Below are 115,343 nucleotides of genomic sequence, written 5' to 3'. Positions count from 1 at the left end.
GTAATACCGCAGTTTGGGATGACGATGCATTGCGTTTTGTGGAGTTCAATGTAGATTTCACAGAGAAAATGGGCATGGACAATACGCACTTAAAGGATCTTTATAACAAAATGAGAGCCTTTATTGAGCAGAAAAAACCAAACCAGATTGATACTCCAGAGATCCAAACAGTTAAAGGACTGATCAGAAAAGGTGAAGCTATTGCCGGCGCAAGATATTGCGGTCTTGAAGATGATCATATCCATTTCCAGGCACTTCCTTTCTACGAAAGTGGAAAGGTTCAGAAAAACCCGGTAACTGATGCGGATATCGAACTTACAATAGAATTATTACAAAAAGTTAAACCTCAACAGGTTTATGCAGCAGGCGATTTTGAAGATCCACACGGAACGCATATTGTTTGTTTCAATATTATTTTAGAAGCATTAAAGCGCTTACGTAAAACCGAAGCCTGGGCACAAGATTGCTGGTTGTGGATGTACCGTGGTGCATGGCACGAATTTGAAACGCATGAAATCGAAATGGCCGTTCCAATTTCGCCACAAGAGCTTGAGCGTAAAAAATATGCTATTTTCAAACACCAGAGCCAAAAAGACCGGGCAGTTTTCCCTGGTGATGATTCAAGGGAATTCTGGCAACGTGCCGAAGACCGTAATCGCGATACAGCAAAAGCTTACGATGAGCTTGGCCTTGCAGAATACGAAGCAATGGAAGCTTTTGTACGTTGGAAATTTGAAGATTAATTAAAAAAGAAAATAAATAGTAATCCTGCTTCGTTCATTCGAAGCAGGTTTTTTTTTGCCCTCGAGGTTTAGCCTCGACAAATGGTCATGCCGAGCATAGCGAAGCATCTCAAGAAAGTCTTATCGTCTCGACTGAAGAGTAACGAAATGGAGATATCTATATGCTGAAAAAAGCAACTCTTTTTTGGAAAGCAGTGCCTGTACTACATCGGTCTCGCTAGTCCTGCCCTTTGCTTAATCCCGATAAAAAACGATAAAAACAAATTAATCTTAAATCGGGATAACGCTGTCGGTCAGGTTTATTGAACATAGGACTTTGCTATGATGATCCAAATTTTTCGTAAGAGAATCAGGTTTCAATGAGGTTTTCCGAGTCGTTGTATGGCAAAAAGCAGCATTCTCCTCTGTTGTCATGCTGGGCTTAGCGAAGCATCTGTAACGATAAACCACAAAAGTTAATCAGACAAAACTCATCGACACCATATGGCAACTTTGCAAAAGATCCTTCACTTTGTTCAGGATGAAAAAGCATCTTCCCAAACTTAGTAGTGATCCAATTATTTCTCATTCTAAAAACAATACTCTAAATTAGTTTGCTGAACCCCAAACAAACTAGCCATGACCGAACCTAAACAACGTTTACTATCTCTTGATTTTTTCAGGGGGTTAACCGTAGCCGCAATGATCTTAGTGAACAATCCGGGCAGCTGGGGGCATATTTACGCACCTTTAGAGCATGCGGAATGGAATGGATGTACACCCACCGATTTAATTTTCCCATTCTTTTTATGGATTGTTGGTGTATCCATTGCGTTTGCCATGAGCAGCAGCAAAACAGACCCAACCACCCATCAAAAAACAATCATAAAAGCCATTAAACGTGGCATTATACTTTATTTACTCGGGTTTTTCCTGGCCATTTTCGGGAAAATCATCAGCGCCATAATAGATGGCAGATCTATCTGGGAGGCTTTTCAAACAGTAAGGCTTTTGGGTGTTTTACAAAGAATCGGCATAGTTTTCATCATCAGCAGTATCATTTTCATCAAGGTATCTAACAAAACGATATTCAAAACATTAATTGTAATACTTGCTGTTTATTGGGCCTTAATGACCTTTATTCCGGTTCCTGGGGTGGGTTACCCAAACCTCGAAAAAGAAACCAACCTGGCCGCCTGGATCGACCGCGGAATTTTAACCGAAGCACATACCTGGGCATCATCTAAAACTTGGGATCCGGAGGGCATTCTAAGTACATTACCTGCAATAGGAACCTGCTTATTTGGCATTCTGGTTGGTGTTTGGATGCGCAGAAAGGATGTAGACAATCCAACTAAGGTGGCCTGGTTATTCACGACCGGCATAACCTCGGTAATTTTAGGTTTGCTTTGGGATTTACAATTCCCGATTAACAAAGCCCTGTGGACAAGCTCATATGTACTCTATGCAGGTGGGTTGGCTTCTATAGGCTTGGCACTTTGTTACTGGATCATCGATGTTCAGGGTTATAAAAAATTCACCACTCCATTTGTTGTTTATGGTGTAAATGCCATAACCGTTTTTTTCTTAGCAGGATTAATGCCCCGGGTATTAAATCTCATCCAGATTACCAAACCTGACGGTACAAAAACAGGACTATTAGTCCGATTTTACGAAACCTGCTATACTCCGTTTTTTAGTCCCATAAATGCCTCCTTAGTTTGGGCCATAACCTATGTGCTCGGTTTTTATGTTTTGTTATATTTTATGTATAAAAAGAACATTATTATTAAGGTTTAGTAAATTTACGCTAGAATTGATTGTCCCCCTCTGCAATTGAAAAAGAAAACCACCATATATGATATAGCAAAGGAGCTTGATATTACAGTATCAACTGTTTCAAGGGCGCTTAGCGGGTTTCCGGCGATAAGTGATACGACCAGAAAGGCTGTTGTTGAAATGGCTAAAAAATTAAATTATAGCCCGAATAAACTCGCATCTGCATTAAAATCTGGTAAAACCCATATCATTGGTGTAATTGTGCCCAGTGTACAGGCACATTTTTTTGCATCTATCATCCATTGTATAGAAGATGGCCTGAAAGACAGCGGCTATCGCGTTATTATCTATCAATCCAACGAATCTGTAGAGAACGAAATAAATGGTGTAAAAACCTTGCTGGAGGCGCAGGTAGACGGCATTATGGCCTCCATGTCTTTAGAAACAGAGAATGTTTCGCACTTTGCCGAAATTATTAAACAAAATAAACCCCTTATACTATTCGATCGTGTAAACGTAGCATTAAAAGTCCCTACCATTACGCTTGATGATTTCAAGGCAGGTTATATCGCTACGAAACATTTAATCGATCAGGGCTATAAAAAAATTGCATTTGTAACCACCGTTCATCAGATTAAAATATTTAACGATCGGTTAGAAGGGTACAAAGCCGCTTTAGCAGACCATCATCTTCCACTAATAGAAGAGCATATTATTTTCGGAGGTTTATCCATTAAAGATGGTCGGTTTGGTGCGGGCAAGTTAATGCGCAGCAGAAACAAACCCGATGCTATTATTGCAGGTGATGATTTTACGGCACTGGGCGTAATTAAAAAACTTAAAGAGATTGATGAAACACCGCCTGAAGTTGGCGTAATTGGTTTCGCCAATGAGGCGTTCTCCGCTTACATTACACCTAACCTGTCAACCATTGATCAGCATGCACCACAAATGGGCAAAGAATGCGCTAAAATGTTTCTGAAAATGATTAATCAGGAGAGCCCATACGCCAATATGGAACATATTGTGCTCGATCCAGCTGTTGTGGAAAGAGAATCGACCAATAAAAAGGATGAATAAAGCCTGTTACTCCTTCGCTAACGGGACCTCAATGCCAACAGGCCCGCTAGGTTCACTTTCATTTTTTAACCGGTCTAGCGCCGTTACCAGATAGCTATACCGCTTTCCACTTTCTACACTGGTATCAATAAATGAAAGATAATCTTCAAAGCTTATTTTAACAATATTCTTCGGGTCGAGAATCGAGATTTTCTCTCCTTCACTAAACCGGTAAATTACAAATCCCGAAGCCGTTTCTCCATCTTTTGCCTTTAACGGAAGTTGCCATTTTAAATGTACACCATCTTTTAACGCATCAGCCGTTAAAGCCTGAGGCTCATTTGGCGGCACCTCATCCAGCCATGGCATTTGTGGCGGTAAAGCAGGGTATTTATAAAAATCGTTCTTTAGCGAATCGCCAACGGCCTTAGCAACCGTACTTAACGATTTGGAACTAAAAAACACGCTACCCTGAATCCGGTTGTTATTTCTGATGTATCTAATCTGATTGGGTATTTCATTTAGGTTTTTCCATGCGGCTTCTGCCCTCGAATTAACCAGGTAAGCACCTTGTCCGATATAAACATGCCTGCCAAAAGTGTTATTGCTCCACCAATCAACTAAAATGCCATAAGGTGCTACTCTTCTGGTAAACGTAAAATAAATCTGAGGATTGATGTAATCTACCCAGCCTTCCCTCACCCATTTACGGCTATCGGCAAAAAGTTCTGCGTAATTGGATAAACCACTGGTAGCAGAACCTTCCGGATCTTCATACTTATTTTTCCAGATGCCAAACGGGCTGATGCCAAATTTCACCCATTTTTTATAATGGTGAATACTATCATCTAACTGTTTGATCAGCAAGTCGACATTATTGCGCCTCCAATCTTTAATGTCAGAAATATTATTGGGGTATTTATAAAAAGTATTGCCATCGTTAATGGTCTGCCCTTCTACTTTATAAGGGTAAAAATAATCGTCGAAGTGAATACCATCAATATCATATCCCTTTACCACATCTAAAATTACCTGAACAATATATTCTCTTACATCTGGAATACCCGGATCAAACTGCTTTTTGCCACCATAGGTAAAAAACCAATCGGGATGTTTACGATAAGCATGGTTTTCACTCAAAACAGCCGTACTGCTCATACTGGCCCTGTAAGGATTAAACCAGGCGTGAAGTTCCATTCCCCTGAAATGGGCTTCTTTAATGGCAAAGGCCAAAGGATCGTAACCGGGGGCAGGTGCTAAACCTTGTTTACCCATTAACCATTGGCTCCAGGGCTCTCTTGATTTTGCGTAAAATGCATCAGCTGCCGGTCTAACCTGCAAAATAATTGCATTCATTCCCTGGCTTTTATGTCTTTCTAAAATACCAATCAGCTCCTGCTTTTGCTGATCAATGCTTAAACCTGGCTTCGATGGCCAGTCGATATTGGTAACAGTAGCCACCCAAACACCTCTAAACTCCCTTTTTGGTGCAATTTTTGATAAAGGTTGTGCATTTAATATATAAGGTACTACAGTTAAAGATAAAAGTGCGTATAGGAAGTTTTTAAGCATTATTTCTGTCTTATTTTTTATTCAGGTTGTGTGTTTATGTTGATTTGAATACAAATGAACATTAGCAAGTAAACGATTTTTTTTAAAAACTCTTATAAGTTTATTAAAAATTTTAATTTGCGCCCTGCTAAAATTAATTGTGTACACCCATTTACCTATGGACAACAAAAGTATATTAATTTACAGAAGATACAGCGTTATTAAAAATGGAACCACAAAAGATTAATAAGGGTGATAGAAACAAAATTTACTTCCTGGTCATCGTTATTGCAGCTTTAATTGGCACAAATGCTTACTTGTTTTTTAAAGACCGACAGCAAAGTGAGCGATTTGTTACTGTTAGTGCAGAGAAGGATAAACTAAGGCTTGAGGTAGAAAAGATTGAGGTTGAGCTGGATAAGGTTAATGCTTTAAACCTCGATTTAAATGAGAAACTTGTTGAAGAACAGAAGCTTGCCCGTGTAAAAATTGAAGAACTTAAAACGGCTTTAGAGAAAAGCCAGATTACCCAGGGCGAACTCGACAAAGCCAATGCACAGATTAATGAGCTGAAAACATTTGTAAAAAACTACAATGATCAGATTATTCAGTTGCAGAAAGACAATATTTTTCTGAAAAATAGTCGCGATAGCTTACAGAATACCCTAAGAAACATCAGCAATAAGGCATCGAACTTAGAGAACGAAAATTCCAATCTAAATGCAAAAGTTAAAACCGCAGCAGCCTTAAAACTTCAATCGGCCGAAATTATTGCTTTCAGAACCAAATCAAGCGGTAAAAAAGTCGAAGTAACTAAATCATCTACTGCAGAGAAGTTAAGTGTACGCTTTAATGTGGTGCCTAACCAGTTAGCAGAAAAAGGACATCACAACATTTATCTTCGGGTATTCGATCCGGCAGGGAATTTACTTGCCGACGAGGGAAACCATTTTGAGGCTGATGGGCAGGATATGCAGTTCAGCCATTCTATTTTTATAAACTACAATAACGATGACAGCACCTATGTTATCGACTGGGCAAATCCTAAGCCATTTATAAAGGGCATATATACCGTAATTTTATATGCTGACGGTAATACCATGGGTAAGGCTCAAGTGGAGCTGAGATAAACCCCACCACCTGATTAATTAAATCTCTACCTGTTATTTTAATTTAAGCTAAAGGAAAGTTCAAATAGAACGTTGTTCCTAAACCGCTTATCGAAGTAAATTTAACTGAACCGCCTGCGTTTTCTACAGCCTGCTTAACAAAGGCTAAGCCTAAACCCGTACCTGATGTTTTGGTCGTGAAGTTCGGCACAAATATTTTATCGTGCAGGGTAGGCGGAATACCTTTTCCATTATCTTTTATCTCTATATATGCATTCTTTGCATCCACGTAAACAATAATGGTAATGCAGCATAAAGTTTCTTCATCTATAGCTTCTATTGCATTTTTAAGTAAGTTATTAAACGTCCTTAGAAGCTGATCATGATCGGCCATGATTTCGATGTCCTTATCGCTTTTATTTAACACGTCAATGGTTACATTTTCAGTGCTTTTAAATACTTCTCTTGCCTGGTCAATAATAGGAAGTAAAGAAAGACGCTCCAGGTTGGTATCGGGCATTTTGGCAAAATTAGAAAACTCAGAAGCGATTTTCGAAAGGCTATCAATCTGTTCTATAAAAGATTTGCTAAACTTATTAAACTTCAGTTCGAAGTTAGGGTCTTTCTCTTTCCACGATTTCTCCAACAACTGAACACCTAATTTTAAAGGCGTCAACGGATTTTTGATTTCGTGGGCAACCTGTTTCGCCATTTCGCGCCAGGCACTCTCCCGCTCCGATCTGGCCAGCTTAATTGCACTATCTTCCAGGGCTGCAATCATATGGTTATACTCCTTAATTAAAGAGCCAATCTCATCATGCCTGCGCCATATAATAGGCTCGTTCTTTTGCCCGATTTTAGTTTTACTAATGCTATCCTGAATAAAAGTTAAGGGATTGGTAATCTGATTGGCCAAAAAAACAGCCAATACGCCAATAGCCACAAACACCAGTGCATATAGATTAATCAGGTTACTCACAAAAAGCGCCAGTTTATCGGTATATTCTTCTTCGGTAGAGTAATTCGGCAGGCCGATATAGGCAATTGTTTTATTTTGAGCGTTCCTAATCGGGGCATATGCAGCAGCATAGGTTAAATTGCCAATTTTTTCTTCAGCGTTGATAAATTCTGACCGATGCAGTCCTTCTAAAGAAGCAAAGGCATATGGTCCCATTTTTTTACCGATAATTTTATAATTATAGAGTTTGGGATAGGTAGTCATGATCAGGTTGCCACTGAGGTCGTATAAATTTAAATCGGCATTATTGATATCGGCAAAGTTGTTAAAATCTGCAGCAGCACTCTCATCATTTGCAATAATGCCATTACTGAAAATCTGCTTTTCAAAATTCTGTTGAACCTTTCTTATTTTATCCTTTAATATAGCATCCTGCTGTCCACGGTACTCATTGTTCATGTAATAATAAGTTCCCCAACCTACAATAACCAGCGTGGCCACAACGGCCAATACAATAGAAACCTGGATTCTGGTTTTATACAAAATCTTATTGGCGTTAATCATCAACGACCTGTTGATACTAAACCAGCCTACCTTATCGTCATCAAGATTTTTGATTAACCATATTAAACCATACAGTAACAAGGAGAAGATGATAAATATCAGGAAGAAAAATGATAGCGCTGCCAAACGCTCTACATAATCAACTTTCTCTTTGCTGATCACCACCATTTTACTGTTAGTAGGCTTATAAATTAAATGGCTATAACGAAGTTCATTGTCATTACTCGTGATAAAATCATCCTTTTTACCCTTAAAGATGCTGCCATCTAAAGGATAGGTATAATTTCCAGATTGATTAAGCAATTTATTATTGCTGTACAAGGCAATAGAATAACCCTTAAAATCTTCATCTTTGATCAATTTTTGATCGCCCAAAAGATCGGGTAGCCGATTGTTATAATTATATGGTTTGGACCGGAGTTCGATCACGAGTGTGCCTAATAAACTACCATTATTTACAACGGAAATGATTCCAAAATAATCCTGGTAACCAAATGTATTGTTAACCTGATAAAAAAAGTTAGATCCATCAATCTTGACCGAGCCGGCCTCGACCAGGTTTTTATATTTATCAATTGGTGGGGTATCAGAATTTTCTATCGCAGCACCCAATCTGTCGTATGGATAGATCTGATAATCATACCGGTTTAAATAGCCATCTAAATAATCTTTAATGTGGTTTTTGAGTACGGCATAATTGCCTTTTCTGTTTTGACTAAAATAGTTGGTCAGAAAATTATCTTTAACAATTTCATCACCCAAAGTACCTAAAGCAATAATAGCATTCGGATCTTCTGATGATTGCACTTTTCTGGCCAAAGGCTCGCGTAAACTTCTTTCTTTAATATCTTTATACTTGGTGTATTTAATGGAGGTATTAAAAGCCAGGCAGAAAAATACGATGGCAAACATGCCGATTGAAAAGTTCTTTTCCTTTAAATAAACAGCCCGCGCCACGATAAATAACACCAGGGCAAAAACGATAAAAAATGCATTAAAATCTACCACTACTTTGTAGATAAACACACCTGCAAAACCAATTAAAAAAATAATAACCCGCTCTTTATTGCTAACATTTAACTGACTGCTTACTGTTGCCGAAACGGCAGTGATCAGGTAAATCTGAAACCAGGCCAGACATAAAATCACAATGCCTACCCAGCTGGTTCCGCTGAGCTTAAGGATATTAACGATATCGAAATTAATTTTAGAGTTAAAAATCAATCCGAAGAAAATATCATCGGTATCCCAAACTATCCGACCAATCAGCACCATTAATCCGGCCTGAATAACCACTCCAATTATTTTGCTCCGCTTAATCCATCCCGGAAACTTATACTGTTCTTTATGGTTGTACATAAACAAGAGCAGCCAGGTTAATGCAATTACATTTAACAGAAAATCGCCCAGAGAAGGCATCAGGAAATTATCGGCATATATTCTCGGATCAAACAGATCTAAGGTAAACCTGTGGTTAAACCAACCGTAATATAAATCGGTTAACCTAAAGGTTAAGAAGAAAAACAATAACAAAAACGTACCCCATGCAATATGTCCGCGTCTGGCAATAAACGAACTTAAAGAATTAAAAAACATGCAGATGCATAACATCCCGGCAACAAATAACCATAATTGTGTACCCGAATAATGGGTTTCTGCATAACCTGGTTTAACCTTAAGTCCGAATAAAAACTTATTGTCCAAACTTTTTATCACATATACATCCTTATCCGTAAAAGATGCAAACGTTAATATTTTGGTGGTTGATAAAATTGGATCGATATCATTTTTAAAATATTTTGTTTCTTTAAAAGGATATTGAGATTGAATGGTGATCAGGAAAATAAAGCTAAAATTTCCCTGGGTGCTTTTAATTACCTCGTACCAGCCATTATAAAAAAACAAAACCGAGCTACCTTCTTTTATTGTAGCCGGATCTATTTCAGAAACTTTATTGGTACTCCAGAATTTAAGCTCATTATTTTGGTAGGTTAACAGGTTTATGCCGCTGTTTGTGCGGTAGGTTTTGATAAAATCTATTGCATGATTAGGATTGAGATGAAATTGTTTGGCTCTGGCAACCTGCTGTTTATCGGCCAGAAAACTTTGAACAGCTTTTTCTTTGATTAAAAGGTTGTGCTGAATTTCTTGTGCATCGTGCTCCAGAAGTTCGCTTTTGGTGGTAAAGCGGCTTAACGAAATAGAAGTTGCAATGAGGCAACAGCCTAAAACAAGCAATAGAAATCTTATTTTTACACCAAAGCTCATTTTCATCTACGGATAAAGATATTAAATATTGATAAAAAACAACGCCATAAACAGCTGAGTTTATGGCGTTGGCACTAATATTCTATTTTGAATAAAATTAAGCTATAGCAGCACTACTTGTTTGTACTTCGCGGCTTACCTTTTTAACCAATCCTTGTAACACATTACCTGGGCCAACTTCTACAAATTCAGTTGCACCATCGGCAAGCATGTTCCCTACTGTTTGTGTCCAACGTACAGCACCGGTTAATTGTTTAATTAAATTGCCTTTAATTTCAGTTGGGTCTGTATACGGCTTTGCATCAACGTTTTGATAAACCGGGCAAATTGGAGCAGAAATAGCAGTAGCTTCTATAGCTGCCTGTAATTCAATTTTTGCAGGCTCCATTAAAGGAGAGTGGAATGCACCACCCACATTTAATTTTAAAGCTCTTTTAGCGCCTGCTTCTGTTAATTTAGCGCAAGCCAGGTCAATGCCTTCGATGCTGCCCGAAATGACCAATTGCCCAGGGCAGTTATAATTTGCAGGAACAACAACCGCATCAATTTCGGCACAGATTTTCTCCACTACATCATCAGCTAAACCTAAAATGGCAGCCATGGTTGATGGTTGTGCTTCACAAGCCTTTTGCATGGCATTTGCACGCGCAATAACCAGTTTTAATCCATCTTCAAAGCTTAATGCATTTGCAGCCACTAAAGCCGAAAATTCGCCTAAAGAATGGCCTGCAACCATATCTGGTTTAAAATCATCGCCCAACACTTTAGCTAAAATAACCGAATGCAAAAAAATTGCCGGTTGGGTTACATTGGTTTGTTTAAGCTCTTCATCTGTTCCGCTGAACATAATATCGCTAATACGGAAACCAATAATCTCGTTGGCTTGTTCAAATAATGCTGCAGCTTTTGGGTTCTCGTAAAGATCTTTGCCCATGCCTACAAACTGTGCTCCCTGTCCGGGAAAAATATATGCTTTCATACCCCTTAATCCCCTAAAGGGGAAATTAAATATTTAGTTAAATTATTATTGTTAAATCCATACCCCCTCAAGGGGGATGGGGGTTAATCTAAACTTGCGGTAATTAACCTTAAAAACTCTGCTCTTGTTTTATCGTTACTTAAAAAAGTCCCTGTAAAGGCCGAGGTTGTGGTTACCGAATTCTGTTTTTGCACGCCACGCATTGACATGCATAAATGCCTGCATTCCATCACCACCGCAACGCCCATGGGGTTAAGGGTATTCTGAATACAATCTCTGATTTCGTTCGTTAAGCGCTCCTGTACCTGTAAACGGCGGGCAAAAGCATCAACTACACGTGGAATTTTACTTAAACCCACAATGTGTCCGTTCGGAATATAGGCAATATGTGCTTTACCAAAGAATGGCAACATATGGTGTTCGCACATCGAATATACTTCAATATCCTTAACCACAACCATTTGGCTATAATCTTCTTCAAACATGGCGCCCTTCAGAATTTCATCAGGTTTTAAATCGTAACCATGTGTTAAATATTGCAGCGCCTTAGCTACGCGCTCGGGTGTTTTTAATAAACCTTCGCGTTCTGGATTTTCACCCAACTGGCCAAGAATATCTTTATAATGTGTAGCTACAGCTTCAATTTTATCTTCGTTGTAACGGTCTATTTTTACATAACCGTCTCTCGATTCGCCTTTCAATACGTCTTTATCGCTCATTAATTCGGGTTTTTAACCAAAGTATTCAACAAAATTATTTTCGGTCTCGTATATTTTTACGCAATGTAAAACTGCGCCGCTCTCTGCAATCGGTGCCCATAATTGTTTCCAGATTTCTATGGCCAGATTTTCAGTTGAAGCCAGCTTGCCTTTCATAAAATCTACATCAAGATTTAAATTTTTATGATCAACCTTATCTACCACATAATCATTCATTACGTCTTTCAGCCATTTTAAATCAACAAGAAAACCTGTTTCCGGATTAACTTCGCCTTTAACTGTAACATATAACCAATAGTTATGGCCATGCCAGTTGGGGTTGGCACATTTACCATAAACTTCGTTGTTTTTATCATCATCCCAATCGGTACGGGCTAATTTGTGCGCCGCGTTAAATGATGCTTTTCTCGTTATGTAAATCATTACTATAAAATAAAATGCAAATATACAGATAAAGGTTTAAGGTATGGAAAATGTATGAGGGATAATGGAAGATGTTATTAATCATCATTTCAAAAGCAAAATGCAAGTACTTCAATTTGCATCGAATTTTTATTCCATCATCCATATTACATCGGCCATAGTACCTACACATCAGACTTCGCGCCATTTCATTAACTTTACCTTATGAAAACTTTAGTTGTTGCTGCTACAAAAGCCGAACTTGCCTTCTTTTACCAGCATTTTAACTTGCCGGATGGAGATTTTGTAGAAAGTAAAAATTTCGATTTGCTGATTACAGGCGTTGGAATGGTAGCAACAGCCTTTGCCCTTGGCAAACATCTTTCATCTAAATACGACCTTGTGGTAAATTTCGGCATTGCCGGAAGCTTTGACCGGAACCTGGCCTTAGGTACGGTATTACATATTACGGAGGATACTTTTGCCGAACTGGGCGCCGAAAATGGAGACGAATTTTTAACCATAAGCGATTTAGGTTTTGGGGAGAACCACTATACCTCAAAAACACACCAAAGTGTTAGCCTGCCGATAGCAAAAGGCATCACCGTGAACTGTGTAACGGGAAGCGAAAAAAGCATTAAAAATCTAATTAAGAGGTTAAATCCAACGACCGAAAGCATGGAAGGTGCTGCTGTTTTTTATGCCTGCAAACAGTTAAATGTAGATTGTTTACAGATCAGAAGTATCTCTAATTATGTAGAACCCCGAAATAAAGACAATTGGAAAATTGGTTTGGCCATTAAAAATTTAAACGACTGGGCCATTGCTTTTGTTGGAGAAATGAACTGATTATGACTGATTAGTTTACCACAGTACTTAATTTTGATCTATGAACCCGACACCATTAAAATAATTATTTTAATTGTCAAAGGTCCATCTAACAACTGAAAAAAAATAAATAGATGAAACTTACACTTGGATTTTCTCCCTGCCCTAACGATACATTCATTTTCGACGCATTAATTCACCATAAAATTGATACGGAAGGATTAGAATTTGAGGTTTCTTATGATGATGTAGAAACTTTAAATCAAAAGGCGCTTAGGGGCGAATTAGACATCACCAAGTTAAGTTTCCATGCCTTTGCCTATGTTGCCAACCAGTATGCCTTACTGGATGCCGGGAGTGCCCTCGGATTCGGCGTGGGTCCGCTATTGATTAGCAAAAATCATTTTAACGGAGAAAAAGACACTGAACTGCAAACACCAAATTCCAAACTGAGGGTTGGCATACCAGGGAAATATACTACTGCAAATTTCTTGCTGGGCATTGCTTATCCCCACTTACAAAACAAGCAGGAACTTGTTTTTTCGGAAATTGAATCGGCTTTACTTAATGAGCAGATTGATTTAGGACTGATTATTCACGAAAACAGGTTCACTTACCAGGATAAAGGTTTAACCAAGATTGTTGATTTAGGCGATTATTGGGAAAAACTAACGGGCTGTGCTATTCCATTAGGCGGAATCGTAATCAACCGTAATCTAGACCGCGAGGTACAGTTAAAAGTAAACCGCCTGGTCCGACAGTCGGTAGAGTTTGCCTTTGCACACCCAAAATCGGGCATCGATTTTATCCGTCAGCATGCCCAGGCCATGGAAGAAAGTGTGATGTACAAACACATCGAATTATATGTAAATAAATACAGTATAAACCTTGGCGAAGAAGGCCGTAAAGCGGTTGATACTTTATTTAAACTGGCTCAGGAAAGGAATATCATCCCCGCTATTCAGGAGGATTTATATATCTAATTCATCGATCCGTCATCTCGACCGTAGCGGAGAGATCCATAAAAGATTTCTCCATTCCGTTGCACTCCAGTCGAAATGACGATAAATCGGCTTCATGATGATCCTGAAACAAGTTCAGGATGGCGAACTGATCTAATTAACTCACCAACAACTTATAGCCTTTTCCGTGCACGTTAATAATTTCAACTGCCGGATCAGCCCTAAGGTATTTACGCAACTTACTCAAAAACACATCCATACTCCGTCCGTTAAAGTAATTATCATCATGCCAGATGCTTAACAGTGCTTCTTCACGGGTTAAAACGGTATTCTTTTTCAAGCACAATAAACGCAACAACTCGGCTTCTTTGGTAGAAAGTTTTTGCTGGTGATCGTTATCGGTAATAATCTGAGTAGTATAATCAAAATGATATTGACCGATAGAAAACTGCGTTTCGGCAGCCTCATCATTGTTATCTGTCTTATTGGCCACACGTTTAAACATGGCATTAATGCGCAATAAAAGCTCTTCTATACGAAAAGGTTTGGTAATATAGTCATCACCCCCTAAATCATAGGCAGCAGATTTATCTTCCAGCATGGTTTTAGCCGTTGCAAAAATAATGGGCACCTGCGTGTTTACCTTTCTGATATCCTTCCCCAGGGTAAAACCATCTTTTTTAGGCATCATCACATCTAAAATACACAAATCGAAGTTCTGCTTATTAAACGTTTTTAATCCATCCTCACCATCGGTGCATAATACTACATCAAATTTGCCTTTTAGCTGCAAATAGTCTTGTAACAATAAACCTAAATTGGGGTCGTCTTCTACCAGAAGTATTTTTTTCATTAGTATATAATTTATTTTCAATTGTGATGAAGCGATCGGATTTTTCACCAATGCAGCTGTTTTAACGGTGCTTAAGAAGGCTTGAGCCGGTTATTCATCTGCTTGTGATTTGAAAAATCATGATGGTTTCATTTTCTCGTTTTTATTCAAATATGGCATTACCCACGCTGAAGGTTTGATTCTGAATATGCGTAACGGTTTAATTTATACTGTAGATTAAATTAATACTCCACTTTTATAAAGGTAAAGATATTTCGAACGTGGTTCCTCTATCTTTTTCGCTACTTACCTTAACTGTTCCATTCAATTTTTTAATAATATCCTGAACATAATTTAAACCCAGTCCAAAGCCTTTAACATCATGTAAATTACCCGTTGGCACCCTATAAAACTGATCAAAAATCCGCTTAGCATGCTCTTTGGTCATACCAATGCCTTTATCTGCTATTTCGATAATTAAATTCTTGCCGGTATTGCGGGTAGTAATGGTAATCTCCGGAGTACCGCTGCTGTATTTATTGGCATTATCAATAAGGTTATAAATTACATTCGATAGGTGTAGCTCGTCGCCATAAATAACCGCATGCTCTGCGTCGGTATGTACATTGATAATGGCATTCCTTTTCTGCAGTTGCAATTCCATGCTATCCAGCACAATCACAATCAAATCGTTCACATCTACTTCGGCGTTTTCCATTTTAAGTTCACCTTTTTCTAAACGGGCAATGCTTAAAACACGTTCGATATGACTACCCAGCCGAACATTTTCATCATAAATAATCCCTGCCAAACGTTTTAAACGGGCTTTATCCTCTGTCACTTCCGGATCTTTCAAAGCTTCACTGGCAATCATAATAGTAGCCACCGGGGTTTTAAACTCGTGCGTCATGTTATTGATGAAATCTGTTTTCATTTCCGACAGTTTCTTCTGCTTTAATATAGCATACAGCGTATAAGAGAAAATGAAAACAAGTACAAGTAACAGACCGATTGATGAGGCGAGTGTTGCACTGAGGTTAGAAATAATTGCCGAATTTTTATCCGGGAAACTGACCAAAAGCATTCCGGGATCGCGAAAGATATCGTTTCCAAATAAAGGTGTTTTATAGGTATTCTCGGGTAAAAACTCACCTTTAACGTTAGCAGCCGCCATGAAAATGGTCGAATCTTTTCTGGCTAACGAAATCCGATAAGCAGGTTCCAGTGAAATATTATTGGCCAGGAGTTCTTGTTTTAATAAACGGCCTAAAGAGCTAAAATTAATGCGTTTGTAAATTGGCACATTGGTTTCCTGCAGTTCTTTAGATACATCCTCAACCACACTCGATCGGGTATACGAAAAAGTATCCTTACCCAGTGCTGCAATTTTAAGTTCCAGTTTTTTCCGCTCAATTTCATCTTCACGTTTAAATTTTTTCTCTAAATCGTCAGAAATCTTTGGAACGCTCACTGTAAGTGGCTTAGCATTTCCAGGATCGTAAACTAAATACCTTAACGTATCTGGCAAGCTTTGTAAACTTTTAAATTCGAATGCTTTTGGTGGCGCAGCAAAAGGTTTTGTGCGCATGCTATAACCTTTTAAAATAAGGCTTTTAACATCAATGAAAGCATCCATCTGCAAATCCAGCTTATCGCCGTTTTTCGAAGTCAGCGAAGTATATTCCATTTCAGAAATCACATTCGGCGCCCGATAAGATACACGGATAATACTATCTTGCTGGTTTAAGTAATTCTCAATCTGATTTTCCCTTTCCGCCTGTCTTAGTTCTGTCTCTTGTACATATTGCTGGCGCAAATCTTTAATATCTAACGCACGTTGCCTGGAGTCTTGTAATTGCTTCAGCTTATTTTCAGCATCTTTCCGGTTTAAGTGATCGGCAACATTTCTACGTTGTATTTTATTGACTACCGATGTTAGCGTTTGATTAACCTGTTCATCAAAAAGCTGAGATTTTAGTTTATACGATTCCCTGATGTAATACAACTGCATTACAAAAACACCAAGCAAAGCTACCGTCATTAAAACAGTAATTAACCAAAAACTCTTTTTCTTCATGAACTAGATTGGTTTTAAAATTAAAAAAACCGGGGCATAATCTTCTTAAATCTAAACAGATATCAAAAATACTGATTAGTGAAGTGAAGTGTTTGTTTTTAACATATTTTAACAGCGCAGGCACTGGCGGAGGGGCAAAAAAAAATGCCGAGGCTAAAGCCTCGGCATGGTTCAAAATTGTTTGCTTAAAAAAGATTCTTTATTTAGAAAGGCAAATCATCATCTTCACCTGGTGCATTACTTACATCAACCGGAGCTGCATAAGCTGGCGTAGCTGCCGGAGCACCTGCTGCCACTGCATTTATACGCCAAATAACCAAACTGTTAAAATATGATGTTTTACCTGCTTTATCTGTCCAGGGGCGACCACGTAAATTAAAGAAAACCTCAACCTCATCGCCTGCTTTAAATGTATCTAATAATGCAGTTTTATCTTGTAAAGCCTCAAAACGGATATATTCTGGGTATGTTGGATTTTCTGCGTATTCTACTATTAAATCACGTTTTTTAAACGTTTCACTTACTTGTTGTGTGGCACCTACTTCGTGTACTTTTCCTTTAATTTCCATATCTAATACTACTTAATGTACTATAAACATCAAATCTCTATAATTTTATTGATAACTTCGCATATATTATGATGCAAGTTTTCCACAATAAAAGCAAGGTAATTATTACCTGCAACAAGCGCCTTTCGCCTTATTTACAAGAAGAAGTTACGGCTTTAGGTTATACCATCGAGCGGTCTTTTGCTACAGGCGTTGAGCTCAACATCACCCTTACAGAGTGTATAAAGCTAAATTTGAACTTGCGCTGTGCCAGTCAGATTCTATATGCCATCAAAAGTTTCAAGGCCATAACACCCGATGATTTATATAAAGAAATTGCAGCCATTGAGTGGGAAGAACTGATTGATTTTTCGGGTTATTTCTCGGTAACCTCAAATGTGGATAACCCAAATATTACGACACCACTTTTTGCAAACTTAAAAGTAAAGGATGCCATAGTTGACCGCATGAAAGAGAAAAAAGGCATTCGCCCTAATTCTGGATCTGATGCGAATAAAACGGTAGTACATTTATACTGGAAAGATGCAGATGCAGATGTTTTTATGGATACTTCCGGCGAAACTCTTGCCAAACATGGTTACCGTAAAATTCCCGGAAAGGCACCTATGTTAGAGGCTTTGGCCGCCGGGGTTATTTTAGCTACCAATTGGGATAAAAAATCCCCATTTATTAACCCCATGTGTGGTTCTGGAACCTTAGCCATCGAAGCAGCCCTGATTGCAACCAACCGTGCACCTGGTTTATACCGCATGAATTATGGTTTTATGCATATCTTAGGTTATAATGAAGAAGATTTTTTCGCCGAGCGCAGAATTTTAAAAGATCAGGTAATTAAAAATGTTGATCTTAAGATTGTAGCTTCCGATCTTTCGGAAGATGCGGTTGAAGTAACCCGGAGAAATGCTAAAACTGCAGGGGTTGATACTTTAATCGAATTCGAAGTTTGTGATTTTGAATTAACACCAGTTCCTGAAGATGGCAAAGGTGTGGTTGTTTTTAACCCGGAGTATGGTGAGCGTTTAGGCGTGCATAGCAAGTTAGAATTAACTTATAAACGCATGGGCGATTTTATGAAAACGAAATGCAAGGGCTATTCTGGGTATATTTTCACTGGAAATCCTGATCTTGCAAAGAAAATTGGATTAAAAGCTGCTAAAAAAGTTGAATTTTATAATGGTAAATTAGACTGTCGTTTACTAGAGTATGAATTATATGATGGCTCTCGCAGGGCCCCATTAACTGAGGCCTAGTCTTTTTCATTGAAAATTAATATATTACGCTCTCTTACGTACCATAACGTAAAAAATTTTGAAAAATATGGAATTTGATGACATGGATCATATGCCCGAATGGGAGCATTTCAGCCGGTTTGGCCGGGATGATGAGGATGAAGAAAATCTATCAAGTGTTGATGCGGAAAAGGTTAGGCTGAAAGTAACCAGGGCTAAAAGCCTTTACAACCAGGCAAGAGCCGTATACAAATATGCTGCCCTGTTCTGCGAAACATTAGAGGGAGAAATGGCCGAAATGACCGCTAACTTAATTATGCAGAATGCCCTCATGTTATGCCCTAAAATTGTTGGGGCAGAAGGTGCTGATATGTATATTTTAAGAATGGAAAATGCCTCTATTATCCGAACCAATTGCCGTGAATTAGAAACCCAGGTAAGGGCAGCAGACATGTTCGAAATCTGTACCCCTGAATATAAAGACATTGTTTTAGACGAAATTGAAAAATTTCGTCTACTCTTTATCGAATGGGTTAAATATTTCGAAAAAGATGAGTTTGAAGATGACTGGGGCTTATATTAACCCTTAAAAACGAACGCTGGATTTTCTCTTCCTTTCTTTTTGTTGATTTGCACTGCATGTGTTATAAGTTCTTAAACACATCATATGCTGTTATCCATTCCATTTCCTATTCTAATCGCCTCTATTCAACCCGCCACAAACATCTGATTATCAGTCAAAAACAGTACCCTTAAACATTTAGGTTGTTTTTTTGTTGTAACATTTAGTTCATTACTCCGTTTCGCGTAATTCTTAATAGTGCTAAAATTTATACTTTTAAAATCTGTTGAGGTGAAAGTTTCGTATATAATGAATAAACATTAAAAAATTTATCCCCTTTTTATGGAAGATGTATTGGCTTTAAAGACAAAGAATGTTGCCGGGAATATCAGAAAAATTAGAGAATACAGAGACTATACTCAGGATTATCTGGCGGCGAAATTGAAAATATCTCAAAATGCATACAGCAAAATTGAGCTCGGTTATAGTAAATTAACCATCGACCGTTTGTTTCAAATTGCAGCAATTTTAGAGGTAGAAGTATCTCATTTATTAACCCTTAACCACAATGATTTAATCAAAATTATTGCTGATGATGAGAACAGGGCAAAGGCGGCGAGCTAATACGCAGGCACTGTTGATATCATTTCTTTTACCCTGCAAATAATTCCAATACCTTTGGAATAAATTTAGGATTATGCAGGCTACCATTCAAAAAACGATCGATTTTGTTAAGAAAACATTAGCTGACGCCGAGGCAGGGCACGATTGGTTCCATATTGAACGTGTTTTCAAAACCGCTCAAACCATTAATCAACAAGAAAATGGTGATGAACTGGTGGTAGCCTTTGCCGCATTGTTGCATGATATTGCTGATCCTAAATTTAACAACGGCGATGAAGAATTGGGGCCAAATATGGCTGCATCCTTTTTAGCCTCGATTGCGGTTGATGCTGAAGTGATTGCCCATGTTAAACTGATTATCCAGAACATGTCGTTCAAAAATAGTTTTGATGGCGCAAGTTTTACGTCCAAAGAAATGCAGATTGTTCAGGATGCAGATCGTTTAGATGCAATTGGAGCCATTGGCATTGCAAGGGCATTTACTTATGGTGGATTTAAAAACAGGGTACTCTACGATCCGGCTATCTTACCGGAAGAACACCTCACCAAAGAAAGTTATAAAAATACCACCGCTCCTACCATTAACCATTTTTATGAAAAACTGCTGCTGTTGAAAGACATGATGAATACGGATGCAGGGAAAGCAATTGCCACAGAGAGACACAATTTTATGCTGCTGTACCTGGAGCACTTTTACAAAGAATGGGATGGTAAATAATTAAACAATTAGCGATAAAATACCGAATAGTAAGTATTCCAGAACGGTGCATTAGGACTTAACTTTATAAAAATTAATTCTCATGCATCCCTACAAGCTAAAATACCACAAAAACAGTGTTTTGTTAATCGCGATGGTTGGCATTCCTGTGTTCTTCATTTCCTTAATGTTGTATTGTCTTTTTAGTTTACCCTCATCGCTTTCAGAAACTTCTACTTTGATATTTGTTTCCCTATCGATTATTTTAATGGCACTCCTATTATTATGGATAACCAAAACACAGATTTTTGTCCATAGTAAAATTTTAATCAGCGAAAAAGGTATCAGCTTTAAGTTAAAAAGCACTTCATTTTTATACCGCAGGACCGAGTTTTTTTCTGGCTGGGAAAACGTAAGCAGCGTAACCGAAATGTTCGATAACCACAATGGAGGCTATTTTTATCAAATTGCATTTAAAAACCCCGATTTCGTAACCAATTTTAGTCCGCTTAAAAACCATGAAATCGAAGCAGATCGCTTCTTTTCTGAACTGCAATACTATCAGGAAAGCTATAATATTGCGCATCAACTGCCAATAAGCAGAAAGCTTAATCCCTCAAACAGTTTTTAGTTACTATTATTCCAAAATAGAATAGGTTAAACAAATCTATTTGCTAATATTTTTAGTTATTAAACTATCTTTGTTAGTAAATACATTCCTATGTCTGATCGAATTCGTGAAAAATTAAATATTCTTGCTGACGCCGCTAAATATGATGTTTCTTGTTCATCAAGCGGCGGCACGAGAAAAAACACCAATAAAGGACTTGGCGACAGCCACACATCGGGCATTTGCCATACTTACACTGAAGACGGCCGATGTGTTTCGCTGTTAAAAATCCTTTTAACCAACCATTGTATATACGATTGTTTATTCTGCGTTTCGCGGAAAAGTAACGATGTAAAACGCGCAGCCTTTACCGTAGATGAAGTGGTAGAACTGACCATGAATTTTTATCGCCGCAATTATATTGAAGGTTTGTTTTTAAGCTCAGGGATTTTCAAAAATGCCGATTTTACCATGGAGCGGTTATTATTAGTGGTTAAAAAACTTCGATTAGAGCAGAACTATAATGGCTATATCCATTTAAAAACCATTCCGGGCGCCAGCGACGAATTGATTAAGGAAGCCGGCTTATACGCCGACCGGATGAGCATTAATTTAGAAATGCCAACTGAAGCAGGTTTAAAACTTTTGGCCCCGGAAAAAAATCATGAAGACGTTATTAAACCTTTAGCCTTTGTTCAGCAACAAATTACACAGTTTTCGGCAGATAAAAAGTTAATCAGGCATGTACCTAAATTTGTTCCTGCAGGGCAAAGCACCCAAATGGTAATTGGTGCCACTCCCGAAAGTGACAAGGATATTATGTATACCGCAAATGCATTTTACAAAAATTTCGCTTTAAAAAGGGTATACTATTCCGGTTATGTGCCTATCAGTAATGATACCCGCATGCCTATCCTAGGCACACAGCCGCCATTGTTAAGAGAAAACAGGTTGTACCAAACCGATTGGCTAATGCGGTTTTATGGATTTAAAGTACAGGAAATTTTAAACGATGCCAATCCAAATCTTGATGTAGATATCGATCCAAAATTAAGCTGGGCCATCCGCAATATGCATCATTTCCCTGTTGATATTAATACGGCCGATTATAAAATGATTCTCCGGATTCCAGGTATTGGCGTAATGTCGGCTCAAAAAATTGTACAGGCCCGTAAGTTTGGGAAATTGAGGATTGATCAGTTAAAAAAAATCGGCGTGGCTTATAACCGGGCCAAACACTTTATTATTTGTCTAGACAGCCCCTATCAGTTAAAAGATTATCAGGGCACTCAGATTAAAGCTTTTATTTTGGCAGAAAGCCAGAGTAAATATTTAAAAACAGATAGTAACCAGATGATTTTGTTTTAAAAGTACTGTCCGATTAAGGAGACGTGTCATTCCCAACTTGATTGGGAATCTTAATGCCCTAGCTTTAAGATTCCCGCTTGCACGGGAATGACGACCGATATAAAACCTGTCAATATAAATATGACTTACATTTTTGATGGCACTTTTCAGGGTTTATTAACTGCTGTTTTCGAATGGTTCGAACGCAAGCCGGGAAAGGTGATGCTAAAATCTACCTCGATTTTTCAACCCGAAGCCTTTGTAGAAAGCTTTACCGTGATCACCAATACAGAAAAGGCTGACCGGGTTTGGGCTGGACTACAAAAGAAACTCAAAAAAGACTGGCAGCGCAAATACTATTGCAGTTATTTATCAGAAATTCCGGAGGCTTATAACCACCTCTTTCAGTTTACCCTATACATTTTTCAAAATCAACCGGGTGCAGAAAGTAATTATGGCAATCCGCATGTAATTGCATTGGCTAAATATGCCAAAAGTGTAGAAAGGGAAAAACACAGGATGGAAGCCTTTATTCGTTTTCAGAAAACCGGCGACGGGATATTTTATGCGAATATAGATCCTGATTTTAATGTGTTGCCCTTGATATCCAACCATTTTAAAAACCGTTATGCCGATCAGCCATGGGTAATTTATGATTTAAAACGCAAATATGGCCTCCATTATAATTTAACTGCGGTGGAAGAAATTACGATCAGCTTTAGCAATGGGGTAAATAAACAAAACCCGGCACCGGTTTTAATGGACGATAGCGAAGTTTTATACGCAACGCTCTGGAAAGATTATTTTAAAAGTGCGAATATTGTCGCCCGAAAAAACACCAAACTGCATTTACAGCATGTGCCCAAAAGGTACTGGAAATATTTAACAGAGAAAGCGATATAAAATGGGCGAAACCTAAACTCATTTCAATCACCCAGCCCTCATCCCGACCCGATAGCTATCGGATAGAATGGAGCGCGCTAACCAGGCAGATTTAGCTTCGCTGAGCAATCGTGGTTCTCGACTTCTTATCACTCTGCCCGAATGACAAGCGGTGATTCAATAATAAATCTGGCTCAAAAAACTAAAACTTACTGCCATGCTGACACCCACATTCTCAATTAGGGTAAAAAGTTTGACAGTTTGGTGAAAATTTGTCCCTCAAAACCGCTTGGCATAAAAAGTGTTAATTGTAAGCTTAGTTAAAAAACTCAAATCAAAATAAAAAAATAATAAAAGTTATGGCGTTAAACCTTAAACCAATTGCTGGCAGTTCGAACAGAGTAATAGTTGAACCGGCTGCGGCAGAAGAAAAAACTGCATCAGGTTTGTATATCCCTGATACTGCAAAAGAAAAACCATCTAAAGGAACTGTAGTTTCTGTTTCTGAAGAAGATGCTGAAGGTAAAAAAGCAAGTGTAAAAGTTGGCGATGTTGTAATTTATGGTAAATACGGTGGTACCGAATTCCCTTATGAAGGTAAAGATTACTTAATTATGCGCGAAACTGATATTTACGCGGTTGTTGGGTAAAAATTAAAATGTTGCAATGTTAAAACGTTGTAATGTTAACATAAATCGGAGGATTGAAATATTTCAACCTTCCAACATTAAAACTTTAAAATATTCTTAAAATGTCAAAACAAGTAAAATATAACGTAGAAGCACGCGACGCCCTGAAAAGAGGTGTTGATATTCTTGCAAATGCAGTAAAAGTAACCTTAGGTCCAAAAGGCCGTAATGTAATTATCGATAAAAAATTCGGTTCACCGGCAATCACAAAAGATGGTGTTACGGTTGCAAAAGAAATCGAATTGAAAGATGCAGTAGAGAACATGGGTGCTCAAATGGTTAAAGAAGTAGCTTCAAAAACAGCTGATATTGCTGGTGATGGTACAACTACGGCTACTGTATTGGCGCAGGCGATTATTACTACAGGTATTAAAAACGTTGCTGCTGGTGCAAACCCAATGGATTTAAAACGTGGTATTGATAAAGCGGTTGCTGCTGTTGTAGAAAACTTAAAATCTCAATCGCAAGCGGTTGGTGATGATAACAATAAAATTAAACAAGTAGCGTCTATTTCGGCTAATAACGACGAGGTGATCGGTTCGTTAATTGCTGAGGCCATGAGCAAAGTTGGTAAAGATGGTGTAATTACGGTTGAAGAAGCAAAAGGTACCGAAACTGAAGTTAAAACAGTAGAAGGTATGCAATTTGACAGAGGTTATTTATCTCCATATTTTGTAACCAATGCAGATAAAATGGAAGCTGAATTAGAAAATCCTTACATTTTAATCTACGACAAAAAAATCAGTAACATGAAAGAATTGTTACCGGTTCTAGAAAAAACTGTTCAAACAGGCAAACCATTGGTAATCATTTCTGAGGATTTAGATGGCGAAGCTTTAGCAACATTGGTAGTAAACAAAATCCGCGGTTCGTTAAAAGTTGTTGCGGTTAAAGCACCAGGTTTTGGCGACAGAAGAAAAGCCATGTTGGAAGACATCGCGATCTTAACTGGTGGTATTGTAGTATCAGAAGAAAGAGGTTACAAATTAGAAAATGCTGATTTAACTTACTTAGGTTCTGCTGAGAAAGTTGTTGTTGATAAAGACAATACAACTGTAATTAACGGTGCTGGTAACTCAGATGATATTAAATCTCGTGTTAGCCAAATTAAATCTCAGATCGAAACAACTACATCTGATTACGATAAAGAAAAATTACAAGAGCGTTTAGCTAAATTAGCTGGCGGTGTTGCGGTTCTTTACGTAGGTGCAGCTAGTGAGGTTGAAATGAAAGAGAAAAAAGACCGTGTTGATGATGCTTTACATGCAACCCGTGCGGCTGTAGAAGAAGGTATTGTTGCTGGTGGTGGTGTTGCTTTTATCCGTGCGGTTGAAGCCTTAGCTAACCTAAAAGGTGCTAACGAAGATGAAAATACAGGTATCCAGATCATCCGTCGCGCTATCGAAGAGCCATTACGTCAAATTTGCGAAAACGCAGGTATTGAAGGTTCTATCGTAGTTCAAAAAGTTAAAGAAGGTAAAGCCGATTTCGGTTACAATGCACGTACTGATGTTTACGAAAACTTAATTGGTGCCGGTGTTATCGACCCAACTAAAGTAAGTCGTGTAGCATTAGAAAATGCAGCTTCTATTGCAGCGATGTTATTAACTACAGAAGTTGTTTTAGCAGACGAACCTGAAGAAGGTGGTGCTCCAATGCCTCCAATGGGCGGCGGCGGTATGGGTGGTATGATGTAATAACCATTCTATAACGAAACGATTTCGTGTAAAAATACACCCTCAAGGTATAATGCCTTGAGGGTTTTTTTATGCTTTGTTATAGCAAAAACGAAGCTTTATCAGCGCTGTAACCTACTCATTTAGTTAAAGTTGGTGTAAAAATTTGGCACTGTAATGCAAAAATTACGTTCTTTGTAACGAATATTTATTGACGCGTCTTAGGCCGAATACTCATTTCTGGTATTGGATTAAGCAAAGTTGAACAAACAAAGCTTCCAGAACGCAATAAAATCATTCCCTAGTGTTAGAGATTTATGAAGATTCGTTGTACGAGGAAATGGCTTTCTTTTGTCCTGTTTTTTGGGGCATTTTTGTTCACGTCAAATGTTTTCGCCCAAATTACCATAGGCTCAGTAGATGCAGGGCCTTTTACCCCGGGCAGTACCATTGCAGTTCCTTTTAGCATTAGCGCAGGCTGTGCGGCTCAAGGAAATCAATTTCAGCTCTATTTATCCGATCAGAACGGAAATTTTGGCGCCGAAACACTCATAGGCAACTACACGGGTTTTTATACGACTTATATAAACGGTAAACTTCCTGCAAGCCTTACACCCGGCACAGGTTACAAGGTCAGGATAAAATCAACTGCTCCGGCCTTCACAAGCACTGCCTCTACGGCGTTTGAAATAAAGGCCGGACCTGCAGTAGAAGCAAAATTAACCTCAACGTTATTAAACCCCGCAAACGACGAAACTTTTGGTACCTGCACCAGCAAAGCCAATAATGCTTTTTTCCTTACAAATGCTTCTACAGCAAACAGCACGGTTACCGCTAGCATAACCGATGAGGTAAATGGAGGGAGCCCAACTTTAATCAATTTCCCTACAGCCATACAGCCTTTTACGGCCCAGCAGACACATTATACCATTTATACCAAAGCCGTAATGCCCGATGGGTCTGTAGCAACCAAGGCTTATCTGCTCATCAACAATAAAGCAATAACCGCTTTTGCCAATTCGGGCAATACCGTGGTTTGTTTGCCACTGGGCGCCTTAACATTTAGTGTAGATGTAAGTTCGAGCGCAGGTATTCAAAATAACTTCCCCGGAGACATTTATACGATTACCTGGGGAGATCAAACGACATCCACCTACACCCTTTGTGAGATTATTGCCGATGGCGGTAAGGTTACACATGCTTATACCCGATCCTCTTGCGGAAGTGTTTCCACCTCCAGTGCGGGCACAATCTACAACGCTTTTGATGTATCTATTAATGTATCGAATGCATTCTGTACCACCATGGGCACGCCTGTTTCTTCTTCGGCTAAAGTGGTGGTAAAACCGATAAATTCGTTTGCCTTTAATACCCCCGGGTGTACAAATGCCAACATCACCTTTGTGAACACCTCTATTCTGGGCGAAAATCCGAACACCAATACCGCAGCCTGTACACCCAATAACGTAACCTATAACTGGTATGTTGATGGGGTGATTAAAGAAGTTGATAAACCAAAATCATACAATTTTGTATACAAGTTTCCAAGCCATGGAGAATATACTATCCGCCTAGAATCTAAAAACATTACAGGCGAGTGTGATGCCGATCCCGTAGAAATGAAAATCTGTATCCAGGATCCGCCCAAACCCGATTTTAGTTTACCTTCAACAACCATTTGTGCCGGAACAACATTAAAAGCGACCGATCTTTCTGTTTTAGATAATATCTGCAATGCAGCCAATAACTATTCATGGTCAGTTACACCTGCTGTGGCTTTTACAGGTGGTACAAATGCAGCAAGCAAAGAACCGGAGTTCAATTTTACCAGTCCGGGCACCTATACCATCACTTTAAGCATCAGTACGCCGTCGTGTGGAGTAATTACCAGCTTACCACAAACTGTTGTGGTTAATGCGAATCCCGTAGCTACACTATCGCCCGATATTACGTTGTGTAACCTGGCCACTTACGATTTTAACAATACCACAACAGGGCCAACCAAAACATTAATTACCGGCACTACAAAAGATTTACCAGACAGTTATACCTGGACAGTTGTTCCATCAGGCACAGGAACTTATAGTTTTACCGGAGGTACAACCGCCAATTCTAAATATCCATCCATCAAGTTTGATAGTTATGATACCTATACCGTAACGGTTGTGCACAAAAACAATTGCGGTACCGCAAGCGATACCCAAATCCTAACCTTCAGTACTGCACCGGTGATTAGCGCTGGACCTGATCAAAACATTTGTTTTAACGACCCGGGCTTTACGCTTAGCGGAACCATAACCGGCGCTACTGCCACACAAGCCTGGATTGGCGGACTGGGAACCTTTACCCCCAGCAGAAACGATTTGAATGCGACTTACACGCCAACCGCAGCTGAAAAAGCAGCGGGTACGGTGACCTTACGATTAAGGGTTACCACCGCACTGGCGGCACCCTGCAACCAGATTGACGACGATATTATTCTTAAAATAAAACCCAATATCAGTTTAACGAGCGCAGCAGCTAAAACCATCTGTACGGGTAATAATGTTGCCTATACACCTGCTTCTGCGGTCGCGGGTGTAACCTACACCTGGACCGCTACCGGAACCGCGTCAGCAACTGGCTATACTGCCAGCGGAAGCGGAGCCATTAACGATATCCTTAGCAATACCGATCCAAGTGCCGACGCAAACGTAACTTATATCATCACTCCTCATTTCGATGGCTGCGATGGAACGCCCTTTAATTTGGTGGTGACCATTAAACCCAATCCTATTGTAACACCTACTGCCGCCAATGCAAGCATCTGTAATGCCACTTCATCGGCCATTACCTTAACAGCAAACCTAACGGGTGTAAATTATACTTATACCAGTGCGATCACCGGAGCAATAACCGGAAACAGCAATAGAGCAATCCCATCTGCAGGAACACAAATTAACGATATCTTAACCAATACAGGCACCACTGCAGGTACGGTAACTTATACCATTACACCTGTCTCTACAAATGGCTGCCCTGGCACACCAGGCAGCATTACCATTACGGTTTTGCCAGGTGCAACACTGCCAAATGCCGGGCCGGATGAAGCCATTTGTAACGCAAGCGCTTACACCTTAAAAGGAAATATACCAGTAGTTGGCACAGGCAAATGGACAATCGTTACAGCACCTACGGCCATAACTTTTGCTGATGATACGCAGGGCAATACAACAATCACTGGTCTGCAGGCGGGGAATAGCTATACTTTAAGGTGGACCATAAGCGACACCAACTGCGCTACTTCGGGTGATGATGTCAGGATCACGGTTAACCCGCTCAGTGTTGGCGGCACAACCACAGGCGATGTGAGTGTATGTGCAGGTGCAAATGGCGGAAACATCAGTTTAAGCGGGCAGGTTGGAAATATTATCCGTTGGGAAAGATCTATCGATAACGGTACAAACTGGTCTACCCTTACCTCTACAGCAAATCCATATGTATTTTCAAACCTTACCATAACCACCCTGTACCGTGCGGTAATTCAAAGTGGTAGTTGTGCAGAGGCCCTATCAACCGTAACCACCATCACGGTAAATCCGGGCACTGTTGCGGCCAATGCAGGGGCAGATCAAAACCTTTGCAGTGGAAACGGTATTACTTTAAATGGCAATAATCCTTCGCCGAACAGTGGTGCGTGGACTTTAACTTCAGCACAAACCGGCATTACCATCACCGATCCTACGCTTTACAACACCACGGTTACTGGTCTGGTACCAGGACAAACTTACACTTTCCGGTGGACCATTTCTGGCTTCAATGGCTGTCCACCATCTGTAGATGATGTAACCGTCACCTATTATTCGCCTGTTACCAATAATATTACCGCATCAACAGCGCCGGTTTGTGCCGGACAAAGCATCAACATTACCGGCGATACCCCAACAGGCGGAACCGGAACTTTTGCCTATCAATGGCAGAGCAGTGCGGATGGAAATACCTGGAGCAATGTTCCTTCGGCCATTAATAAGGATTTAACCCTAATCGTAAACTCCTCAACTTATTTCAGAAGACTGGTAAACAGCACCATCTGCACTTCAATCAGTAATTCGCTACAGGTTATTGTTTTACCAGGCTTAACGAACAATGTTATTACAGCCGATCAAAACATCTGTATTGGTACATCGGCAGCAGCTTTAACCGGTACTACGCCAAGTGGTGGCAGCGGAACTTATGTGTATCAATGGCAATCGAGCTTAAACGGAACAGCCTGGAGCGATGTGCTGGGGGCAAATGGTGTAAACTTTACGCCTCCGACACCAACTGTAAGCATTTATTACCGCCGATCGTTAAGCAGCGGAGCTTGCAGCAACAACTTAAGCAACCAGGTTAAGATAACAGTTAATCCACATGCTAAGGCAGAAATTACCTATAATAAAAATGTTGGCTGTGCCCCTTTTATTCTAGATGCAAACAATATTGCCGCAACTTTATATCCCGATAGGAACAGTATTTATACCTGGTTTGCCAACAATGTACAGATCGGCGTAGGACCAACATTTCCGGGTTATACCATCATGAATGGAAATGAAAGCGTAACCATAAAACTGATTGTTACAAGTAGTTTGGGCTGTAATACGGATGAAAAAAGTGAGGTATTTAGCACGCTTCCCGTAGTTACGCCTTCTTTTACTCCAAGTATATCTGAAGGTTGCGGCCCACTTAATGTTACTTTTACAAATACCACGACCCCACTTACCGGCGCAGCATTTAAATGGATTTTTGGCAATGGACAAACATCAACTTTAGCCCAACCACCAGCTCAAACTTTTTTGGCAGACCCAACCGGAAAAGACATTGTTTATGAAGTTACCCTAGAAACCACCACACCATGTGGTCCTCCAATTATAAAAAACGCAAAAGTTATCGTGCATGCAGAACCTGTTTCTATGTTTTCGCCCGATAAAACAACAGGATGTTCTAATCTGCTTGTAAACTTTAGCAATACTTCTCCAGAAAGTGTGGGCACAACCTATACCTACGATTTTGGTGATGGCACTACCCCAGAACCCTATCCAGATAGAAGAACGGTAAGCCATACCTTTAAAACGCTTATCGTTAAGGATTTTATAGTAACGATGACTGCAAAAAATGCTTGCGGAATAAGCACTTCTAATAGCACTATTGTAGTTTCACCAAACAATGTTATTGCAGAACTGGTGGTAAATGGAAATGAGAAAAAAGGCTGCGCCCCTTTCCTTGTTAATTTTGTAAACAATACCAGTGGAGCGAGCAGATTTCTTTACACTTTTACCAATGAAGATACCGGTGAAATCAATACCGCATTCTCCAGCTCTACAGGTGTTTATCCGTACACCTTTACCAAACCTGGAAAATATACCATCAGGTTAGACGCGGAAAACGACTGTTCACATAGTTTCACGACAGAAACTGTTACCATCTTAGCTCAGCCAACAGTAGGCTTTACTGCAGATAAAACCTCTGGCTGCAGCAATCTAGCAGTTAAGTTTAAAAACACCAGTGTTGGTGCAGTAGGCTATCTATGGGATTTTGGCGATGGTTCTCCAACCTCAACTGAGTTTGAGCCACAGCATACTTACACCGGATCAGATGTAAGTTATACTGTAACCTTAACAGCAATCAATGCATTGGGTTGTTCTAACCCTACAACAAAAACCGATTTTATCCACATTGTTGCGCCACCAGTGGCCACATTCACCGTTAGCCCCGGGAATGAATTATCCATTCCCAACTATTCATTTGCCTTTAAAGATATCAGTACCAATGCCGTAAGCTGGGAATGGACTTTTAGTGATGGATCGGGATCAACCCTACAAAACCCAAACCACACCTATGCCAACGAAGGCACTTATAATGTAACGCTAAAAGTGCTGAACAAAGAAGGTTGTTCTTCGAGCACTTTCCAATCAGTAAGGATTATCGGCGTACCGGGCTACTTAAACATCCCCAATTCATTTATGCCTGCAAGTGCGAAGAACGAAATCAAAGTTTTTAAAGCAAAAGGCCGTGGCATTAAAGAATGGCAGATGTCTGTTTTTAACAAATGGGGGCAATTACTTTGGGAAACCACCAAACTCGACGATGGCGCACCGCTGGAGGGCTGGGACGGTACTTATAAAGGACAGGAACAACCACAAGGTGTTTATTACTGGAAAGTAGATATAAAATTTATTAATGGCAGCGATTGGAAAGGAATGACTTACGATTCATCTCCTCCAAGGAAAACGGGTGTAATATATTTAATAAGATGATGAGGAGAGGGATAATATTATTTTGGTTTGTGTTAGTGCTGCCTTTAATCGTTTCAGCGCAGGATCACATTTATTCGCAGTTTTACAATGCCCCTGTTTATTTAAATCCGGCTTTAACAGGTCAGTTTGAGGGCGACATTAGGTTTAATGCCTTATACCGAAACCAATGGACGGGTTTAGCCAGCGATTTTTCCTACATGAGTGCTTCTGGTGATTTAAACCTTCACCAGTTTAACAGTGGTATCGGTTTAATTTTTAACCGCAGCAGCGAGGGTACGGCCTACCTGGTAAAGAATAACATCGCGCTGAGTTATGCTTATATTATCGGGGGTGATGATTTTGCACTCTCCTTTGGATTACAGGGTGGCATCACCAATCAGAAATTAAACTGGGATAAACTTGTTTTTGGCGATCAGATCGATATCAATACCGGTTATATTCCGGGCAGTATTTCTGGCGCCGAGCGGCCAAGCGTTGATAGCCGTTTTTATTTTGACGCCAATACAGGAGCCAATCTCGTTTATAAAAAATTTATGATGGGGCTTGCTGTCCATCACCTTAACCGTCCTGACGAATCGCTCTCCGGTTTCCAGGCGAAATTACCGATGCGCATATCGGGGAATTTAAGTTATAAACTCACCCTGATCCCTGACCAGTATGATCGGGATGGAAGTTACCTGATCCCTTCCATTGTTGCCTACAAACAGGGCAATGTAAAATCATTCAGCGTCGGCACACAGTATAAATACGCCGGAATAAATGCAGGCATATGGTACCGAAATGATGGCAATTCGAACGGGAATGATGCCATTGTATTTTCTGTAATCTTCGATATATTTAACCGCAGAACAAACGGCGAGAAATTCAGGTTAGGCATCAGTCATGATGCCACAACATCTAAAATCAACTACACCAATACCGGCGGAACATCCGAAATTGGTGTGGGTTACGAAAAATATTTTCCAAATAGTTCAAATGGTGGCCGGGCAAATGGCCTAAGATGTTATGATTTTTATTAATTTGCCTGTGATAATTCAAGGCGATGAACGAAATCATAGACCAAAACCATTTCATTACACAGAGTGAAATCAATAAATTTTTATTGGCTACCCTACTTTGTGGCATCATTGGTGCCGAACGCGAGTACAGAAGTAAATCTGCCGGACTTAAAACCATGATGATGATTGGTTTGGGTGCTACCCTGTTTACCATCCTGTCCATCAAAATCGGACCAACCAGTCAGGATCGTATTGCCTCGAACATTGTTACCGGAATAGGTTTTTTAGGTGCCGGGGTAATTTTTAAAGAAGAAAACCGCGTTAAAGGGCTTACCACTGCCTGCATTATCTGGATTGTTGCCGCCATCGGAATGGCTGTAGGCTCAGGTTATTACGAACAGGCAATAGGCGTTACCATTGTGGTTTTACTGGCGCTGATTATTTTTCCCTTTTTAGAAGAAATTGGCGACCGTCGTTTTACCAAAAGGGTTTACCGTATCGTTAAAAAACAGCATACACACGGCAATTTAGAAAGCTATGAGGAGGTTTTCCGCGAAAGCAAACTTAAACCCCAACGTGGGAAACACCAACTGGTGGATAATATCATCACCGGAAACTGGACAGCTACAGGTACCCCGCAAAACCATCAGAAATTTGTGGAGCGGATGCTTAAAGATGATGATATTATAGAGTTTGATTTTTAACCGTAGCAAACAAATCTACTTTCTGTTGCTGTAGTGCTACTTTTTTCTCTTCAATCACAATCGTGTTTGACCAGTTGTCGTGCCATGGTGCACAAGGGCGGCCCAATGCACTAAAGGCGATGAAAGGGATGGCCCTTACTATATTCCGTATAAATGCCTTTTGAAGAGTGATGTCATTACCATTTGCATCTACTGCCCTTGTTCCTGTAATTAATTTTCCTAATGATCTTCCATTAAACATGGCCTCCGTCATAAACATCACAAGGCCATAAATCAACAGGAAAATCAAGCGGATTGATAATTCATCAAAACCATTTAAAAGTTCTGGACTGATAAACCTTAGCGTGATGGCAACACCAAAGGCGATGATATAGCAAACAACTAAATCGATAAGGTAATTGGCAAATCTCTTGACTGTAGTTGCACGGCAGTCATCCAAATTAATGGTTTGGTAATACTTATTGAAATTCATTATGAGCGTTGATATCAGATATTTCTAAGGTAAAATATTTTCATCTTCGGCCAAAATTAATTCATCCAAAATCATAAAACAATCATAGCTTTGTATAACTATATTCATAATGATCAAGGAACAGATTTCAGTTTTCGATATTTTTAAAATAGGCATAGGCCCATCCAGCTCACATACCTTAGGTCCATGGCGGGCTGCACAACAGTTTACAGCTTCGCTTGCTCAAAACCATTTGATTGATGAAATTGAAGGGATAAAAATATTGCTTTATGGTTCACTTGCCAAAACAGGTAAAGGCCACGGAACTGATGTCGCTATCCTACTCGGTTTAACAGGTGCCGATCCGGTAACTTTTGATGTGGATGCCGTTACACCTACTTTCGAAAGCATCCAAAGAGATCAGAAATTAAATCTTGCTGGTCATTTAATCATTGATTTTGATTACGATAATGACCTACTTTTTCTTTTTGCCGAAAGTTTGCCCTTCCACCCAAATGCGGTTACTTTTCAGGCATTTTTAAAGGGCGGAAAAGCATTTTCAGAAACCTACTACTCTATTGGTGGTGGTTTTGTGGTTAAAGAAGGAGAAGACAACAGTAAAAAACCACAGGTAGACCTTCCTTTTCCTGTAGAAAAAGCAAAAGACCTTTTACACTGGTGTTTATCTACCGGCTTAAAGGTGAGCGAAATCGTAATGGAAAATGAATTGGCCTGGCGTACTGAAGCGGAGACCAAAAAAGGCATCTTACAACATTTTGCGGTAATGAGCGATTGTATTTATCGCGGATGTCATACCACAGGTTTTTTACCCGGCGGGTTAAATGTGGCGCGAAGGGCATTTCCGCTAAATAAACGATTAATTGGCAAAAGTGAATATTCAGATTACAATAGCTGGGTAGAAGCCATTAGAAAAGGTGGAAATGGTTTTAATTATACTTTAGACTGGGTAAGCTGTTTTGCACTAGCCGTTAACGAAGAAAATGCATCATTTGGTCGCGTGGTAACCGCCCCTACCAATGGTGCTGCGGGAGTAATTCCAGCCGTACTACAATATTTTATTACCTTTTGCGATGGTTACAGCGAAGAAAAAATCATGCAGTTTATTGCCTGCGCTTCAGAAATAGGCAGTATTTTCAAAAAAGGAGCAACAATTTCAGCTGCTATGGGCGGCTGTCAGGCCGAAATTGGCGTTTCCTCAGCCATGGCTGCGGCAGCGCTGACAGAGTGTTTGGGCGGTTCGCAAAGGCAGGTTTTAATGGCAGCAGAAATTGCCATGGAACATCACCTGGGCCTCACCTGCGATCCGATTGGAGGCCTGGTACAGATCCCTTGTATCGAAAGAAACACCATGGGCGCCATTAAAGCCATCACCGCTAGTCAGCTCGCCCTGCAAAGCAATCCCGATAAGGCAAAAGTAAGCTTAGATGCAGTGGTAAATACCATGTGGGAAACCGCCCTCGATATGAATGCCAAATACAAAGAAACATCTGATGGAGGCTTGGCAACCAATATTCCAATCAGTTTGCCAGAATGTTAATTCAACATTGTTGCAATAAAATGATAAATGTTATCGATTTATTACAAACTTTCTGGTGTCAAATGAACAAGTATTTTTACATTCGCTGAATTATTAATTATTCATAAAAAAATGATCAACTACACAAAAATCAGTGTGATTGGTTTGGCTTTGTCGTTATCTATATCCGCGACTTATGCTCAAGACAATCTCGTTAATTCTTTAAAAAACAACCAAAGCGAAAACAGTGCTGCTTCTTTTAAGTTCACCGAAGTGATTAACCTGGCCAATACACCAGTTCAAAACCAGGGTTCTTCAGGTACTTGCTGGAGTTATTCTACCAACTCATTTTTAGAATCAGAAATGATTAAAGCGGGGAAACAACCCGTAACCTTATCTCAACTTTTTTCGGCCCGCAATGCTTATGTAGAAAAAGGTAAAAATTACGTGCGTATGCATGGTGCAGTTTCATTAGGCGATGGTGGTGCTTTGCACGATGTAATCAACATGTACAGAAAATATGGTGCGGTTCCACAGGAAGTATACACCGGATTAAATTACGGCACTAAAATTAATAAAACTGCAGAACTTGGCGATATCGAAAAAGGTGTTTTAGAAGCTGTTGTAAAGAATGCAAATGGCGAGTTAACGCCAAACTGGTTAAAAGCTTATACCGGTGTAATTGACGCTTATTTAGGCGCTGTACCCGAAAACTTTACCTACAATGGCAAAAAATACACACCAAAAACTTTTGCTCAGGAAGTGGTAGGTTTAAATGCCGACAACTATGTAGAACTTTCATCGTTTAATGATCATCCTTTCTATAGTAAATTTACTTTGTTAGTGCCTGATAACTGGTCTTTTGATCAGGTTTATAATGTTAAAGTGAATGAGTTAACCGACATTATTGATAACGCTTTAAAAGGTGGTTATACTGTTGCCTGGGCTACAGATGTAAGCGAAAAAAACTTCAGCTGGAAAAACGGTGTGGCTTTTGTTCCGCAAACACCTTTCGCTGATATGACAGCTAAACAAAAAGCAGATATGTTTAACGGCCCGCAGCCAGAGATGGAAATTACCCAGGAGAACCGTCAGCTTGCTTTCGACAACTATCAAACTACTGATGATCATGGGATGCACATTGTGGGTTTAGCCAAAGATCAAACCGGTAAAGAATATTATATCGTTAAAAACTCCTGGGGAGCAAGCAACGATTATAAAGGATATTTATACGTAACGAAAAACTATGTAAAATATAAAACAACCGCAATATTATTAAACAAAGCAGGGATTCCAGCTGCAATTTCTAAAAAATTAGCGTTGTAATTAAACCTAAATTATTCAGGAAGCCGCAGAAGAAATTTTGCGGCTTTTTTGTTGGGTTTAACCGCAAAGAACACGAAGGTTTTCGCAAGACCTAATGGTCGTCACCCTGACCTGTAGCGCAGCGGAAAGCTACGCAGTAACCCGAGCTTTAAGCGAGCTCACCGAAGGTAATTTATTTCAGGGCCTATCCTAGCAAGAAAGATACTGAAACGAGTTCAGCATGACGATCGTGGTAAGAAATTGTGTTAAAATTGATCACGGGGGGTAAATGTTAATCAAACTAAGCGCATAAGACTTCCTCTGCGCTCGCGTACTTTGTGGTTAAAAACGGGATAAATTAAACTAAACCCGAGTAGGTCAATACCAGCCACCATAAACCCGTGGTCATAAAAGACAATAAAATCCCGATCCCAACAACCAGATTAGAAAGCTTAGGGTTAAGATTATACTGATCGGCTACCACACCTGCAGTTAATAGCGTTGGCATAGCCATTTCGAAAATGGTTATTTTGGTTATCATGCCATTCATACCTAAAACAAGTGCCAGAAGCAAAACAACCAGTGGCGCTAATATCAGTTTGTATAATAAAGCAAAACTGATGTGTTTTAGTTCACTGAACCAACCGCCAAATTTTAGCTGTAAACCGATTGAAAACAGCGCCAGCGGCCCAACCGTACCAGCCAGTTTCTCGAATAACGGATCAAGTGAAGAAAGATTAATAAAATGTGGGAGGCTTAGCGCCAAAACGCAACCAATAAGCGGCGGAAAGGTTAATACTTTTTTCAGCACCAGTTTCGGGCTTAACTTTTGATGCTGTGATGAGCGGATGGCTACAATAATGCCAATGGTAGACAAAAGCGTAAAGGTAACCTGATCGCAGATTATGGCTACAGCCAGTTCTTTTTCACTAAAATAGGCCACAATTAACGGGAAACCTACAAATGAAGTATTACTTAAAGAACTGGTTAGTTTTAAGCCGCCTGAAGTGGCTTTACTCATATTCTGGATGCGGCTATAAAGCGTGATAAACAACCAGCCAAATAGCCAGATACAAATTGGTGCCAGTGCTGGAAACAATAGGTCTTTAGTCCAGGTAATATGTGGCAGATATTTAAACGAAACTGCTGGCAGCGCAATGTAGATAATCCAAGCGTTAATGCCTTTGTGTGCATCTTTGGGAAGCGATTTACTTTTTCTGAAAAGAATCCCCGCCACAATGCATAAACCGATAAGAATGAAGTTTGCCATTTGAATAGCTCGGAATTAATCTAAAAACTTGAACTCGATAAATGTTCGTTAAACATCACAAAGCAAAAATCAATGATGGAGCACAGGTTAAAAGCAAATGGATGAATCTCCTATCGCTAGATCAATCATCCATATTACATTTTACATTTTTAAGCAGAAGGTTTTGGTTTTTTCTTTTTGTGCCAAACCTTTTTCTTGCCTTTATGCTGCGGTTTTTTTTCCTCCACATGTGTAATTTCCATTGCAGCTATACTTTCTGGCAATGGCATCCGGGGAACTTCCTTCTCAATTAACTTTTCAATGTTATCGAATTTACGTTTATCTCTTCCGTTAACCAATGTAATAGCTGTTCCTTTGGTTGCAGCTCTTGCGGTACGACCAATCCTGTGTACATAATCGGCCGGATCGCCGGGAACATCATAATTGATGACCAGGTCGATTCCCTCTACATCGATTCCGCGGGATAATACATCCGTTCCAATTAAAATTGGCAACCTGCGGTTTTTAAAAGCCAGTAAAATATCTTCGCGTTCTTTCTGCCCCAAATCGGAGTGAAAAGCTTCGGCTTTGATGCCTAATCCTTTAAAAGTTTTAAATAAAGCTTTTACTTTATCCTTGGTCGAAACAAAAATAATGCTGCTTTTATATTGTCCGCTTTTAAAAATATCGGTTAATAAAGCCTGTTTCTGCTGATCATGAATATTATAGGCCTGTTGATCTATTCCTTCAGCAGGTTTAGCAATTGAAATGGTAATCTGCTTCGGTTCGTGCAAAATCTTGCCCGCCATAGTCCTTATTTTCGGTGCCATTGTAGCGGAGAATAAAAGCGTTTGCCTTTTCTTTGGCAGGTAGCTAATAATGCGGATAATATCGTCGTAAAAACCCATATCCAACATCCTATCGGCTTCATCTAAAATCAAATGCTGCAAATGTTCCAGTTTTAGCACGCCTGAAGATAAATGTGCCATTAGCCTGCCCGGAGTAGCAATAATAATATCTACGCCTTCGCGCATAGAACGTTTTTGCTGTTCATAGGCAATACCATCTCCGCCGCCGTAAACTGCTAATGAACTGATATTGGTAAAATAAGCCAGCGCCTCTACCTGTAAATCAATCTGTTGCGCAAGCTCACGTGTTGGAGCCAGGATCAAGGTATTGTTATGTCTGTCAGCCGCTTTGCTAATTTTATCCATTACGGGTAATAAATAGCTGGCTGTTTTTCCGGTACCGGTTTGCGCGCAGGCAATCAGATCATGATTATCTAAAATTACCGGGATGGCTTGTTCTTGTATTGGAGTAGCGCTTTTATACCCCATGGCCATTAAACCTTCGTATAAATCGGGGTTAAAATTAAAGTCGTTAAAATTCAATCTATTGTGTTTATGTCTTTTAGCAAAAGTACCTTAAAATACCGCTAATAGCAAACTGCATTTCAATATCCCTTTGCCTGGTAATATGAAAAGCAATATCGAATGTATTCCTGCCTGTTGAAATTAAATAAAATAGCCCCAACTGCTTTAAAACAATCGGGGCCTGGAAATTATAATAGACGAAACTTAGTCTACCAGAATATCTTTCTCTGGTGTATTCGTTTCAGGGTTTTTAGGTAGTGTAACCTTCAAAATTCCATCAGCATAACTGGCTGAAATATTTTCTGCTAAAACCTTTCCGTTTAAGCCAAAAGCCCTTTCGAAAGTGCCGTTGCTATATTCTCTACGGCTATACTTTTTAGCTGAATCGGCTTCTTCTTTCGCTTGGTAAGAAACGGTTAATACATCGTCTTTGGTAGTCACTTTTAAGTTCTCTTTAACCAAAGCCGGTGCAAAAAGCTCAATAATAAAGCTGCTTTCTGTTTCTTCTATGTTTACAGGCACTTTTCTAAAGCCCTGGTTAAACATACCGTGTTTATGGTGACCGAAAGGACCACCAAAGTGTCTTCCAAATCTTCCCTCTCCTGCGCCGAAGCGACCATGCATCTTGCCCGAATGGCATCTATGTTCGTTGTACATTTTATTTAATTTTAATTGTTATTTTATTTTATTAATTCATCGGCTTAAGCCAATATTAGTTGTAAACTGCCTGCTCCGTTTTAGGGATACCCAACAGCTGCGTGATGATATTTGCGTAGGGATATGCCGGCGAGAAAACGGCATAGTCAAATTTTAAACCCCTTATCTGAACCAAAATATCATCGATAAATTTCATGGGCTCAAGAAGTGCGCTGATCAATCCCGATTTAGGTTTCTCTTCTTCATCAATAGCCTTTTTCCCCTGAAAAATATTCAGTTCTTTGTTGTAGGCTTTAAAGTCTGCACCAATTTGTTCTATAGGGGCTTTAAACTCATCCGAGCTAAAGAAAGTTACCTTCTCCCCCCGGGTAATCAGTTCGTTTGCCATGCCCAAAATCGGTTTGACATCAGACTGAGATGGATCGCTTAAAAAAAGTACCTGTGACATAACGCTATCTTTTTAATGGATTTATACTGTCAACAGGTGTAATCATGGTATCGTCCATTTTTCTGCTGTGGTGACTGTAATTATGGTTTCTATGATGTTCTTGCTGGCAATCATCATGATAATGCCTGTTTTTAAAATCTAACCGATCGCGGTATCCATTCTGAACGGCCAGTACATTTAAGCTGTAAAAAGTTCCTGCGGCAACAGCCAGTGCCAGTAATATTCTAAATGTTCTCATGGCGCTTAATCATTTATGTTAATATTGTTAACTGTTCCATTGCCTTGTACGGTTGGTCTGTACCATTGGTTATCAATCGGTACAATAGGGTTATAATAATTTTCGAAGCCGTTAAAGCGGTTATGGAAATAATGGCGTCTCCCGCCGATAAAAATCCTGAACATTAAACCGATCAGCATGATGGCCAATATAAATTTGAATACAAATGGTATGAAGAAAGCGACTGTACCAAGTACAATCCCGAATCCTATGGTTTTTAATATTTTTTTCATTCCTTATAATTTTAAAGCATGGTAATCAATTCACCGTAAATGAGTTGAGTTACCAACACTGTTGTTTTTGTTATTTATATAGGAAGACGGCGAACCTTTATTTTTACTTTAAATTATTTTGATTTTTTTATTGACTAAAGAATTTTGTCATCCTGAATGCAATGAAGGATCTTTTAGTCGTTACCCTTTCGGTCGGTGAGACACCAACCGATAGAATAAATAATGTTAGCCTACCAGGAGTCGTCATTCCCAACTCGATTGGGAATCGTAATGCAAGCGCTTTAAGATTCCCGCCTGCGCGGGAAAGACGGACCACTCTACTAAAAATCTATCTTGATAGATCTCTCCACTCCGCGTTGCTGCGGTCGAGATGACGATTCGCGGAGAGGCTTGCACGATGTTCAGAATAACGGAGAAATAGATAAAACAAAAAAGCTCCGAATTTCTTCGGAGCCTTTGCCTATTCCTTATTTCGGTGGTGGCCCCATCCGCCACATCTCCGTTTATATTCTTCTTTAAATTTTGCCCGCTCCTCTTCGTTCATCGAATCCCATTTGGCCCGCATTCCCCGGGCACGCTCACGGAAACCGCCGCCACCATGCCCTCCTTTATTGAAATTTCCGAACAATATTCTGCAAAGCACGAGCAAACCAAGGGCCTGCCAATAATTAAGCCGCCCTGCATGGGCTACTTCCGGCAAAATCCAGTTCCATAAAGACATAACTACGTAACCCAGTACCGCTGCAATAAGCACCGCTACAGGGAAAAAGAACATGAATTTCTTACCGCGATTAAAATTTCTATTCATCATGTCTGTAAATTTAATAGTTAATAAATTCCTGATATAAATTTTGTAAGCGGTTACGCAAATGTTTTACCGCATAACCTTTTCTTGATATTAATGTTTTGATATTCTCTCCGCTCTCATCTGCCAGCTCCTGAAAGGTACGTTCTTCGAGTTCGTTCTGAACAAATACATAACGTTGATTTTCGGGCAGCTCCTCAAGCGCCAAGAACAATTGATCCCAGAATAGTTTCTTTAAACTCTCTTCTTCGGGTGAGTAAGCCTCAGCTAGTAAAATTTCTTTAAAATTGATTTCACCATCCTCCCCTTCGAAAGTAAAATCTTCTAACGATTCTTCTTTTTGTTTGCGGTATTTATCGGTGATCTTATTTCTGGCCACCCGATATAACCAGCCACTGATCTGCTCGATGGCACCTGCTTCGGGTTGGTTGCTGAGCTGAAACCAAACATCCTGTAAAATATCTTCTGCATCCTCATCCGTATTCACCCTTCCACGGATGAAACTGAATAAGCGTTTACCATAATTGGCAACCGTTGAAATGATATTTTGAGGTTCGTTTGTTGGCACTAAATTTTGCTTAATAACCCAGTAAACGGATGAAACTCAATATTACTTTAAATTTTCTTTACTTTTTTCATAAAATCGGCATTTTTGATCAAATCAACCTGATTTTTAGCGACTTACAATGGTTTTCTTTTGAGCAATCCTTCGTACAGTTTATGATAAGTTGGCGTAGCCATGCCAAGTTTTTCGGCTTCGCGTACGATGTAGCCTGTTAATGCTTCTACTTCTGTTTGCGGTTTTTGGTTGAGATAATCGCGGTGCATGGATGAAGTAACCTCATAGGGCATCGATTTCATCGTATTTAATGTTTTATCCGAAATGTCACCACTGATGCTTACGCCTTTAGCCAGGGCAAGGTTTTTCACTTCTTCAATTAACTTCATGACCGTTTGAAGATTTTCTTCCAGTACCTTTCCAATGGTGTTATCGAAATAAGAGGTGGAAGTGGCCGTAGGAGAAATAAATATAAATTTTTCCCAGATGGCGGTAGAGATTTTATCCGAAACCGTTACATCGATTCCGGCATCAAACATTAAATTTTTCAGCTGTAAAACCGCATCACTAAGTGGCCCATCCATCCCAAAAGACAGTTTTTGAATATTGCCGGAATTTTCGATGATGCCGGGTGATTTGATTTTGGAAACGATAAAAGCACAGCCTTTCAAAACATTTGCATGTGGCAGGGTTTCTAAAATTTGATCGCTTGCACTAACGCCATTTAAAAGTGGCAATAATACCGTTTTGCGGTTAATTAAGGGTTTTAACTTTTCGATGGTTTGTGTTAAATCGTAGCTTTTGCTGCAGATGATCACATAATCGGCCAGGCCAATCTTACCATAATCATCAGTAGCTAAAAATGGCTGAGTGATAAAACTTTCGTTGCCGTTTATTACCGTTAAACCCTTTTTTTGTATCTCATTTAAATGTTCGCCGCGGGCAACAAAAACAACTTCCACATCATTTGCACTGCTGTATTTCTTAGACAATAAACCTCCGAAATACCCACCCACGCCACCAATTCCTACAATAACAATTCTTGTTTTATTTGGCATGATCATGCGGATTATTTCAATGCACCCGTTGGATTGTTTCCTTTATCCACTATCGTTTTAACATTCCCGTTTAAATCAGCAACATATATTTTGCTCTGTGTGAAAGGTTTTTCAGCGCCGCTGTAAAAGATCCGGTCATCGGCAGTAAGAAAAACATAAGGAACATTTATACCTTTTGGCGAAATCCGCGTTACTTTTTTACTGGCCAGATCTAAAACATAAACGGCTTCACTCGGTCCTGTCAATCCGTCCAGAACATCGTTATTCCCTGCATTAAAAATCAGTTTGGCTCCATCTCTTGTATAAAAGAAACGATTACTACTTGCGATGGAAAATTCCTTCCCGATCAAATCGGCTATCGGTTTGGTATCGATTAACTTTCCTGTTAGATCAAAGGTGTACAGGTTATTAAGGTCCTGCCCGATGATTTCCTTTTCATTTTTCCAGGTTGGGGCATAAACATTTATTTTAGATGCACTATCGAGCATCACATATCCCGAGTTATCGGTTTTAATTACGCCTATCTTCCATAGGTTTTTACTGTTAAAAATATTGAAAGCGATCGCGCTTCCATCAGCCGACCACATGGCCTGATAATAATTATGGCTGTTTACCTGCAATTTGCCCTGGCTTTTGTTTTCCATATCGGCAATCCAAATTGACCTGTTCCCGGTAGAATCGCTCAGGGTATAGGCCAGTTTATTTCCATCCGGGGAAATCGCCGGATCGGTAGCGCCACCAAATGAAATCTGTTTCATCGTATCAATACTTGTGGCTACAATTTTATCTCCATCCTGATAAGCCAGCGCGAAATTTTTACTGCTTAACGAAACAGTATCTAAAACGGCTTTGGCATTTTCTTCGGTTTTGTTGCTATTGCAAGCAGTTAATACCATTGCAATACAAGCTAAAGCAAATGGTTTGTTGAACTTCATCATGTACAATTTTACAAATAGTTTTTGGCTCTGTTGTTCCGGATAAGCTCGGGAAGCTATATTTTACTTAATACAAACTTTCTAATTTCGGTGTGTGAGCACACAGACCGAGGCAATTGATTCTTTCCGCTACAGTTCGTGTCCTCCTGAGCCACAATTAAACAGATTAAATCTTTTTCTTATCCGCGTAACCAAATACCTTTTGCAATAATGTAGTGCTTCTTGAGCTCAGGTTACCCCTAATTTTGAGTTCTTCCTTAGCCACTTCAACAAATAAACCATCTATTGCTTTTTGCGTAACGTATTCCGTTAGGTTGGTATTTACGGGTTTTACCAAAGGCAAGCGGTTGTATTGTGTAGTTAAATCGCTGTAATACTTGGTGGCATTTACCTTATTCAGGCTGGTGGTTACAATCGGGCTAAATTTTTGCATCAATTGTGCGGTGGTTACCCTTTTAAAATATTCGGTAGCTGCATCTTTGTTTCCTAAAAGGATATTCGTTGCATCGGTTAAAGTCATTTGTTTAATGGCTGATATAAAAATAGGCTTCGCTTCGGTAGCCGCATCTTCAGCGGCACGGTTTAAACTTACAATCACATTATCGCAAAGTTTGTTCAAACCTATACTACGCAATGTTTTTTCAACTTTTTGTGCTTCCGGAGGCATCAGGATTTTAACAGCCAGGTTACCCAAAAAGCCATCTTTTAGCGAAAGCCTGTCAGCACCTGCAGAAACACCAATTTGTAGCGCTTCTTTAATGCCCTGTCCTATTTCAAAAGTAGAAGGTGTTCCGGTAGCTGCTGTTGTGGTGCCCTGTTTTTCGGTTATCTTTTTAAATATATCACTCAGCTTAATCTGTGCGCTAACATTTAGGCTTGCAAATACCAGCATGGCCAGTGATGCCGTTACAATATTGATCTTTTTCATTTCGTGTGTTTAATCATGCTTAGCAAAACAACTGCCATACTTTCCTTTTACCCTCAAAGATAAGTCTTTGGACACGGGAACACCATTTAAACCTTTCAAAAAATAGTCAACAACGTAAAATATTTAGGATCTTCTCTTCCTAAAAAATTAGTTTATGTCTCATCACTCAGAAATATTTTTTATACTTGAAAGATAATTCGAAATAGCTGCCATTTTTTGAGGTTTATAAAAAACACAGCTGGGAACACCCAGCAAGACGATGCCAAACTGATTGCTGAGTATAAAAATACCGGCGATTTGGACGCATTGGGTACGCTTTACAATAAATATATGCATTTGGTATTCGGGGTTTGCTTAAACTACTTTAAAGATGAAGAGCAAAGCAAGGATGCGGTAATGCAGATTTTTGAAGAACTGGTAACGAAGCTGAAAATATATGAGGTCCAGAATTTTAAAAGCTGGCTTCATGTTTTAACGCGGAACCATTGTTTAATGGCACTTCGGAAATCGGCAAAACAAAATAATGTCTCCATAGACGATACTTTTGTGGAAAACAGCGAGTTTGTGCATCTGGATATAGACAACACAAAAGAAACGCAGCTTACCATTATGGAAAAGTGTATGGAAACTTTGCCCGAAGAACAGCGAAAAAGCGTAGATTTATTTTATTTACAAGAAAAATGCTATAAAGAAGTAGCCGATATTACGGGCTACGATATGCTTAAAGTTAAGAGTTACATCCAAAACGGTAAGCGGAATTTAAAGATTTGTATAGAGAAAAACAGTAGTGAATAACGATTGGTTAGATATTGATGTTCTGGAAGATTACCTGGATGGTAAGCTTGATGCTAAAGCTATGCACTTTGTAGAAAGACAGGCTTTAGAGGATCCTTTTGTTGCCGAAGCCCTGGAGGGACTGAAACAATCGCCAAAACGCAAGCAAACACTGTCTATCTTACAAAAACAACTCTACGACCGTGTTGCTGAGAAACCTATAAAACGCAAGCTTTGGGGCATTACTACGCAAAGGTTAAGTATAGCGGCAACAGCAACGGTAGCCTTTATTGCAGTGAGCATTTTATTCTTTATGCGCGAAACCAACCGTCGAAACGCAGAAATTGCAGCGCACAAACAAGGCGGTGTAATGGTTCAGTTGGATAGCACAACAACAATTGCGGCTGCAAAACCAAAAGAAGATACCGTAGCACAAATTAGCACAAGAGCAGCATTAGTTGATAAAGCCATTACAGCAGCAAAAACAGGCGATTTAGCAAAAAACACGAAAACTAAACCCACTGTACAACCTGCCGAGCAACAAATTGCCGAAGCAAAAGCTGTTTCAGATTACAATCGGGCAAGATCGGCAAAAGCAGAAAGCCCTGGGGCTTATGCTTATAAAGCAAAAGCGGAACAAAGTGCACTAAATGAAGCCGTGGTGGCTGCAGCACCTGCTCCGGCATTAGCATCAAGTAAAATTGCATTTAGTGGCAATGTTGTAGACCAAAGTAATGGCCGACCTGTACAAGGGGCTGTTGTAAAATTAGCCGGCTCGAAAAATGTAACCGCTACAGATGCGAAAGGTTATTTTTATTTACCTGCCGACAGCAATGCAAAGGATAAGGATTTATTGATTAATGCCATTGGTTTTAAAGAATTGCCTGTAGCTGGCCTGCAAGATCCTAACGCAATTAAAAGTGCATTAAGCGGAAATAAATCGCTAAATGAAATTGCATTAATTACGGGCTCGAATGGGCACAAAAAAGAAAATATTGCTGCACCAAAAATTACATTACATGCAGAACAAAACCTGGATGGAAAATCGGCCGAAGATATTACGAAGCCTATTCCGGTTTCTACCATTAACTATGGCCAATATTTAGAGAACAACAATAAACTTTATAACCCTAAAGGCCCGGCACAATTTGTAATTTTAAGTTTCAAAGTTAAAAGTAACGGCCGGCCAGCCAATGTTAGCGTTATAAAATCGCTCAACAAAAAAGCCGATGCGGAAGCGAAACGGCTGATTCAGGAAGGTCCGGATTGGGTATTGCCTAAAAATGGAATTGATTCAGTTGAAATAAGCGTTAAGTTTTAAGTTTCAACCATTTATTACGTACTGAGGATAGGTGAAGTGCTCTGTTTTAATAATTAGGAAGCATTGACTCCGCTATTAGCGATCTTTTTAAGATTGCTTCGTCGTACCTCCTCGCAATGACGATTCTAGTAGCCGATCAACATATCATTCAGCGCACATCCCGATTTAGCAGCTGAATAGACCGCTTATAGTGTCCCTGGTATATTTACAGGTTTCATCAGGATAATGCGTAGCGGTACGCCCGCCAAGCCAAAGGTTTCCCGCTATTCTTTCCAATTCATTATAAAACCAAAAAGACCAAGGCGATTAGCTTTGGTCTCTTGAGTATATTAAAGGATTTTGTTTTTACTTTAAGTAGTAAATAGCTGCATAAATAATAGCAGCCAGTGTTGCCGATACCGGAATGGTTAAAATCCAGGCCCAGATTAAGTTGATGGTTACCCCCCAACGTACAGCCGAAACACTTTTTACCACACCCACACCCACAATCGAACCTGTAATGGTGTGCGTTGTAGAAACCGGAATACCGAAATGCTCTGTAATACCCAATGTTACTGCACCTGCACCTTCGGCAGCTACACCTTCCAGCGCGGTTACCTTGGTAATTTTCGATCCCATTGTTTTAACGATTTTCCAGCCACCACTCATGGTACCTAATGATATTGCCGAATAACAGGCAATGGGTACCCATGCCGGCATGGCGTCGAAATTAGGAATCACTTTAGAGGCGATTAAAGCTGTAGCGATAATACCCATTACTTTTTGTGCATCGTTACCGCCATGAAAGAAACTCAGTGCTGCAGAAGATAACAACTGCAGGCGTTTAAACCATTTCTCAGCCGTTGCCGGCTTAGCATAACGACAGATATTGATAATGATCAGTGTTAATACAACTGAAATCACCATACCGATTATCGGTGCCAATACAATGAAAGAAACAATTTTTATTACATAACCCATGTTTACAGCATCAAGCGGACTAGCGCCTGTAAGTAAAGCATGTGTCATGCCCGCACCGGCAAAACCACCAATTAAGGTATGCGATGAACTTGAAGGGATACCATACCACCAGGTTAAAAGGTTCCAGATAATTGCAGCAACTAAACCTGCAAGGATAACTTCAAGTGTGATATAATTTTCGATTACCGTTTTAGCAACTGTATTTGCCACTTTGTGGTCGGTAAAATAAAAGTAAGCAGCGAAATTGAACAACGCAGCCCACAAAACCGCCTGAAAAGGCGTAAGAACTTTTGTAGAAACAACTGTTGCAATCGAGTTAGCGGCATCGTGAAAGCCGTTAATGTAATCGAAAGCAATAGCCAGAATTACAACAACAACCAATAAGGTAGTTACCATGTTTGTTTTTTATTAAGCGTTTTTAACCAAGATAGTTTCAAGCACATTCGCCACATCCTCACACTTATCTGTCGCTTTTTCTATCGTTTGTAAAACCTCTTTTTGTTTAATTAATTCAATCGCATTGGTTTCGTATTCGAATAAACGGGCTACCGCTAATGTAAATACATAATCAGCCTGGTTTTCGCCGCTGTTAATACGGATACAAGCATCGGCAATTACGCGGATGTTTTTGAAACTGCGTAATTCTTTAATTGCTTTATCAATGTCAGTACACATCTCTACCAAAAGCTCGGCAATTTTAACAATTGGCTCGTTAATGGTATTCATGTTATACATCTGCATGCGGTTTGCAGTACCATAAATATAATCGGCAACATCATCAACGGCAGTAGCCAATGCATGGATGTCTTCTCTATCAAATGGCGTAATAAAGTTCCTGCTTAGTTCAAGAAAAATTGAATGGGTAATATCATCACCTACATGCTCCAGGCGCTCAATTTCTTTAAAAATTGTTTTCCTGCTTTCAGCATCACCCGTGCTAACCATTTCTAAAAGGGTTTCTGCAATTTTTAATGCATTGCTACCGGCTTGTTCGAAAAGCGGATGAAACTTTTTGTCTTGAGGTGTAAAGAACTTAAAAATATTGTTCATGTTAATTTTTAATATGTTGCAAAGCTACAAGCCCAATGTTAAGTTAATGTTAATTTATTAATTATATTAACTAATTATTGCCTTATTTAATCAGGCTTGGCTTATTTCTATATTTTTAGGTGGCTGACAATGAAATAAATAGGGGTTTTAGAAAACTGCGTGAACAAGTACTTCGGTACCGATAGCCCCGCTAAACGCTTTATCCTGATGAAAAATCAGGATGCCCGCTAATATCGGGTTTAGCAACAGTGGTCAATGGCTTTTCGGAACCAAATCAGACGCCATATTTTTCGTGCGTTTTATGTTTCCCTGGCCAAAATTGAAGAATAATTATCAAGGCACCCAGGCTACCCGCCTTTTTGTAGCGTAAAAGCAAAGGTAGTGCCTATACCTGGTGTACTTCTTACCGAAATGGTTTGCTGGTGCGCTTCTAAAATGTGCTTCACAATGGCTAAGCCTAAACCTGTACCGCCAACTTCCCTCGCCCGGTGGGTATCGATGCGGTAAAAGCGCTCAAATAAACGCAGCAGGTGTTTTTCTTCAATGCCAATTCCATTATCGGTCACTTCTATCAAAACCTGATCGTGCAGTTCAAAAATCTTGATGGCCGTCTCTCCTCCGTCAATGCCGTACTTAATGCTGTTGACCATTAAGTTAATCAACACCTGCCTAATCTTTTCGCGATCGGCCGAAACCAAGGTAATGGCCGTATACTTATCTTTAAAAAAGAGTTTAATGTTTTTTGCTTCTGCGCGGTCTTCGAGGTTTTCCATGACCTCTTTCGCCAGCTGCACAAAATCGAATTTTTGGTAGTTAATAGGCGATTCGCCCGTTTCTAACTTCGAAATAACGTCTAAATCATTAATTAAATAACTCAGTCGCTCTACATTATTTTCTGCTTTTTTTAGGAATAAAACAGCCTGATCGGGATCATCTACCAAACAGTCCTGTAAAGTTTCGATATAACCCTGGATGGCAAAAAGCGGGGTTTTAAACTCATGCGAAACATTTGAAAGAAATTCTCTCCTAAACTGTTCCTGTTTTTTTAATAAATCTATTTCTTTTTTCTTTGCGCCCGCCCACTCCTTTACTTCCTGCTCTACATCATTAATCGGATCGGAACTCACATACTCGCCCAGTGCATCTTTTAAATCTTTACCTAATTTAAGGTTATGGATAAGCTTGTAGATGAGTTTAATTTTAGTGTAAATGTATTTTTCCAGCAAATAATAAAAAACCAAAAAACTACACAGAAACGATACACCAAAAGAAATAGCCATGTAATACAGACTATGCTGAAAATAAAAATTAACCATCCCGATGGAAAGACCAACGGCAAGAGCAGTAAATAGAACCAGCACACTTAATTTCATGTTGCAATTTAAAGCTTTTTATGTTAAATGTGTGTTAAGAGATCAAGGGGATTGATTCATTTAGTACGGAATGTTAAAACAAAGGAGGTTGTATCATAAGCTGTAATTCCATTCGAACTTGGCACGTTAAGCTTCGACGAATCGGGGCAAGTAATCGAAACGCTTTGCGAGGCATCTAAACAAGTCCTTCGACAGGCTATCCTTGACAGCGTCAAAAAAGATAGCGTCATCTCGACCGAAACGCAGTGGAGTGGAGAGATCTATCAAAGACAGATTTAGCTCCGCTGACCACTACATGGTTCTCGACTGCGTTGCACTCCGCCCGAAATGACAGTAGCTTATTGGAGTTAGATGCGGAGATTTTCCTTGTCATTTATATTGATTTTTGTAAATTGATGATACCGCATCATTAAAACACAAAAAAGCTTTCCCTTTTGAGGAAAGCTTTATAAAATACGGGTAAGTATTACTTATTTCTTTGTTGAATCAGCTTTAGCCGGAGTTGAAGCTGCAGGTTTAGTGCTGTTTAAATTTCCGCCAAGTGGAGATGGTGATGGTGTTTTATCTAAACGCTCCTGAATAGCTGAGTTTCCAACAGCTGCAGTACCACCACTGGTTTTAGCAATTGTAGTCACCGCAAGCGTTAAAACTACGATCAGGGTTAACAATACCCACGATCCTTTTTCTAAAACATCGCCGGTACGTTGTACACCAAACATGTTACTGGTGCCACCACCGGTAGCTAAACCTCCGCCTTTAGGGTTTTGTACTAAAACAAATAAGCCTAAGGCTACACACGCAATAATTAATAAAATGATTAAAAAGGTTACCATGGTAATATTATATTTTAAAATTTCTTTTCTATAGATTGGATAAGGTCGGCAAAGTAACGGCTTTTTTCCGGATATTTCAAACTTAATTTTTTATAAGTATCTATGGCTTTGTGATAAAGCATTTGCTCGATATAAATTTTAGCTAAAGTCTCCGAAACAAGGTCGTAATTGTCTTCTGCACTTTTCTTTGCCTTATTTTCATTATCTATCTGTTCGGGCTTTGGCGGCTTGATTGTTGGATCTTCTTTCAAAAATCGCTCAATAATTTCGGCGCCCTTTGCATCTTTAATTTCAGCAGAAGGATATTCGGCTAAATGATCAGCTACTTCGAAAGGGGTTTGAATGTGGAAGATGTGCTCCACATACTGTTGCTGAAACTCTGCTCTTTCTTGCTGCTGGTTATTTTGTGGCTGTGTTTTTACCTTAGCAGCGTTAGGATGCGCATAAGGCTGAAAAATCTGTTCGTGCTCTTTGCGGGTTTTAGCCAACCACCATAAAAATGTATACGGAAGTTTATCGTCGTTATATTGTGAAACAAAATTCCTTTCAGGTTCATCAGGAACTACGGTTTCAATTTCTGGTGCGGTGCTAACCACATCTGTGCTTAATTTCTGCTCAAAGGCAAAAAAATCGGTAGCGGCTACACTTTCAATAAAAGAATCATCATCTGCCGGCAAGTCCATTAAATGACTGTCAATACCCGGCAGGTTATCTGGCGTTTCTACATTCGTTGTTTGACTGGCAGGTGAAGGGGTATCTGCAGTAAATTCATTTATTTCTTCGAAAACTTCCTGTTCGTCTGGTATATGTTCAGTAAGCACGGTATTAATTTCAGCATCCTCTTCCTGCTTCGGCTCACGCACTGAAACCATATTTAATACATGGAACAATACGTGCCCCTGGCTATAAAGTGCCGCCTTTGGTACTGCTGATGCACTGGCCTTAGCCAACAATAAATGAATGGGCTGGGCATATGGAAATTGCTGCACCATTTCCTGCAACATGGATACATGCTCTGGTCCAACCTTTCCGGGTTGCGCAAGTAAATCTGCCAGTAGCTTTTTGTTATCCATTATCGAGGTTTGCCGCTAAGTTAAAAAAATGTAGACGGGTTTTGAAAATTTTGTCTTTTTAGAATCCTGCTTTATTTACCACTGCGCAAATGCACGGTTAAAAATATCTTCCGATAATTGTTTATTAATCGCTTCAATAGCCCCAGGCAGTAACGATTGGATTGGCGCCCCGTTGATCGGAAAATCGAAAAATTTAGTAAAGCTTTCTTCAAAACTTTCTTTTTCGTGCTCTTTTATATTATTCTTATACTTTACTGAAACGGTTATGGTTAATCTGTTTGCCCCTGAAGTAGGTGTAGCACTATTTTGAAGCGCAACTGGTTTAATTTCATAACCCGTTATTCTGCCCTCAAATGATGCATCGCCCTCACCTGTAGGAGAAATAATCAATTTCGTTTGCGTGCGGATCCGGGTTTTTAATGATTCCGTAATCTGATTACTTAACGTTGGTACAACCAATGGTGCATTATTTTCAAATACGCGAACAACCACCGTTTTTAATCCGGTTGTAGAGGCTCCGCTGAATTTGTAAGAACAAGCGTTTAATACCGAAGCCAGAAGGATTAAAGCAAATATTTTAATTTTCATAGATCATTATTGATGCTTAAAGCAATTGTACGTTAAATTATAAATTTAATTCTTTAATTTTTCGGTACAATGTTCTTTCAGAGATACCCAGTTCCTGTGCTGCAAATTTGCGTTTGCCCTTGTGTTTCTTTAGTGCTTTTTTAATCAGGTCAGATTCTTTATCCACTAACGACAAAGATTCTTCTACTTCTTCTGCCTCGTGGGCAAAATAATCAGTATTGCCATTGTTGTTGATGTTATTATTGCCTGGTGTAGGTTGCTGAATGGTAAAGGCATGTTCCTGTCCTGCCGGCAATTCTACATCGCGATACAGCTGATTGATATATTGTGGATTATCTGCCAGAACAGTCGCGGTATTTCCACCATGCTGAATAATTTCGGCAACTAATTTTTTAAGCTCAACCATATCTTTTTTCATATCGAAAAGTACCTTGTACAAAATATCTCTTTCTGTAAAATCTTCTTTCGACTGCGCATTAATCGTCATGGGCAGGTTACTTCCAGCCTCATTCGGGATATAATTTAAAATGGCCTGTCCGGTTACATTACGGTCTTTTTCCAACACACAGATTTGCTCGGCAATATTTTTTAACTGACGAACATTACCCGGCCAGCTGTAGTTGGTTAAAATCTGAATGGCATCTGGCTCCAGGTGTAATGCCGGACTACGGTATTTATCGCTGAAATCGGCAGAGAATTTTCTGAATAATAAATAAATATCTTCTTTACGCTCTTGCAAAGCCGGTATGCGCAATGGAACGGTATTTAACCTGTAATATAAATCTTCGCGGAATTTTCCGTTTTTAACGCGGTTATACACATCAACATTAGTTGCAGCAATAATGCGAACATCTGTTTTCTGCACTTTAGATGAGCCTACACGTAAGTATTCGCCACTTTCTAGAATACGCAGTAAACGTGCCTGTGTGCCTAAAGGCAGCTCAGCAACCTCATCTAAAAAAATGGTTCCGCCGTTGGCTACTTCAAAGTAACCTTTACGGGCTTCGTGTGCGCCTGTAAAAGATCCTTTCTCGTGACCAAACAATTCTGAATCAATGGTTCCTTCGGGAATGGCACCACAGTTTACGGCAATAAAAGCACCGTGTTTACGGGCACTCATTTGATGGATAATCTGTGAGAATACCTCTTTACCGCTACCACTTTCGCCTGTTATTAACACCGACATATCCGTTGGTGCTACCTGGCTTGCAATATCGATAGCACGGTTAAGCAATGGCGAATTGCCAATAATACCGAACCGTTGTTTAATATTTTGTGTATCCATTCTTTAGATTTGAGATTTGAGATATTAGACCTTAAGCCTCTTGCCTTATACCCTCTACCTTTTTTAAACTATTTTACCAATTAACGTAGCTGAAGTGCATTTTTCGATAAATACATTTGCATACTGGCCGGGTTTAACGCTTTCAATGGCTGGGAAAATGGCCATTGCGCCGCTATCTCCTCTTCCGCAATAATCCAGATCGGATTTTTTAGAAGTACCTTCAATCAAAACACGAACGGTTTTACCCACCCACTCTTGTAAACGCATTAACGAATGTGCCTGTTGCTTGGCTAAAATCTCCGCTAAACGGCGTTTTTTCACCTCTTCAGGAATATCATCTTCCAATTTACGCGCAGCTAAAGTTCCTGGTCTTTCAGAGTAAGTGAAGTTATAAGCAAAATCATACTCCACATAATCCATCATGCTCAGGGTTTCCTGGTGCTCTTCTTCTGTTTCCGTACAGAAACCAGCAATAATATCGGTAGAAATTGCACAACCCGGAATAATGTTGCGGATGGCATCAATACGGTTAATATACCATTCGCGGGTATAAGTCCTGTTCATCAATTCCAATATGCGGGTATTACCCGATTGAACAGGCAAATGGATATAATTACAAATGTTATCGTATTTAGCAATAGTATGTAAAACTTCGTCGGTAATATCTTTAGGGTGCGAAGTAGAAAAACGAACCCTTAAATCAGGATTAACCAATGCCGTTTGCTCCAAAAGCTGTGCAAAATTTACGGTTTCTGTTCCATCTTCTGATGTCCAGGTGTACGAATCTACATTCTGGCCTAAAAGTGTAACCTCGCGGTAACCAGCTTCAAATAAACCTTTTGCTTCTTCTACAATCGAATGGGCATCGCGGCTACGTTCGCGGCCACGGGTAAATGGAACCACACAGAAAGAACACATGTTATTACAACCACGGGTAATGGAAATAAAGGCGGTAATTCCGTTGCTGTTTAAACGAACAGGGCTGATATCTGCATAAGTTTCTTCACGTGATAAAAGTACATTAACTGCTTTATGTCCACTTTCTACCTGCTCAATTAAATTCGGCAGATCGCGGTAAGCATCTGGCCCGACTACTACATCAACTAAACGCTCTTCTTCTAAAAATTTAGATTTTAAACGTTCTGCCATACAGCCCAAAACGCCAACAATTAATTTCGGGTTACGGCGTTTTTCGACACCGAACTGTGAAAGGCGGTTTCTAACCCTGGTTTCGGCGTTTTCGCGGATGGAGCAGGTGTTGATAAAGATTACATCAGCCTGGTGATAATCCCCTGTGGTTTCAAATCCAGTTTCGGATAAAATAGAGGCAACAATTTCGCTATCAGCAAAATTCATTGCACAACCGTAACTTTCGATGTATAATTTACGGGCATCGGCTTTAATTGGTGTATCTAAAATTAAAGCTTCACCTTGCCTTGCTTCATCGTGCGTCTTATCCTGTACTTGTAAATCAATCATTATTTAAAAACATTTTGGGGATTGCAAAAATACATAAATAAAATTAAAAGTGACAAATTGACATATTTTGTTTAAATGTTTACAGTACGATTATGATCATACCACGATTGGCACCAAGTGACCTAGTGCTGGTTAAGAAAGATTTTTTTGGGAAATGTACAGTGCCGTGCCTGTGGAGGGCTGCAGATCCGCTACGGTCGCGTTTAAATTACTATGAGGGGCTTCTGTGCCAGGAGTCTAACCGACGTAGCCCTTGGCGAAGCGGTACCCTGCAGGCAGGAGGCACGACGGCCTAAGCGTACAAGCGTAGCAAAGGAACAAACGGTGTTTCTTGTACTGCACCTGCGCTCCAAAAACCATTTTACTAAAATATAATGTGACTAGCGGCATATAACAATAATTCTTAAGTTGGATAAAATGGTTTTGGAATAACTTGCTACCTAGCCCCCTGGAGAAGCAAAGGAACAAACGGTGTTTCTTGTACTGCACCTGCGCTCCAAAAATTATTTCATCATTCTTCCTTATTGGTCTTTCAGCTCTAGTCTTTTCCCTTTCCCCTTCAAAAAAACCTTTCGCTCTTCTATCTGTTACATATCGATAAGCCATAATAAATGACAGCTCAGCATAGAAATAAAATTTGGACCTGGATAGGAAGCATATTCGGCATATTGATCTTAATTGTTGCATTTGGCGCCATGTTTTTAAGTGCCCGGTGGAAACCTATGTTGACCGAAAAAATTAAGGCCGGGGTATATAATGGTTCCCATCACCTGTACCGGATAGATTTTAAAAGCATTAACTTAAATGTAATTACCGGCAGCTTAGCCTTGCGCGATGTTACTTTAATCCACGATACAGCTGTTTTCGACAGCTTGAAGAAAAAACAGCTGGCTCCTGCACACACTTTCGAGCTTAAACTAAAGAAACTACAGATTAGCCGTGTTGGAATATTAACGGCCTACTTTAAAAAACGGATAGATGTAAATGAAATCATTTTACAAAAGCCATCTATCAACATGATTTTTAATAAGGTAACTAAAAAACCAGATACCCTAAAAGATGAAAAATCGCTTTATGAGCAGATTTCGAAAACTTTTAAATCGGTACAGGTTAAAAGTATCAAAATTGTTGATGCAGATTTCGACTATATTAACAAAACTGCTGCAAAAAAGACCAAAAACTCCATCAAACACCTCGACATTACCATTAACGATTTTTTATTGGATTCGCTTTCTGGCAACGACACCACAAGGTTTTACTACACTAAAGATGCCTCCTTTCAAATTGCCGGTTACAAATCGGTAACGAAAGATAAAATGTACAACATGAAAGTTGATACCATTAAAGGTTCTACCGCATCAAAAAAAATAACGGTTAAAGGTTTTAAACTGACGCCATTATATGATGCACTTACTTTTGCCAGAAAATACAACGTTCAGAAAGACCGGTATAACCTCAGTTTTGATAAAATAGAATTTAACGGCGTTGATTTTATTGGTTTAAATACCGACCAGAAATTACATGCCAAATCGCTAAGGATTGGTCCGGCCAATGTGGAGGTTTTTATGAGTCGCGAATCGCCACCTCCACCGGGCTTTGATAAAGGCCAAAACTACCCGCATATGGCATTGAAAAGGTTAAATATGCCTACCCTGATTGATACGGTAAAATTAAGAAACGTTAATGTTAAATACGCTGAATTTAATCCGGCGAGCAAAAAAACCGGAACGGTTGATTTTAAAGCAATCACCGGAAACATATTAAATGTAACCAACGATAGTTTGCAATTGAGCAAAAAGAACCATGCTGTGGCTGATTTAAATACGCTTTTAATGGGCACAGGAAAGCTGAATGTAAAAATCGATTTCAACCTTACCGACAAAAACGGGGTATTCGCTTACAGCGGCAGCCTGGGCCGGTTTGACATGAAAAATTTAAATCCACTATCAAAATCGCTGGGCCTGGTTGAAATAGAAAGCGGCAATATACAACATCTTGATTTTAAGGCGAACGGAAATTTAAGGTCGGCATCGGGATCGATGAATATGCTGTACACTGATTTAAAGGTGAAACTGTTATCAGACAATATTGATGGTGAAGGAACTAAAGAGAAAGGATTTTTATCTTTTCTGGCTAATGCCATTTTAGTTAAAAATGAAAATCCACAAAAAGGCGAAGCGCCAAGAACAGCAAACATGACCAATACCAGGATTAATTCGGCATCCTTTTTTAACCTGATGTGGAAAACCCTTTTTGTAGGCATAAAGGATATTGTAGGTGTTGGTGTAGTACCCGAAAAGAATCCGGTAAAACAGCAAAAAGTAATTGCCAAAAAAATAAGGGAACAAAAACGGGCAGACAGAAAAGCGGCAAGGAAAGCCCGGAGAGAAAAAAACTGATCTTACATTTTTCATATATATGTTTATAACCGTATATTGCTAATAAAACCACAGCTCTCATTTTTTAATGCCTGATACTAAAAGATACCGTTACAAAGTTTTTAAATGGATTGCGTGTACATTACTCAGTGTTTTTATTGTACTTGCAAGTATCGCCTGGTTATTAAATGTAAAATCCCGCCCTATTTTAACCGATAGAATCAAAACACTGCTCTACAAATCGACCGATAGCTTATATACCATTAGCTTCACCAAGGTTTCTACCAATGTTTTTACCGGAAATGCCACTTTACAAAACGTAAAAATAATACCCGATACTAACAGGTTTAAACAACTTATCGCCTTAAAAAGAGCACCAAACAATTTGTATACGGTTTCTTTAAAAAAACTGGTGGTTAAACGCTTCCACCCATTAACCTTATATCGCGAAAAAAAACTTCAGCTGGAAGAAATTATATTTGATAAACCTGAGGTTACGATGGTGAATCAGCAGTTTAGCTTTAACGAGGGCCGGGCACCAAGGCCCATTAAATCGCCTTACGCGATCATCTCTAAAAACCTGAAAGAATTTAGCATTAAAAGCATCCGGTTTAAAGATGTAAGTTTTAAATACATCGACAAAAATATAAGCAATTCATTGCCTTTCTCTATTGATGACCTGAATATTACCTTAACCGACCTCCTGGTGGATTCGACCTCTGCAGAAGATCCTTCGCGTTTTTATCTGATTAAAGATATTGTAATTAACCTCAATAACTATGTATACCATACTCCAGATAAGATGTACGATATTAAACTGGACAAACTGGATTTCAGGGCTACAACAGGTAAGTTGAGGATTAACAGTTTTGCTTTAGTGCCATTACATGATGAGATGAACTTTGGTAAAGTTGCCGGATATGCCAGAGAGCGCTTCAACATCAAAATGAGCGACATTATGCTTAATGGGATTGATTTGCCGCTATACATTAGCAAACAAGAACTCTGGGCGAAAGAAATGGCCATTACCAATGGTTTCATTTCGGTGTTTAACCATAACGGCCTCCCCAAAAAACCACAGGAAAACAAGATTGGAAAATTCCCCCATCAACTCTTACAGCTTGTTAGTGCCCCTATTCTGGTTCAGAAAATCCAGTTGAAAGATATCAATGTAAATTACGCCGTTTACAACAACGAGAGTAACCAGAAAGGGCAGATTACTTTTGAGCATACTTCAGGCATTATCAAAAACGCCACCAACCTCGAAAAAATTAAAGCCATAAACCCCATTATGGAGGTAAACCTAAACACTTACCTGTTTAGCCAGGGAAAGCTGGATGTAAACTTTATATTTGATCTTACCGCTAAAGATGGTGCATTTTCGTACAACGGGGTTTTACACAACTTTAATGCGCGCGTTTTAAATCAGATTACTAAACCGCTTGGTTTGGTCCGCATTAACCGCGGAAGTGTCGATAAACTGAAGTTTAATTTTAAAGCCAACGATTTAGGTGCAAAAGGAACAGTAGCTTTCTCGTACTACGACCTTTCGGTAGCGCTGATGAAAAACGATCCGGAAAAAGATCACCTGGTTACCCGTGGTTTCCTTTCATTTTTAGCGAATGCTTTAATCATCAAATCAGAAAACCCGGGTGCAGACGGAAAGCTGGTACCTGTAACCGTAAATTACAGCAGGCCGGTAAATACATCATTCTTCAACATGATCTGGAAGAGCCTCTTTACCGGCATAAAATATAGCATCGGTATAACGGAAGAAAAACAGAATGAAGTGCGCGAGCATATTGCAAAGTTTAAGGCCATGCGGGCCAATCATATCCAAAGGAAACAGAAACGATTAGAACGCCGGATAAAGAGAGCGCGGGAACAAAATGAAAAGCGATAACATTTTGTAACCTTTTGTTATCTTTATTCTCTAAACCTTAAACTAAAATTATGATTATTGCCCTCGTTATTATCGGATTTATATTTCTTATCGGGATTTTCTTTTACAACTCACTTATCGGGAAGAAAAACCAGGTAACCAATGCCTTCTCGGCCATTGATGTAATGCTTAAAAAGCGCTTCGACCTTATTCCAAACCTGGTTGAAGTGGTGAAACAATACACGACTTACGAGCAGGGAACCTTGACCAAAATAGTTGAACTGAGATCTAAAGCGGGCTCACCTAACATCAGCAATGCAGAAAAAGCAGATTTAGATGCCCAATTGAGCAGTAGTGTGAAAGGTTTAATGGTTAATGTCGAAAATTACCCTGATTTAAAAGCCAATACTAACTTTATTAACCTGCAAACCACCTGGACCGAAAGCGAAGAACAGATTGCAGCTGCCAAAAGAACCTATAATGCTTCGGTAACCGATTACAACAATTCGATTATGATGTTTCCGGGGAGTTTATTTGCCGGCATGTTAAACTTCCAACCGATTGCTGTTTTAGAAACCGCAGCCGAAGAACGTAAAAACATTAGCGCTAAAGAACTTTTCAATAATTAATGTCGTTCGATATTGCAAGTAATGTAGCCTTACAGCAAGTTTTGGCTACAATGGAGGTAGAACGCAAAAGAATTGCCGCCGCCCAAACCAAAGGCTATATTTTTATTGCCGCGGGTATTCTGGTCTGTATTCTGGGTTTTTTCCTGAGCTTTCCCATTCCTGGTGTAATTGGGGGCTTAATTCCCCTTATTTATGGCGGTGTTTTACTATTCAAGATCAACGATTCTTTAACAGCTTATCAAAATGCCTATAAAACCAATGTAATTGGTGCTGCCCTTAAATTTTTAGACGAAAGCCTGTCAATTAATCCCTACGAGGGAATTGAAGCTTCGGAGTTTATGTATACACAGTTGTTCAGCACTGAGCCTGATCGTTATAAAACAGAAGACCTGGTAACCGGATGTGCTGATAAAACCCGGTTTTACTTTGCAGAGGTGCATGCCGAATATAAAACCGTAACCCAAACAAAAAACGGAACCCGAACCGAGTGGCACGACATTTTTAGGGGAATTATCTTTGCTGCCGATTTTAACAAAAAATTTAATGGTGTAACCATTGTCAGGCCAAAAGATTTCGGAGCCGCTTTTGGTGCCTGGTTTTCAAAAAACCTGTTTTCTTTTGGCAGTAAGGATGTGATTCAATTGGAGAATGTAGAATTTGATAAGACTTTTGTGACTTATGGCTCCGATCAGGTCGAATCCAGGTACATCCTCACACCTGCGATGATGGAGCGGATATTAAACCTGAATCATCAAACCAAGTATAACATCAGTTTATCGTTTATCGAATCGAGGATGTACATTGGTTTCCCGCTGAACCGGAATTATTTCGAAGCGCCTGTTTTTAAATCATTGCTAAGTCCGGAAACCGTAAATGAAGATATCTCCACCATCAAGTTTATGTACGATATTGTTAAGGAGCTTGACCTGAACACCAGGATCTGGGGAAAGGAATAAAGATTTAAAATAGAAAATTCGTCATCTCGACTGGAACGCAGTGGAATGGAGAGATCTGCCACGATAGATTTAGCTTCGCTGAGTACTACGTGGTTCCCGACTTCGTTGCACTCCGCTCGAAATGACGATCTTTCGAGCCCTAGAAAACTTCGGAAGTTTAGCAGGGTTCATCCTAGACTCACGAAGTTTTCCTGCACACCAGCTTCTTCAAACTTCGTGAGTCTTCGGGCTAGCTCAAATGTTTTTTCACAATTTCTTCGAGGGCAGCAATATCAAATGGTTTTGATAAGTAACTATCCGCGCCAGCTTCATCCGCTAATGAAGATATATCATTATTGGCTGAAAAATAAATCACCGGAATATGTTTTAAATCAGGGTGGCTTTTTAATGCTTTAGTAGCCTGTATCCCGCCCAGATCGGGCAACCAATTATCCATAAAAATCAGATCAGGCATATAGGCCGCAACCTGTTCTTCTATGTTATTGGCATTTTCAGATGTTTTTATCTCATACCCCGCATCTTCCAAAATAAATGTACAGAGATCAAGGATGTCCCTATTATCATCAAAAACAAATACTTTTTTTGCAACTATCATATTAACCTCCGAAAAGCAATTAATCATTTAACTTATTTATATAATCAGCCATGTCATGGCTATCCAATAACACATGCGGTTTAACGTTCAGTACCGCCTGCTGTGGCATATACGGCATTATTGCCGTATTTGGATTTTGTATAACCACCCTACCGCCAAAATTGTTTACACTTTTTAACCCTTCTACTCCATCTGCGTTGGAGCCTGAAAGTAAAATACAGACTAATTTTTCTTTATAAACCTCAGCTGCTGATTGAAAGGTTACATCAATTGATGGCCGGGAATAATTTACTTTTTCCGAATAATCTAAAGATATACTTTGGTCTTGCTCCACCAGCATATGATAATCAGCAGGTGCAATAAAAACTTTACCCGAACTTAAAAATTCCTTCTCTTCTGCTTCACTTACCGCGAGTGTAGTACGCGATTTTAATAAATCAGTTAAAAGAGATTCATTACTGGCCTTACGGTGCACCACTAACACAATAGGAAAACTGATATCATTCCTTAAGGCAGGGAAAATTTCGAGCAGCACATCTAAGCTACCGGCCGAACCGCCGATAATTAAGGCTCCACATGGCTTAGGGTTTACAGTTTCCGCCATATTTTCTCCATTTTAACCCTTTTATATTCTTTGGCTTTTGGCCAGAACTCCAGACTTTCTTTACTTCCTAGGGCAAGGTACCCTAATTTCTCGATGCTACCATCAAATAGATTAAATACTTTATGCTGTAAGTCTTTATCGAAATAAATTAATACGTTTCTACATAAAATAAGCTGAAATTCGTTAAAAGAATGATCGGAAACCAGGTTATGCGTAGAAAAAATCATTTTACTATTTAAACTTTCATCAAATTTTGCCAATGAGTAGTTTGCCGTGTAATAAGTAGAAAAATCTTTTAATCCGCCCGATTGTAGATAATTTTCAGAATATTGCTTCAGGTAATTTAAGGGAAACATGCCTTTTTTTGCTTTTTCTAAAACCGATGGATTAATATCTGTGGCATAAATAAGCGATTTATTGAGCAAATTAAGTTCTTTTAAAACAATGGCAAGGGAATAAGCCTCTTCTCCGGTAGAACAGCCTGCCACCCAGATCCGGATAAACGGATAAGTGCCCAGTACAGGAAGTACGTCGTTCCGCAAAGATTTATAAAAGGAAGGATCGCGGAACATTTCGGTAACATTAACCGTAATCTCCTCTAAAAAACGCTTAAAATACTGCTTATCTGTTTTAATGGTGTAACGAAATTCAGCGAAACTCACAAAATTATCCAGTCCGTAAAGGCGTATAATCCTTCTTTTTATCGATGCATGAGAGTATTCCAGAAAATCATAACCGTGAGTTTCTAAAACATCATTCAACAGGATTTCTACCTGTTCATTATCTATTGCATCACTTATCACCAGCTATTTTGTAAAATTTTCTATTTGAATTAATAACTCGTCAACATTTATCGGTTTTGAAACATAACCCGAGGCTCCTGCGCTTAAGCAGCGTTCCTTATCGCCAACCATCGCCTGGGCGGTTACCGCTAATACCGGTATATTCTGCATTTTAGCCGATTTTTTCATGGCTGCAATGGCCTGATAACCGTCCATATCTGGCATCATCATATCCATTAAAACAATGGCAACATTATCGTGCTTTTCCAGGATAGAAAAACCTTCTTTGGCACTTATAGCAGATAAACAATCAAAACCTTTGGCCTTTAAAACAGCTTTTAAAGCAAAAATGTTTCGGTTATCATCATCAATTATGAGAATTAATTTTTGAGGCATAAAATAAAAAATGGTTTATGATTTATGATGATTTTCGTACAACCATACTCTTAATAACGATATCAGCTGATCCATATCTACCGGTTTGCTAATGTAATCGGATGCACCTGCAGCAATACACTTTTCGCGATCGCCCATCATGGCTTTTGCCGTAACGGCCAAAATCGGCAGGTTCCGGTATTTAATATCCTGCCTGATGGCGGTTGTCGTTTCGTAACCATCTAATTCCGGCATCATCATGTCCATTAAAACGACATCAATTTCCGGATTTTCGTTTAATAGTTTAAGCGCTTCTTTACCATCAGTGGCTGCTACAACTTTCATTTGATGCTGCTCTAACATTTTGGTTAAGGAGAAAATGTTACGTACATCATCATCTGCCACCAGCACGGTTTTACCCACCAATACATCCTGCAATTCTGAAAACTTTTTAGGTGTTTTGGTTTTTTCCTTACTTTTTTCTTCTACCAGGTGAAGGAACAGGCCTGCTTCATCCAAAATACGTTGATAAGAATGCGCCGTTTTTACCACAATGGAATCAGCATATTGTTTGATCCGGTTTTCTTCTCCTTTTGAAAGGTTTTTACCGGTGAAAATGATGATCGGTAAATTCTCTAAACCAGGTGTCTTCTTTACCACTTCCAGGGTTTCGTAAGCATGTTTGTCAGGAATGCCCATATCCAAAATCACGCAGTTAACCTCTGGTTTATGCAGGGCAGAAACACTTTCGTTAACCTGGTTAACAATTTCTGTCTGGATATTAAAATTGCTTAAAAAATAACTTAAGGCCTTGGCGTGTTGTTCATTTTCTTCAACAATAAGTACCTTTTTAGGGTGACGGCTTAAGGCATGCTCCAGTTTTGAAAATATCTCCTGCATGTGCTCAAAAGCAAAAGGCTTATTTATAAAGTCTACCGCTCCTTTTAATAAACTTTCTTTTTTAACCTGCAAGGAAGACATGATGTGCACTGGAATAGGTCGTGTTGAAGGGTCTGATTTCAGCTCTTCCATGACCTGCCAGCCATCTTTAACCGGCAGCTGGATATCGAGTAAAATGGCAAGTGGTTTAAAGGTTTTAGCCATTTCAATACCTGCATCGCCCCGAACAGCAACCAAACCTTTATAGTTTCTTTTACGGGTAAAATCTAAAAGTGTTTTGGCAAAAGGGGTATCATCTTCAACAATTAAAATCACTTTATCATCAGGCTGAATATTATCGCGGTCATCTTCAATCTCCTGCGGAATATTCTCGACGGTTAAATGGCTTACTTTTTTTACCGGCGGCTCTAAAGCGATTACCGGTTTATCTGCACTCGGCACAACACCGTCAAAACCTTTATTTCGGTCAATAGGTAAGGTTAGCGTAAAAATACTTCCTTCGCCCTCCGTACTTTTTAAATCAATGTAACCGCCCAATAATTTGGCCAGCTCTCTACTAATGGAAAGCCCGAGGCCTGTACCGCCAAACTTACGACGTGTAGAACCATCGGCCTGTTGAAAGGCTTCGAATACCATACCTTGCTTTTCGGGTGCAATGCCTACGCCCGTATCGGTAACTTTAAATACCAGGGCACCTAACTTTTCATTCTTATTGATATTTAGGGTTACTGCACCTACGGTAGTAAATTTAATCGCGTTTGACAGCAGGTTTTTGATAATCTGCTCTAAGCGCATTTTATCGGTATGAAAAAACTCAGGTACCTCTGCTGATTTTTCGATCACAAAGTTTAGGTTTTTTTCTTTAGCCAAAGGGTTAAACAGCGAACGCATGTTAAAGATGATCTCATCAACCTTAATATTTGTGCGATCGAGTTCCATTTTGCCTGCTTCAATTTTAGAAAGATCTAAAATTTCGTCGATTAAACTCAAAAGCCCCTGACCTGAACTTTGAATAACCTCTGCATATTCCTGGTGCTCGCGATCCATCGCCTCATTTTCGGCCATTAACCGCGACAATAGCAATATTGAGTTGAGTGGTGTTCTTAACTCGTGCGACATATTGGCCAAAAATTCTGACTTATACCTTGTGCTCAATTCTAAAGCTTCGGCCTTTTGCTGAATCTCTATATTGCGCTCTTCTATCAGTTCATTTTTTTCTTCCAGCAGGCTGCTTCTTTCTTCAAGTTCCTGGTTGCTTTGCAACAGTTCTTCTTGCTGTACACGTAATTCCTCTTCACTGGCCTGAAGTTTCTGTGCCTGTGCTTCGAGCTCCGCATTTAAGCCTTCCAACTCATTGTGCTGAACCTGCAATTCTTCTGATTGTGCCTGCGTTTCTTCTAATAACTGCTGAAGCTTTTGTCTGTTTTGTGCGCCCAGCAATGCAGTACCCACATCAGATAAAACCAGGTTTAAAAAGTGCAATTGCAGATCGCTGTATTTACCAATAGTACCTAATTCTAAGCCGCCTATTGAAATTTCATTTCTAATAATTGGCAGCACAATGAGCTGTGCCGGTTTTATATTCCCGGTAGCGTGCGTAACGGTGAGTTCGTTCTGCGGAACATCGTCCAGAAATATTGGTTTACCTGTTTTAACCGACTGGCCAATTAAGCCCTGGCCAAGTTCTATGGTTTGGGCTAAATTTTGTCCTTGTAAAGCATACTGCCCTTTTAAGTGCAGGTATCCATCATCTTTAAATAAATAAATGGCACCAATCTGGCTTCTGGTATAATTGGCCAAAAACGCTATAATATCTTCTGCCAAATGGAAAACGTCTTTTTCGCCCACCATTTTTACGTTTAAGTTGGCTACACCAGTTTGCAACCATTCGTTTTCTTCTAATGTATCGAAAGATTTTTTCAATGATGTTGACATTGTATTCAACGAATCGGCAAGTTCGCCAATATCATCCCGGCTTTGGCTATCGAGTTTTACGCCATAATTACCGTTAGAAATTTGATAGGCAATTTCTTTAATGGCAACAATACGTTTCTCCATCTCGTATTTTTTATCTTCAATTTCCTGTTGAAGTTTAACACGTTCATCAAAATCGATTGATACTCTACGGTAAAAAAACAACGTAATCAGAATGGCAAGCAGCGCCGCAATTAAAATCAGTATCGGGGTATAAGCGGTTAGTTTATTTAATTCGTTGGTTCTTTCTTCAAGCAATCTTTTCTCTTCGATTACCATTTTACTGACAATTGACCTCGCCTCATCCATATAAACCTTGCCCTGAAACAAAACTGTAGGATCAATAACACCGCCCAAAGTTTTAATCTCAATAGTCGATTTAATGATATCCATTCTTTTAAAAAGAATGCTTTTAAGTGCTGCTACATTTTTTTGCTGAACGCTGTTATCCTTGGTATCAAGCTCAACTCTTTTCAGTATTACTGCGGCCGAATCGCTTGCACCGTAATAAGGTGTTAAAAACACCTTGTTTCCGGTTAGTAAAAAGCCCCGCTGACCCGTTTCAGCATCTTTTAAATAGGATATAATACTCTCCGAATTTAAAATCACTTCATCACTGTGTTTAACCAGTTCGGTACTTTTAATCAGGTTGTTAATACTAATATAGGAAGCCAGCGAACTGATAAATAGAATAATTAGCGATAAGCCAAGGCCTAAACGTAAATTATTTTTAAGAGTTGTTTTCATTATATGAATTAAGGATAATTAGATTTGATTTTTAAGGATTTCTTCTTCGGTAGTGGGAATGATAAAATAAAATTCAGAGCCCTCATCCGGCACACTGTTTACACCAATTGTGCCTCCGTGGCGGTTAATAATTTCCGAACAGATATATAAACCAATGCCCAGGCCGTTAAACCGGTTACTGTTTTCTTCTACCCGATAAAATTTATCAAAAATTTTGTGCTGCTGTTCTTTTGAAATCCCAATACCAAAATCTTTTACAGCCAGATAAAGTTTTTCATCTTTAATGTGGATGGTTACGTTAACCTGATTGGTACCTGGAGCATATTTAATGGCATTGGTAATAAAATTGATAACCACTTGTTCCAGTCGCATTTCATCTCCAAATACCATTTCGTCGGTTTTACCCAGTTTGCTGATTTTGAAATCAGGATTAGATTGCTGCAACATCTCGATGGCATTGTTTACCATGTTATCAACACAAAAGCTTTTCATGTTAAACTTCATCTTTCCGCTTTCAATTTTCGAGATATCGAGCAGATCGACAATTAATTCATTTAGTTTTTCGAGCTGGATGCTGGCTTTTTCGAGATGGTTCTGGGCCATCGTTTTATCATCCCTGTTGAGGCTGCGTTGCAGCAACTGAATATATCCCTTTACACTGGTTAAAGGTGTTTTTAACTCATGACTGGCAATGCTGATAAATTCGTCTTTTTTATGTTCGGCCTGCTTTCGGAATTCGATTTCTTCGAGCAATTTTTCCTGCACCTCGTTAAGTTTTCTGTTCTGCTCGTAAATGCGATAAAATGTTTTTATTTTGAGGAGCAGCACATTAATATCAACGGGCTTGGTAATGTAATCCAGTCCGCCGCTCAGGTATCCTTTGGTAATAAATTTTAACTCTGTATTTACAGCCGAAAGAAATATAATGGCGGTATCTTTTGCCTTACTAAAACCCGAAATGGCTTCAGCCACCTCGAAGCCATCCATATCCGGCATTTGTACATCGAGAATAATCAGGACGTAATTGTTTTTTAAAACTTTTTTCAGCGCTTCTTCGCCAGATGATGCGGTATCAACCTCAAAATTGTGTGCTTGGAGTACTTTCTGTAACGAGATCAGGTTTTCGGGCCTGTCATCAACTATAAGGATCATCTTTATTAAAACAAATAAGAAGCCGGGATAATTATGTTTGGTTTTGAGATAAAAATCTCATTAACTGTAAACAAACAACACTCTTTTAAAAAAGTTTTGATTTTTTATAAATTATTTGAATTAAAGGTATCACCCTGTTTAATATCTCCGGTTTCAAAGCCTTTTTTAAACCAATACATGCGCTGTGCAGAGGTGCCGTGGGTAAAGGAATCGGGCTGAACATCGCCTGTAGCCTGTTTTTGCAATTTATCATCGCCGATGGCATTGGCAGCAGTTAACGCTTCTTCAATGTCGCCCTCATCCAGTTTAAAATCTTTTAGGTTTTGTGCATTATGCGCCCAAAGTCCGGCAAAAAAATCGGCCTGCAACTCCAATTTCACTGACAAGCGGTTATATTCTTTTTCACTCACCTGTCCACGTGCCTGATCGAGTTTTTCCGAAATGCCTAATAAATTTTGAACGTGATGGCCAACCTCATGTGCAATTACATAAGCCTGGGCAAAATCTCCGGCAGCACCGAAACGGTTCTTTAAATCATCGTAAAATGATAAATCGATATAAACTTTATGATCGCCAGGGCAGTAAAAGGGGCCTACATTGGCTCCGGCATTTCCGCAGGCCGTTTGAACAGCATCTCTGAATAGCCTGAGTTTAGGGTACTCATACTGTTTGCCCATTGCCTGAAATTCCTTATCCCAAACCTGCTCGGTTGATTCTAACACACCCGCAACAAACTGTGCCTGTGGATCATTAGCAGGTACGCCCTGCTTTACTTCTTCTGTCCCAGCAGTAGCCGGAATCTGGCCAACCAAACCCGTTAAATCTTTACCAAAAATTAACCCGAGTACAACAATTATTATACCTACACCGCCACCGAGGATGGTTTTTCCACCACCGCCACTTCTGCCGTCTTCTACATTATTACTGCCTTTACCAAACCATTGCATAATCTATTCTTTTAGTTTAATGAATAACCTTAATTACGGGACAATTGTTATACTAAAGTATAAATTATTTTTATTGATTTACCCTTTCGCATTTTCACAAAAAAAAGAAGCCAGGTTTTAAACCCGACTTCTTCTATTATCGCTTGTAGCCATGAGGCTTATGCTAGCTATTAAAAACAGCAATTGCTTTTGTTATTCTTGTTTTAGTTTCTGCTACGCCCAACAAAACTGCAATATCAAAAACGCCCGGGCCAAATTTACCGCCTACCAACATAATGCGGAAAGGCAACATCAATTCGCCTGGTTTAAAGCCTTTTTCTTCTGCCAGGGCTTTAAAGGCCGCTTCAGCACTTACCGCATCAGTTAAGGTTAAACCATCAGCAAAAGCATTAAAAAAATCAGCTTTTTCAACTGTCCATTTTGGCTTTACCGAGTTTACATCATATACTTCCGGTGAAGCAAAAAAGTAACTGCTCTGCGCCACAAAATCGGGCAATAATGTACAGCGATCTTTAATTAAATCAATAACGGTATTTAAGAAAGCATGGTCATTTACTTCAATTCCTGCTTTTTCCAGTTCTTCTTTAACGGTTGGCGCTAAGCGCTCAGCGCCCTGCGATTTAATCCACTCATGGTTATACCACTTGGCCTTTTCAAAATCGAATTTAGCCCCTGCTTTACTGATTCTTTCTATCGAGAATTTTTCTTCCAGCTCTTTTAACGAGAATAACTCCTGGTCGGTACCATCATTCCAGCCTAAAAGTGCCAGCATATTGATAAAAGCTTCGGGCATAAAACCCATTTCCTTAAATCCTTTGGTTACATCGCCAGTTTTAGGATCGGTCCAGTTCATGGCATAAACCGGGAAACCTAAGCGGTCACCATCGCGTTTACTTAATTTCCCATGTCCATCGGGCTTTAAAATTAATGGCAAATGCGCCCATGCCGGCATATCTGCTTCCCAGCCTAAATATTTCCAAAGTAAAATATGAACCGGTGCCGAAGGCAGCCATTCTTCTCCTCTAAAAGCATGGGTAATTTCCATCGCTTTATCATCAACCACAACAGCTAAATGATAAGTTGGCATTCCATCGGCTTTTAAGAGTACTTTATCATCAACCAATGAAGTTTCGAAACTTACATCGCCGCGGATTAAATCGTTAAAATGTACAATTTCATCGGCTGGTACTTTAATGCGGATAACATGTGGTGTTTTGGCCGCCAATAACTCCTCCACCTCGCTAATGGTAAGGGTTAAAGAATTGCGCATCTGCATCCGTGTGGCCTGTCCGTATTGGAAATTTGGAATTTCTTTACGTTTGGCATCTAAATCTTCCGGTGTATCGAAAGCGTAATAGGCATAACCATCACTAATTAACTGCTCGGCAAATTTGCGGTAGCTGGGTTTACGCTCGCTTTGGCGGTATGGGCCATATGCACCAGGATTATCAGGACTTTCATCTGGCGTAATACCGCACCAGTCTAAACAGTTCACTATATATTGTTCTGCGCCTTCTACAAAGCGGTTTTGATCGGTATCTTCTACACGAAGTACAAAAGTTCCATTATTCCTTTTCGCAAATAAATAATTGAACAAGGCGGTACGCACACCACCTAAATGCAAACCTCCGGTTGGGCTTGGGGCAAATCTTACTCTAACTTTTTTATCCATAAATTGGTTTGTTGAGCGGTTGGCGTTAGGCGTTGGGCGCTCTGGCGCTTACCGCTCTGCGCAAAACGCAAGACGTTGCAAAGATATGTTTTTCATCCATTTTATAGTGTTTTCATCTGCGATGAAGCTATTATGCATTCGAAATGATCGCTTTAAGGTTTTTGAAAAAGCATAATGGTTTGATGTTTTTTTCGTTTTGTTATTGTAATTTGGCTAGCTAAAGCATGAACCCTTATCAAAAGAAACGCCGCTGGAAGTTTTTCCTTCTCATTTTTGCCATCTTAATTGGCATTGCCTCAGTATTTTACACCGATTCTTTTGTAAAAAAAATGGAACGCGAAGAGGCGGACCAATTTCACCTCTGGGTGAAAATTCAGGAGCGGGCGATGTTTCTCTACGATAACGATGATTATCGCATAGTGGTTGAAACCGTGAGAAAAAATACGAAAACGCCTGTAATCATGACCGATTCGGCCGGAACCATTACTTCCTTTAATGGGCTCGATAGTACTAAAACCAACTATCCCATTTCGGATGCAAAACTTACTTATGATAGCCTATATTTTGTAAGGCAGTTAAGGCAAATGAAAGCCCAGCATCCACCGGATGAAATGAATATTTTTGGCAGAAAATTTAAGGCCTACTATCGTGATTCCTTTATTTTAACGCAGTTGAGGTATTTTCCCTATATCCAGATGGGCGTTATCTTTCTTTTTCTTTTGACGGCCTACGCAGCGTTTAGTTCAGCCCGCAGGGATGAACAGGACCATGTTTGGGTAGGCTTGGCCAAAGAAACGGCCCACCAGCTGGGTACACCAATATCATCGCTGATGGCCTGGACAGAGCTGATGAAATCGAAATTTGATGCAGAAGATGACCCGTTGATTGCCGAAATGGAGAACGATATTAAACGATTGGAAATTATTACCGACCGTTTCTCGAAAATCGGTTCTAAACCGATACTCGAAGACCATACGGTTTATATCGTGGTGAGCGATTTTATCCGCTATTTTAAGGTGCGTACATCCGACAAGGTTAAATTTAGCATTACCGGTGATGAGCAGGTAAGGGCGATGTTAAACGTTCCATTATTTGATTGGGTGATTGAAAACCTGTTAAAAAATGCGGCCAATGCCATCGAAAACGAAGGCTCAATTTCCATCAATATTATTGAAAATTTAGCCAAGGAGCAGGTATTTATTGATGTGAGTGATACCGGAAAGGGCATTCCAAGATCTAAGTTCGATGCAGTTTTTCAACCCGGCTATACCACGCGTAAACGTGGCTGGGGCCTGGGTTTATCGCTTACCAAACGGATTGTAGAAAATTACCACAGTGGAGAAATTTTTGTAAAAGACTCTGAACTGGGTAAGGGCACAACTTTTAGAATAATATTAAAAAGCAGTTTAAGATATGAACCGACCACAGCCTAACGAATACCCAGCCTGGGGCGAAACCTATATCAGTAAAGTTGATCGGGATATTTTCGAAATTTTAAACGATCAGATGCAAAGTCTTCCGGCCTTGTTTAGGGCAAACGCCGATAAGGCTGATTATGCCTATGCCGAAGGTAAATGGACACTGAAAGAAATGTTAGGCCATATTATCGACGCTGAACGTGTTTTTGCTTTTCGCATGACCTGTTTTGCCCGGAAAGAACAGCAGCCTTTACCAGGTTTTGAAGAAGATGATTATGTAACCAATGCCCGCTTTGCCCAACGCGATCTGGAAGATTTGATTGAAGAATTTATCGCCCTGCGTAAAGCTAATTTATACCTTTTTAAATCTTTAAACGAAGAAGAACTCAACAGAAAGGGAATTGCTTCGGGCAGAGAAATTAATGTAAAATCTATTTTATTTATTGTTGGCGGACACATTATTCACCATGTTTCCATTTTAAAAGAACGTTACCATGTGGTTTAAAAACTTTACAGTTGATGAGCTGAACAACCGCCCTAAAAATCATCTTGGAGCCTTGCTCGATATCAGATTTACAGAAATTGGTGAAGATTTTATTATCGGAACCATGCCTGTTGATGAGCGCACACACCAACCTGCCGGAATACTGCACGGAGGTGCCTCAGTAGTTTTGGCCGAAACTTTGGGCAGTATTGCTTCTTATATGTGTATCGATCCGGAGAAATATGTTGCCGTGGGTTTAGAAGTAAACGCCAACCATTTACGACCAGTAAAAAGTGGTTTGGTTAAAGGCATCTGTAAGCCTTTACATATTGGTGCCAAAACTCAGGTTTGGGAAATTAAAATTTACGATGAACGCGGAAAAATGAACTGCATTAGCCGCTTAACCGTTGCGATTATTAACAAACCGCAATAAAAAGCAGTCAAGTTTTATAGCAAACTGGCTATGAAACTTGACTGCTCTGATCAGACTGAGAATTCATATTATCAGATAGTAATACCTGACAACACTATAACATTTTATTGTTATCCAGCCATTTCTTCTCTACCAGGTAAGAAACAATTAGACCCAGTCCGCCGAAAATTCCGATGCAACCAAAATAAATGGCTACTGATTGACCTTGCTCACTATTCGTCATATCGCTGCCGAATACGCCCCTAACGGTAAAGAGCGCTACCAGTAAGCCAACCCCTAAACCAACCAAGAGCAAACCGAACTTTAAACTTAAAAAAGGTTTTGGGGTAGCCTTATGCACCCCCGGATCGATTCCCCTTTCGATCATTGCCATTTTCTCCTTGTTTGATAAATAGCGCATTCCGAATACCATTGCGAATGCACCTAAAAAAAGTGAGATGGGAACTAATATACCTACCATGATTATAATTTTTTAATTTGTAAATATTCTATTGTCTAAATTGAACCGTGTTCTGTGTATTATGACTACATGCTTTTTAATCAGGTTACACCCTTGCTGAAAAAAAATCAATAGCTTTATCAAACATTCAAAAATCCCCTTGCACAATCAGTTAAAAAATATAGAAATTTTTAAGCCGCTCAGTAATGAAGCTTTAGAAAGGTTAGCTGCTGTTTCCAAACCGGTAGCACATCCAAAGGGAACAATATTAATCCACGCCGATAAAACAGAACCTTATTTCTATATCCTCGAAAGCGGTATTGCCCGGGCCTATTCTGATGGCGAAAACCAGCAGATTACCTTTTGGTTTGGCGAAAGCGGTGCGGTTCTTTTTTCTTTTAACAGCTATATTAATAACCGTCCGGGATACGAAAATATTGAGCTTTTAGAAAATTGCTGCTTAATTCAAATCAGGCTAACTGATCTTTTTTTACTTTACGACCAACATTTAGAAATTGCCAACTGGGGCAGAAAAATTGCGGAACAGGAATTAATTGCTACAGAAAGAAGGTTAATAGACCGGGCTTTTAAAGGTGCGGCAGAGCGTTATCAGGACTTTGTAAATCAATCTCCGGAGCTGATTAAAAGAGTGGCTTTAAAACATATTGCTTCTTACCTGGGCGTAACACAGGTTACGCTGAGCAGAATTAGAGCTGCGCATAAATAAAGTCATTTTTTAACATTTGTAAAATGTTGCCCGATAAATGTGCCTTAAATTTGCAGAAACACATTTATCATGAACTGGATTATCTTAATTATTGCCGGCCTTTTTGAAGTTGGCTTTACCACCTGCCTAAAATTATCGAACAATTTTTCGAATATAAAATGGAGTACCGCTTTTTTTGTCTGCATTATTTTAAGTTTCTTATTGCTAAATAAGGCCACTCAAACTTTACCCATGGGAACTGCTTATGCTGTTTGGACAGGCATCGGTGCCGTAGGCACGGTAATTATCGGCATTTTTTATTTCAATGAACCCGCAACCTTCTGGCGGATATTTTTTATCTGTACGCTTATTGGATCAATTGCAGGATTAAAATTCTTCGCTTCGCATTAGGGCGTGTGCACCTTGCGAAGTTTAACAGGCCCCGGAGCCGGGTGAAACTTCGCAAGTTTCGGCATGGCCCACAACATTTCATTTAGGGCTGCCAAGAGCACACACGTTGCTCGTAAACCTGATGGCAGCGGCAGCTCGCGACTTCACGTCGGGACTATAGCGAACAGCAGGACTACAATCAGCCATGAAAAACGGCCCTTTCATTTCCAATCAATAAAATAAATGATATTCAGCTAATTTTCTTTTTGGAGCGCAGTGCCTGCATAAAAAACCAACCTGGTTCCCGTGTTGCGCTTGTACGCTTTGGCTTCGTACCTCAGCCTGCAGGGTACCGCTTCACCCGCCCGCCTGCTTCGGGCAGGGGGCTAAATGGCCAGAGCAGCATTTCATTTTTAGGGCTGCCATGAGCACACCCAATGTTCATAAACCTGCTGTTCGCCATGAAAAACTGCCCTTTCATTTCCAAAAAACTATACTAAGTTTATTATCCACCTGGCAACGAATAAATAATAAATCTCTTTAATGATGTTTCACGTGTAACCTACTTATCTTTAATGTAGTCTTATTGCTAAACATGGAGCAAAAACCTACAGATTTAGAGCTGATCCAGAAGGTATTGAGCGGCGAAACCGATCAGTATGCCTTGTTGGTAAAACGCCATCAGCGGTTTGTATTTACACTTGCTTTACGGTTTTCGAAAAACAGGGAAGATGCCGAAGAAATTGCGCAGGATTGCTTTGTAAAAGCCTATAAAGCATTGGGCACCTTTAAACAAACGGCTAAATTTAGTACCTGGCTGTACTCGATAACGTATACCACGGCCATGACTTTTTTAAGGAAAAACCGTTTAGATACCACATCAATTCATGATGAAGGTACCATATTGCAGCTCGAAAACCAGACTTCCAGTTTTAATGCAAATGGTTACGAGAAACAGGATAGCCATACTTTTTTAAATATTGCCATTACCCAGCTTTTACCAGACGATGCCGCTATTATTACGCTATTTTATAAAGGTGAACAGAGTTTAGAAGAAATTGGCGAGGCGCTGCACATGGAACCCAACACGATAAAGGTTAAGTTGCACAGGGCCAGGCAAAGACTTAAAGAAAAATTACAATATTTGTTAAAAGATGAAGTAAAGGAGTTACTATGAACACAATAGAACAACAGCTTTGGGATTATATTGATGGGAATTTGGATGATTCTTCAAAAAAAGCCATCGAAGAAAAAATCGAATCGGATGCTGAGATTAAATCGCAGTACGAGGATCTGTTAAAGCTCAATTTAGTTTTTAATGAGCTCGATCTTGATGAACCCTCTATGTCGTTCAACAGGAATGTAATGGAAAGTATCGCATTAGCTCCGGCCCCGGTAGCAATGAAAACGAAGGTCGACAAAAAGATTATTTATAGCATTGGGGGCTTTTTCCTGATCTCTTTATTGGCCTTAATCGGTTATGTGTTTTATAAGGTTAAGCTCGACATGCCTGCATTCGATTTGAAGGTGAATTTGGATTTCAATTTAAACCAATACATTACACCTACGGCTATTTATGCCTTTCTTTTTGCAGATCTGGTGATTGGATTAATTTTTCTGGATCAGTTTTTAAGGAAGAAAGTTGCCCAGAAGTAAGAACGCTAAATAGCGCCCGCAGATCAAAGTGATTGACGCAGAGTTATATTCATCTGCGCTGTCTGCGACATCTGCGGGAATTCAACAGGTCCTGAATAAGTGAAAAAGGTCCCGAAAGAGTTCAGTCCTCGAAAAATAAAACAAAAAAAGGCCGCCATCGCAAGAAAGCAGCCTTCTCTGTAAATATGATAAATAAATTAAATTACTTTCACATTAACGGCGTTTAAGCCTTTTTTACCGTTAGCAACTTCGTACTGAACTTTGTCGTTTTCACGGATTTCGTCGATAAGACCTGTTGAATGAACAAAAATTTCGCTATCGCCATTCGCAGGGATGATAAAGCCAAAACCTTTAGTTACATTGAAGAATTTTACTGTGCCTTCTTGCATTGTATTAAATATTAAAATTAAGTATGCAAGGTAAGTTTTAATTTTTAAAATCAAAATAAATTTTAACATTTTTTTAACATTAAAATTTTGTAAATAGCAGATTACTAAGGCTTTTTAATCGCCTTCCCAATTATTGTTAAAGTAATTTCGCTATTGTGTGGAATCCCCAGCGTTGTTCCGGGAGCCACATCAAAAAGGTTTCGAACGTAGATATCGGCTATGCCCTGAGCCACTTTTTTCTTAGCCTCCTTATTCTCCGGAAGCACGTTATAAATCGTTTTTACATGTATGCCTCCCTGAAAATCAACAACGGCTGCAACCTGGTAAGCAAAATCTTTATAAGCCCGGTCTATCCGAATAATATACTGCGGAAACATGTAATCGTAAGCCTCGGTTCTATTATTCGCCCGGTCTACCGTACTGATTTTTTCTACCCTTGCAATTTTACTTTTAGAGATAAACTGAACCGGGTCTGTAGCAGCGAAAGCATCGTTACTATTCCGGTTTACCTTAGTACATCGTTCCAGAATAAATGCCGTATCGGCTTTGGTTGGTTTTTGCAGGTCAGCAGCCGTGGTTTTTAATTTATTTTTAATGTAATCCTGTGCGTAAAAGGTCATGTTTACATCCGAACGTACATCGGCGGCAATCACCCTTCCTTCTACCTGCACACGCTGAAAAACCAGGCTATCTTTACTGATGTGTTTCACCTTAAAAAATTCTGCAGCAAAATTATACACGTTTCCGTGATCGTACTGCATATAAAACTTCTGCATCTTTTTTTTCTGCGGGCTCCAGGCCGACATGGTATCTTCTTTAACCACTTCAATAATCCAGGATGGTTTTTGCATAAAACCTTCTGCGTTAAAAGAAAGTCCATTTTTAAACCGGCGTTTTACCTCTTGATAGCGAATGCCTTTTACAGGCTCGAAAGTAAAATCTCTTAAAGTTGGATCGCTGGTTTTAGAGCCAAATTTACAGGCAGAAAGCATCAGCACAAAAAAGAAAAAGTATATTGTATTTTTAATCATTTCAAGAAAATCTTTGGCTAAAATAAGTTTTTTTAACCAGAGCTAAACATGCTTGTTATAGATGCCGGTTTATCTCCGGACTTGTTTTTTCACCAAAATGACATTAGCTACTTTACGCTGCCCTTCGTGATCCCATTTTTTATTGTCAGTTGGATAGTTGATAACACCATTATCGGGCATTCCGTTTACCCATAAAGTGGTAGAACCCCCGCCATCAAAATTAATGGCACTGGTACAGCCTAACCAACGCATTAATTTGGTTAGTTCGAACAAACTCATGCCTGCGGAGTTTTCATTTCTTCCGTCAACGGTTAACAAAATTACCCTCCCGTTTGGTTTTATGCCCAGGCAGGTGCGCGGATGACGCAAGCGGTTAAATCCGGCTGTATCTAGTGTTTCATCAACGCGGTTTAAGGTTAACAATGGTCCGTTTAACAAAACATTTTGGGCAGTTAATTTGGTTTCCCAGTCGGTTGTTCCATCCCACTTTTTGATCGAAATCTTTCCGTTTTCAATAACAAGCGCTGCTTCCTGGTGCCTTGCCCGATTTCCATGCTTATCCAGGCGGTTAGTATTAATGGTTTTTCCGTTAACACGAACAAAATCTACCGACCCTCCATTTTTCACATCAAAAAAATTGCCGTTGACCGCAGCAATTGCGGTATCGCGCAGTCCAAAACTACTGGTCGTAATCAGTTCTTTTTCTTCTGCACCAATGGCAAATACTGCTTTTCGTCCTGTATTTTTAATTTCGAGAAAAGAAATATTTTCGTTTGCAGCGAAAAGATTTTTCTGATCAAAGTGATGCCGGTATAAAACCACCTGTTTGGCAACGCTGTTTTTCTGCCATTTGGTTTTTACGATTGTTAGCGAATCTGCACTTTGGCCAAATACAGCTAAACTGCAGGTAAATAAAGCAATGGCAAGTGTTATTTTTTTAAGCATGATAGCCGTTTTGATCATAAAATTAAAAAACTGTTGTGGGTTTAGCTTAAAGCATCAAGAATTATACAAACGAACCAAAACAAAAAACGGAGCGATCAATTTAATGATCTGCTCCGTTCTTTTGATTTCGATTGAGTAGATTAGATAATGAGTGAATTTGGGCGCTTAATAATCGAACATGCTATCATTCAATCCCTCTATCATTTAATTATTTTATTTCTTCGGATCTAAAATATCTTTAATTCTGATATTTAAATCTTCGTAGTGTGCTTTGGTAATGGCATCGCCTGCTGTTGCTCTGGCTTTTGTTGTAGCCAATAAGGTTTTCAACTCTGCCCTAACCAATGGTCTGATATCAGATAAGCCAACATTGATTGGCGTTAAACCATAACTTGCGGCATAATCTGCAGGGAATCCAACCGGAAGTTCTGCTTCTTTGGTCATTAAATCCTGCAAACGATCTACATAAGCACGTTGTAAATTACGTTTAAATGCATCTGCTCTTCCTGCAACAAATACCGATGATCTTAAGTCAGTAAATAATTCAGGCAAGGTGTATGCTTTGGCTGCACCGTTTTTAGTTTCGTTATCTAACAAACGTGCAATACGCGGAGCAGATAATAAGTTGCCTAAAGTATTCGCTTGAACACTTTTAATGCGGTTTAACAATACACCGTTATCAAATTTGCTCAACTGGTCATTGCTGATTAACCAGAGTGGCGTTGTAAATAACTGTTGATTGAAAAAGGTAACCGCTTCTTTTTGTTTTGCTTTAGGCAAATAAGCGTAAACCGGTCCTTTTTGCTCGTAGGTTTTAAAGTTTTCGCTTAATCCACCAACGTTTGCAGCCACATGTCCCATATAACGGTTAAACTGGCCAACAATTTCTGTGTAGATTTCTTTTAAATCGCTATAGTCTTTTCCTTTTTGGTAAGTCCATTTTTCTACATTAGGTAAAATGCGTTTTAAGTTGGCAATGCCATAAGTACTTGCTTTCATCGCATTGTCGCCCAAATCTTCGCTTTGCAAACGAGGATCTAATGAAGTTCCCTGGCGGCCATAGAAATACAGCGGATTACCTGCATTTTTTAATGTCCACTGATCTAAAATTTCTTTTTCCTGCTCAGCAGTTTTGTTTCCAGGAATCCAGGAATATCCCCATTTCACTACCCATTTATCGTATTCTCCAATTTGAGGGTGAAGTTTGGTTACACCATCACCAGGTTGAGCGATGTAGTTAAAACGCGCATAATCCATAATAGATGGCGCTGTACCATGTTTATCTGTAAATGCTTTCGAACGTAATGAATCAACCGGATAAGCATAACTTGAGCCAAAGTTATGAGGTAAACCTAATGTATGGCCAATTTCGTGTGAAGAAACAAAACGGATCAATTCGCCCATTTGTGCATCAGTAAATTTAGCTTTACGTACTTCTGGGTTAATGGCTGCTGTTTGTACAAAGTACCAGTTGCGCAACAGGTTCATAACATTATGGTACCAACCAATATGCGTTTCTAAAATCTGTCCGGTACGGGGATCGCTAATGTGCGGACCATAAGCATTTGCAATATCTGATGCAAAATAACGAACAACCGAATATCTCGAATCTTCTACGCTAAATTGAGGATCTTGTTGCGGGCTTGGTGCTTCTTTACCAATGATGGCATTTTTGAAACCAGCCGCTTCGAACGCTACCTGCCAATCGTTAATACCCTGGATTAAAAATGGTACCCATTTTTTTGGTGTTGCAGGATCGATATAAATTACAATCGGTTTTACCGGTTCTACCAATTCGCCACGTTTGTAAGCATTGGTATCTTTGGGAACTAAATTCCAGCGGTGGATATAGGCTGTACGCTCTGCCTTTTGTGCATTGGTTCCATAATCAATTTGAGATTGACCAAAGAAACCAACTCTGCTATCCATTATTCTGGCTTTTACAGGGGTTTTTGGCAATAACAACATCGATGTATTGAATTCGAAAGTAACTGCTCCATTACTATTATCGGTTGGAGATTCTGCTGCACGATATGTTTTAGCTGTTTTTACTTCAACGTTAATAGGGAAAGTTTTTACCGTATCGATATAAGAACGTGTTGCATCGTACATGGTCACTTTATAAGCCTTGCGGATCTGATCGGTAGCACCAATCGCCATTACATCACCGTTATAGAAATCGGTAACATCAATTACAACGCCTGTAGTGTCTTTATTATAAGCTTTAATTTCAAAGCTGGCTAAAATCTGTGCAAGATTAGAGTTTTGTACCGATTCGTACATATCGCTGTTCGGATCGGCCTTGGTTGAATAGCTTGGTACACGAATGTAAACCTGTTTACCTCTACGCTCCCATTTCCACACTTGTTCGTTTAATTGTTCTCCACCATATTGCTGGTTGCCAACTTTTACGCCCGCAGGTACTTTTGCTAAACGGGTAACCACAAGCATTTCGCGGTTTATCATCGAATCTGGTATCTCAAAATACCATTTATCGTCAACTTTGTGTGTTTTAAATAAACCGTTTGTTGTTCTGGCTTTTGCGGTAATTACTTCTGAGAATGGTTTAATTCCTTCTTTTTTTGGAGCTGCTGCCGGAGTTGCAGTTGGCGTTGCTGGAGTTGCTCCTTTTGTGGTTTTAGATTTTTTCTGGGCATATACGGAACCTGATCCGGCTACACCAAGTGCTACGATACCTGCAAGGGCAAGTACCTTAAAGTTTTTCTTCATGTGTATATAAAAGTTAGTTTGCTTGACAATAAGAGGTTAAAGTTAGAATCTTGTTACACGACAATTGTTTTGTAACTGGAAAATTACGCTTTTCAGATCCGCTTTTCAAGGCGCACCACCTTAAAATAGACTTGATTATCTCTAAAAATTTCGAAGATTACATTTCTATCAGCTTTCGATTTAAACATTTCGGTCAGCTCGTTTAAAGTATACGCATCTACGCTTTTAAAGTTTACCGCAATAATTTCATCATCAGGACATAGTCCCGCTTTTTCTGCCGGACTATTTTCGTCTATCTCGCCAATCAATACTCTTTTATACTCTTTCTGATCGAGATAAAGCACCATACCGATCATATCGTGCTCGAAAGGGGTTTTACTTAATCCATTGGGTTTAACATAAATAAAGCCTTCCTGGTAATTAAACTGGATGTTAAATTTCCGCAATAAATCAGCCCCTAAATTTCCATTCCGCTTTGATAAATCGATCTTGTCTGCAATAGTTTTAAAATCGGGAAATCCGGCAACAACGTCTTTAAAAGGATAACCTCCAACATTAAATTTACCTACGCGCCCCACGTATCCCTTAATCTGTCCACTGATACTCATCCCGAGATTAGCTTTGATTTTTTTTTCAGGCAGGGGGAATTCAGTTCCATTTAACATTTCGAGTGATAAAGCATGGCTGGCACCGGTATCCATTAAAAACCTGGCCTCAACAGCTTTGCCCCCGGGAACATCAACAGTGGCCAGAATATATGGTTTCTGGTTCTCTATCTCAATAGGTATTTTTTTTCCACGGTATTTAATCTTGGCGTAGCGATCGTAAATAATCAGCCTGTTTTCACTGTATCGGATATCAACAATAAAGCTGTTAAAAAAACTAAAGCCCAACAATCCATAAATTTTCAGTCCCAAGTGCCCCGACAGGTTAAAGAGATCTTCTTTTAAGATTGCCGTTGGTATATTCTTAATGTTTGTACTGCCTACTTTAACATCGAGACTTTGAGAAACATAAGCTTCAACGGTTTCGATGCCCAGACCAGAAACTTTAATTTTACGAAGCTTACTAAAGTTCAAAGAATCGATAATGGATGGATCTGTAATAATCATTGGTCCAACGCCGGTATCTAGCACAAAATCATAGGGGCCTTTCCCGTTTACGTATACCGGAATAACCATTAGGTTTTTAATGCACTTAAAAGAAATGGACTGTTTTTGCCGGTTTCTTTTAAAAAGGAATTCCTGTCCAAATCCGGAAAAAGTAAGCAATACCAAGCCCAAACAAATTGTGAATTTGCGTAAACAGATTATTACACCGGGGCTATATTTGGTTAACATTAAACTAAATTTAATAAATTAGTTGATAATTATGTCCCCCTAAATTTAGAACATGTTTCCTTTAAAAAGCTATAATTTTATTTTTCTTGCGTTTGTACTCGCTGTTTGTTTGTTAACGGGTTGTTCAACCAATAAGATCATTTCGAAAAAAGTAGCTAAAACATTCAAAAATTCACAGGTAATCAAACAATATCAGGTGGGTTTTGCGCTTTATAATCCGGCAGATCAAAAAATGATTTATCAGAAAGATGCCGATAAGTATTTCACACCGGCATCAAACACCAAACTTTATACTTTTTTTGCGAGTTTAAAAATGCTGCCGGACTTAATGCCTGCGTTAAAATATATTGAACGGAATGATTCATTGATTTTCTGGGGCACAGGCGATCCGGCTTTTTTACAGTTTGCCGTAAAAGACAAATCGGCTTACAATTTTCTTTTGGCTTCGAACAAAAAACTATTCTTTTCTCCGGGACGATATTCGGGTAGTTTTTTTGGCGACGGCTGGTCGTGGGATGATTACGATTATTATTATCAGCCAGAAATTACCGAAATGCCAATTATGGATAACATGGTTACTTCTACTTATCTTACTCCAAATAAAATCAATATCGAACCAAAGGTTTTTGCGCCCTGTTTTGAAATAGATTCTACTAAAAAAGCTGGTAGTTTCCAGGTAAGCAGAGATTTTTTAAGCAACCGCTTTCATTATCCCGCCGTTTCAGTGCCGCCAGGTTACAATCAGCAAAACCCATATAAAACCAGTGCACATGTTACTGTCGAAATATTATCAGACACGCTGCACAAAGCAGTGGGCATAGTCGATTTTAAAATCCCCTCCTATGCTAAAACTTTACCGGGCGCTAAGCGCGATTCTGTTTTAAAACACATGATGTTACCCAGCGATAATTTTATCGCCGAACATTTATTATTGGTTTGCTCCAATCAGATTGGCGATACATTGAGTACTACAAAAGCGATTGATTACATTACTAAAAACTACCTTTCTTTTTTGCCCGATAAAGTAAAGTGGGCTGATGGATCTGGCCTGTCCCGTCAGAATTTATTTACGCCGCGTGATAATGTATACCTTCTCGATTCCATTTACAAATTGGTAAACAATCCGGAAAAGCTTTTTAACCTGTTACCTGCAGGTGGAAAAAGTGGTACTTTAAAAAGCGCTTACCCCAAAACCGACAAACCTTTTGTTTTTGGGAAAACCGGCTCGCTGGGTGGTGTTCATAATCAAAGCGGCTATGTACTCACTAAAAAAGGTAAAACCTATATCTATTCTTTCATGAACAACAGCTTTGTAAAACCAACTGCCGAGGTACGTGCAGAAATGGTTAGGATAATCACTTATATACACGATAATTTTTAAGTATATGTAACACCAGTTAATACCTACCCTATGAAAAAAATCTATTTATTGATGGGCATTTCTATCCTGCTGGTCATATCATCCTGTAAGAAAAACGATCCGCTAACCGATCCTACCGGGCCTCCTATACCTGCAACACCCTATATACCCGACAATAGTTTTAAAATTGTGAGCTATTTTCCAAGCTACCGGGATCCGGCCGGTGTGGCAGATTCGAAGTTCAAAATGATTACGCACCTCTTTTATGCTTTTCTAAATCCCAATACCGACGGAAGCTTAGCGACATTGGAACAACCTGGCCGATTTACAACCGTAATGCAAAAGGCTAAGGCTAATGGTGTAAAAACAGGCATATCGATATCGGGCACGAAAAGTATTTTTGTAACCATGGCGGCATCTGCAACGGCCAGAAACCTGTTTGTGAAAAATGTGCTAACTTTTACCAAAACAAACAATCTGGATGGCGTAGATATGGATTGGGAATACCCAAGCACCAGCGATGGATCGGCAGACAATTACGTGCTCCTGATGAAGGAACTTTCAGATTCGTTACACAAATACCATAAATTTTTAAGTGCGGCCATTACCCCGGGTGTATATGCCGGCAGTATTAGAGATGGATTAAAATCGGAAGTTTTCCCTGTTGTAGATTTCTTTAATATTATGGTTTATGACGGCATTGGCTGGGATAAAAATGAACCTATTCAACATGCATCGTACAACATGGCCGTTGCCAGTTTAAATTATTGGTTAAGCACCCGTGGCATGCCGAAGGAGAAAGCTGTTTTGGGCATCCCGGCTTATGGTAAAAATGCCAGTAACTCGGCCAAGGCCTACCGTGATTTTGTAACCGCGGGTGCCGATGTAAGTTTAGATAATGTATTAATTGATGGCGTTCAATTTTACTTTAATGGAACGATAACCACCAGAAAAAAAGCTAAACTCGCCAAAGATATGGCAAATGGAATCATGTTCTGGGAATTCTACCATGATGACAATGGCGATAAATCTATTATCCGCGCTGCCAATGATGAGCTTGGGAGAAACTACAATTAATATGAAACCTAACTTTAAATCGATTGATCAGCCTTTTGCTAACCAAATAAATATTGAGGGAAAGACCTATTTATATTTTGGCGGAACAGCTTATCTGGGCATTCCCAAAAATCAGGATTTCATTGATTTATATATCGAAGGGATTAAAAAGTTCGGTTTAAACAACGGAACAAGTCGTACCAACAACATTCAATTAGGTATTTATGATGATGCCGAAAAAGTAGCTGCACTACGCTACGGAACTGAAGCCGCACTGATTACCTCTAGTGGTTATTTGGCGGCGCAGCTTACCGTTAAAGAACTGTCGAAATTAGGAAAAGTAATTTATGCTCCGGCTACACACCCCTCGCTTTGGCTGGCAGAAAATCAAACCAAAAATTTAATGTTATTTCGAGATTGGATTGCAGAAACGATTGAAAGCATAAATTCATCGGAAGAAAAAACCTGGGTTTTGATCAGCAATTCGATGAACAATCTTGTGCCCGAAATTTATGACTTCGACTTTGTAAAAGAGATCCGTAAGGATAAAAATATAATTCTCGTTGTTGACGATTCGCATGGAATCGGTGTAAATAATAACGGAACGAGCGCTATCGCAAATCTTCCTAAGCAAGAAAACATCGAAAATATAGTGGTTGCCTCGATGGCAAAAGCACTAGGTGTAGATGCGGGCCTGGTTTTGGCCTCAGATAAAATGATCCTTAAACTTAAAGCCGCAAATACCTTTATAGGTGCTTCTCCGCCAAGTCCAGCCGCACTTTATGCCTTTATCCATGCTGAAGAAATATATCGAAAGGCCTTAAATAAACTGAAAAACAATATGGCCATGTTCGAAACGGTTTCAAATCTTACCTGGAAACACGAATATGGTTTTCCGGTCTATCTGCTGGGCGATGTAAACTTTTCAGAACGTCTTTTACAACAGCAGATCCTGATTTCGTCTTTCCCTTATCCAAATCCCAACGACAAAATTTTAGATCGTATAGTCCTTTCTGCCTGGCACGAAAAAGAGGATATTGAAAAGCTGATAACAGCTATAAATTTTTAACCTTTCCTTATCCAATTAATTTTTCAATATTTATAACATGAAAAAACTGTTCGTATTCCTGTCGTTAACGCTTCTCTTTGCCAATATAGTTTCTGCACAAACCACCAATGTTTGGATTGTTAGGCACGCAGAGAAAGATAAGTCTAATCCACAGGATACCAACCCCAATCTCTCTGATGAAGGAAGGATTCGTGCAGGAGATTTAGCAACCTACCTAAAAAAGGTAAAATTCGATGTTGCTTTTGCCACCCCAACCAAAAGAACGCACCAAACCCTAGATTCACTGGTGATTCCGAAGGTGATCGATTATAAAGACATTAAATCGCTTGTAGACAGCATTAAAACCAATTATGTTGGCAAAACTGTTATTGTAGCTGGCCACTCGAACACCGTACTGGAAATTATTGAAGCCCTTGGCGGCAAAAAGCCTAAGGAGGAATTAACAGACGATGATTACGATTATATTTTTGAATTATCAGTAAAGGAAGATAAAGCAAGGGTAAAAATGGAGCAATACGGGAAACCGCATCATTTGTAAACCTGCCATCGTCATGCTGAACTTGTTTCAGCGTCTACTTATTTACCCAAAAGATCCTGAAACAAGTTCAGGATGACGAAACCTGTTAAAGTTTTTCGAAGGGAATATCCATCAAGTCGTACTTTTTCCATCCCGAAAAATCGTAGTGCCACCATTCGTTCTCTAGTACGTTCATCTGGTATTTACGCATGATAGCGATCAGAAAATCGCGGTTTTTCTTAACCTCTGGCGATACATTTTCGTATTTCGCGGCGGCAGCGGCCAAAAAACTATCGTAAGGGGTTGGCATTGGTATTTCTTTACCTGTTTTCAGGCTAATCAAAGTTAAATCTACCGCACAACCTCTGTTATGTTTAGATCCTTTTGCCGGATTGGCCACAAAATTTTTATCGCTGGCCTTTTTATAAAACTCAATGGTAACCGCATAAGGACGATAACCATCAAATATTTTCAAGCCATAGCCTTTTTTATTTAATTCCTTCTGGATTTTTTTTAATGATGTTACAACTGGTTTTCGTGCAAAAGCCCTCGCCTGTTTATACATTACCTGCTGCATAAAGTTGTTCTTAGTGGCGTAGCGGATATCTAATTTGATATTGGGAATGGCTTTTTTGATTTCAACGAGTTCGTTATCCGGATTTGTTTTAATCGCTGCCAGGTATTGATTATAGGAACTTACCACCACCAGCTTTTTTACGCCAACAGGTTTATTTTGAGCGCAAGTAATTACCGAGAGGAAAAGAAATAACGTAAAGAGGTTGAATTTCATTTTTTTTAATGTCAAGTAGCAAGCGTCAAAAGGTAACCCATTATCCAGCTCACATCGTCCATTTTACATTTTTGCTTATTGATTCGAAACCACCAATAATTCAAGATCTTTAAAGGGCAGATTAAACATATCAGACAGGTCTTTATTGGTACAATTACCCTGATAAATATAAAGTGCTTCGCGAATACCCGGATTATTCCAAACCATATTCATTAAACCGCCAAATTCACCAATATCCAATAAAATGGGGGCAAAAATATTCGTTAAAGCGTAAGATGCCGTTCTCGGTACACGGGAAGCTATATTGGGCACACAATAGTGAATTACATCGTATTTTCTAAACACGGGATTGGTGTGGTTGGTCACCTCAGAAGTTTCAAAACAGCCTCCCTGATCAATGCTTACATCAATTACCACCGAATGCGGTTTCATCCGGGCAACAGTTTCTTCCATTACAATACATGGACTGCGGCCATGGCTTGCTCTGATGGCACCGATTACTACATCGCAGGTAACAATGGCTTTATTCAAAACAATAGGCTGCATTACCGAAGTAAATACCCTGCTACCCAAATTATTCTGCAGGCGGCGTAAACGGTAAATGGAACTATCGAAAACTTTTACTTCGGCCCCTAATGCCAAAGCTGTTCTGGCGGCATACTCACCCACTGTTCCTGCACCCAAAATGACAATCTCGGTTGGCGGAACACCAGTAAAGCCACCAAGCATTAAACCTTTCCCTCCTGTTACATTACTCAGATATTCAGCCGCAATTAAAATAGAGGTCGACCCCACTATTTCGCTCATGGCGCGTACCACACTGAGTACATTCCCTTCGTCGCGAAGGTTCTCAAAACATAAGGCATTAATTTTTTTCTGCATTAATGCCTTCAGGTAATCTTGCTTTAAAGTTCCGGTTTGCAACGAAGAAATCAGTGTTTGCCCTTTATGCATCATCTCGATCTCTTCTAACATGGGTGGTGCAATTTTCACCAGGATATCAGCATCGAAAACTTCTTTTTTGTTATAGGCAATTTTAGCACCCTGTTCAGCATATTCGGTATCCGAAAAATTTGCGCCTGTGCCCGCTCCGCTTTCCAAAACCACACGATGCCCGTTGTTAACGAGCAGCGCCACAGATAAAGGGGTTAGCGCTATTCTATTTTCCTGGAAAGAAATTTCCTTGGGTATTCCTATGTATAGACTGTTTTTTTTATTTCTGGTTTCTAACTTTGCCTCTTGCGTTTGTAGTAAACCCTGACGAGCTATATCGGCCATTCCTTCGCGTAATCCTGTAGCCATGTTGAATTAAAATTTTGGTAGTTTTAGGTTGTTCAAGGTAAGGAAAATCTGTTAATTTATTGATAACTAATTGTTATACCTTCGAAAACCTGAATAATCTGCGGTTTTCATCCAGCACATTTATCTCAACCTTAACATGATTTTCGGGCAATAACTCTTCCACTCGTTCCGGCCATTCTATTAAACAAACGCCACCTCCATAAAAATATTCTTCATAGCCCAAATCATAGGCTTCGTGAATATCTTTTATTCTATAAAAATCAAAATGGAACACCGAACCGTTAGGACTTTCATATTCATTAACGATGGAATAAGTAGGACTTGAAACCACATCATCAATACCTAAATGTTTACAGAAATTTTTAATGAAAGTTGTTTTTCCAGCCCCCATATCGCCCTCAAAAATGAAGACTTTTTGGCTCCCGGCAAAATCTGAAAGCTGTTGTGCAACAGCAGGTAAATCGGCTAAACTATTTACTTCGATATCCATTTTAAAAAAATAAAGGCAAAAGTAATACATAATTGCATTGCTTTTGCCTTTTATATCTGGTCATTTCGACTGAAGCAAAGCGAAATGGAGAAATCTGCTATAGATTTCTCGACTGCGCTGCACTCCGCTCGAAATGACGGGTCTCAAATCTAGTATCTCAATTCTATTTTTATTATCTCGGCGAATACGTCACTACCGGAATAATCATTTCCTCCAGAGAAATACCGCCATGCTGGAAGGTTTCATTGTAATAATTCACAAACTGATTGTAATTATTCGGATAAACGAAATAACTGTCTTCCCTTGCAAAAATATAACTGCTGCTGATATTGATTTTAGGCAACAACGCATCATGAGGATTTTTAATCAAAAACACCTCCTTGGCATTAAAATTAAGGTTTCTACCCTGTTTGTACCTTAAATTGGTGTTTGTACTCCTGTCGCCAATTACTTTAACCGGTTTTTTAACCCTGATTGTCCCATGATCGGTAGTTATGATCACTTTAACCTTTTTCTGAGAGATTTTTTTCAATAAATCCCAAAGTGGCGAATGCTCAAACCAGGATAGGGTTAACGAGCGGTAAGCGGCATCATCATTAGCCAGCTCGCGGATCATCTGCATATCGGTACGGGCATGGCTCAACATATCCACAAAGTTGAATACAATGGCATTGAAATCGTTCTGCAATAAATTATTGGTCTGGTCTACTAAATCTTTTCCCTGTTCGAAAGTTAAGATCTTGTTATAGCTGAACTTACAATCTTTTCTGATGTTGCGTTTAATATTATCGGCCAAAAATGCTTCTTCGTGCATATTTTTTCCACCTTCATCATCATCGTTCTGCCAAAGCTGAGGGAAACGTTTCTCCATATCCAGCGGCATCAATCCAGAAAAGATAGCATTACGCGCATATTGTGTAGCCGTAGGTAAAATACTGGTATACATATCTTCCTCATCAATCCTGAAATATTCAGAAATTAAGGGATTGATAATTTTCCACTGATCGTAACGTAAATTATCAATCAGAATAAAAAATACCGGTGTAGTATCGTTAATATGCGGGAAGGCCTTTTTCTTTAATAACTCGTTAGAAAGTAAGGGCGCTTTATCTTTTTCTTTAATCCAGCCTAAATAATGTTCTTCAATAAATTTAGAAAACTGTGTGTTGGCTTCCTGTTTTTGCATGGTCAAAATTTCATGCATCTGCGGATCGTCGAGTTTTTCTAATTCCAGCTCCCAGAAAACGATTTTTTTATACACATCCACCCACTCTTCATAATTAAGCCTATCGCCCAGGGTCATACCCAACCTGCGGAAATCCTGTTGATAAGCCATGGAAGTTTTCTCGCTTACCAGACGTTTGTTATCAATCAGTTTTTTAATGGTTAAAAGAACCTGCTTAGGGTTTACCGGTTTAATCAGATAATCATCTATTTTGCTACCAATCGCATCCTCCATCAAATTTTCTTCTTCACTTTTGGTAATCAGCACAACAGGAACATCGGGATTAAGGTTTTTAATGGCCGAAAGGGTTTCAATCCCGCTCATGCCTGGCATGTTTTCATCCAAAAAAACCAGATCAAAATGAGCTTTCCCAAAGGCCTCTAACGCATCATTCCCATTGGTAAATGTGGTTACATTATATCCTTTATCATTTAGCAATAATATATGCGGTTTTAATAAGTCGATTTCATCATCGGCCCATAATATTTTAGTTTCTTGCATGTTTTTGTAAAAATAGGTAAGTATTGCCTTTTAATTTTGGCAGGTAAATCAAACTATAAATAAAAATAGCAATTTTTGTACCGTATCTATCTATTTAACTATTTTTAACGATTGAACAAGAAGAAAATAATAAATGACCCGGTATACGGTTTCATCAGCATTCCATCCGAATTAGTTTACGATGTGATCTCACATCCTTATTTCCAGCGTTTGCGTTATATCAAACAGCTTGGAATGACACATTTGGTTTATCCGGGGGCATTACATACGCGTTTCCACCATGCTTTAGGTGCCATGCATTTAATGAGTTTGGCCATTAATCTTTTAAGAAGTAAAGGGCATAACATCACCGAGGGCGAAGAAGAAGCCGCCATTTTGGCCATTTTACTGCACGATATCGGCCATGGCCCTTTTTCGCACGCATTAGAACATTCTTTGGTGAGCGGAATCAAACACGAAGATATTTCGGCAAAACTGATGCACGATTTAAACGCACATTTTGATGGACGGTTAACACATGCCATCGAAATTTTTAACGGCACCTATCCTAAAAAGTTTCTTCATCAATTGATTTCTGGTCAGTTAGATCTCGATAGAATGGATTATTTAAACCGCGACAGCTTTTTTACAGGGGTAAGCGAAGGGGTAATCAGTTTCGACAGGATTATTAAAATGTTTAACGTTTATGACGATGATCTGGTAATTGAGGAGAAAGGCATTTATTCTATCGAGAAGTTTTTAATTGCCCGGAGGCTGATGTACTGGCAGGTTTATCTGCATAAAACCGTTATTTCTGGCGAGATGATTTTGGTAAAGCTATTGGAGCGCGCCAAAGAATTATCAGCCACCGGAACCGATTTATTTGCTTCACCCTCATTAAATTATTTCTTAAAGAACGATATTAACGAGGCCAATTTCTTCGCCCAGCACGAAAATCTTGAACATTTTACCAACCTGGATGATCAGGACATTTATGCCGCAGTTAAGGTTTGGACCAAACACCCGGATAAAATTTTGTCTACCTTATGTAAAATGCTTACTTCCAGAAATCTTTATAAAGTAGAAATGGGTAATGAAATGGCAAATCGAGACCGTGTAAACTTTTTGCAGGATGCCGCGGTTAATTTATTAGAAATTAAGCCGGAAGAAGCCCGTTATTTTGTTTTTACCGATTCTATCCAAAACCGCGCTTATAATGCAGGCGTTGGAAATATTAAGATTTTGATGAAAAATAACGATATTGTAGATATTGCAAAGGCCTCTGATTTATCAAATCTGGAGTCGCTGCAAAAAACTGTAGAAAAATATATCCTCTGTTACCCCAGAGGGATTTAAGGTTATTTAACAAAATATTTAACTTTTAGTGCCGTTTTAAGTCTTATTATTGTGTAAAATATACACAGTTAACCCGAGCAGGTTTTTTTGTTCATATCAATTTAACATATACCTTTGTACGATGCAATTTACTGCCACGCAGATAAGTCAGTTTCTAAACGGTTCCATTGATGGTAACCCTGACGTAGCCGTTACCGAACTTTCTAAAATAGAAGACGGAAAGGAAGGCTCTTTGTCTTTTCTTTCGAACCCTAAGTATGAAAACTTCTTGTATTCTACTCAGGCTTCTGTCGTTATCGTTTCAAAGGACTTTGCGCCTACCCAGCCCTATACCAGTACCTTAATCAGGGTTGAAAATCCTTATAGTGCTTTTACCATTTTGCTGGATAAATATAACGAAGCAGTAAACGCACAGGCAGCACAATCTGGAATTGATAAGCTGGCTTTTGTGCACCCAACAGCAAAAATTGGCAAAAATGTGTTTATCGATGCCTTTGCCTATGTTGCCGAAAACGTAGAAATTGCAGATGGATGTAAAATAAATGCGCAAACTTTTATTGGCGCTAATTCTAAAATCGGCAATAACAGCACTTTTTTCCCTGGCGTAAAAATTTATCACAACTCGGTAATCGGTAGCAGGGTTGTTATCCATTCCAATACCGTTATCGGAAGCGATGGTTTTGGTTTTGCACCGCAAAAGGATGGCACCTACAATAAAATACCTCAAATCGGAAATGTCATTATCGAAGATGATGTAGAAATTGGGGCAAATACAACGGTTGACCGTGCAACAATGGGATCAACAATTGTGAAAAAAGGTGCAAAAATCGATAATCTGATCCAGATTGCGCACAATGTAGAGATTGGTGAAAACACCGTTTTAGCTGCACAATCAGGTATATCAGGCAGTACAAAAATTGGCCCTAACAGTGTTGTTGGCGGACAAGTGGGTATCGCCGGGCACTTAACCTTAGCTAAAGGCACCCAAATTGGCGCGCAGGCCGGTATCAATTTTAATATTACTGAAGAAAATAAACAATGGCATGGTAGTCCGGCGCAGCCACTGCGCAACTGGATGCGTGCCTCCGTAATTTTCAAACATCTTCCAGATGTAGAAAAAAGAATAAACGCGCTCGAAGAGGAATTGAAAAAGCTTACAGCTGAACTGGAAAAGAATACAATACACAATGAACGTTAGACAAAAAACGATTAAACAAGAAATATCAGCATCTGGTGTTGGTTTACACACAGGCGCTAATGTTACTTTAACATTTTGCCCGGCCCCCGAAAATCATGGCTTTAAATTTCAGCGTATTGATTTAGATGGCCACCCGATTATCGAAGCCGATGCAGATAACGTTACAGATACCTCAAGAGGTACTACGCTAACCCAAAATGGAGCCAGCGTAAGTACTGTAGAACACGTAATGGCATCTTTGATTGGTATGGACCTTGATAACGTGCTCATTAAATTAGACGGACCAGAAACACCCATTATGGATGGCAGCTCTATCCAGTTTGTTGATTTGCTGGAAGAAGTAGGTACAGTTGAGCAAAATGCAGATCGCGAGTATTTCACCATTCCACATAACATTACCTATACCGAAGAAGATAGAAAAGTAGAAATTGTAGCCATGCCGTTAGACGATTATCGTTTTACGTGTATGATTGATTATAATTCTCCTGTTTTGGGCAGCCAGCATGCCGGCATTAATACCATTGCAGAGTTTAAGAAAGAAATTGCTTCTTGCCGTACTTTCTGTTTCTTACACGAACTGGAATACCAATTATCTCACAATTTAATTAAGGGTGGCGATTTAAATAACGCCATTGTAATTGTAGATAAAGAAGTTACGAAGGATGAATTAAGCCACCTGGCTAAATTATTTAACCGTAAAGATATCGATGTTGCCCCTCAGGGGATTTTAAATAACATGGAACTGCGTTATCAAAACGAACCTGCCCGTCATAAATTATTGGATATGATTGGCGATTTGGCTTTGGTTGGGATGCATTTAAAAGGCCATATTATGGCGGCCCGTCCAGGTCACGCAGCAAACGTTGCTTTTGCAAAAAAGATTAAAGCAGCCATTAAAAAAGAGAAAAACAAAAAAATACAAAAGGTTTACGATCCCAGTGCAAAACCATTATATGACGTAGTTCAGATTATGGATATTTTGCCTCACCGCCAACCATTTTTATTTGTTGATAAAATATTAGAACTTTCAAAAAACCACGTGGTGGGCGTCAAAAACGTAACCATGAATGAGGAGTTTTTTAAAGGTCACTTTCCTGGTGCACCGGTTTTTCCTGGTGTAATTCAAATTGAGGCTATGGCTCAAGTTGGTGGTATTTTAGTGTTAAGCACCGTTCCAGATCCTAGAAATTATTTAACCTATTTCTTAAAAATAGATAACGTACGCTTTAGAGCTCAGGTTTTGCCTGGCGATACTATTGTTTTCCGCTGCGATTTACTGGAACCCATCAGAAGGGGCATTGCCCAGATGAAAGGTGTGGGTATGGTTGGCGAAAAAATCGTTGTCGAAGCCGAAATGATGGCTCAAATCTCAAAAGTTAAACAAGCAGAACCCGCTCAATAATGATACAACCTTTAGCATATATACATCCTCAGGCAAAAATTGCCGAAAACGTGGTAATTGAACCCTTTGTAGTGATACATAAAGACGTTGTAATTGGAGAGGGAACATGGATCGGATCGAACGTGACCATTATGGATGGCGCACGTATCGGTAAAAACTGCCGAATATTTCCTGGTGCTGTTATTTCTGGCGAACCGCAGGATTTAAAATTTGCAGGCGAAATTACGACTGCAGAAATTGGCGACAATACCACCATACGTGAGTGTGTTACCATTAACCGTGGTACTAAAGACAAATGGAAAACCACTATCGGTAGCAATTGTTTAATTCAGGCGTATTCGCACATCGCGCACGATTGTGAGGTTGGCAATAATTGTATTTTCTCCAACAGCACCACATTAGCTGGCCACATTACCATTGGAAACAATGTAGTTTTGGCAGGCTTGGTGGCTATACATCAATTTGTTAAAGTGGGTTCTTATGCTTTTGTAACCGGTGGTTCATTGGTGCGTAAAGACGTCCCTCCTTATGTTAAAGCGGCCCGCGAGCCACTTTCTTATGCGGGTATTAACTCTGTAGGTTTACGCAGAAGAGGTTTTACCAACGAGCAGATTGACGAGATTCAGGAAATTTACCGTGTACTTTTTGTAAAACACAATAACGTAACCAAAGCTTTAGACATGATCGAAGCCGAATTTAAACCTACTGAAATCCGTGATGAAATTGTAGATTTTATCCGCAATTCTAACCGTGGGGTAATGAAGGGCTTCGGAATGGGAAGCTAATTAAGGTAGCAGACTGAAGGGTTTAAGGTGGAGGGTGAAACCCATTGTCTTAACCAAATTCTAATAAATATTCATGAGTGATTTAACGCTAATCAGGACCAATTCAGACGATACCGATTTTAGGAATTTGGTTGCTTTATTGGATAAAGATTTAGCGGTTAGAGATGGTGATGACCATGCGTTTTATGCTCAATTTAATAAAGTCGATACCATTAAAGAAGCGGTTGTCGCCTATCAAGATGGATGCCCTGTAGGTTGCGGTGCTATAAAGCCTTTTTCAGCGACTGAAGCCGAAGTTAAAAGAATGTTTGTACACCCGGATTACAGAAACCAGGGCATAGCGGCTCAAGTTTTAAATGAATTAGAAAGCTGGGCTACGGAACTCGGTTTCGCAGCATGTGTTTTAGAAACTGGTAAGAAACAGCCCGAAGCCATTGCGCTTTATCAAAAGGTGGGTTATCACATCACCCCCAACTACGGACAATACATTGGCGTTGATAACAGCGTTTGCATGTCTAAACCACTTAACGCTAAACCCTAAACGCCGGCACAAATGAACATCACTTTACAAAATGTTGGCAGAAGGTTTAATAAAGAGTGGATTTTCAGGAATTTAAGCACTGAATTTTCTTCTGGTAATAGCTACGCCATATTAGGACCTAACGGCTCTGGTAAATCAACCTTATTGAGTGTGCTGACGGGCAGTTTATCCCCTTCTGAGGGAGAAATCTCCTTCTCAGACAACAAAGATATTCCTGTAGAGAACATCTACCAATACATCAGTTTGGCAGCACCGTACCTCGAATTGGTGGAAACCTTCACTTTAAGAGAGATCATCGATTTCCATTTTAAATTCAAAAATTTTGCCCTAGGCCTTGATACTAAAAAGCTTATCGGCATATTAGGACTGGAAAAAGCAACCAACAAAGAAATTAAATACTTTTCATCGGGAATGAAGCAAAGAACCAAACTAGCTTTGGCCTGCTGCACTGATACGCCAATTTTATTTTTAGACGAACCAACGAGTAATTTAGACGTTCAGGGAATAAGTTGGTACCGTGAACTCATCGAAAATTTCGGAAAAGACCGCTTAACGATAATTGGTTCGAATCAAATACAGGAATACGACTTCTGTACAAATCAAATACAAATATCAGATTATAAGCTATTTAACGCTTAAAGCCAGCCCTTACAAAACGTCTGTTTTGTCATACATTTGTATTAAAAATAAATTTTTAAAAAAATATTTTGTAATTGATAAATTGTTCTTACCTTTGCACCACCAAAAAGAGAAACAATTATTAATTTATCTCTTTAAGTAAAAGATCATATTTTCCGTATTGCGGAATTAAAATATATAGCCTGATAAGGCAAAAGAGTTTTTCATAGTTTAGTTTGAGGTTTAGGTTGATTATGCCTTTGGAGTGGTTCCCAAAGGCATTTCTTTTATACCAATAATTCGTCATTGCGAGAAGGCTTTTTCAGCCGACAGCCTGTCCCGACCTTTCGGAAAGTAATCTACTTAAAAGACGGTCTTCACTGGCAGACTACTAATATCCATTCATTTTTTTAACTTTGGTGCTCAAAAATTAACAAAACAATATTCACTATTATAAAATGGCAAAGGCATCAGAAGTAAAAAGCGGAAATGTGCTTCGTTTTAACGGAGAGTTGGTAAGTGTAGAAGAGTACATCCACCGTACTCCGGGAAATTTAAGGGCGTTTTATCAGGCGCGTATGCGCAATGTAAAAACCGGAAAAATTGTAGAATACCGTTTCCGTACCGATGAAGAGGTGACCATTTGCCGTGTAGAAACCAACGACTATCAATATCTTTATGAAGACGGCGATTATTTAGTGGTGATGGACAACAACACTTTTGAGCAGTACAACATCCCTAAGTTGCTTTTCGGAAACTCCATTAAGTTTTTAAAAGAGGGTATGAATGTAACCATCGCTTTTGAAAGTGATGAACCGATTGTTGCACAGCTCCCTAACAGTGTAGAGTTAGAAATTACCTATTCTGAACCCGCTGTAAAAGGCGATACTTCTACCAGTGCACAAAAATACGCCACTGTAGAAACCGGAGCCGAAATCAGGGTACCCTTGTTTATTAACCAGGGCGACAAGGTTAAGGTTGATACTAAAACCGGCGAATATATGGAAAGAGTAAAATAGTATAACCGGGGTTCTAAATCTCCTTAAACCCTAAGCCTTATACCATAAAGCTTTATAGGTTTTTATCAAAATAATTTTACCTTTGCCGTCACGAAAAACTGAAATATAAATCCAATTTAGGATCATACAATATGGCAAAAGCATCAGAAATTAAAACAGGTAACATCCTTCGCATCAACAACGAACTGGTTACTGTTGACGAATGGAATCACCGTACACCTGGAAAAGGCGGCGCATTTTACACTGGTAAATTCCGTAACATTAAATCGGGCAGAATTGTTGAAGCACGTATGAATACCGACGAGGCCGTAGAAATCTGCCGCGTTGAAACCAACGATTACCAATATTTATACGAAGAAGGTGACTATCTGGTTGTAATGGACAATAATAGCTACGAGCAGTTTAACGTAGAGAAAGCTTTATTTGGTTCGGCTATTAAATTCTTAAAAGAAGGCATGAACATTATTGTTTCTATGGAAAGTGAAGAAGCCATTATGGCTCAATTACCAAACTTCGCTGAATTCGAAATTACTTATTCGGAGCCAGCAGTTAAAGGTGATACTTCTACAAACGCACTAAAAGCGGCAACATTAGAAAATGGTGTTGAAGTGAAAGTTCCGATGTTTGTAAATCAGGGCGATAAAATTAAAATTGATACCCGTACCGGAGAATATGTTGAACGTGTAAAATAATTGATTAGAACACAAGAAAAGCCCCTGAAGTGAATGCTTCAGGGGCTTTTTGGTTTCTGCATTTAGACCTGTAAAAACAACCTGCTTCGCTATCTTGTTATAAAAACATAAATTTGAATATTATGTTAAAAGCCGAAATCAGAAAGCAAGCCTTAAAAGACAGATTATTACTGAGCGACGCAGAATACGAAAACCTGAACGAAGCGCTCTTAAATGAGTTTAAAACGCTCGATTTTAGCCAAATTAAAACCTTACATATCTTTTTACCCATTATAGAAAAAAAAGAGCCCAATACTTTTTTACTGATCGAATGGCTCAATAAAAATCACCCCGAAATTAAAATCATTGTACCTAAAGCCGATTTTGAAACTGCATTAATGACCAATCATGAATATTTAGGTGTAAATGATTTAAAGAAAAACCTGTATAACATCCTCGAACCGCAAAAGGGAAACCTGCATGAGGGCGAGGTAGATCTTGTTGTTGTTCCGCTTTTAGCTTTTGACCGGCAAGGTTATCGCGTGGGTTATGGCAAAGGCTTTTACGATCGTTTTTTACAGCATATAAATGCTCAAAAAATAGGCTTATCTTTGTACCCTGCTATTGAAAAAATCGATGATGTAAATGAACACGACATTAGATTGGATTTTTGCATTACACCAACAGAAATTATAAATTTTTAAACATGCCACCAGAAATCGTTATCAAAACCGAAAAACAATACGAAGACAATATGATTGCGGTATTCGAGCTACAGGAAAAGGAAGAATTAACCGCCGAAGACCTGAAACAAATCGAACTGATGTTAAAGGCAGGAGAAAGATACGAAGCGGAGCATTTGTAGGCTACCCCGTGAATCGTCATCCTGAACTTGTTTCAGGATCTACTTCCAGGGCATAAGCCTCTCAATTAATAAAAACAAGAAAGACCCTGAAATAAATTCAGGGTGACGCGCTTAGATTAATGTGCTTTAATAAAATCACTCACCAAATAAGCAACCAGCTTAGATGTGAGTTTACTCACCCTTCCATCCAGCATCCGGGTGGCACCTTCACTGAGGTGCAAATAAGAAAATTTCTTCGCACTGGTTAAAATCAACTTTCTAATATCATTAACCGCAAAACCAGATGGGGTTTCAGCGCTGGAAAGCACATTTTGAACACAATCTAAATCGATCTCCAAACCAGCAACCGATCCTATTTCATTCACCAGGTTAGTAAAATCAGCTCCAGTTAAAATATCATCAAAAAATACAGCCTTAAGCTTTGGGTTTGTATCTATTTGATTTAAAATAGCTTCATTATTATAGTTTTGATGCAAGCCATACATCAAATAATTGTTCAGGTAATTTTCCTTTAACGCATAAGAAAAACCATTGCCACTATGCCTACCTTCCAATTCTCTTAAATCTGCGTGTGCATCAACATTTAAAACCGTTATAGGCCTTTTATGGGCTAAAGAAGTGCCCTTAATCATCGGGTAGGCATTATTGTGTCCACCACCAATTACAACAGGTATTTTACCCGTGGCTACAATTTTCTCAATTACGGGATAAACCAGGTCATCAATCTGTGCTACTTTGTTTCGCAAACCTTTTAACGAAGAATCTTCAGGTTCATCGATTTCGAAATGCCCTAAAACCAAAACCTCCTCACCACTTAAAAAGCGGTTGCTCTGGGTATTTAAAAAAGCCACTAAACCTGGTTTCCACATTGATGCTGCACCTGCAAGACCTAAGTTTGCACGCACGCCAATATCTTCTGGAATACCTAAAAGGACAAATTTAGCGCTGCTGGCTTTTAATCCTTCTACCGAAATTCCAGCCGTTGATGAAGAATCTCCAGAGTATACATTAACCCTTTCACCCAGTTTAGTTTCACCATCACGAGTGATAATTAAATGATCGATGTCGCCCTGCGAATATATTTTAAGGTTATCCATTATAAATTTCACCGTTTAAAATAACCGTTTCTATCTGCGTTTCGCCAAAGCTATAGGGCAAATAGGCTATGGAAGGCATCGGCTTAGTTATAAACAGGTTCGCTTTTTTCCCAATAGCAATGCTTCCATAATTTTCACTGATCTCCATCGCAGCTGCGCCATTTAACGTTGCAGCGTTTATCGCCTGCTCAGGGAACATCTTCATTTTAATGCATCCCAGTGAAACCACAAAATTCATATTTCCTGAAGGTGTTGAACCCGGATTGTAATCAGTAGCCAAAGCAACCGGCAAATCGGCTTTAATAAAACTTTTGGCATCAGCAAAAGGAATACCTAAATAAAACGAGCAAGAAGGGAGTAATGTTACAATGGTATCAGCATTTCTTAACGCTTGGATAGTTTGTTCATCGCTTTCTTCGAGGTGATCAACCGAAATGGCTTTATTTTGTACGGAAACCTCTACCGCGCCCGAAACGGAAAGCTGATTGGCATGTACTTTAGGTTTCAATCCATATTTTGCACCTGCCTTTAATACCTGGTCGGTTTCTTCTACAGAGAAAAATCCCTTTTCGCAAAACACATCAATATAGTCGGCCAGTTTTTCTTCTGCTATTTGAGGTAACATTTCATTAACGATTAAATCGATGTAAGCCTGATGATTGTTCTTAAATTCGGCAGGATAAGCGTGCGCAGCTAAGAAAGTTGCCTTGATAGGAATCGGAAACTGATCTTTCAACCTACGGATTACCCTGAGCATTTTGATTTCGCTGTCTGTGGTTAATCCATATCCGCTTTTAATTTCAACGGCCCCTGTTCCCTGGAGGATCATTTGTTTTAACCGCACAGATGCACTTTCGAACAACTCATCTTCCGAAGCTTTTTGGAGTTTATTGGCCGAATTTAGAATCCCCCCTCCCGCAGCGGCAATTTCCTCATAACTTTTTCCCTGGATTTTCATGGCAAACTCTTCTTCGCGTGATGCCGCAAAAACAATGTGCGTATGGCTGTCGCACCAGGAAGGAAAAATGTATCTGCCCTCAGCACTGGAAGATGGAAGATGGGAAATGGAAGATGGAAAATTGTCCATCTCACCGAAATCTTTAATCAGGCCATCTTCAATTAAAAGCCAGGCATTTTCGAGAATGGGTAAGTGATCCAGGTTATTACCACGGAGCACCGTTGTGTGTTTGGGATGCAGGCCCACGAGGCCTTTTATATTTTTGATTAGCATTGGTTAGATTGAAGGTTAATTGGTTAAACGGTATAAATTGGTTAATCGGGTTTTGGTTACAATTAGCCGAATTAACCAGTTACCCAAATACTTAATCGATCTCTAAAAGAACCGGGCAATGATCTGAATGGATCGCATCGGGTAAAATTCTAACATTTTTCAGGCGGTTTTCCATAGGCTTAGTGGCTAAATGGTAATCGATCCGCCAACCCAGGTTCTTCCCTCTCGAGCCCGCACGATAGCTCCACCAGGTATAATGGTGCGGATCTTTATTAAAATGGCGGAAGGTATCAATAAAACCATTATCCAAAAACAACTGCATCCACTCCCGTTCTTCTGGTAAAAAACCTGATGAATTGGCGTTCGATTTAGGGTTATGGATATCGATGGCGGTATGGCAGATATTGTAATCGCCACTGACAATTAAGTTGGGGATCTCTTTTCGCAATTCTCCGATGTACACATCAAAAAAACGCATAAATTCATACTTCTTAACCTGACGTTCATCTCCGCTTGAGCCAGATGGCATATAAAGGCTCATCAAGGAAAAATCGTCAAAATCGGCCCTTAAAATCCGTCCTTCTTTATCTATCCATTCCTCACCGCAGCCAAATTCGATATGATTGGGTTTAATTCTAGTCAGAATAGCTACGCCACTATATCCTTTTTTTTCAGCAGGGAACCAATAATGATGGTAGCCGAGCTGCTCAATCAGCGCAATAATTTCTGGAATCTGCAATGGCAAGGCCTTTACCTCTTGTAAACAGACCATATCAGCGTCTGTAGCCTGTAGCCAGCCAAAAAAGTTTTTGGTACTTGCCGCCCTAATCCCATTAACATTATAGGAGATGATTTTCATTTAGTTAAGTGTGTTTTCGATAACGATGAAGCCATCATGATTTTCGTAACATATGATCTGTTTATCATGATCTTCTCATTCAGTAAATTTCAATTGTTGTGGGCGGTAAATTTAGAAATTAATTGAATAAATGCTTAGTAATTGAAGTTCAATTAATCATATGTACTCAGAAAGCTATTTTAGTGATTGATTCAAGCAGCCTGCAGCCTGAACTTATTTCTGGTTCTTTACAGATAAATATTGAAACGTGTTATCGAAGATGGATGTCTATAGAAAAATCGTCATCTCGACTGAAGCTTCGCGAAATGGAGAGATCTACAATAGATTTCTCGACTGCGTTGTACTCCGCTCAAAATGACGATAATTGTTAACAAAAATTACTTAAGACCCCATAATCATTTTATCTTTCAAAGATCCCTGTAACAACTGCTTCTCTAACTTCTTGGCCGCTCTTCTTTTCAATATTGCAACTTCCATCTTCACGTCCTGTTTGGGACGGTTGTTTTTATCCGTTGCCAGAACCGCTATTTTATCAACCATATCCAAGCCAACCACTATTTCGCCATAAACGGTATAGTTCCGATCTAAATGAGGCGTACCGCCTATGGTTTTATATACCTCACGCTGCCACTCAGGAATTTGGAATTTCAGACGTTTTTCTTCTACATTATCCAATTGCTGATCGGTAAAAACTTTTCCCTGAACCAGGTAAAACTGACTACCACTCGATGCCTTGGCCGGATTAACATCATCACCTTCTCTGGCCGCAGCCAAAACGCCCTTTTTATGAAACAAACTATCATTAAACTCTGCCGGAATGGTATATTTAGGCCCACCCTCTCCAAGTAAGGAATCGGGTTTTGCATTTTTAGAATCCGGATCTCCACCCTGAATCATAAAATCTTTAATCACCCTATGAAATAAAACACCGTTGTAATAGCCCTTTTTCGTTAATTTCAAAAAGTTATCACGATGTAGCGGCGTTTGATTATATAGCCTAACGATGCATTCTCCAAATTCGGTTTTAATGCGTACATACTGGTTTTTAGGCTTCGCTGCAAAAGCCGAAAGTATTGAAAAGGCACAGAGGAATAATAATATTTTCTTCATTTGACTGGTGTTTAAGGCTAAAGTAAGCTAAAAAATGAAATTCAATAAATAATTGCTAGCATTATTAGATATTTTTTCCTTTACCTTTGTATTAATGAAGTTAAAACAAAAAATAGCACTTTCTTTGGCTGTATTCTATGCAGTTAGTGTTATGGGTTTGGCTTTAAGTCTCCATTTCTGTGGAGGCAAACTAGAAAACGTTAAACTTTTCAGCAATGAAGTTTCCTGCAAATTCTGTGAGGAAATTCCGGCCGAAAAGAAAGATGACGGATGTTGCAAAAATACCCAGGTAACCGTAAAAGTTAAAGATAGTCACCAGGCAGAAGCACAGGTACAAATGCCGAAGTTGTTTTCTATCCAGCTTTTTCTTCATCCTCCGGTTTTAGAATTTCTGACCAACATTACGCCAAAGTTTTTCAGTAAAATTTCGAATAAAGCGCCGCCACTCTCCTCGCGGGTTGCTTTGCATATTTTCAATTGCATTTTTAGGAATTAGGATTTCTAATCTGTTCGTCATGCTGAACTTGTTTCAGCATCCATTTTGCTATGTGCCCCCTGAAATGAATCCAAGGGAGACGACATCTTAAAAATTATTCTAATTCAAAAAAATCATGAAAGCAATAAAAATATTCAGCATCATTATGCTATTCTTTGCCGCTAATGTTTCGGCACAACAAATATCTTCAGCAGATTTACAGGTAACCGGTTTAACCTGTTCCATGTGTTCGAATGCAACACAAAAATCCTTAGAAACCCTAAACTTTATCAGTAGTGTAAAACCCGATTTAAACAAAAACACTTTTGTTTTAACCTTTAAAAAAGATGCCAATATCAATCTCGACATGGTTCGCAAAAAGGTTCAGGATGCTGGTTTTTCGGTTGGTGGTTTAACGGCAAGTTTCAATTTTAACCAGGTAAAAATAGACGATAAAGGTCAGGCAGTGGTTGATGGCACTGTGTACCGTTTTGTAAATGCGAAAAGCAAAACACTTAACGGAACGGTAAAAGCCAGTGTGGTTGATAAAAACTTTATTTCTGGTTCGGCATTTAAAAAACAAGCCACAACCGCTAATTCTGATGCCTACGCGAGCGGTACCGGTGTAGTTAACGGAAAAAAAACGCGCATTTATCATTTAGTTCTTTCTTAAGATGAGAAAGATATCCGTATTGGCGTTGATGATGATCGGCGCCTATACCAATGGTTTTGCACAAGAACTGTATGTATTTACCGAACCTGCCAGTAATATGCCAACCAAATCGATTGGTGTAAGAATTACGAACGAAGGCATGTTCAATAATCCAGGTTTTGTAAGCAGAACCATTCCGGAAGTAATGATAGGTTTTAATAAAAACCTGATGATGCATGCTCAAGGTTTTATGTCTGATATGGATGGCCGATTTCGTTTAGAAGGCGGAAGTTTGTATGCGAAATATCGTTTTCTATCCGTTGATGGTGCCCAGAGTCATTTCAGGGCCGCAGCTTTTGGGAGGATAAGCACAAGTAACCGCCCTAATTTTACGAGAGATATTAATTTAGAGGGAGATAATACGGGATGGCAAACAGGCTTAATTTTCACGCAGCTTTTGCACAAACTAGCACTTTCGGCAACTCTGGGTTATGCTGATGCCATTATTACTGACAAAGTTTTGAGGTTAAATACACCTCAGCCTGATAAAATGCTTTCGTACAGTTTATCATCGGGTTATTTGGTTCTACCCATAGTTTACAAAGATTATAAGCAGCCGAACTTTAACGTATATTTAGAACTACTGGGCAAAACCGACCCAGGTAGTGGCCAATCTTATTTGGATATCGCCCCTGCCCTACAAGTGATTTTGAACAGTACCACCCGCATCGATTTAGGCTATCGCTTTCAGGCGACGGGTAATATGGCTAACCGGTACACCAAAAACATGTATCTGCTTCGGGCAGAATTTAATTTCTTTAACGTTTTAAAATAATTCTAAAAGATCAAACCATCATGGTTTTCATATTAAACTGACATAAAAGCATGATCGTTTCATCACCATTAAAAGCAATAAAAAAAATGAAAAAAATACTAGGAATAGTTGCCATCATGACGATTGCAACAACAGCGTTCACCTACGCTCAAAGCAAAACAGATGTAGCCCTAAATCAGGTACTAACGGCTTATTACGATGTAAAAAATGCCTTAGCAACAGATAAAAAAGATTCGGCTATTGAAAAAGTGAAAATTTTATCGGCAAAGGTAAATGCTGTAAACCATAAAGATTTACCAGCAGATCAGCACAAAGTATTTATGGAACAAGCAGCCATCATTAAAAGTAAGGCGGCACAGCTTGCGGGCTCTAACGATATTAAAACACAGAGAAAAGCTTTTGAAGGGATTTCTTATGCGATGATTAAAACCTTAAAGGGTCTAAAATTTAATAGCAAAACCGTTTACGTTCAACATTGCCCAATGGCTAAGGCAAGCTGGTTAAACGAGAAGGAAAACATCGAAAATCCATATTATGGAAGTATGATGTTCGATTGCGGAGACGTTGCTGAAACCATAAAATCAAAATAATGAAGCTGCATATCAAAAACATGGTATGCAACCGCTGTAAAATGGTGGTTAAAGCTGAGCTGGAAAAGCTTGGCTTTAAACCATTATTGGTTGAACTGGGTGAAGTTACTTTAGCCGAAAATATTTCTTCGGAGGATAAAATCAACATAGCAGAGCGCCTGACCCATTTCGGTTTCGAGCTGCTGGCGGATAAAAAAACCCAGATTGCAGAGCAGATTAAAACGGCTATTATTAACCTGGTCCATTACACCAAAGAGCCATTAAAAATTAACCTCTCTGCTTATTTAAGCGAGCAGGTAAAAATGGAGTATACCAGTTTGAGCAGTATTTTTTCAGAAATAGAAAATCAAACCATCGAGAAATATTTCATCGCGCAAAAAATAGAAAAAGCGAAAGAAATGCTTACTTATGGCGAGCTTACCCTGAGCGAAATTGCTTATCAGCTAAATTACAGCAGTGTTGCGCACCTGTCAGCACAATTTAAAAAAGTAACCGGAATTACACCTTCGGTTTATAAAGCAGCATCTACCGACAGCAGGAAAATGCTTGACGAGATATAATGAGAGGTAAGATGGTCAATGGTTAAATAGATGATAGTTGATAGCCTTTGACCATGAACCATAAGCCATCAGCTATTAACCACACCAATTTCTTACCATAAATCAAGACTAACCGGTTGATTCTGTGATAACTTTGTGCTTAAATAAATTTACTAGGTATGAAACCATCATGATTTTTTCAAACCACATTGGTGAAAAATCTGATAGCTTCATCACAGTTAAAACTAAATCATAAACTGATGAAAAAATTATTCTTATTTCTGATCGCTACCTCAATCAGTGTGGCATCATTTGCACAAACCAGCTGGAAAATTGATCCGATGCACTCGTTTGTTAATTTTTCGGTTAAACACATGGGCATTTCTTTCGTTGACGGTTCTTTTAAAAAATTCGATGGAACGGTTACCGCTTCGAAACCAGATTTAACGGATGCTAAAATCAACTTTACTGTTGATATAAACAGCATTACTACGGGCGTTGACATGAGGGATGGTCATTTAAAAACTGATGATTTTTTTAATGTAGCTACTTATCCAACCATGAAATTCGAAAGCACTTCTTTCAAAAAATTAAACGGCAACAACTATGAGTTAAGTGGAAAATTAACCATCCGCGATGTAACCAAAGATGTAAAATTTGCCGTGGTTTACGGTGGCACAGCTAAAGATCAACAAGGTAATACCAAAGCCGGGTTTGGCGCGACAACAACCATTAACCGTTTAGACTATAATATCAAATATGATCCAACAGGCGCTGGTGTAGCTAAAGATGTTGCCATTACGTTAAACCTTGAATTTGTTCAAGGGAAATAACACCTGGATCGTCATTCCGGGCTTGCCCCGGAATCTTTCTCATTAGATCCTGAAACAAGTTCAGGAGGACGATTATTTAAATTTATATAGACCAACCACAACATGATGTCTGCACTGTCACAATTCAGGAACTTCACTCAGCGTTTGCCTCAAACGGATTTAATGCCAACGCTTTTTATCGGTCATGGCTCGCCAATGAACGGTATCGAGAACAATGAGTTTAGCCAGAGTTGGGCAGAGCTGGCCAAGAATATCCCTGTTCCAAAAGCAGTGCTGGTGGTATCGGCGCATTGGTACACTCATGGCACTTTTGTTACCGCGATGGATTTTCCAGGCACCATCCACGATTTTGGGGGCTTCCCACAAGCGCTTTTCGATGTTCAATATCCTGCGCCCGGCGATCCAAAGCTGGCCGCTGAAATACCAAATTTAATCCATTCCACTCCTGTGGGTTTAGACCACGATTGGGGTTTGGACCACGGCACCTGGACAGTTGTTAAACATATGTATCCTAACGCAGACATTCCTGTTTTACAACTCAGCATCGATTATACCAAATCTCCTGAACAGCATTACGAAATTGCTAAAGAAATTTATGCCCTCCGCAAAAAAGGGATATTGGTTATCGGTAGCGGAAATATGGTACACAACCTGCGCATGTTGAGCTGGGAAATGATTAATGGTGGCGGTTACGATTGGGCAATAGAGATGAACGATAAGTTTAAAAATTTAATTGCAAACGGCGATCATCAACCTTTAATTAATTATCGAAACTTGGGTACCGATGCGATGCTGGCCATCCCTACCCCAGAGCATTATTTACCATTAATTTATACGCTTGGCATGAAAAACGATAAAGAAGAAGTTTCTTTCTTTAATGATAAAGCGGTTGGTGGTTCGTTAACCATGACCTCAGTTTTGGTGGGGTAAGCAGGGGTTTAGGGTTTAGGGTTTAGGGTTTAGGGTTTAGGGAGGAACAGATCGTTACAGAACTTATTTTTTACCTGAAACCTTAATTTTCTTAACTCCTTAATGATGAAAAACAAAATAACGCTCTCTACCATAGAGAAAGGAGATACATAGACTTTTTGGTTTTGCTCGAAACGACGATTATTCACAGCATTCAGTACACTAAAATTCTATAAAACTTTATGATTATTCTGTAACGCTTATGGCCCTATGAAGCGGTAAATTTGTATAAAGATTTTAATCATGACACACACCTATCAACTCACCGGCATGACCTGTGGCGGTTGCGAAAATAAAGTAAAAAGTAACCTGCTCGTTTTACCAGATGTAACCGCTGTCGAAGTTTCGAAAGACACCAATTCGGCTACAATTAGTATGGATAAACACATCAGCTTAGATACACTTCAACAAGCCCTGGGCGGATCAGATAGTAAATATCAGATTTCTGCAGCCCATCACAACGAAACATTAGAAGAAGCAAAATCGTGGGCCGAAACTTATAAACCCATTTTATTAATTTTTGGATACGTTACTGCCATATCACTTGTAGTCTCCTGGCAGGGAAACAGCATTAATTTTATGGTATTTATGCGCATATTCATGGCCGGATTCTTCCTTACCTTCTCTTTCTTTAAAATGCTTAACCTGAAAGCTTTTGCAGAAAGTTATGCCATGTACGACATTGTTGCTAAAAAATTCAGCGCATGGGGTTATATCTATGCTTTTATCGAGCTTGGATTAGGATTGTCTTTTGCTTTAAACTTATCTCCTGTCACTGTAAACTGGGTTACGCTGATTGTAATGACAATAAGCATCCTTGGTGTTTTGGAAAGTGTTTTAAATAAGAAAAAGATTCAGTGTGCCTGTTTGGGTGCTGTGTTTAACCTGCCCATGAGCACCGTAACCATTGTTGAGGATGCGATCATGATTGCGATGAGTACAGCCATGCTGATTTTGATGTAAGCTATTGCCGCTTATACCTAAATTCCGATTTCCTGCTTTTACCATTAAGCTCGCCTTCAATCCAGGCGAGCATTTCAGCTTTGCCCTGATCTTGATAGACTATTCGCTGTGGAAAATCGTGCGTTTTATTTTCGAAAATATAGATTTTATCCTTGGTCGAGATCAATTTGAAACAAGTCTCTTTTCCTCCGTTCTGTCCGGTTACAGTTGAGCAATAAAAAGTCTCTTTTCCGATCTTTCTGATCTGAAGGCTTTCTGTAAGCAAACTATCGCCCTTAGCATTTATTCGATAGCTTTTGCCGTTCAGGGTTTTATCCGGATTTTGAATCCATTGTTCTACAATTTTTCCCTTCGGCGTTTGCATTTCCCACGAGCCTAGTACAAAAGCAAAAGTTTTTAATGGCGCTTTTTGCACTTGCGCATGAGTGCAAAAGCAAATCAGGATTAGCATCACGAAACTGAAGTAGGTTCTTTTCATTTTACAGTTGTATTTGTAATGTGTGTCAAATGGTGTTTTCCGTGCCAGGCATACATACCCAGCATATTTGCTAAGCTAAGTTCTTTTCCCAGGGCAGGATGAATATATTTCCTTTGGTAATCTTCGGGTTTTAATGTTTTCAAAAAAGCTACCCAGCGCAGGTGCAACGCCGTTAACAAATCGATAGACAGTTTGATGTCGCCGCCTTTAGCCTCCCCTGTTTCGGCCCAGCGTTCTTCGTAATACGGTCTGATTACGGGAATATCTTCCGTAATGGCTTGTTTAAAACGGATGTAAGCATTAATGTGACTATCAGGAATGTGATGCACCACCTGCCTTAAGGTCCATCCCTCAGGGCGGTAAGTTTGATTTAATTCCTCATCAGTTAAGTTTTCTGTCGCATTTTTAAGCTGCCCGGGCAAAGCCTCAATTTCCGAAATCCAGGTATCAATCTGTTTTTGATCGAAAATTTCAGGCATAGAAAACTGACCGATGGGGTATTTAAGCTTTTCTATATCCATAATACCAAAATAAGGAGAATTATCGATTTTATTCCAGAAATAAATAGTTGGAAAGTTACAAGTTGTAAAGTTGAGTTAACTTTCAAACGTTCCAACATTAAAACACTAACTACATCAATTTCTTCAGCCACTTCAACAAACCCATTTTTGATGCATATGGTGGATAAATCATTTTGGTTAAATCCAATTTTGACTGAAAAACCACGGCCCTTTCGTGCGAAAAAGTTTTGAAGCCGAAAATACCATGGCAACTGCCTATACCGCTATTGTTAACCCCACCAAAAGGCAAATCCGGATTGCCGATATGAACGAGCACATCATTCACACAGGTTCCCCCGGCACTGGTCTCGCTGATGATTTTATTCTGGTTTGTAGTGCTATCTGAAAAAATATATAATGCTAAAGGTTTCGCTTTCCGGTTTACAACATCAATGGCTTCCTGTAAGTTTTGGTAGGTAATAACTGGCAAAACCGGTCCAAAAATTTCTTCCTGCATAATTGCACTACTTTCAGCTACAGAAGTTAAAAGCGTTGGTGTAATGGTTAAATTTTGTTCGTCCGATTTTCCGCCAAAAGCCAATACAGCACCATCGCGAATGGCTTCTTCAATCAATTTATTTAAGCGCTGAAACTGTTTTATATTGATGATTTTAGCATAATCATTTTTGTTAATTGCTGCTTCATTGAAGAACATTTTTTGAACTGCTGCCTGATAGTACATTTCAAAATCAGCCGAAATGTTTTCTTTAATCAATACATAATCTGGCGCAATACAGGTTTGGCCGGCATTAACTAATTTACCCCAGGCAATTTTCTCTGCTGCTTTTTTTAGATCGCAGGTTTCATCTACAATCGCTGGTGATTTCCCCCCAAGCTCTAAGGTAACTGAGGTAAGATTTTTTGCAGCAGCTTCCATCACCACCTTACCAATTGCGGTACTTCCGGTAAAAAAGATATGATCGAAAGGAAGTTTTAACAGTGCGGTAGAAACTTCAGCATCGCCTTCAAAACAGGCAATTTCTTCTGCCTCAAAAGTATTTGAAATCAATTTACTGATCACGTCCGCCGTGGCGGCACTCAGTTCAGATGGTTTCAGGATTACGCAATTCCCTGCGGCTATTGCCGAAACCAACGGACTCATGATTAACTGCAATGGGTAATTCCAGGGTGCAATAATCAGGCAAACACCTTTGGGTTCGTAATAAATTTTGTTACTGGCGAAAAGATTACTCATGGTTCTGGCGACAGATTTTGGTTTCATCCAGCCCTGCAATTTTTTTATAGCATGATCTATTTCTGCGTAGGTGAAAAACAGTTCGGTTACTGCAGTCTCAAAACGATTTTTGCGCAAATCAGCTTCTAATGCCGCATATATCTCTTCTTCGGCTTTTTCTAAAGCTTGCTTCAGTAATTTTAATTTTCCAATACGGGTTTTAGCATCGGTTTTGCGCAGCTCGAATTTGTGTTTTTGCTGTAAATCGAAAACTGATTTTATCTGTTCTTCCATAATTAACAAACGTTCACAATTTTTACCATATAAACAATTTAAGGAAATATAAGGTTGGTGAGATAATATGAAACTTAAATGCTTAATCGAGCGGGTTATAATTGTGAGTTAAATTTAGTTAAAATGCATGCATTTCATTAAAAATTCATTCATTTAAAGCATATTGCAGCAAATTTTAATATTCAAAGATGAAAAGATTGTTTTTTGTTTTCGCATTCATAATTCCCCTGGTTATACATGCCCAAACCCTAAAAACAGATGTGCTGGTTATTGGCAGTGGTGATGCCGCCTATGCCGCATCTTTTCAATCGTTCAAATCGGGTGTTAAAACCATTCTCCTCACGCAAAAAGAACAACTTGATCTTAAGAAAGTTGCTGAGGGCAAGCCTGAAACAGCGACTACTTTCTATCAGGTTTTTTTAAAAAGGGAAATTGAAAATGAAAAAAGTTTGGCGGCTCCAAAACCAAAAGCAGATAAAAAGAAGCCGGTAAAAGTGACAGTAGATAGTACGCTGCTACTGAATGTAATCAACAACACGCCTTACACCGAAATTAAACGGTCAGGCAGTGGCTGGGAAGTGAAACTCACGAAAGACAAAAGTGTTAAGGCAAAAATTCTCGTACTAGCTGATAGTCCTGAAAAATTAATAGCAGCATTAAAAATTACAAGCTTAAATCCTGCTGCTTCCAACCAGTTAAATTATAACGAAAACCTGTACAGAACCTCAATAGCCAGTATTTCTTCAAATGGTGCAGGTTTTCTATCCTTGTATAACTTACTCCTCCCAAATCAGGAAAACCTTTTATATATTCCTGCCAATCAGTTTGAAATCGGACCTGCGGCTGGTGCAACCGCTGCTTATGCGGCTTTTTTCGATACGAAAACCAGCTTATCAAACCTAAAAAGGATTCAGGGCGAACTGCTCAGTTACAAACAGGCGTTGATGCCTTTTGAAGATGTAAAAATGATCGATTCTAATTGGTTAGCGATTCAAAAAGTTGGTGTAACGGGCATTCTTAAGGCCGAAATAAAACAAAATAAGGCCTATTTCAATCCGGAAAAAGAGGTTACCTATGATGAAATTAAGCAGCCGATAAAAGATTATTATTACAAGGCACAGATCTGGTTTGATGACCATCAAAATACTGCCATCACGCTAGAAAATACCATTGGCATGATTTGTTATGTGGGTAATAAATCGGTTGAGGCAACCAAAACGGAGCTGCAAAAAAAATGGAACAAAAATTACAAGTTCGTTGCTAAATACGATCTTAAAAAGGTATTAACCAGACGAGAATTTGCAGTAATCATCAACGAGTACCTCGAACCTTTTGATAAAGTGAATGTAGATAGAACCGGACAGGTAATCCGTTAACCTCACCCTATGTAAGTTAATGCAGCTACTTCTGTATTTCGTGTCCCTCTCTTCAAGGAGAGGGAATGAACAGCCTTTGCAATAAAGCATACCGTTCAGAGGGTGAGGTTGTTGTAACATTTCCATTTCCTGCTAAAATTAGCGTGTCCATTCCCTAAATTGCAGCCAAACCTAAAATTCATGAAGAAATATTTACTTTTCCTTTTGCTTTGCACGGGCGAATATGCTTTTGCACAGCAATTAGCGCCTTTAACCGTTGAGAAGATCATGCGCGATCCAAAGTGGATGGGCGTTGCACCAACTAATTTCCGCTGGACTGCAGATAGCAAAACCCTTTACTTTAACTGGAATCCTGAAAATAAAGCTAAAGAAGAATTATTCAAAGTTTCAGCAACCTCTACCAAACCCGTTAAAGCGGCAGAAAAGGAAGATGAAAAGCTTTTAAGTTTAAACTACACCTATAATACTGATCGCTCACTTGGTTTAACCGAAAAAAGCGGCGATATCTACTTACAGAATTTCAAAAGTAATAAAGAAACCCGTTTAACCAGTACACAGGAAAGAGAAAGTAGCCCGCTCTTTTTAACCAATGGAAATATTGTTTATCAATTGGGCGATAATTTATTTGAGGTTGATTTAAAATCAGCCGAAACCAAACAATTAACTAATTTTATTAAAGGCAAAAAAGCCGGAAGACCAGAAATCAAACCGGTTACCGAACAGGACAAATGGCTGAAAGCACAGCAGACCGAACTGTTCGATATCATTAAAAAGAGAAATGCTGAAACCAG

General features: G+C 39.3%; 110 protein-coding genes (2 of these 110 cut by a window edge). 57 read left to right on the top strand and 53 right to left on the bottom strand.

Annotated elements, in window-relative coordinates:
* From nagB to AC07YT_RS13415, 3 genes are all read left to right on the top strand, one after another.
* Positions 1–743, top strand: partial view of a glucosamine-6-phosphate deaminase gene (gene nagB, locus AC07YT_RS13425; RefSeq protein WP_086548593.1) — the 3' portion only. The gene continues 1,183 nt to the left of window position 1, outside the view; 743 of the gene's 1,926 nt are visible here — the last part of the coding sequence; its start codon lies off the left edge, out of view; it ends in the stop codon at positions 741–743.
* A gap of 618 nt (positions 744–1,361) precedes the next feature.
* Complete coding sequence (locus AC07YT_RS13420; protein ID WP_086548592.1) at positions 1,362–2,522, top strand: acyltransferase family protein; 1,161 nt, start codon at positions 1,362–1,364, stop codon at positions 2,520–2,522.
* A 36-nt stretch (positions 2,523–2,558) separates the two neighbouring features.
* On the top strand, positions 2,559–3,581 hold the full coding sequence (locus AC07YT_RS13415; protein WP_086548591.1) for a LacI family DNA-binding transcriptional regulator: 1,023 nt from the start codon (positions 2,559–2,561) through the stop codon (positions 3,579–3,581).
* Positions 3,582–3,587: 6 nt separating this feature from the next.
* Here the strand turns inward: AC07YT_RS13415 and AC07YT_RS13410 are convergent, their stop codons facing one another.
* Positions 3,588–5,132: a glycoside hydrolase family 10-like protein gene (locus tag AC07YT_RS13410; protein ID WP_086548590.1), complete on the bottom strand. Its 1,545-nt coding sequence runs from the start codon at positions 5,130–5,132 to the stop codon at positions 3,588–3,590.
* Between the two features lie 206 nt (positions 5,133–5,338).
* Here AC07YT_RS13410 and AC07YT_RS13405 point away from each other — a divergent pair, with 206 nt between their 5' ends.
* Positions 5,339–6,241: a DUF8428 domain-containing protein gene (locus tag AC07YT_RS13405; protein ID WP_086548589.1), complete on the top strand. Its 903-nt coding sequence runs from the start codon at positions 5,339–5,341 to the stop codon at positions 6,239–6,241.
* A gap of 43 nt (positions 6,242–6,284) precedes the next feature.
* Here the strand turns inward: AC07YT_RS13405 and AC07YT_RS13400 are convergent, their stop codons facing one another.
* The 4 genes from AC07YT_RS13400 to AC07YT_RS13385 all read right to left on the bottom strand — a co-directional run bounded on the left by AC07YT_RS13400 (position 6,285) and on the right by AC07YT_RS13385 (position 12,131).
* Positions 6,285–10,016, bottom strand: a complete 3,732-nt coding sequence (locus AC07YT_RS13400) for a sensor histidine kinase (protein WP_086548588.1) — start codon at positions 10,014–10,016, stop codon at positions 6,285–6,287.
* 91 nt (positions 10,017–10,107) lie between these two features.
* Positions 10,108–10,989 carry an ACP S-malonyltransferase gene (fabD, locus tag AC07YT_RS13395; RefSeq protein ID WP_086548587.1) on the bottom strand — a complete coding sequence of 294 codons (882 nt, stop codon included), beginning with the start codon at positions 10,987–10,989 and terminating at the stop codon, positions 10,108–10,110.
* 83 nt (positions 10,990–11,072) lie between these two features.
* On the bottom strand, positions 11,073–11,708 hold the full coding sequence (gene folE, locus AC07YT_RS13390) for a GTP cyclohydrolase I FolE (RefSeq protein WP_029274208.1): 636 nt from the start codon (positions 11,706–11,708) through the stop codon (positions 11,073–11,075).
* Between the two features lie 12 nt (positions 11,709–11,720).
* Positions 11,721–12,131 carry a 6-pyruvoyl trahydropterin synthase family protein gene (locus tag AC07YT_RS13385; RefSeq protein WP_029274209.1) on the bottom strand — a complete coding sequence of 137 codons (411 nt, stop codon included), beginning with the start codon at positions 12,129–12,131 and terminating at the stop codon, positions 11,721–11,723.
* Between the two features lie 204 nt (positions 12,132–12,335).
* Between AC07YT_RS13385 and mqnB the strand changes: the two genes are divergently transcribed.
* Both mqnB and AC07YT_RS13375 read left to right on the top strand, forming a co-directional pair.
* Entirely contained in the window at positions 12,336–12,959 is a 624-nt protein-coding gene (mqnB, locus tag AC07YT_RS13380) for a futalosine hydrolase (protein ID WP_086548586.1), read from the top strand.
* Positions 12,960–13,072: 113 nt separating this feature from the next.
* Positions 13,073–13,921, top strand: coding sequence for a menaquinone biosynthesis family protein (locus AC07YT_RS13375; protein WP_086548585.1), 849 nt, complete (start codon positions 13,073–13,075; stop codon positions 13,919–13,921).
* A gap of 136 nt (positions 13,922–14,057) precedes the next feature.
* On the opposite strand, the gene AC07YT_RS13370 is transcribed toward AC07YT_RS13375, so the two are convergent.
* The 3 genes from AC07YT_RS13370 to AC07YT_RS13360 all read right to left on the bottom strand — a co-directional run bounded on the left by AC07YT_RS13370 (position 14,058) and on the right by AC07YT_RS13360 (position 17,378).
* Positions 14,058–14,753: a response regulator transcription factor gene (locus tag AC07YT_RS13370; protein WP_086548584.1), complete on the bottom strand. Its 696-nt coding sequence runs from the start codon at positions 14,751–14,753 to the stop codon at positions 14,058–14,060.
* A 235-nt stretch (positions 14,754–14,988) separates the two neighbouring features.
* On the bottom strand, positions 14,989–16,809 hold the full coding sequence (locus AC07YT_RS13365) for a sensor histidine kinase (RefSeq protein ID WP_086548583.1): 1,821 nt from the start codon (positions 16,807–16,809) through the stop codon (positions 14,989–14,991).
* Between the two features lie 203 nt (positions 16,810–17,012).
* Complete coding sequence (locus AC07YT_RS13360) at positions 17,013–17,378, bottom strand: DUF3127 domain-containing protein (protein WP_057933226.1); 366 nt, start codon at positions 17,376–17,378, stop codon at positions 17,013–17,015.
* Positions 17,379–17,449: 71 nt separating this feature from the next.
* Between AC07YT_RS13360 and AC07YT_RS13355 the strand changes: the two genes are divergently transcribed.
* The 12 genes from AC07YT_RS13355 to AC07YT_RS13300 all read left to right on the top strand — a co-directional run bounded on the left by AC07YT_RS13355 (position 17,450) and on the right by AC07YT_RS13300 (position 33,668).
* Positions 17,450–18,628 carry a THUMP domain-containing class I SAM-dependent RNA methyltransferase gene (locus AC07YT_RS13355; protein WP_086549476.1) on the top strand — a complete coding sequence of 393 codons (1,179 nt, stop codon included), beginning with the start codon at positions 17,450–17,452 and terminating at the stop codon, positions 18,626–18,628.
* Positions 18,629–18,686: 58 nt separating this feature from the next.
* A complete protein-coding gene (locus AC07YT_RS13350; RefSeq protein ID WP_276900016.1) occupies positions 18,687–19,190 on the top strand; it encodes a hypothetical protein in 504 nt (167 codons plus the stop codon).
* 321 nt (positions 19,191–19,511) lie between these two features.
* On the top strand, positions 19,512–19,793 hold the full coding sequence (locus tag AC07YT_RS13345; protein ID WP_086548582.1) for a helix-turn-helix domain-containing protein: 282 nt from the start codon (positions 19,512–19,514) through the stop codon (positions 19,791–19,793).
* Positions 19,794–19,866: 73 nt separating this feature from the next.
* Entirely contained in the window at positions 19,867–20,511 is a 645-nt protein-coding gene (locus AC07YT_RS13340) for an HD domain-containing protein (protein WP_086548581.1), read from the top strand.
* A gap of 247 nt (positions 20,512–20,758) precedes the next feature.
* Positions 20,759–21,121 carry a hypothetical protein gene (locus AC07YT_RS13335; RefSeq protein WP_086548579.1) on the top strand — a complete coding sequence of 121 codons (363 nt, stop codon included), beginning with the start codon at positions 20,759–20,761 and terminating at the stop codon, positions 21,119–21,121.
* A 90-nt stretch (positions 21,122–21,211) separates the two neighbouring features.
* Positions 21,212–22,468 (top strand): putative DNA modification/repair radical SAM protein, encoded by a 1,257-nt coding sequence (locus tag AC07YT_RS13330; protein ID WP_086548578.1) that lies wholly within the window; start codon positions 21,212–21,214, stop codon positions 22,466–22,468.
* A 120-nt stretch (positions 22,469–22,588) separates the two neighbouring features.
* Positions 22,589–23,350, top strand: a complete 762-nt coding sequence (locus AC07YT_RS13325; protein WP_086549475.1) for a TIGR03915 family putative DNA repair protein — start codon at positions 22,589–22,591, stop codon at positions 23,348–23,350.
* Between the two features lie 338 nt (positions 23,351–23,688).
* Positions 23,689–23,979: a co-chaperone GroES gene (locus AC07YT_RS13320; RefSeq protein ID WP_010599229.1), complete on the top strand. Its 291-nt coding sequence runs from the start codon at positions 23,689–23,691 to the stop codon at positions 23,977–23,979.
* A gap of 101 nt (positions 23,980–24,080) precedes the next feature.
* Entirely contained in the window at positions 24,081–25,715 is a 1,635-nt protein-coding gene (gene groL, locus AC07YT_RS13315) for a chaperonin GroEL (protein ID WP_057933220.1), read from the top strand.
* Positions 25,716–26,011: 296 nt separating this feature from the next.
* A complete protein-coding gene (locus AC07YT_RS13310; RefSeq protein WP_086548577.1) occupies positions 26,012–31,966 on the top strand; it encodes a DUF8696 domain-containing protein in 5,955 nt (1,984 codons plus the stop codon).
* Positions 31,963–32,985 (top strand): PorP/SprF family type IX secretion system membrane protein, encoded by a 1,023-nt coding sequence (locus AC07YT_RS13305; protein ID WP_086548576.1) that lies wholly within the window; start codon positions 31,963–31,965, stop codon positions 32,983–32,985. Before AC07YT_RS13310 ends, AC07YT_RS13305 begins: the two co-directional genes overlap by 4 nt.
* 23 nt (positions 32,986–33,008) lie before the next feature.
* Positions 33,009–33,668: an MgtC/SapB family protein gene (locus AC07YT_RS13300; RefSeq protein WP_086548575.1), complete on the top strand. Its 660-nt coding sequence runs from the start codon at positions 33,009–33,011 to the stop codon at positions 33,666–33,668.
* Here AC07YT_RS13300 and AC07YT_RS13295 read toward each other — a convergent pair.
* On the bottom strand, positions 33,649–34,140 hold the full coding sequence (locus AC07YT_RS13295; RefSeq protein WP_086548574.1) for an RDD family protein: 492 nt from the start codon (positions 34,138–34,140) through the stop codon (positions 33,649–33,651). The two genes, AC07YT_RS13300 and AC07YT_RS13295, sit on opposite strands and share 20 nt — an antisense overlap.
* A 109-nt stretch (positions 34,141–34,249) precedes the next feature.
* On the opposite strand from AC07YT_RS13295, the gene AC07YT_RS13290 reads away from it, so the two are divergent.
* Positions 34,250–35,677, top strand: a complete 1,428-nt coding sequence (locus tag AC07YT_RS13290) for an L-serine ammonia-lyase (protein WP_086548573.1) — start codon at positions 34,250–34,252, stop codon at positions 35,675–35,677.
* A gap of 111 nt (positions 35,678–35,788) precedes the next feature.
* Complete coding sequence (locus AC07YT_RS13285) at positions 35,789–36,982, top strand: C1 family peptidase (protein ID WP_086548572.1); 1,194 nt, start codon at positions 35,789–35,791, stop codon at positions 36,980–36,982.
* A 337-nt stretch (positions 36,983–37,319) separates the two neighbouring features.
* Here AC07YT_RS13285 and AC07YT_RS13280 read toward each other — a convergent pair whose 3' ends face one another.
* From AC07YT_RS13280 to AC07YT_RS13230, 11 genes are all read right to left on the bottom strand, one after another.
* A complete protein-coding gene (locus AC07YT_RS13280; RefSeq protein ID WP_086548571.1) occupies positions 37,320–38,231 on the bottom strand; it encodes an AEC family transporter in 912 nt (303 codons plus the stop codon).
* 149 nt (positions 38,232–38,380) lie between these two features.
* Complete coding sequence (locus tag AC07YT_RS13275) at positions 38,381–39,601, bottom strand: DEAD/DEAH box helicase (RefSeq protein WP_494945350.1); 1,221 nt, start codon at positions 39,599–39,601, stop codon at positions 38,381–38,383.
* 186 nt (positions 39,602–39,787) lie between these two features.
* A complete protein-coding gene (locus AC07YT_RS13270; protein ID WP_086548570.1) occupies positions 39,788–40,240 on the bottom strand; it encodes an Hsp20/alpha crystallin family protein in 453 nt (150 codons plus the stop codon).
* Positions 40,241–40,295: 55 nt separating this feature from the next.
* A complete protein-coding gene (locus tag AC07YT_RS13265) occupies positions 40,296–40,688 on the bottom strand; it encodes a glycosyltransferase (protein WP_086548569.1) in 393 nt (130 codons plus the stop codon).
* 4 nt (positions 40,689–40,692) lie between these two features.
* Complete coding sequence (locus AC07YT_RS13260) at positions 40,693–40,926, bottom strand: hypothetical protein (RefSeq protein WP_086548568.1); 234 nt, start codon at positions 40,924–40,926, stop codon at positions 40,693–40,695.
* Positions 40,927–40,931: 5 nt separating this feature from the next.
* Entirely contained in the window at positions 40,932–41,198 is a 267-nt protein-coding gene (locus AC07YT_RS13255; RefSeq protein ID WP_086548567.1) for a hypothetical protein, read from the bottom strand.
* A gap of 460 nt (positions 41,199–41,658) precedes the next feature.
* Entirely contained in the window at positions 41,659–42,009 is a 351-nt protein-coding gene (locus AC07YT_RS13250) for a hypothetical protein (RefSeq protein WP_478357784.1), read from the bottom strand.
* A gap of 10 nt (positions 42,010–42,019) precedes the next feature.
* Entirely contained in the window at positions 42,020–42,571 is a 552-nt protein-coding gene (locus AC07YT_RS13245) for an RNA polymerase sigma factor (RefSeq protein ID WP_057933206.1), read from the bottom strand.
* Positions 42,572–42,684: 113 nt separating this feature from the next.
* The gene (locus AC07YT_RS13240; RefSeq protein WP_494945349.1) at positions 42,685–43,620 is read right to left on the bottom strand and encodes a ketopantoate reductase family protein; all 936 of its coding nucleotides are present in this window, start codon (positions 43,618–43,620) and stop codon (positions 42,685–42,687) included.
* A gap of 11 nt (positions 43,621–43,631) precedes the next feature.
* The gene (locus AC07YT_RS13235; RefSeq protein WP_086548565.1) at positions 43,632–44,558 is read right to left on the bottom strand and encodes a TolB-like translocation protein; all 927 of its coding nucleotides are present in this window, start codon (positions 44,556–44,558) and stop codon (positions 43,632–43,634) included.
* 163 nt (positions 44,559–44,721) lie between these two features.
* Positions 44,722–45,483, bottom strand: coding sequence for a DUF4197 domain-containing protein (locus AC07YT_RS13230; protein ID WP_086548564.1), 762 nt, complete (start codon positions 45,481–45,483; stop codon positions 44,722–44,724).
* Between the two features lie 216 nt (positions 45,484–45,699).
* On the opposite strand from AC07YT_RS13230, the gene AC07YT_RS13225 reads away from it, so the two are divergent.
* Both AC07YT_RS13225 and AC07YT_RS13220 read left to right on the top strand, forming a co-directional pair.
* Complete coding sequence (locus AC07YT_RS13225; protein ID WP_086548563.1) at positions 45,700–46,278, top strand: RNA polymerase sigma factor; 579 nt, start codon at positions 45,700–45,702, stop codon at positions 46,276–46,278.
* On the top strand, positions 46,271–47,578 hold the full coding sequence (locus AC07YT_RS13220) for a carboxypeptidase-like regulatory domain-containing protein (protein ID WP_086548562.1): 1,308 nt from the start codon (positions 46,271–46,273) through the stop codon (positions 47,576–47,578). Before AC07YT_RS13225 ends, AC07YT_RS13220 begins: the two co-directional genes overlap by 8 nt.
* A gap of 345 nt (positions 47,579–47,923) precedes the next feature.
* On the opposite strand, the gene AC07YT_RS13215 is transcribed toward AC07YT_RS13220, so the two are convergent.
* From AC07YT_RS13215 to miaB, 8 genes are all read right to left on the bottom strand, one after another.
* Positions 47,924–48,934: an inorganic phosphate transporter gene (locus tag AC07YT_RS13215; RefSeq protein ID WP_086548561.1), complete on the bottom strand. Its 1,011-nt coding sequence runs from the start codon at positions 48,932–48,934 to the stop codon at positions 47,924–47,926.
* 12 nt (positions 48,935–48,946) lie between these two features.
* Positions 48,947–49,588: a DUF47 domain-containing protein gene (locus AC07YT_RS13210; protein ID WP_029274248.1), complete on the bottom strand. Its 642-nt coding sequence runs from the start codon at positions 49,586–49,588 to the stop codon at positions 48,947–48,949.
* 347 nt (positions 49,589–49,935) lie between these two features.
* Positions 49,936–50,961, bottom strand: coding sequence for a sensor histidine kinase (locus AC07YT_RS13205; RefSeq protein WP_086548560.1), 1,026 nt, complete (start codon positions 50,959–50,961; stop codon positions 49,936–49,938).
* A 470-nt stretch (positions 50,962–51,431) separates the two neighbouring features.
* On the bottom strand, positions 51,432–51,794 hold the full coding sequence (secG, locus tag AC07YT_RS13200; protein WP_086548559.1) for a preprotein translocase subunit SecG: 363 nt from the start codon (positions 51,792–51,794) through the stop codon (positions 51,432–51,434).
* Positions 51,795–51,808: 14 nt separating this feature from the next.
* On the bottom strand, positions 51,809–52,867 hold the full coding sequence (locus AC07YT_RS13195) for a DUF8458 domain-containing protein (protein WP_086548558.1): 1,059 nt from the start codon (positions 52,865–52,867) through the stop codon (positions 51,809–51,811).
* A gap of 75 nt (positions 52,868–52,942) precedes the next feature.
* Entirely contained in the window at positions 52,943–53,455 is a 513-nt protein-coding gene (locus AC07YT_RS13190; protein WP_086548557.1) for an LptE family protein, read from the bottom strand.
* 37 nt (positions 53,456–53,492) lie between these two features.
* The gene (locus tag AC07YT_RS13185) at positions 53,493–54,740 is read right to left on the bottom strand and encodes a sigma 54-interacting transcriptional regulator (RefSeq protein WP_086548556.1); all 1,248 of its coding nucleotides are present in this window, start codon (positions 54,738–54,740) and stop codon (positions 53,493–53,495) included.
* A 63-nt stretch (positions 54,741–54,803) separates the two neighbouring features.
* The gene (gene miaB, locus AC07YT_RS13180; RefSeq protein WP_086548555.1) at positions 54,804–56,219 is read right to left on the bottom strand and encodes a tRNA (N6-isopentenyl adenosine(37)-C2)-methylthiotransferase MiaB; all 1,416 of its coding nucleotides are present in this window, start codon (positions 56,217–56,219) and stop codon (positions 54,804–54,806) included.
* A gap of 611 nt (positions 56,220–56,830) precedes the next feature.
* Here miaB and AC07YT_RS13175 point away from each other — a divergent pair.
* The 4 genes from AC07YT_RS13175 to AC07YT_RS13160 all read left to right on the top strand — a co-directional run bounded on the left by AC07YT_RS13175 (position 56,831) and on the right by AC07YT_RS13160 (position 62,064).
* Positions 56,831–58,618, top strand: coding sequence for an AsmA family protein (locus AC07YT_RS13175; RefSeq protein ID WP_086548553.1), 1,788 nt, complete (start codon positions 56,831–56,833; stop codon positions 58,616–58,618).
* Positions 58,619–58,685: 67 nt separating this feature from the next.
* A complete protein-coding gene (locus AC07YT_RS13170; protein ID WP_086548552.1) occupies positions 58,686–60,500 on the top strand; it encodes a hypothetical protein in 1,815 nt (604 codons plus the stop codon).
* 50 nt (positions 60,501–60,550) lie between these two features.
* Positions 60,551–61,108: a LemA family protein gene (locus AC07YT_RS13165; RefSeq protein WP_086548551.1), complete on the top strand. Its 558-nt coding sequence runs from the start codon at positions 60,551–60,553 to the stop codon at positions 61,106–61,108.
* Entirely contained in the window at positions 61,108–62,064 is a 957-nt protein-coding gene (locus AC07YT_RS13160; protein ID WP_086548550.1) for a DUF3137 domain-containing protein, read from the top strand. The genes AC07YT_RS13165 and AC07YT_RS13160 overlap by 1 nt, the downstream gene beginning before the upstream one ends.
* A 229-nt stretch (positions 62,065–62,293) precedes the next feature.
* Here the strand turns inward: AC07YT_RS13160 and AC07YT_RS13155 are convergent, their stop codons facing one another.
* From AC07YT_RS13155 to gltX, 8 genes are all read right to left on the bottom strand, one after another.
* Positions 62,294–62,659, bottom strand: a complete 366-nt coding sequence (locus tag AC07YT_RS13155) for a response regulator (protein ID WP_086549472.1) — start codon at positions 62,657–62,659, stop codon at positions 62,294–62,296.
* A 19-nt stretch (positions 62,660–62,678) separates the two neighbouring features.
* Positions 62,679–63,263 (bottom strand): chemotaxis protein CheB, encoded by a 585-nt coding sequence (locus AC07YT_RS13150; RefSeq protein ID WP_086548549.1) that lies wholly within the window; start codon positions 63,261–63,263, stop codon positions 62,679–62,681.
* Positions 63,248–64,066, bottom strand: a complete 819-nt coding sequence (locus AC07YT_RS13145; RefSeq protein WP_086548548.1) for a CheR family methyltransferase — start codon at positions 64,064–64,066, stop codon at positions 63,248–63,250. Before AC07YT_RS13145 ends, AC07YT_RS13150 begins: the two co-directional genes overlap by 16 nt.
* A gap of 3 nt (positions 64,067–64,069) precedes the next feature.
* Entirely contained in the window at positions 64,070–64,441 is a 372-nt protein-coding gene (locus AC07YT_RS13140; RefSeq protein ID WP_086548547.1) for a response regulator, read from the bottom strand.
* A gap of 15 nt (positions 64,442–64,456) precedes the next feature.
* Positions 64,457–68,041: a response regulator gene (locus AC07YT_RS13135; RefSeq protein ID WP_086548546.1), complete on the bottom strand. Its 3,585-nt coding sequence runs from the start codon at positions 68,039–68,041 to the stop codon at positions 64,457–64,459.
* Between the two features lie 18 nt (positions 68,042–68,059).
* Positions 68,060–69,193: a sensor histidine kinase gene (locus AC07YT_RS13130; protein ID WP_086548545.1), complete on the bottom strand. Its 1,134-nt coding sequence runs from the start codon at positions 69,191–69,193 to the stop codon at positions 68,060–68,062.
* Positions 69,194–69,297: 104 nt separating this feature from the next.
* The gene (gene ypfJ / locus AC07YT_RS13125; RefSeq protein ID WP_086548544.1) at positions 69,298–70,140 is read right to left on the bottom strand and encodes a KPN_02809 family neutral zinc metallopeptidase; all 843 of its coding nucleotides are present in this window, start codon (positions 70,138–70,140) and stop codon (positions 69,298–69,300) included.
* Between the two features lie 163 nt (positions 70,141–70,303).
* Complete coding sequence (gene gltX, locus AC07YT_RS13120) at positions 70,304–71,812, bottom strand: glutamate--tRNA ligase (protein WP_086548543.1); 1,509 nt, start codon at positions 71,810–71,812, stop codon at positions 70,304–70,306.
* A gap of 224 nt (positions 71,813–72,036) precedes the next feature.
* Between gltX and AC07YT_RS13115 the strand changes: the two genes are divergently transcribed.
* The 3 genes from AC07YT_RS13115 to AC07YT_RS13105 are packed head-to-tail and all read left to right on the top strand — an operon-like array spanning position 72,037 to position 74,147.
* Positions 72,037–73,245: a sensor histidine kinase gene (locus AC07YT_RS13115; RefSeq protein ID WP_086548542.1), complete on the top strand. Its 1,209-nt coding sequence runs from the start codon at positions 72,037–72,039 to the stop codon at positions 73,243–73,245.
* A complete protein-coding gene (locus AC07YT_RS13110; RefSeq protein ID WP_086548541.1) occupies positions 73,226–73,735 on the top strand; it encodes a DinB family protein in 510 nt (169 codons plus the stop codon). The genes AC07YT_RS13115 and AC07YT_RS13110 overlap by 20 nt, the downstream gene beginning before the upstream one ends.
* Positions 73,725–74,147 (top strand): hotdog fold thioesterase, encoded by a 423-nt coding sequence (locus AC07YT_RS13105; protein ID WP_086548540.1) that lies wholly within the window; start codon positions 73,725–73,727, stop codon positions 74,145–74,147. The genes AC07YT_RS13110 and AC07YT_RS13105 overlap by 11 nt, the downstream gene beginning before the upstream one ends.
* Positions 74,148–74,241: 94 nt before the next feature.
* Here the strand turns inward: AC07YT_RS13105 and AC07YT_RS13100 are convergent, their stop codons facing one another.
* Positions 74,242–74,607 (bottom strand): DUF6249 domain-containing protein, encoded by a 366-nt coding sequence (locus tag AC07YT_RS13100; protein WP_086548539.1) that lies wholly within the window; start codon positions 74,605–74,607, stop codon positions 74,242–74,244.
* Between the two features lie 139 nt (positions 74,608–74,746).
* Between AC07YT_RS13100 and AC07YT_RS13095 the strand changes: the two genes are divergently transcribed.
* From AC07YT_RS13095 to AC07YT_RS13080, 4 genes are all read left to right on the top strand, one after another.
* Positions 74,747–75,313, top strand: a complete 567-nt coding sequence (locus AC07YT_RS13095; protein ID WP_086548538.1) for a Crp/Fnr family transcriptional regulator — start codon at positions 74,747–74,749, stop codon at positions 75,311–75,313.
* A 69-nt stretch (positions 75,314–75,382) separates the two neighbouring features.
* Positions 75,383–75,703 (top strand): DMT family transporter, encoded by a 321-nt coding sequence (locus AC07YT_RS13090; protein WP_057931064.1) that lies wholly within the window; start codon positions 75,383–75,385, stop codon positions 75,701–75,703.
* A gap of 574 nt (positions 75,704–76,277) precedes the next feature.
* Complete coding sequence (locus tag AC07YT_RS13085; protein WP_086548537.1) at positions 76,278–76,859, top strand: RNA polymerase sigma factor; 582 nt, start codon at positions 76,278–76,280, stop codon at positions 76,857–76,859.
* Positions 76,856–77,338, top strand: a complete 483-nt coding sequence (locus AC07YT_RS13080; RefSeq protein WP_086548536.1) for an anti-sigma factor family protein — start codon at positions 76,856–76,858, stop codon at positions 77,336–77,338. The genes AC07YT_RS13085 and AC07YT_RS13080 overlap by 4 nt, the downstream gene beginning before the upstream one ends.
* Positions 77,339–77,535: 197 nt before the next feature.
* Here AC07YT_RS13080 and AC07YT_RS13075 read toward each other — a convergent pair whose 3' ends face one another.
* The 5 genes from AC07YT_RS13075 to AC07YT_RS13055 form a co-directional block, all read right to left on the bottom strand.
* Positions 77,536–77,727 carry a cold-shock protein gene (locus tag AC07YT_RS13075; protein WP_010599196.1) on the bottom strand — a complete coding sequence of 64 codons (192 nt, stop codon included), beginning with the start codon at positions 77,725–77,727 and terminating at the stop codon, positions 77,536–77,538.
* Between the two features lie 104 nt (positions 77,728–77,831).
* Positions 77,832–78,758: a hypothetical protein gene (locus AC07YT_RS13070; protein ID WP_086548535.1), complete on the bottom strand. Its 927-nt coding sequence runs from the start codon at positions 78,756–78,758 to the stop codon at positions 77,832–77,834.
* A 69-nt stretch (positions 78,759–78,827) separates the two neighbouring features.
* Positions 78,828–79,703 carry a phosphodiester glycosidase family protein gene (locus AC07YT_RS13065; protein WP_086549471.1) on the bottom strand — a complete coding sequence of 292 codons (876 nt, stop codon included), beginning with the start codon at positions 79,701–79,703 and terminating at the stop codon, positions 78,828–78,830.
* A 213-nt stretch (positions 79,704–79,916) separates the two neighbouring features.
* Entirely contained in the window at positions 79,917–82,433 is a 2,517-nt protein-coding gene (locus AC07YT_RS13060; RefSeq protein ID WP_086548534.1) for a zinc-dependent metalloprotease, read from the bottom strand.
* A 92-nt stretch (positions 82,434–82,525) separates the two neighbouring features.
* A complete protein-coding gene (locus AC07YT_RS13055; RefSeq protein ID WP_478357762.1) occupies positions 82,526–83,614 on the bottom strand; it encodes an aspartyl protease family protein in 1,089 nt (362 codons plus the stop codon).
* 211 nt (positions 83,615–83,825) lie between these two features.
* Here AC07YT_RS13055 and AC07YT_RS13050 point away from each other — a divergent pair, with 211 nt between their 5' ends.
* The 4 genes from AC07YT_RS13050 to AC07YT_RS13035 are packed head-to-tail and all read left to right on the top strand — an operon-like array spanning position 83,826 to position 87,796.
* Complete coding sequence (locus tag AC07YT_RS13050; RefSeq protein WP_086548532.1) at positions 83,826–85,154, top strand: D-alanyl-D-alanine carboxypeptidase; 1,329 nt, start codon at positions 83,826–83,828, stop codon at positions 85,152–85,154.
* 30 nt (positions 85,155–85,184) lie between these two features.
* On the top strand, positions 85,185–86,210 hold the full coding sequence (locus AC07YT_RS13045; protein WP_086548531.1) for a glycosyl hydrolase family 18 protein: 1,026 nt from the start codon (positions 85,185–85,187) through the stop codon (positions 86,208–86,210).
* 1 nt (position 86,211) lies between these two features.
* A complete protein-coding gene (locus tag AC07YT_RS13040) occupies positions 86,212–87,258 on the top strand; it encodes an aminotransferase class I/II-fold pyridoxal phosphate-dependent enzyme (protein ID WP_086549470.1) in 1,047 nt (348 codons plus the stop codon).
* 37 nt (positions 87,259–87,295) lie between these two features.
* On the top strand, positions 87,296–87,796 hold the full coding sequence (locus tag AC07YT_RS13035) for a phosphoglycerate mutase family protein (protein WP_086548530.1): 501 nt from the start codon (positions 87,296–87,298) through the stop codon (positions 87,794–87,796).
* An 85-nt stretch (positions 87,797–87,881) separates the two neighbouring features.
* Here the strand turns inward: AC07YT_RS13035 and AC07YT_RS13030 are convergent, their stop codons facing one another.
* The 4 genes from AC07YT_RS13030 to porX form a co-directional block, all read right to left on the bottom strand.
* On the bottom strand, positions 87,882–88,565 hold the full coding sequence (locus tag AC07YT_RS13030; RefSeq protein WP_086548529.1) for a M15 family metallopeptidase: 684 nt from the start codon (positions 88,563–88,565) through the stop codon (positions 87,882–87,884).
* 75 nt (positions 88,566–88,640) lie between these two features.
* A complete protein-coding gene (locus AC07YT_RS13025; protein WP_086548528.1) occupies positions 88,641–89,867 on the bottom strand; it encodes an alanine dehydrogenase in 1,227 nt (408 codons plus the stop codon).
* A 73-nt stretch (positions 89,868–89,940) separates the two neighbouring features.
* The gene (gene tsaE / locus AC07YT_RS13020; protein ID WP_086548527.1) at positions 89,941–90,357 is read right to left on the bottom strand and encodes a tRNA (adenosine(37)-N6)-threonylcarbamoyltransferase complex ATPase subunit type 1 TsaE; all 417 of its coding nucleotides are present in this window, start codon (positions 90,355–90,357) and stop codon (positions 89,941–89,943) included.
* Positions 90,358–90,529: 172 nt separating this feature from the next.
* The gene (gene porX / locus AC07YT_RS13015) at positions 90,530–92,083 is read right to left on the bottom strand and encodes a T9SS response regulator signal transducer PorX (protein ID WP_086548526.1); all 1,554 of its coding nucleotides are present in this window, start codon (positions 92,081–92,083) and stop codon (positions 90,530–90,532) included.
* 111 nt (positions 92,084–92,194) lie between these two features.
* On the opposite strand from porX, the gene AC07YT_RS13010 reads away from it, so the two are divergent.
* The 10 genes from AC07YT_RS13010 to AC07YT_RS12965 all read left to right on the top strand — a co-directional run bounded on the left by AC07YT_RS13010 (position 92,195) and on the right by AC07YT_RS12965 (position 100,517).
* Complete coding sequence (locus AC07YT_RS13010) at positions 92,195–93,418, top strand: HD domain-containing protein (protein ID WP_494945348.1); 1,224 nt, start codon at positions 92,195–92,197, stop codon at positions 93,416–93,418.
* A 121-nt stretch (positions 93,419–93,539) separates the two neighbouring features.
* Positions 93,540–94,616, top strand: a complete 1,077-nt coding sequence (lpxD, locus tag AC07YT_RS13005) for a UDP-3-O-(3-hydroxymyristoyl)glucosamine N-acyltransferase (protein ID WP_086548525.1) — start codon at positions 93,540–93,542, stop codon at positions 94,614–94,616.
* The gene (locus AC07YT_RS13000) at positions 94,606–96,018 is read left to right on the top strand and encodes a bifunctional UDP-3-O-[3-hydroxymyristoyl] N-acetylglucosamine deacetylase/3-hydroxyacyl-ACP dehydratase (RefSeq protein WP_086548524.1); all 1,413 of its coding nucleotides are present in this window, start codon (positions 94,606–94,608) and stop codon (positions 96,016–96,018) included. The genes lpxD and AC07YT_RS13000 overlap by 11 nt, the downstream gene beginning before the upstream one ends.
* Positions 96,018–96,803: an acyl-ACP--UDP-N-acetylglucosamine O-acyltransferase gene (gene lpxA / locus AC07YT_RS12995; protein WP_025141731.1), complete on the top strand. Its 786-nt coding sequence runs from the start codon at positions 96,018–96,020 to the stop codon at positions 96,801–96,803. Before AC07YT_RS13000 ends, lpxA begins: the two co-directional genes overlap by 1 nt.
* 73 nt (positions 96,804–96,876) lie before the next feature.
* Positions 96,877–97,344, top strand: a complete 468-nt coding sequence (locus AC07YT_RS12990) for a GNAT family N-acetyltransferase (protein ID WP_086548523.1) — start codon at positions 96,877–96,879, stop codon at positions 97,342–97,344.
* 12 nt (positions 97,345–97,356) lie between these two features.
* Positions 97,357–97,983, top strand: coding sequence for an ABC transporter ATP-binding protein (locus AC07YT_RS12985; protein ID WP_086548522.1), 627 nt, complete (start codon positions 97,357–97,359; stop codon positions 97,981–97,983).
* Between the two features lie 437 nt (positions 97,984–98,420).
* Entirely contained in the window at positions 98,421–98,981 is a 561-nt protein-coding gene (efp, locus tag AC07YT_RS12980; protein WP_055904075.1) for an elongation factor P, read from the top strand.
* A gap of 131 nt (positions 98,982–99,112) precedes the next feature.
* Positions 99,113–99,673 carry an elongation factor P gene (gene efp / locus AC07YT_RS12975; protein ID WP_086548521.1) on the top strand — a complete coding sequence of 187 codons (561 nt, stop codon included), beginning with the start codon at positions 99,113–99,115 and terminating at the stop codon, positions 99,671–99,673.
* A 122-nt stretch (positions 99,674–99,795) separates the two neighbouring features.
* Positions 99,796–100,356, top strand: coding sequence for a 5-formyltetrahydrofolate cyclo-ligase (locus AC07YT_RS12970; RefSeq protein ID WP_086548520.1), 561 nt, complete (start codon positions 99,796–99,798; stop codon positions 100,354–100,356).
* A gap of 2 nt (positions 100,357–100,358) precedes the next feature.
* Entirely contained in the window at positions 100,359–100,517 is a 159-nt protein-coding gene (locus tag AC07YT_RS12965; RefSeq protein ID WP_478357746.1) for a hypothetical protein, read from the top strand.
* A 116-nt stretch (positions 100,518–100,633) separates the two neighbouring features.
* Here AC07YT_RS12965 and AC07YT_RS12960 read toward each other — a convergent pair whose 3' ends face one another.
* From AC07YT_RS12960 to AC07YT_RS12945, 4 genes are all read right to left on the bottom strand, one after another.
* On the bottom strand, positions 100,634–101,614 hold the full coding sequence (locus AC07YT_RS12960) for a formimidoylglutamase (protein WP_086548519.1): 981 nt from the start codon (positions 101,612–101,614) through the stop codon (positions 100,634–100,636).
* The gene (gene hutI, locus AC07YT_RS12955; protein ID WP_494945347.1) at positions 101,607–102,845 is read right to left on the bottom strand and encodes an imidazolonepropionase; all 1,239 of its coding nucleotides are present in this window, start codon (positions 102,843–102,845) and stop codon (positions 101,607–101,609) included. The genes AC07YT_RS12960 and hutI overlap by 8 nt, the downstream gene beginning before the upstream one ends.
* Before the next feature lie 91 nt (positions 102,846–102,936).
* A complete protein-coding gene (locus AC07YT_RS12950; RefSeq protein WP_086548518.1) occupies positions 102,937–103,704 on the bottom strand; it encodes an exodeoxyribonuclease III in 768 nt (255 codons plus the stop codon).
* Between the two features lie 381 nt (positions 103,705–104,085).
* Positions 104,086–104,814 (bottom strand): peptidylprolyl isomerase, encoded by a 729-nt coding sequence (locus AC07YT_RS12945; RefSeq protein ID WP_086548517.1) that lies wholly within the window; start codon positions 104,812–104,814, stop codon positions 104,086–104,088.
* Positions 104,815–104,908: 94 nt separating this feature from the next.
* Here AC07YT_RS12945 and AC07YT_RS12940 point away from each other — a divergent pair, with 94 nt between their 5' ends.
* The 8 genes from AC07YT_RS12940 (at position 104,909) to AC07YT_RS12905 (ending at position 110,670) form a co-directional block, all read left to right on the top strand.
* A complete protein-coding gene (locus AC07YT_RS12940; protein WP_086548516.1) occupies positions 104,909–105,310 on the top strand; it encodes an HYC_CC_PP family protein in 402 nt (133 codons plus the stop codon).
* 115 nt (positions 105,311–105,425) lie between these two features.
* Positions 105,426–105,962: a heavy-metal-associated domain-containing protein gene (locus AC07YT_RS12935; RefSeq protein WP_086548515.1), complete on the top strand. Its 537-nt coding sequence runs from the start codon at positions 105,426–105,428 to the stop codon at positions 105,960–105,962.
* A gap of 1 nt (position 105,963) precedes the next feature.
* Positions 105,964–106,776 (top strand): hypothetical protein, encoded by an 813-nt coding sequence (locus AC07YT_RS12930; RefSeq protein WP_086548514.1) that lies wholly within the window; start codon positions 105,964–105,966, stop codon positions 106,774–106,776.
* A gap of 86 nt (positions 106,777–106,862) precedes the next feature.
* Complete coding sequence (locus AC07YT_RS12925; RefSeq protein WP_494945346.1) at positions 106,863–107,366, top strand: DUF3347 domain-containing protein; 504 nt, start codon at positions 106,863–106,865, stop codon at positions 107,364–107,366.
* Positions 107,366–107,926 carry a helix-turn-helix domain-containing protein gene (locus tag AC07YT_RS12920; protein ID WP_086548512.1) on the top strand — a complete coding sequence of 187 codons (561 nt, stop codon included), beginning with the start codon at positions 107,366–107,368 and terminating at the stop codon, positions 107,924–107,926. Before AC07YT_RS12925 ends, AC07YT_RS12920 begins: the two co-directional genes overlap by 1 nt.
* A gap of 239 nt (positions 107,927–108,165) precedes the next feature.
* Complete coding sequence (locus AC07YT_RS12915) at positions 108,166–108,738, top strand: YceI family protein (RefSeq protein WP_086549468.1); 573 nt, start codon at positions 108,166–108,168, stop codon at positions 108,736–108,738.
* Positions 108,739–108,840: 102 nt separating this feature from the next.
* Positions 108,841–109,668: a 4,5-DOPA-extradiol-dioxygenase gene (ygiD, locus tag AC07YT_RS12910; RefSeq protein WP_494945345.1), complete on the top strand. Its 828-nt coding sequence runs from the start codon at positions 108,841–108,843 to the stop codon at positions 109,666–109,668.
* A 282-nt stretch (positions 109,669–109,950) separates the two neighbouring features.
* Positions 109,951–110,670 carry a heavy-metal-associated domain-containing protein gene (locus AC07YT_RS12905; RefSeq protein WP_086548510.1) on the top strand — a complete coding sequence of 240 codons (720 nt, stop codon included), beginning with the start codon at positions 109,951–109,953 and terminating at the stop codon, positions 110,668–110,670.
* A 1-nt stretch (position 110,671) separates the two neighbouring features.
* Here the strand turns inward: AC07YT_RS12905 and AC07YT_RS12900 are convergent, their stop codons facing one another.
* From AC07YT_RS12900 to AC07YT_RS12890, 3 genes are all read right to left on the bottom strand, one after another.
* Positions 110,672–111,148 carry a DUF6265 family protein gene (locus AC07YT_RS12900; protein WP_086548509.1) on the bottom strand — a complete coding sequence of 159 codons (477 nt, stop codon included), beginning with the start codon at positions 111,146–111,148 and terminating at the stop codon, positions 110,672–110,674.
* A complete protein-coding gene (locus AC07YT_RS12895; protein WP_086548508.1) occupies positions 111,145–111,669 on the bottom strand; it encodes a YfiT family bacillithiol transferase in 525 nt (174 codons plus the stop codon). Before AC07YT_RS12895 ends, AC07YT_RS12900 begins: the two co-directional genes overlap by 4 nt.
* A 109-nt stretch (positions 111,670–111,778) precedes the next feature.
* Entirely contained in the window at positions 111,779–113,176 is a 1,398-nt protein-coding gene (locus AC07YT_RS12890) for an aldehyde dehydrogenase family protein (RefSeq protein ID WP_086548507.1), read from the bottom strand.
* A 188-nt stretch (positions 113,177–113,364) separates the two neighbouring features.
* Here AC07YT_RS12890 and AC07YT_RS12885 point away from each other — a divergent pair, with 188 nt between their 5' ends.
* Complete coding sequence (locus tag AC07YT_RS12885; protein ID WP_086548506.1) at positions 113,365–114,552, top strand: hypothetical protein; 1,188 nt, start codon at positions 113,365–113,367, stop codon at positions 114,550–114,552.
* 180 nt (positions 114,553–114,732) lie between these two features.
* A protein-coding gene (locus AC07YT_RS12880; protein WP_494945344.1) for a S9 family peptidase crosses the window boundary here: on the top strand, positions 114,733–115,343 show its 5' portion. Its footprint extends 1,774 nt past the window's final position; 611 of the gene's 2,385 nt are visible here — the first part of the coding sequence; the start codon lies at positions 114,733–114,735; its stop codon lies beyond the right edge, outside the window.

This window comes from Pedobacter sp. GW460-11-11-14-TSB4 (assembly GCF_059423705.1).
This window is presented reverse-complemented; position numbering and strand designations above follow the sequence as displayed.

Excerpts from the sequence above, each read along its gene's own strand:
- AC07YT_RS13420 (WP_086548592.1), top strand. The coding sequence starts at position 1,362 with ATGACCGAACCTAAACAACGTTTACTATCTCTTGATTTTTTCAGGGGG.
- AC07YT_RS13410 (WP_086548590.1), bottom strand. The coding sequence starts at position 5,132 with ATGCTTAAAAACTTCCTATACGCACTTTTATCTTTAACTGTAGTACCT.
- AC07YT_RS13405 (WP_086548589.1), top strand. The coding sequence starts at position 5,339 with ATGGAACCACAAAAGATTAATAAGGGTGATAGAAACAAAATTTACTTC.
- AC07YT_RS13400 (WP_086548588.1), bottom strand. The coding sequence starts at position 10,016 with ATGAAAATGAGCTTTGGTGTAAAAATAAGATTTCTATTGCTTGTTTTA.
- fabD (WP_086548587.1), bottom strand. The coding sequence starts at position 10,989 with ATGAAAGCATATATTTTTCCCGGACAGGGAGCACAGTTTGTAGGCATG.
- folE (WP_029274208.1), bottom strand. The coding sequence starts at position 11,708 with ATGAGCGATAAAGACGTATTGAAAGGCGAATCGAGAGACGGTTATGTA.
- AC07YT_RS13385 (WP_029274209.1), bottom strand. The coding sequence starts at position 12,131 with ATGATTTACATAACGAGAAAAGCATCATTTAACGCGGCGCACAAATTA.
- mqnB (WP_086548586.1), top strand. The coding sequence starts at position 12,336 with ATGAAAACTTTAGTTGTTGCTGCTACAAAAGCCGAACTTGCCTTCTTT.
- AC07YT_RS13375 (WP_086548585.1), top strand. The coding sequence starts at position 13,073 with ATGAAACTTACACTTGGATTTTCTCCCTGCCCTAACGATACATTCATT.
- AC07YT_RS13370 (WP_086548584.1), bottom strand. The coding sequence starts at position 14,753 with ATGAAAAAAATACTTCTGGTAGAAGACGACCCCAATTTAGGTTTATTG.
- AC07YT_RS13365 (WP_086548583.1), bottom strand. The coding sequence starts at position 16,809 with ATGAAGAAAAAGAGTTTTTGGTTAATTACTGTTTTAATGACGGTAGCT.
- AC07YT_RS13360 (WP_057933226.1), bottom strand. The coding sequence starts at position 17,378 with ATGGAAATTAAAGGAAAAGTACACGAAGTAGGTGCCACACAACAAGTA.
- AC07YT_RS13355 (WP_086549476.1), top strand. The coding sequence starts at position 17,450 with ATGCAAGTTTTCCACAATAAAAGCAAGGTAATTATTACCTGCAACAAG.
- AC07YT_RS13345 (WP_086548582.1), top strand. The coding sequence starts at position 19,512 with ATGGAAGATGTATTGGCTTTAAAGACAAAGAATGTTGCCGGGAATATC.
- AC07YT_RS13340 (WP_086548581.1), top strand. The coding sequence starts at position 19,867 with ATGCAGGCTACCATTCAAAAAACGATCGATTTTGTTAAGAAAACATTA.
- AC07YT_RS13335 (WP_086548579.1), top strand. The coding sequence starts at position 20,759 with ATGGCACTCCTATTATTATGGATAACCAAAACACAGATTTTTGTCCAT.
- AC07YT_RS13330 (WP_086548578.1), top strand. The coding sequence starts at position 21,212 with ATGTCTGATCGAATTCGTGAAAAATTAAATATTCTTGCTGACGCCGCT.
- AC07YT_RS13325 (WP_086549475.1), top strand. The coding sequence starts at position 22,589 with ATGACTTACATTTTTGATGGCACTTTTCAGGGTTTATTAACTGCTGTT.
- AC07YT_RS13320 (WP_010599229.1), top strand. The coding sequence starts at position 23,689 with ATGGCGTTAAACCTTAAACCAATTGCTGGCAGTTCGAACAGAGTAATA.
- groL (WP_057933220.1), top strand. The coding sequence starts at position 24,081 with ATGTCAAAACAAGTAAAATATAACGTAGAAGCACGCGACGCCCTGAAA.
- AC07YT_RS13310 (WP_086548577.1), top strand. The coding sequence starts at position 26,012 with ATGAAGATTCGTTGTACGAGGAAATGGCTTTCTTTTGTCCTGTTTTTT.
- AC07YT_RS13305 (WP_086548576.1), top strand. The coding sequence starts at position 31,963 with ATGATGAGGAGAGGGATAATATTATTTTGGTTTGTGTTAGTGCTGCCT.
- AC07YT_RS13300 (WP_086548575.1), top strand. The coding sequence starts at position 33,009 with ATGAACGAAATCATAGACCAAAACCATTTCATTACACAGAGTGAAATC.
- AC07YT_RS13295 (WP_086548574.1), bottom strand. The coding sequence starts at position 34,140 with ATGAATTTCAATAAGTATTACCAAACCATTAATTTGGATGACTGCCGT.
- AC07YT_RS13290 (WP_086548573.1), top strand. The coding sequence starts at position 34,250 with ATGATCAAGGAACAGATTTCAGTTTTCGATATTTTTAAAATAGGCATA.
- AC07YT_RS13285 (WP_086548572.1), top strand. The coding sequence starts at position 35,789 with ATGATCAACTACACAAAAATCAGTGTGATTGGTTTGGCTTTGTCGTTA.
- AC07YT_RS13280 (WP_086548571.1), bottom strand. The coding sequence starts at position 38,231 with ATGGCAAACTTCATTCTTATCGGTTTATGCATTGTGGCGGGGATTCTT.
- AC07YT_RS13270 (WP_086548570.1), bottom strand. The coding sequence starts at position 40,240 with ATGTACAACGAACATAGATGCCATTCGGGCAAGATGCATGGTCGCTTC.
- AC07YT_RS13265 (WP_086548569.1), bottom strand. The coding sequence starts at position 40,688 with ATGTCACAGGTACTTTTTTTAAGCGATCCATCTCAGTCTGATGTCAAA.
- AC07YT_RS13260 (WP_086548568.1), bottom strand. The coding sequence starts at position 40,926 with ATGAGAACATTTAGAATATTACTGGCACTGGCTGTTGCCGCAGGAACT.
- AC07YT_RS13255 (WP_086548567.1), bottom strand. The coding sequence starts at position 41,198 with ATGAAAAAAATATTAAAAACCATAGGATTCGGGATTGTACTTGGTACA.
- AC07YT_RS13250 (WP_478357784.1), bottom strand. The coding sequence starts at position 42,009 with ATGATGAATAGAAATTTTAATCGCGGTAAGAAATTCATGTTCTTTTTC.
- AC07YT_RS13240 (WP_494945349.1), bottom strand. The coding sequence starts at position 43,620 with ATGCCAAATAAAACAAGAATTGTTATTGTAGGAATTGGTGGCGTGGGT.
- AC07YT_RS13235 (WP_086548565.1), bottom strand. The coding sequence starts at position 44,558 with ATGATGAAGTTCAACAAACCATTTGCTTTAGCTTGTATTGCAATGGTA.
- AC07YT_RS13230 (WP_086548564.1), bottom strand. The coding sequence starts at position 45,483 with ATGAAAAAGATCAATATTGTAACGGCATCACTGGCCATGCTGGTATTT.
- AC07YT_RS13215 (WP_086548561.1), bottom strand. The coding sequence starts at position 48,934 with ATGGTAACTACCTTATTGGTTGTTGTTGTAATTCTGGCTATTGCTTTC.
- AC07YT_RS13210 (WP_029274248.1), bottom strand. The coding sequence starts at position 49,588 with ATGAACAATATTTTTAAGTTCTTTACACCTCAAGACAAAAAGTTTCAT.
- AC07YT_RS13205 (WP_086548560.1), bottom strand. The coding sequence starts at position 50,961 with ATGAAATTAAGTGTGCTGGTTCTATTTACTGCTCTTGCCGTTGGTCTT.
- secG (WP_086548559.1), bottom strand. The coding sequence starts at position 51,794 with ATGGTAACCTTTTTAATCATTTTATTAATTATTGCGTGTGTAGCCTTA.
- AC07YT_RS13195 (WP_086548558.1), bottom strand. The coding sequence starts at position 52,867 with ATGGATAACAAAAAGCTACTGGCAGATTTACTTGCGCAACCCGGAAAG.
- AC07YT_RS13190 (WP_086548557.1), bottom strand. The coding sequence starts at position 53,455 with ATGAAAATTAAAATATTTGCTTTAATCCTTCTGGCTTCGGTATTAAAC.
- AC07YT_RS13185 (WP_086548556.1), bottom strand. The coding sequence starts at position 54,740 with ATGGATACACAAAATATTAAACAACGGTTCGGTATTATTGGCAATTCG.
- miaB (WP_086548555.1), bottom strand. The coding sequence starts at position 56,219 with ATGATTGATTTACAAGTACAGGATAAGACGCACGATGAAGCAAGGCAA.
- AC07YT_RS13175 (WP_086548553.1), top strand. The coding sequence starts at position 56,831 with ATGACAGCTCAGCATAGAAATAAAATTTGGACCTGGATAGGAAGCATA.
- AC07YT_RS13170 (WP_086548552.1), top strand. The coding sequence starts at position 58,686 with ATGCCTGATACTAAAAGATACCGTTACAAAGTTTTTAAATGGATTGCG.
- AC07YT_RS13165 (WP_086548551.1), top strand. The coding sequence starts at position 60,551 with ATGATTATTGCCCTCGTTATTATCGGATTTATATTTCTTATCGGGATT.
- AC07YT_RS13160 (WP_086548550.1), top strand. The coding sequence starts at position 61,108 with ATGTCGTTCGATATTGCAAGTAATGTAGCCTTACAGCAAGTTTTGGCT.
- AC07YT_RS13155 (WP_086549472.1), bottom strand. The coding sequence starts at position 62,659 with ATGATAGTTGCAAAAAAAGTATTTGTTTTTGATGATAATAGGGACATC.
- AC07YT_RS13150 (WP_086548549.1), bottom strand. The coding sequence starts at position 63,263 with ATGGCGGAAACTGTAAACCCTAAGCCATGTGGAGCCTTAATTATCGGC.
- AC07YT_RS13140 (WP_086548547.1), bottom strand. The coding sequence starts at position 64,441 with ATGCCTCAAAAATTAATTCTCATAATTGATGATGATAACCGAAACATT.
- AC07YT_RS13135 (WP_086548546.1), bottom strand. The coding sequence starts at position 68,041 with ATGAAAACAACTCTTAAAAATAATTTACGTTTAGGCCTTGGCTTATCG.
- AC07YT_RS13130 (WP_086548545.1), bottom strand. The coding sequence starts at position 69,193 with ATGATCCTTATAGTTGATGACAGGCCCGAAAACCTGATCTCGTTACAG.
- ypfJ (WP_086548544.1), bottom strand. The coding sequence starts at position 70,140 with ATGCAATGGTTTGGTAAAGGCAGTAATAATGTAGAAGACGGCAGAAGT.
- gltX (WP_086548543.1), bottom strand. The coding sequence starts at position 71,812 with ATGGATAAAAAAGTTAGAGTAAGATTTGCCCCAAGCCCAACCGGAGGT.
- AC07YT_RS13115 (WP_086548542.1), top strand. The coding sequence starts at position 72,037 with ATGAACCCTTATCAAAAGAAACGCCGCTGGAAGTTTTTCCTTCTCATT.
- AC07YT_RS13110 (WP_086548541.1), top strand. The coding sequence starts at position 73,226 with ATGAACCGACCACAGCCTAACGAATACCCAGCCTGGGGCGAAACCTAT.
- AC07YT_RS13105 (WP_086548540.1), top strand. The coding sequence starts at position 73,725 with ATGTGGTTTAAAAACTTTACAGTTGATGAGCTGAACAACCGCCCTAAA.
- AC07YT_RS13100 (WP_086548539.1), bottom strand. The coding sequence starts at position 74,607 with ATGGTAGGTATATTAGTTCCCATCTCACTTTTTTTAGGTGCATTCGCA.
- AC07YT_RS13090 (WP_057931064.1), top strand. The coding sequence starts at position 75,383 with ATGAACTGGATTATCTTAATTATTGCCGGCCTTTTTGAAGTTGGCTTT.
- AC07YT_RS13085 (WP_086548537.1), top strand. The coding sequence starts at position 76,278 with ATGGAGCAAAAACCTACAGATTTAGAGCTGATCCAGAAGGTATTGAGC.
- AC07YT_RS13080 (WP_086548536.1), top strand. The coding sequence starts at position 76,856 with ATGAACACAATAGAACAACAGCTTTGGGATTATATTGATGGGAATTTG.
- AC07YT_RS13075 (WP_010599196.1), bottom strand. The coding sequence starts at position 77,727 with ATGCAAGAAGGCACAGTAAAATTCTTCAATGTAACTAAAGGTTTTGGC.
- AC07YT_RS13070 (WP_086548535.1), bottom strand. The coding sequence starts at position 78,758 with ATGATTAAAAATACAATATACTTTTTCTTTTTTGTGCTGATGCTTTCT.
- AC07YT_RS13065 (WP_086549471.1), bottom strand. The coding sequence starts at position 79,703 with ATGCTTAAAAAAATAACACTTGCCATTGCTTTATTTACCTGCAGTTTA.
- AC07YT_RS13060 (WP_086548534.1), bottom strand. The coding sequence starts at position 82,433 with ATGAAGAAAAACTTTAAGGTACTTGCCCTTGCAGGTATCGTAGCACTT.
- AC07YT_RS13055 (WP_478357762.1), bottom strand. The coding sequence starts at position 83,614 with ATGGTTATTCCGGTATACGTAAACGGGAAAGGCCCCTATGATTTTGTG.
- AC07YT_RS13050 (WP_086548532.1), top strand. The coding sequence starts at position 83,826 with ATGTTTCCTTTAAAAAGCTATAATTTTATTTTTCTTGCGTTTGTACTC.
- AC07YT_RS13045 (WP_086548531.1), top strand. The coding sequence starts at position 85,185 with ATGAAAAAAATCTATTTATTGATGGGCATTTCTATCCTGCTGGTCATA.
- AC07YT_RS13040 (WP_086549470.1), top strand. The coding sequence starts at position 86,212 with ATGAAACCTAACTTTAAATCGATTGATCAGCCTTTTGCTAACCAAATA.
- AC07YT_RS13035 (WP_086548530.1), top strand. The coding sequence starts at position 87,296 with ATGAAAAAACTGTTCGTATTCCTGTCGTTAACGCTTCTCTTTGCCAAT.
- AC07YT_RS13030 (WP_086548529.1), bottom strand. The coding sequence starts at position 88,565 with ATGAAATTCAACCTCTTTACGTTATTTCTTTTCCTCTCGGTAATTACT.
- AC07YT_RS13025 (WP_086548528.1), bottom strand. The coding sequence starts at position 89,867 with ATGGCTACAGGATTACGCGAAGGAATGGCCGATATAGCTCGTCAGGGT.
- tsaE (WP_086548527.1), bottom strand. The coding sequence starts at position 90,357 with ATGGATATCGAAGTAAATAGTTTAGCCGATTTACCTGCTGTTGCACAA.
- porX (WP_086548526.1), bottom strand. The coding sequence starts at position 92,083 with ATGCAAGAAACTAAAATATTATGGGCCGATGATGAAATCGACTTATTA.
- lpxD (WP_086548525.1), top strand. The coding sequence starts at position 93,540 with ATGCAATTTACTGCCACGCAGATAAGTCAGTTTCTAAACGGTTCCATT.
- AC07YT_RS13000 (WP_086548524.1), top strand. The coding sequence starts at position 94,606 with ATGAACGTTAGACAAAAAACGATTAAACAAGAAATATCAGCATCTGGT.
- lpxA (WP_025141731.1), top strand. The coding sequence starts at position 96,018 with ATGATACAACCTTTAGCATATATACATCCTCAGGCAAAAATTGCCGAA.
- AC07YT_RS12990 (WP_086548523.1), top strand. The coding sequence starts at position 96,877 with ATGAGTGATTTAACGCTAATCAGGACCAATTCAGACGATACCGATTTT.
- AC07YT_RS12985 (WP_086548522.1), top strand. The coding sequence starts at position 97,357 with ATGAACATCACTTTACAAAATGTTGGCAGAAGGTTTAATAAAGAGTGG.
- efp (WP_055904075.1), top strand. The coding sequence starts at position 98,421 with ATGGCAAAGGCATCAGAAGTAAAAAGCGGAAATGTGCTTCGTTTTAAC.
- efp (WP_086548521.1), top strand. The coding sequence starts at position 99,113 with ATGGCAAAAGCATCAGAAATTAAAACAGGTAACATCCTTCGCATCAAC.
- AC07YT_RS12970 (WP_086548520.1), top strand. The coding sequence starts at position 99,796 with ATGTTAAAAGCCGAAATCAGAAAGCAAGCCTTAAAAGACAGATTATTA.
- AC07YT_RS12965 (WP_478357746.1), top strand. The coding sequence starts at position 100,359 with ATGCCACCAGAAATCGTTATCAAAACCGAAAAACAATACGAAGACAAT.
- AC07YT_RS12960 (WP_086548519.1), bottom strand. The coding sequence starts at position 101,614 with ATGGATAACCTTAAAATATATTCGCAGGGCGACATCGATCATTTAATT.
- hutI (WP_494945347.1), bottom strand. The coding sequence starts at position 102,845 with ATGCTAATCAAAAATATAAAAGGCCTCGTGGGCCTGCATCCCAAACAC.
- AC07YT_RS12950 (WP_086548518.1), bottom strand. The coding sequence starts at position 103,704 with ATGAAAATCATCTCCTATAATGTTAATGGGATTAGGGCGGCAAGTACC.
- AC07YT_RS12945 (WP_086548517.1), bottom strand. The coding sequence starts at position 104,814 with ATGAAGAAAATATTATTATTCCTCTGTGCCTTTTCAATACTTTCGGCT.
- AC07YT_RS12940 (WP_086548516.1), top strand. The coding sequence starts at position 104,909 with ATGAAGTTAAAACAAAAAATAGCACTTTCTTTGGCTGTATTCTATGCA.
- AC07YT_RS12935 (WP_086548515.1), top strand. The coding sequence starts at position 105,426 with ATGAAAGCAATAAAAATATTCAGCATCATTATGCTATTCTTTGCCGCT.
- AC07YT_RS12930 (WP_086548514.1), top strand. The coding sequence starts at position 105,964 with ATGAGAAAGATATCCGTATTGGCGTTGATGATGATCGGCGCCTATACC.
- AC07YT_RS12925 (WP_494945346.1), top strand. The coding sequence starts at position 106,863 with ATGAAAAAAATACTAGGAATAGTTGCCATCATGACGATTGCAACAACA.
- AC07YT_RS12920 (WP_086548512.1), top strand. The coding sequence starts at position 107,366 with ATGAAGCTGCATATCAAAAACATGGTATGCAACCGCTGTAAAATGGTG.
- AC07YT_RS12915 (WP_086549468.1), top strand. The coding sequence starts at position 108,166 with ATGAAAAAATTATTCTTATTTCTGATCGCTACCTCAATCAGTGTGGCA.
- ygiD (WP_494945345.1), top strand. The coding sequence starts at position 108,841 with ATGATGTCTGCACTGTCACAATTCAGGAACTTCACTCAGCGTTTGCCT.
- AC07YT_RS12905 (WP_086548510.1), top strand. The coding sequence starts at position 109,951 with ATGACACACACCTATCAACTCACCGGCATGACCTGTGGCGGTTGCGAA.
- AC07YT_RS12900 (WP_086548509.1), bottom strand. The coding sequence starts at position 111,148 with ATGAAAAGAACCTACTTCAGTTTCGTGATGCTAATCCTGATTTGCTTT.
- AC07YT_RS12895 (WP_086548508.1), bottom strand. The coding sequence starts at position 111,669 with ATGGATATAGAAAAGCTTAAATACCCCATCGGTCAGTTTTCTATGCCT.
- AC07YT_RS12890 (WP_086548507.1), bottom strand. The coding sequence starts at position 113,176 with ATGGAAGAACAGATAAAATCAGTTTTCGATTTACAGCAAAAACACAAA.
- AC07YT_RS12885 (WP_086548506.1), top strand. The coding sequence starts at position 113,365 with ATGAAAAGATTGTTTTTTGTTTTCGCATTCATAATTCCCCTGGTTATA.